This window comes from Stenotrophomonas sp. YJH_SMC_25 (genome assembly GCF_059369595.1).
The window spans coordinates 1-113,611 of sequence record NZ_JCAFSV010000007.1; the positions used below are offsets into that span (position 1 = coordinate 1).

Genomic DNA, 113,611 nt, shown 5'->3' on the forward strand with positions numbered 1-113,611 from the left:
GACGCTGAAAACGGGCTGGTCCCTGCCTAAGGCCAGCCAGGGCGCAAGACCAAAGGCTGCCGGCCAGCGGCCGGCACTACCGTGCCCGTCTCATGGAGGGGCCAAGTCCCTCCATCAACACAGTTGCTACAGGGACGTATTCACGGCGTCCCCCAGACAACCCACCCGCCCGGCCAAGCGCGGCTTTTGCTCGAAGAATGACCACCCACGAGGGGCTCCGCCGTTCGCCGCAACCTACGCCGAAGGCGCCGGCTTCTGCCGAAGCAGGCTGACCGCCAGGCCGCCAACAACCAACACACCCAGCCCCAGCAACGCCCACAGCAACCACGCCTTCCAATCGTGCTGCGGCTTCAGCGCCGCGTCACCGGCCAGCGGCTCCGGGCTGCCCTCCAGGCGCGCCAGCGTCGGCTGCCACGACGGATCATTGCGCTGCCGCAGTTCCTCGATCAACACACCAATCGGCGCTTCCATGCGGCGCGCGGTCGCGCTGCCCACTGCCAGTGCATACGGTGCTGCCCCCTGGCTCAGGAACACCAGTACTTCCGGCTGGTAGCCCAAGCGCAGGGTCGGTGCGGTCGCAGTTTCCGCCGGGTTCGCCACCAGCTTCCAGTAGCGGTCACGATGCACGCCCCCCAGCGGCTGGGCCGCTGATTGCTGGCGCTGGCCCTGCGCGCCCTGCTGCAGTTGGTACGCGATCCATGGCGCACTGCGGCGCTGCCATTCCGCACTCTCGTCATCGCGGCTGAACAACGTCCACTGCACCAGGCTGTTGTCGGCGCTGGCCACATCCGCGCGCGCTACCGGGAAACGGCCGTCGAGTTCGAAGGTGTATTCACCCTTGCCCTTCGAGGTCGGTTCCAGCGACAGCCACTCCCACGGCAGCGTGGCCGGCGCCGGCGGCAGCTCGGCCAGCACGCTGCGCAGCGTCGGCAGGCGCGCATCGCCCTGCGCCAGCACGCGCAGATAGCGCGCCTCGCCGTCCACCTGCAGGCGGCGCTGCAGCAGGCGCTTGCCAGCACGCTGCAGGTCGACCAGCGGGATGTCACGCCCGATCGGACGCCAGTGCTGCAGGTCGTCGCTGGCATCCAGCTGCACCTGCGCCTGCAACGGCTGTCCGCTGTCAGCCCAGTCCAGCACCAGTGCCGCCAACGGTTGCTGGCCGAGCACGCTGGCATCGATCAGCCAACCACCCTGCCCGTTCGCTGCCGCACCGCCGCTCACGCGTGCTTCGACGCGACGGACACGGCCATCGGTATCGCGCTCGGTCAGCAACTGCAGATCGTTGCGCTGTGCTTCGGCCAGCGGCGGCAGCGCGAACCACGGCAGCTCACGCTGCACCGGCGGCTGTGCCAGCGGCTGGTCCGGCGCCAGCAATGCCGATGGCAACGATTGGCCGGCGGCGTTGAACACCTGCAGGTCACCCAGGTCTGCGGCACCTGCACGGCGATAGATCGCCGGCTCCAGAACCACCCTGTACGCACCGGACTGTGCGCTGGACAGCGTCAACGGCCACTGCTCGGCGTACTGCGTGCGGTAGTCGGCGGCCTGCACCGCGACGGCGGCCAGCATGCCGAACATCGCCGGCAGCAGCGCCCTGCTCCACTTCCTCATTGTTTTTCCTCCACGGACGGCGCCGCGCTGGGCGGTGCCGGTGCCAGATAACCCACGACCGTGCACAGCAGGCCGTAGGCGATGAACGATGCGATGCCCAGCAGGTTGCCCAGGTGCTGGCGATCGACGATGACCAGCTTGGCCAGCACCACGCCCATCAGCACGGCACCGACCATCCACAACACGCGCTGGCCACGGCGCGATCCCCACACCCAGGCAATCACGCCGAGCACGCTCCACAGCACGGTCAGGCTGGTCTGCGCCAGGCTGGAACGCATCATCGACGCACTCCACGACAGGCCGCCCCACTGATGCACGCCATGCAGCACCACGCTGGTCAGCGCGACGAACGTTGCCAGTGACAGCAGCGGCATGCGGATTCCCGACAGGGTCTTCGGCGCCTGATCGCTGTACAGCCAGCGTGCAAGCAGCAACAGGCTCAGCCACTGTCCGAGCTCGGCCGGATTCAATACCGGCAGCCAGAGCAGCGGCGCAGCATCGCCCGGCAGCAGCTGTCCGAACAGCCAGCCGATCGACAACAGGCCGAACAGCACGCACTGCAGCGGCTGGCGCACGCGATCGAACGCTGCACCCAGCGGCCAGCGCAGCGCATTCCAGCGCCACAGCGACAGCGCCGCCATCAACAGCCACGGCACCGTCACCAGCAACGTGGTCCAGCCCTGTGCCAGACCGGCCTCGCCACCGCCCCACAGGGCCAGCAGCGAAAGCAGAGACGGCCACAACAGCCACCACAGGAACTGCGCGATGCGCGCCACGCTGTCGCCCCCCTGGCGCAGGCAGAGCAGCGTGCGCACGCCCATCACCGCGAACACCGCCCAGGCCAGCGCACCGTAGCCGGCGAACGGCTGATGGTGCGCGTCGCTCTGCATCAGCGCCAGCGGGAAGCCCAGCGCCAGCATGGCCAGCGCGGTCACGCCCAGTGCGCGTGCCGGCTGACGGCGCTGCATTTCGGCGGCCAGCCAGGCAGTGACGGCGGCCAGCACCAGCAACGCGTCCACTTCGGTGCGGTACGGGAAGAAGCGGGTGATCTCATGCACCATGCCGCCCAGCCACCACAGCAGGCCCCACAGGTAGTAGACCAGGGCGATCTCGTGGCGTGACCTGCGCTGGTAGCTCCAGGCCGACGCGAAGCCGGCCAGGGCCAGCAGCAGCGCCCCGATGGCAGTCGGATTGATCAGGAAGCGCAGGTCCTCATGCCAGTGATCGCCACCGGCCACGAAGGCGAACGCAGCGCCCATCTGCAGCAGCGCGCCGGACACCTGCGGCAGCCAGCGCTTCTGGCGCAGGCCCAACCAGGCCAGTCCGGCGCCTTCCAGCGCGAACACCGCGCCGGTGGCCCGCGCCGACAAGGCCAGCGGCACCGCCAGCGTGGCAAAGCCCACCGCCAGCACCGCGTGCGACTGCGCCAGCACGGTGTACGACGCGCGCCTGATCAACGCCCACGCCAGCGCCGCGTAGATCGCGGCCAGGCCAAGTGCGCACAGCGCCAGCGTCATCGGCTGCTGGTACAGCATCCCCGCCTGCAACGAGAACGCGACCAACGGCGTACCGAACACCAGGCTGCCATCGACCAGGTCACGCTGCCCGGCGGGCTGCCGGCGTGCGTAGAGCAACGGGATCAGCAGGTAGAAGGCGAAGAACAGCAGCAGGAACGGCTCGGTGCTGCTGAACTTGTCAGGCGCGTACTGCAGCACGCCCCAGAACGTGCCGATACCGAAGGTGAAGGCGAAGCCCAGCAGGTTCAGCGCGCGCCACGGTCGGAACCAGGCAATGGCGAAGATGCCGGCGTTGAGCACGGCGTAGTAGCTGAACAACCCCACGTGGTTGCCGCTGCCGGTGGACAGCCACAGCGGTGCCATGAAGCCGGCGAGGATGCCCAGCACCGCCAGCGTGCGCGAGTTCTGCACCACCGCCAGCACGCACAGCGCGGCCACCAGTGCAATGGAGCTGACGAAGGCGAAGCCCGGCGGAATCAGCTCGAAACGCTTGAAGGCCGCGAAGATGGTCAGCAGCAGCACGCCGATGGCACCACCCTGCAAGGCCAGCGCAAACAGGCGCCGGCGCTCGCGCTGGTGCCAGCCGAACGCCAGCAGGCCCAGTGCACCGACGGTGACACCGGCCAGGCGCAGCTCGATCGGTAGCACCAGCCAGCCCTGGTCGCTGACGTACTTCAGCAGCGCAGCGACACCGGCCAGCAGCACCAGCATGCCGATCTTCACCGGCACGTTGCCCTCGGTGAACCAGCGCTTGACCGCGCCAATGCCGCGCTCGATGAAGTTCGGCAGCGCCGGTCCGGAAGGCAACGGTGGCTGCATCGGCGCGGGTGGCACCGGCGGTGGTGCGATCGCGCGCGGCGCCTCCGTTGCCGCAGGCACCGCTTCGCGCACCGGCGTTGGCTGAGGCGGAGGCGGAGGCGGTGCAGCAGCCGCCACCGGCCGCAGGAACGGTGGATCGGCACTGGCCACAGGGGGGGCCGCAGGCCGTTCAGGCGCGTGCATGGCGGCGACCGGCGCGGCAGCCATGGCGCTTTCCAGCGCGGCGACGCGGCGGCGCAGGCCGGCAATCATCACCAGCGCCACCCCCAGCAGCAGCGGGATGGCCAGCAGGACCAGTACGACCAGGGCAATCAGTGCTTCCATTGCGTGCTTCCATAGCGTTCCCGCGCCCCAGCGGCAGCGGTCGACCGGCCCATGCTACGACAGGGCCGGCCCCATAAACGACGAACCCCGGCCAGGCCGGGGTCCGTGTGCGATCTTCGCCGGCCTTACTTGGCGGCGATGACCTTGGCCATTTCCAGGCACTTGTTCGAGTAGCCCCACTCGTTGTCGTACCAGGTGACCAGCTTGACGAAGGTGCCGTCCAGGGCGATGCCAGCGTCGGCGTCGAACACCGAAGTGCAGGTTTCGCCGCGGAAATCGGTGGCCACCACCTTGTCTTCGGTGTAGCCCAGGATGCCCTTCAGCGGGCCTTCGCTCTGTGCCTTCACTTCCGCGCAGATCTCGGCGTAGGTGGCTTCCTTTTCCAGTTCGACGGTCAGGTCGACCACCGACACGTCCGAGGTCGGGACGCGGAAGCTCATGCCGGTCAGCTTCTTGTTCAGTTCCGGGATGACCACGCCGACGGCCTTGGCCGCACCGGTGGACGACGGGATGATGTTCTCCAGGATGCCACGGCCACCGCGCCAGTCCTTGTTGGACGGGCCATCGACGGTCTTCTGGGTGGCGGTTGCCGCATGCACGGTGGTCATCAGGCCGCGCTTGATGCCCCACTTGTCATTGATGACCTTGGCCAGCGGGGCCAGGCAGTTGGTGGTGCACGAGGCGTTGGAAATGATCGCCTGGCCGGCGTAGGTCTTGTCGTTCACGCCGTAGACGAACATCGGCGTGTCGTCCTTCGACGGCGCCGACATGATGACCTTCTTGGCGCCGGCATCGATGTGCTTCTGCGCGGTTTCCTTGGTCAGGAACAGGCCGGTGGCTTCCAGCACCACGTCGGCACCGACTTCATCCCACTTCAGGTTGGCCGGGTCGCGTTCCTGGGTCAGGCGGATCTTCTTGCCGTTGACCAGCAGGTCGTTGCCCTGCACTGCCACGTCGGCCTTGAAGCGGCCGTGCACGGAGTCGTACTTGAGCATGTACGCCAGGTAGTCCGGCTCCAGCAGATCGTTGATGGCCACGATTTCGATGTCGTCGCCGAAGTTCAGCACCGCCGAGCGCAGGACGTTACGCCCGATGCGACCGAAACCGTTGATACCAACCTTGATTGCCATTTCTCAAGCTCCTGCGGCCGCTACGGGTGCGGCGGGATGGATAGGGCCCACAAGTCTAGCAAACCGGGGCTGGCCACCGTGGGCCAGCGCCCGGGCCAGAGGGCCGGCGGACAGGATTTGATCCGGATCAAAGCGTTAGCACGGCGTGAGGCCGAGACTGTCGCCATCCACCCAGCAACGAGATCACCCCCATGCGCAAGACCTCCCCCCTGATCCTGGCCGGCCTGGCCGCCGCCCTGTCCCTCGCCGCCGCCCCGGCCATGGCCCAGTCCAAGGGCGACTGGACCGTCTCGGCCGGCGTCCACCAGGTGGCGCCGAAGTCGAACAACGGCTGGCTGGCCGGCCACACGCTGAAGGTCGACGTCGACAACGACGTCAAGCCGACCATCACCGGCGAGTACTTCATTGCCGACAACCTGGGCATCGAAGTGCTGGCCGCGCTGCCGTTCAAGCACGACATCAACATCAATGGCCTCGGCCGCGTCGGCAGCACCAAGCAGTTGCCGCCGGTGGTGACCCTGCAGTACCACTTCAACAGCAAGGGCAAGGTCTCGCCGTTCGTCGGCGCGGGCGTGAACTACACGACCTTCTTCAGCGAAGACACCACCGGTGCGCTGGCCGGCAGCAAGCTGAAGCTGCAGGATTCGTGGGGTCTGGCCGCGCATGCGGGCATCGACTTCGCGATCGGCGAGAAGGGCGCCCTGCGTGTGGACATGCGCTGGATCGACATCGACAGCAAGGTGAAGTTGAACGGCGAGAAGATCGGCACGGTCAACATCGATCCGCTGGTCTACGGCGCTTCGTACGTCTTCAAGTTCTAAGCGGTGTGTTGGGCGCGGGGGCTTCGCCCCCGCTCCCCCGCTACACGCAAAACCCTCGCAGCATGTTGCCCCGGTGATTACCGGGGCTTTTTTGTGCCTGGGACTGAAGCGGTTCCGGAGCTGGGGCGAGGCGGGGAGCAGAGCCGGGACACGCCGCGCCTCCCGCTGCGCTCCCGCTTCGGAACAGGAACGCGCCGCTCTTCAATCCACCTACCCCGCTAGAATGTGCACATGAAAGCCCTGCATTCCCTGTTCCTCGCCGCCGCCCTGGCGCCGGCCCTGCTGTCCGCTTCCGCCCCGGCCCATGCCTGGGGCGCGCAAGGCCACCGCCTTGTCGCCGAAGTCGCCGACGCCCGCCTCAATCCCACCGCCCGTGCCGAAGTGGATCGCCTGCTGGCCACCGAACCGGACGCCACGCTGGCCAGCATCGCGCCCTGGGCCGACCAGTTGCGCGCCAAGGACCCGGGCCTGGGTCGTCGCTCGGCCGGCTGGCACTACGTCAACATCGCCGAAGACAACTGCCATTACGAAGCACCGAAGCACTGCAGGAACGGCAACTGCATCGTCGAGGCCCTGAAGGCACAGAGCACCATCCTCGGCGACCGCAGCCTGACCGATGGCGAGCGCCTGCAGGCGCTGAAGTTCGTCGTGCACCTGGTCGGCGACATCCATCAGCCGATGCACGCCGGTTACGCGCACGACAAGGGCGGCAACGATTTCCAGCTGCAGTTCGGCAACCGCGGTACCAACCTGCACTCGCTGTGGGACAGCGGCATGCTCAACACCCGCAAGCTGGACGACGCGGGCTACCTGCCGCTGCTGCAGAGCCAGCGCGCGCCGAAGCTGGCGCGCCAGTCCAACCCGCAGCGCGACCCGCAGACGTGGGCCGAGGCCAGCTGCCGCATTTCCATGCAAGCTGGCGTTTATCCGGCCACGCGTAAAATCGGTGATGAATACACCGAGCGCTACCGGCCGCTGGCCGAAGCGCAGCTGCGACTGGCCGGCGAGAACCTGGCGCAGTTGCTGAACCGCGTGCTCGGCACGCGCTGAGGAGCGTTCCAATGTCAGTCCAGGTGCAGTCGTTCTTCCACCGTGACAGCAATACCTTCAGCTACCTGGCCAGCGACCCGGCCAGCGGCGAGGCGGCGCTGATCGACCCGGTCCTGGACTACGACCCGGACACCGACGCCAGCAGCGAGTCACCGCTGCGCGACGTGCTGCAGGCCATCGAACAGCAGGGCCTGCAGCTGCGTTGGCTGCTGGAAACCCACGCCCACGCCGACCATGTGTCGGCGGGGCGCCGCCTGAAGCAGCGCTTCCCGCAGGCCACGCTCGCCATCGGCGAAGGCATCCGTGCGGTGCAGGCGACGTTTGCACCACGCTATGGCCTGCAGCTTCCTGCCGCAGATGAAATCTTCGATCACCTGTTCAGCGACGGCGAAACCTTCGCTCTGGGCGAACTGCGCTGCCAGGTGATCGCCGTGCCCGGCCACACCAGCGACAGCATCGCCTACCTGATCGGCGACGCACTGTTCACCGGCGACTCGCTGTTCATGCCCGACGGCGGCACCGCCCGCTGCGATTTCCCGGGCGGCGATGCCGCACAGCTGTACCGTTCGATACAGCGCCTGCTGGCCCTGCCCGATGCGACCCGCGTATTCGTCTGCCACGACTACGGTCCGGGCGGCCGTGATTTCGCCAACGAAACCACCATCGGCGAACAACGCGCGCACAACATCCACGTGCATGACGGCGTAGCCGAGGCGGAGTTCGTCAGCGTGCGACAGGCACGCGATGCCACGCTGGAAGAACCGAAACTGATGCAGCCCGCAGTGAAGGCCAACATCCAGGGCGGGGCCTGATCGACGCCGTTGTACTGGCCGGGCATGGCCCGGCGCTACCCGGCATCACGCGCGATCATTTTCCCTGCGTGCGGACCGTCTGCTGGCCCTTCACGACCTCGAAAGTGAAGGCGTACTGCAGGGTGACGGCCACCGGTTCGACCCGCTCGGCACTGCGGCAGTCGCCGCGATCAGCCGGCACTTTGCCTGCAGCGAAGTGACAGACTGCGGCGGACGAGTACTTCCACATGGCAACCGCCTCCTGCGCTGCCTGCAGCAAGGGCGCATTCTCCGGTGCCTCACCCGCACTGCATTCGCTGCGGTCGGTCAGCGGGATGCTGCGCTCAACGCTGCCCTGCGCATCCACCACCACCTGCAGGCAGACCGTAGTCGGCGGCAGCGAGGTGCGTGGATCACGCTCGCCCACTACCGGGTCCGGTGCCGTATGCAGTTGTGGCATGCGGTAGCCTTCGCTGGCGGCCAGTGCGTAGGGCTGGATCTGGCCGGTCCCTCCCCCCGCATCGGGTCGCAGGCGCTGGTGACCGACATTCTCGCTGCGGGTATCGGCGGTGGTCAGGCGATCCTGGGTTGCACATCCCGCCAGCAGCACGGCCATCATCAGCAGCGGCGCTCGCTTCACTTCGTGTCCTCGGTGTCATCCATGGCGTAGGTAATCGGGACGCGCACGGCACCGGCCACCGGCTTGCCGTTCTTCACTGCGGGCCGATAGGTCCAGCTGCGCGCCGCAGCAATCGAGACAGCATCGAACACCCCCGGATTGGTGGCGCTGAGCACCTGGACGTCGGTGGGACGGCCTTGGGCATCCACTTCCACGCGCAGGTTCACCACGCCCACCTGGCGCTGCTCGACCGCAGATTTCGGATAGGACGGCGGCGGCATCTTGTCGACCTGGATCTCCCGATCCATGACGGACCCTGCCGGGCCTCCCGCGCCTCCGCCCTGGCTGGCCCACGCCACCGCTCCCATTCCCAGGCACAACCCGACCACCAGTACCTGTCCCGACACCCACGGCAATGCCTTCCGCTTGGACTGCCTCAACATGGCGATGCGCTCCTTCAACACGGGTTGGCTGCGCCAATGGCAGACCGCGGGCGCAACCGGGTGGACCAGCTGCGCCTTCAGCAGCGTGCTGGCGTAGAGGCCGCGCAGCGCAGGCTGCGGGCCGATGGTGCGGGCATCGCAGGCCAGTTCCTGGTCGCGCAGGAAGCGGCGTGCGGCCCATGGCAGCAACGGGTGGAACCAGAACAGCGCGCGCACCAGCAGCAGCGCGCCGTTGGCCCAGTGGTCGCCATTGCGACGGTGGCTGCGCTCGTGCTGCAGGATCAGGTGCTGTTCCTGTGCACTGAAGTGCTGGTCGAAGTCAGGGCCGACCACGATGCGCGGCCGCCACAGGCCAACCAGCGCTGGCAGGCCCGGGTCGGCGCTGGCCTGCCAGCTGCCATCGGTGCGCGGCGTCAGTGGACCCATGCGCCGTTCGAATCGACGCTGCGCGCGCAGGTCGCGCAGCAGGCAGAGGCCCGTGCCCACGGCCCAGAATGCCAGCAACAACCCGGCCCATGGCAAGGACTGGCCGGCCGCGCCATCAATGGCACCGGGCAGCACTTTCAGCGGCAGCGTGGGTACCTGCTGCAACAACGCAACCTGCGGCAACGGCAGCATCAGTGCCAGCAGCAGCATCGGCAGCAGCCACCAGCTGCGGTATGCCAGACCAGCGCCCCCCAATCGCACCAACAGCGGCCGCATCACCGCCAGCAGGACCGCGCCCACCGCCAGCCATACGCTGGCCTGCAACAGTCCGTCGAGCAGCTCAGTCATGGTCCAGCTCCTGGATCAGTTTCTTCAGTTCGGCGATGTCCTGCGCACTCAACTGGCCGCGTTCGCTGAAGTGCGCGACCAACGGCGCAACGCGCCCTTCAAAGACACGGCCGATGAAGTCCTGGCTCTGCGCCTCCACCCACGCCTGGCGCTGCAGCAGCGGCCGGTACAGGTAGCGCCGGCCATCACGCTCGGCGGCGATCGCGCCCTTGGTCAGCAGACGATTGAGCAGGGTCTTGATGGTCGGTTCGGCCCAGTCGCGGTGGGCCAGTGCGGCGACCACTTCATCGGCGCTACGCGGTGCCTGCTGCCACAGCACCTCCATCACAACGGCTTCGGCTTCGCTGATCGGAGTCATTGTTTACGTCCGTAATCGATGAACCGATTACGCGCGTAATCGAATCGCCTGTCAAGCCCCTCGACTCCAGGTTCATCCTGGCTGCGCCAGCATCGATGCCTCCCGCTCCAGGCCCCGGATGAAAGCGCTGCCCAAGAAGGATTTCCCGGTCGAGCAGGCCCGCCGCTTCCTCGAACCCGGGCCGATCGTGCTGGTCAGCACCGCCTGGCGAGGCCAGCGCAACCTGATGACGCTGGGCTGGCACATGGTGATGGGCTTCTCGCCCTCGCTGGTCGCCACCTGCCTGTGGGACGCGAACCACAGCCACGCGCTGGCCCTTGGCAGCGGCGAGTGCGTGATCAATGTGCCCGGCGTGGAGCTGCTCGACACCGTGGTGGACATCGGCAACTGCAGCGGCCGCGAGGTCGACAAATTCGCCCGTTTCGAGCTCGATGCGCTGCCCGCGCGCGAGGTCGGCGCGCCGCTGGTCGGCCAATGTCATTCGTGCTTCGAATGCCGACTCTACGACGACAGCCAGGTGCAATCGAGCAACCTGTTCATCTGGGAAATCGTGCGCGCCCACGTCGCGCCCCGGCCGAAACTGCCGCGCACGGTGCATTACCGCGGCGATGGCCAGTTCATGGTGTCCGGCGCCGAAGTCTCGCGTCGACGGCGGTTCAAGCCCGACATGCTGTAATGCCAGCACTCCCCCACACGCAGGACCGCCGCGCATGACCGAACACCTCACCGACCTGGACGCCGCCGTCGACTGGTTGTTTGCGCGCGTGGACGGGCCGCTGCGGATCGGGGCACCGCTGGCACTGGGCAAGCCGCATCGGCTGCTCAATGCCCTTTATGCACGCGTCGAGCACGATCCATCGCGGCCGCTGCAGCTGTATACCGCGCTGTCGCTGAACCCGCCGAAGGCGCGCGGCAACGGCCTGGAAGCGCGCTTCATGGCGCCGTTCGCGCAGCGCCATTTCGGCGACGATTTCCCGCGCCTGGCCTATGCCGATGCGATCGCGCGCGATGCACTGCCGGCACATGTGCAGGTGGAAGAGTTCTACATGCAGTCCGGCGCCCTGCTCGGTTCGCGCCAGGCGCAATCCAGCTATACCAGCCTGAACTACACCCACGCCGCCGATGCGGTCGCGCAGCGCGCGCCGCAGGTGATCGTGCAGAAGGTGGCGATGCGGCCGAACGATCGCCGGCTTTCGCTGTCGTGCAACAACGACATCACCCAGGACACGCTGGATGCGATGACCGCGCGCGGGCTGCCGCGACCGTTGCTGATCGCCGAGATCGATCCGCAGCTGCCTTACATGGGCGGCTCTGCCACGGTCGATGTGTCGTTCTTCGATCTGGTGATCACCCCGCCGCCGCCGTACCCGGCGCTGTTCGGGCTGCCGCGGCAGCCGGTGGGCGATGCCGACTACGCCATCGGCCTGTACGCCAGCACGCTGGTGCGCGACGGCGGCACCCTGCAGATCGGCATCGGCACGCTGGCCGACGCGCTCAGCCATGCGCTGGTACTGCGCCACACCGACAACGCGCGCTACCGCCGCGTGCTGCATGCGTTGGATCCACAGCTGGCCAGTCACCCGCTCGTGCAGGAGATCGGCGGACTGGATCCGTTCGAGGTGGGCCTGTACGGCTGCAGCGAGATGCTCAACGAAGGCTTCCGCCGGCTGGTGCAGACCGGGGTGATCAAGCGCAAGGTGCACGACGACCTGGCGCTGATGCAGCGCATCGAGAACGGCAGCACGCTGTCCATCGACCACGCCACCCTGGCCGCCGAGGGCGAGTACCTGCACGGCGCGTTCTACCTGGGCTCGCCGGAGTTCTACGAGTGGCTGCGCACGCTGCCGGAAGACGAATGCCGTGCGATCGGCATGCGCCGCATCAGCGAAATCAACCAGCTGTATGGCGGCAACGAGACGCTGGAGCGCCTGCAACGCCGCCATGCGCGCTTCTTCAACTCCTGCATGATGGCCACTGCACTGGGCGCGGCCGTGTCGGATGCGCTGGACGACGGACGTGTGGTGTCCGGCGTGGGTGGCCAGTACAACTTCGTGGCGATGGCACATGCCCTGCCGGAAGCGCGCAGCGTCTTGATGTTCCGCGCGGCGCGCGATGACAAGGGCCAGCGCGAATCCAACGTGCGCTGGAACTACGGGCACACCACCATCCCCCGCCACCTGCGCGACATCTACCTCAACGAATACGGCATCGCCGATCTGCGCGGCCTGACCGACGAGGACTGCGTGCATGCGATGACGGCGATCACCGAAGCCCCGTTCCAGAGCGGCCTGCTGCAGCAGGCACAGGCCTCGCGCAAGCTGCTGGCAGCCACGCAACCGGATCCGGAGCGCCAGCAGCGCAACACGCCACAGGCGCTGGCGGCGGCGCTGGCACCGTTCCGCGCCGACGGCAGCCTGCCGGACTATCCGCTGGGCAGCGACTTCAACGAGATCGAGCAGGTGCTGGTGAAGGCGCTGGGCTGGCTGAAGGCCAACACGCAGACCCGCGGCGACAAGCTGCGCACGGTCTGGGCGGCTCTGCGGCAACCGGCCGGCGACGGCGATGCGGTGTACCTGCAGCGCATGGGTCTACAGGCCCCGAAGGACTTCGCCGAGCGCCTGGACGCGCGACTGCTGCGGCTGGCGCTGGCGCGTACCGCCTGAGAAAAGGGGACGGAGGGGATTAAGTCGCATGTGCACAAACGACTTAATCCCCTCCGTCCCCTTTTTCCTGCGGCAAAGAAAAGGCCGGCGTGCGCCGGCCTTTTCTCATTACGTCGCGAAGCTGCTTACAGCGACTTGGCCGCTTCCACCACGTGGGCAGTGGTGATGCCGAAGTGCTTGTACAGCTGGTCGGCCGGGGCCGAGGCACCGAAGGTGTCGATACCAATCACGGCACCGTCCAGGCCGACGAACTGGCGCCAGAAACCGGTGACGCCGGCTTCCACCGCCACGCGCTTGCGCACGGCGTTCGGCAGCACCGATTCACGGTAGGCCGCATCCTGGCGCAGGAACACGTCGGTGGACGGCATCGAGACCACGCGGGTCTTGAGGCCGGCCGCGTCCAGCTGGGCCTTGGCTTCGGTGGCCAGCGAGACTTCCGAACCGGTGGCGATCAGGATCACGTCCGGGGTACCAGCAGCATCGGCCAGCACGTAGCCACCGCGCTCGATCTGGGCGATCTGCTCGGCGTTGCGCGGCTGGTGCGGCAGGTTCTGGCGGCTGAACACCAGGCAGCTCGGGCCGTCCTGGCGGGTGATCGCAGCCTTCCAGCTCACCGCCGACTCGACCGCATCGCACGGACGCCACACGTCGTTGTTCGGGATGTAGCGCAGCGAGGCCAGGTGCTCCACCGGCTGGTGGGTCGGACCATCTTCGCCCAGGCCGATCGAGTCGTGGGTGTAGACGTGGATGGCGTGGGCCGGGATCAGCGCGCTCATGCGCACGCCGTTGCGGGCGTAGTCGCTGAACACCAGGAAGGTGGCGTCGAACGGAATGAAGCCACCGTGCAGGGCCAGGCCGTTGGCAATGGCGGTCATGCCGAACTCGCGCACGCCGTAGTACACGTAGTTGGCGTTGGCGTCGTCGCTGGCGACCGACTTGCTGCCCTTCCACAGGGTCAGGTTGGAGTGCGCCAGGTCGGCCGAGCCGCCGACGATTTCCGGCAGCAGCGGGGCGTAGGCTTCGATGGCCAGCTGCGACGCCTTGCGCGAGGCGATCGTCGGGCCTTCGGCGGCCACCTGGGCGATGTAGGCATCGGCCTTGGCAACGAAGTCGGCCGGCAGTTCGCCATGCGAGCGGCGGGTCAGTTCGGCCGCTTCAGCCGGGTACTGGCTGGCGTACTTGTCGAACAGCTGTTCCCATTCGGCCTGGCGCAGCGTGCCGGCGCCGTTGGCGCGCCAGCCGTCGTAGATCGCCTGCGGGATCTCGAACGGACCGTATTCCCAGCCCAGCTGCTTGCGGGTGGCTTCCAGTTCGTCCTTGCCCAGCGGTGCGCCGTGGCTGGATTCCTTGCCCGCCTTGTTCGGCGAACCAAAGCCAATGGTGGTGCGGCAGCAGATCAGGGTCGGCTTGTCGCTCTGCGACAGCGCGGCCTCGATGCCGGCCTTGATGCTCTCCGGGTCATGGCCATCGACATCGCGCACCACGTTCCAGCCATAAGCCTCGAAACGCTCCGGGGTGTTGTCGGTGAACCAGCCTTCGACGTTGCCGTCGATGGAGATGTGGTTGTTGTCCCAGAAGCAGACCAGCTTGTGCAGGCCCCAGGTACCGGCCAGCGAAGCGGCTTCATGCGACACACCTTCCATCAGGCAGCCATCGCCCATGAACACCCAGGTGCGGTGGTCGACCACTTCCAGCTCCGGGCGGTTGAAGCGCTGTGCCAGCAGCTTCTCGGCCAGGGCGAAGCCCACGGCATTGGCGAAACCCTGGCCCAGCGGGCCGGTGGTGGTTTCCACGCCCGGGGTCTCGTGGCGTTCCGGGTGACCGGCGGTGTGGCTACCCAGCTGGCGGAACAGCTTCAGCTGCTCGATCGGCAGGTCGTAACCGCTCAGGTGCAGCAGCGCGTACTGCAGCATCGAACCGTGGCCGTTGGACAGCACGAAACGGTCGCGGTTGAACCAGTGCGGGTTGCTCGGGTTATGGCGGAGGTAGTCGTTCCAGAGGACTTCGGCGATGTCGGCCATGCCCATGGGCATGCCGGGATGGCCGGACTTTGCGGTTTCAACCGCATCGGCGGCAAGGAAGCGGATGGCGTTGGCCAACTGGCGACGGGTAGGCTGCGTCATGGTTCTGTCGGAATCGGGAGGCGGCCGCGGACGTGCGGGCGGCCTATTGTCCCATAGTCGCCGGGCGGGGGGTCGGTTCAGCTTGCCCGGTCGTGCCGGCCGCTGGCCGGCAACGTCGTCATCTCCCCCGGATTCCGCATGTGAAGCGGGGTCGGAGCCCTTTCCTTGCGGAAAGGAATCCGACCCCGATCAGGTCGCCAGCAGTGGCGTTGGACTCAGTCCTGCTGCGGGCCCAGCGCCGGGCCGTCGTGCGATTCGCCCTTGGCCACCAGGGTGGTCAGGGCCAGGTCGCCGGTCACGTTCAGCGCCGTACGGCACATGTCCAGGAAGTGGTTCACGCCCAGGATCAGGCCAATGCCCAGCGGGTTCACGCCCACCATCGCACAGATCATCGCCACCACCGGCAGCGAGCCCGACGGCACGCCGGCGGTGCCGATGCCACCGAGGATGCAGACCGCCATCACCATGATCTGCTGGCCGATGCTCAGGTCCACGCCGAAGAACTGGGCCAGGAAGATCACCGTCACGCCCTCGAACAGCGCGGTGCCGTTCTGGTTGGCGGTGGCGCCCACGGTCAGCACGAAGCGCGACACGCGCTGCGGCAGGCCCATCTGGTCGGCCACGCGCAGCGCGGTCGGCAGGGTGGCGTTGCTGGAGGCGGTGGAGAACGCCATCACCGTCGCTTCCTGGGTATCGCGGAAGAACGACAGCGGCGAACGGCCGGACAGCCAAACGGCGGTACCGTAGGTCACGATCATGTGCAGGCCGAGTGCCAGCACCACCACGCCCACGTAGGCACCGAGGCGGATGATCAGCTCGAAGCCGAACAGCGCGGCCAGGTTGAACATGAAGCAGGCCACCGCATACGGGGCCAGGCGGATGACCAGGTTGATCAGGGTCATCGAGATTTCGAACACGCCCTCGATTGCGCGGCGCAGCGGGGCCACCTTCTCGTTGTCGGTCAGCACCATGCCGATGCCGAACATCAGCGCGAAGAACATCAGCGACAGGATCGCACCGTTGTCGGACGCGGCCTGCAGCACGTTGCTCGGCACGATCGACAGCAGCATGTCCATGCCCTTCGGCGTGCCATGGATGCCAGCAACGATTTCCTTGCTGCGCTCGGCGTTCTCCGAGAGCATCATCGCGGCGACCTGCGGATCGACGCCGGCACCCGGCTTGAGCAGGTTGACCAGCACTAGGCCGATGCCCACGGCAATGCCGGACAGCAGCACGGTATACGCCAGGGTCTTCCAGCCGATGCGGCCAAGGGCGCGGATGTCGCCCATCTCCGACACGCCCATGATCAGCGCCGAGAAGATCAGCGGCACGATCAGCATGAAGATCAGGTTGAGGAACAGGCCCGACGCCGGGGTGGTGATGTAGTCCATTACCCACTTGGCACCGGCCTGCAGACCATCGACGCTGCCGCCCAGGGCGTGCACGATCAGTCCCAGGATCAGGCCGATCGCAAAGCCGATGCCCATCTTCCAATGCAGGGGCAACTTCTTCTTGTCGGCAGCAGCTGCTGTCATGCGCGGGTTTCCTCGAAAAATGAATGCACTCTAACAAAGCGCGCAAGCGGCGCCGGTTCAGGTTCGCCGCGTTGGATACAGCGGCGCCAGGCCAGTGTCAGCGGCGCCGGTAGCCGCCGACCAGTGCGGTCCGTCACGGAAGACCTCGCGCAGACGCGCGCGCAGCGATGCCAGGTCGCCCTGCCCGCCCCAGCGTGCCTGCTGCAGGTCCTGCAGCACCTGGCGCTGGCCAGGGTCATCCAACCGCGCGATGACCTGCTCGATGCGCTCAACCCCGGCCATCGCGCACAGCTGCGCTTCCACCTGATCGAAGCCTTCGCCATCCAGCGTGCGGCGCAGTTCGGTCAGGCCGGCACGTCCGCGCGTCACAGTCGGCACAGAGGGCTTGCCGGCTGCAGGCGTCGCCGCACGCGGTCGGCGGCCTCGCTGCCAGCCCCACAACAGGGTCAGCAGCCACAGCAGCGCCAGTCCGATGGCCGCGCCCATCCACGGCCACGGGCGTTCGGCCAGGCCGCTGGCGCGCGGATCGGACGCGGCGATGCGGCTGTCCTGGCCATCGCCACCCGGCAGCGCAGCATCGGTGTCGATCGGCGGCAGCGGCGCAGGTGAAGCACTGCCACCGCCACTGCCGGCTGCGACAGCCAGTGTCAGGTCCGGCAGCTTCGCTTCCTGCGCCTTGCCTGCGCGCACATCCCACCACGGCAGGCGCGGCCCCGGCACCACCAGCGAGCCTGGCTGGCGCGGCACGATCGAATAGCGGCGGGTGATCTTCAGCCGCGGCGTGCTGCCATTGAACGATTCTTCGTACTGCGCAGGTTCGGCGAATACCTGCGCATGGGTGCCCAGATCCGGCACCGGCAGGTCGGTGAACTGTGCACGGGTTGCCCCTTCGGCAATCGCCTCGACCACCACAGTGGCGGCCTCACCGGTACGGGCGCTGGTCGGCGCACTGGTGTAGCGCAGCTGGAGGCTCTGCAGCGGAAGCCATGGCTGCGGCGCCTGTGCCGGTTGCGTCTGTACCTGCAGCGTGCGATCGGCGCCGGTGGCATTCATGCGGCCGTCGCCGCCGCCGAAGAAGTCGTCGAAGAAGCCACCGGCACTGCGCCCACTGAAACGCGCACCGGCCAGCCGAAGTGCACCGCTGCGCTCGGGGATCAGCAGGAAGCGGCGCTCGACCACGTTGTAGCGGCGGCCGTTGACCTGCCGCACATCGGTGCGGTCATCGCCTACCCGCTGCAGCGACGCACCCGCCGGGGTATCCAGCACCAGTTCGCCAGAGGCCAGCTGAGAGGCGAAGAACAGCCTCACCACCACGCCTACGCTCTGCTGCACATACGGCGTTTCGTCATCGACAACGGTTTCGATGAATGCCGCCGCATTGCTGTCGGGGCCGGCCACGGCAGCGGCATCCACCTGCAGGGTCAGCGGCGCGGTACGGACGCTGCCCACCTGCAGGCCCGGCACCACCAGTGCACCACTACGCCGTGGCGTCAGCGCCACGCCATACAGGTTGCGCTGCTGCATGCTGCCGTTGCTCCACTCCACCTGGCGGCTGCTGGTCTGCCCGCTGAGGTCGAAGTCGGTACGCAACGGTGTGAAGTCAGGGGCGCCCTGGTCGCTCTCGACATTGAGCGTGACCGTGTCGCCCATCGCGATGCGGTCGCGATCCAGCCACGCGCGCGGCTGCGCCCAGGCCAGCAGCGGCAGCCACAGCAGCAGCGCCGCCAGTACCTGTCGGGGCCAGTGCCCGTGCATGTTGATCGCCCGCGTCATCGCCCTTCCCTCTTCCTGCGTTCATTTTCCAGCTGGAACTTGGCCCGCAGCAATGCGCCCGGATCATCCGGCACGCGCCGCATCCACGCCTCCACCGCCTGTTGCTCCTCGCGTTGGCGCGGAGTAGTGCCGTCACTGCCTGGCACGGGTTTGCCATCCTGTTCGCCCTTGCCCTCACGTGCCTGCTGCATCGCCTGCTGCATGCGCTGGCGCTGCTGCTCATCAGCCTGGGCCTGCGCCTTGGCATCCTCCACCTGTGGTGGCGCCTGCTGTCCATCGCGGCCACGCTCGCCGGGCTGAGGCGCCGACTGCGCGTCGTCGTCACCCGCCTGGGGCTGCCCCTGCTGGCCCTGCTGAGATGGTGGCTGACCCTGTCCTTGATCCTTCTGACCCTGCTGCGGTTGCTGGCCCTGCGGGTTCCGCTGGCCCTGTGAATTGTTCTGCTGCTTCTGCTGCCCGTTCTGCTGCGGTTTCTGCTGGTCCTGGCCCTGCCCCCCCGACTGCTTGCGCTTGCGTGCGGCATCAACCACGGCACGGTTGGCGACCGCATCGGCCATGCCGGGATGCAGCGCCAGCGCGCGGTCGTAGGCGGCGATGGCTTCGTCGTAGCTGCCCTGGCGCGCCAGCGTGTTGGCCAGGTTGTACCAGCCCGCATCACTGTCGATGCCCTCGAACTGCTTGCGCGCAGTGGCGAAGTCGCCCGCGCGGTAGGCCTGCACGCCGTCGGCCAGGCGCTGGTGCTGCAACTGGTCGGCGCGCTTCCACAGCGTGCCCTGCGATGGCGGCGAAGCGGGCGCTGGAGCTGCCTGCGCCTGCACATCCCCCATCCATGGCAGCAGGCCCACCGCCAGCACTGCGGCCAGCAGCGCGCGGCGGCGGAAGGCGAGCAGCGCCAGCAGCATCACCGGTGGCAGCAGCCAGAATCCTTCATCGCGCCATTGCCTGCCCTCGCCGGGCCGCTGCGCCGCAGTACCTTCGCGTGCATCAAGCACACCCAGTGCGCGCAGGTCACTGCCATCGGCGGTGATGCGCGCATAGCGACCGCCACCTGCCGTGGCCACCGCACGCAGGCGACCTTCGTCCAGCGCAGCCTGGCGGATCTGTCCGCTGTCGTCACGATACGCCGCACCCGCCGGTGTACCGAGCCCCAGCACCGACACCTGCAGGCCGAGCCCACGTGCCTGCGCGGCCGCCAATGCAGCTTCACCATCGGCTTGATCGGTGACCAGCAGGATCTGTCCCTGCGGTGCAGCGATCTGCCGCATCAGCCGCGTGGCCCAGTCGATGCCACGGTCGGCACGCTGGCCATCACGCGGCATCACATCCGGCGACAAGGCATCCAGATACAGCGCGACGTTGCTGCCGTCATCGGTCAGCGGCGCGACGGTGTAGGCATCTTCGGCGTACACCACCAGCCCCACCTGCCCACCCTTGCGTGCGCGCAGGAGCTCGCCGACCTTGGCCCTTGCCTGCAGCAGGCGCGACGGTGGCAGGTCGGTGGCAGTGATGCGGCTGGACAGATCCAGCACGATCAGCAGCGGTGCGCTGGGCTGGAACATCGGCTGTGCCTGCTGCCGCCAGCTCGGCCCCGCCATCGCCAGTGCTGCCAGCGTCCAACCCAGCAGCACTGCCAATGGCAGCCGCACGCGACGGCGAGCACCGGCCGCCAGCAGATGCGGCAACAGGTGCGCATCCACCGCCTGCCGCCACGCATCGCTGCGCCGCTGCCGGTACAGCGCCACGGCGAGAATCACCGGCAAGGCCAGCAAGGCCCACAGCCATTCCGGGCGCAGGAAGTGCAGTGCATTCCAGTCGGGAAGATGGGATGCCAACGCGATCATCGACGGCGCTCCGGCCACACCCATGCCAATGCCCCCAGCAGCAAGGCCAAGCCCAATGGCCACGCATAGCGCTCCTCGCGCGGGCGCAGGCTCGGCCCCTTCGCAGCGATCGGCTCCAGACGATCCAGTTCGGCGTAGATGCCGGCCAGCTGCGCGGTATCGCGTGCACGGAAGAACTGGCCACCGGTCAGGCTGGCAATCTTCTTCAACGTGGCCTCGTCGACCGGGTCCTGGTCAGCGGAAATCGGAATACCGAGGAAGCGCATGCTGCCATCGCCACCGAACGCGACGGTGTGGATGCGCACCCCTTCAGCCTGCGCGACTTCGGCCGCACGCAGCGGTTCCAGCACGCCGGCATTGCTGACGCCGTCGGTCAGCAGGATCAGTACACGTTGCCCTTCCGGCTGGCTGCGCAGGCGCTTCACCGCCAGGCCGATGGCATCACCGATGGCCGTCTCGCGCCCGGCCAGGCCGACCACGCTGTCGCGCAGCTGGTCGCGCACGCTGGCCAGGTCCGCAGTGAGTGGCGTGAGCGTATAAGCGCGGTCCCCGAAGATCAGCAGGCCGATGCGATCGCCGGCACGACGATCCAGGAAATCGGCCAGCACGGCCTTGGCTGCGGTGAGGCGATCCACCGCCTGCCCCCCCAGCACCATGTCGCCCTCGCCCATGCTGCCGGACACGTCCATGGCCAGCATCATCTGCCTGCCCTGCTGCGGTGGCGTGATCGCTTCGCCCAGCTGTTGCGGGCGAGCCAGTGCGACGCACAGCGCGCACCAGCCCAGCCACAACAGCAGCGTACGCAGCCACGAAACATCAACGCGGCCGCCACCGGCCAGCGCTTCCAGTTCCGTCGCCGCATAGGGCACGCGCAGCGCAGCGCCGGGATCGGCACGACGCTTCCACCAGCGCATCAGCAGTGGCAGCGGCAACGCCAGCAGGGCCAGCGGCCACGCCAGCTGCAGGTCAGGCCACGGCCAGTAACTCGCCAGCAGGTTCATCGGCGGCGCTCCAGCAGCATCGCCAGGTAGCGCTCGCGCGCCCAGCTACGCACGGCCGCCACTTCGCTGGCGTCCACGCGGGGACGATAGGCACCTTCGGCCAGCAGGCTGCGACGCGCATCCGGCAACGTGCCCTTCGGATCCACGCGCTGCCACCAGGCATCGTCACGCAGGGATTCACTGCCGGGCTGTGCCTGTCGCGCGGCGCGACGCAGCAGGCCGGCGATCGCCGCCAGTTCCGCGGTGGCATCGGCGGTGGTGGCCAGCTCCTGGTCGAACGCCTGTAACCAGCGTTGGCGACGACGGCGGCGCTGCCACCACAGCAGGGCCAGCGCCAGGATCACCAGCAACACCGCGCCACCGACCATCAGATAGCCGGGGGCCGGCGGCCACCACGACGGTGCCGGCGGCAACTGCACATCGCGCAGCGGAAGGTTGGCGCTCATGCCGGCACCTCGGTTACCGGTGGTGCCAACCAGGCGTCGCTGGGCGCATCGGTGGACAACACCTGCACGTCAACGCGGCGTGCGCCGAGCTGGCGGCGCAGCGCCTGCAGTGGTTCGACGAAGTGCGCCTGCCAGTGCGCCTGCACCTCGCTGCGACGCAGGTCGAGGCCAATGCGCTGCTGCGCGGTCTGGAACTGCAGGGCCGCCGAGGGCGGTTGCAGTTCGAGGGGATCGACCAGCAGCACCAGGCTGAGGTCATGGTGCTGGGCCAGCGCGCTCCAGCGCACGACGGGAATCCGCGCGGCCTGCTGCGGATCGGCCAGCACCAGCATGCGCGCCCCGGGGCGCAGCACGCGGGCGGCATGGTCCAGCGCGCGTTCCAGGCCGAGATCGTCGGCGGGTGGCTGTGTGTACCAGCGGGTGAGTGCGTCGAGCACACGCAGTACACCACGCGGCCCACCCGCAGGTGCAATCGGCGCTTCGCGGTCACTGCCGCGCAGGGCACCCACGCGGTCACCGCGACGCTGCGCCGACCACGCGGCGACGGCGCCCGCGCGTGCCGCCTGCACCGACTTGAATCGCACGCGGGTGCCGAAATACAGCGCCGGCGACGTATCGGCCACGATCAGGCTGACCCGCTCGCGTTCGGCCTGGAAAAGCTTGGTATGGGCACGGCCGGTCCGCGCGGTCACGCGCCAGTCGATATGCCGTGCATCATCACCGGCCACGTACTCGCGTGACTCGGCGTACTCCATGCCACGCCCACGCAGCGGCGACGGCGCCTGCCCGGCGTTGCCGGCACGGCCACGGCGTGGCGGCGGCCGCTGTGCCAGCCGGCGCAGGGCTACCAGTTCGGACAGGTGCGGGCGCAGTCCGTCGCCATCACTGACGGTGGATGCGGCTTCCAGGGATGGATCGGTCATGCGCGGGCTCAGGGTGCCGGCACCCGGGCCAGCAGCTCCTGCACCAGGCGTTCGCCATCCCAGCCTTCGGCGGTGGCTTCGTAGCTGGGCAGCACGCGATGGCGCAGCACGTCGGCGGCAACCGCACGCACATCGTCGGGGGTGACGAAGTCACGGCCGGCCAACCAGGCGCGTGCACGGGCGCAGCGTTCCAACGCAATGGAACCACGCGGGCTTGCGCCCCAGGCGATGCGGCGCCCGAGGCCGGCGTCATAGCGCGACGGATCACGCGAGGCCAGCACAAGTTCGACCAGGTAGCGCTCCAGCGCCGGCGCCATGTGCAGGTCCAGCACTTCGCGGCGGGCATCGAACACATCCTGCATCGGCAGCTTCTCCGGTGCGGGTGCCGCCTCGCCCAGGGCGCCACGGGCACGCTCGCGGGCGAGCCGCAGGATCTCCGATTCGGCGGCCTGGTCCGGATAGCCGATGCGTACGTGCATCAGGAAACGGTCCAGCTGCGCTTCCGGCAGCGGGAAGGTACCTTCCTGCTCGATCGGGTTCTGCGTGGCCATCACCAGGAACAGCGGCGGCAACGCATAGGTGTGGCGGCCAACCGTGACCTGGCGCTCGCCCATGGCCTCCAGCAGCGCCGACTGCACCTTGGCCGGCGCACGGTTGATCTCGTCGGCCAGCAGGATCGGGTGGAAGATCGGGCCAGGTACGAATTCGAAGCGCCCTTCCTGCGGGCGCCAGATCTCGGTGCCGGTCAGGTCGGCCGGCAGCAGGTCGGGGGTGAACTGCACGCGGGCGAAATCCGCCTCCAGGCGCGAGGCCAGTGCGCGGATGGCCGTGGTCTTGGCCAGTCCCGGGGCGCCCTCCACCAGCAGGTGCCCGTCGGCCAGCAATGCGATCAACAGGCGTTCGACCAAAGCCGCCTGGCCGACGATTTCGGCCGACAGCGCGTCGCGCAACTGGTTGAAGGCGCCATGCAGGCGGGAGGCGGCCGGCGCGGGCGGCGGCGAGACGGTTTCGGGCATCGGCGGTGGCAGGTTCATGGGGGCCTTTGACCGGCGCGGGACGGCACGGGTTCCCCACATCATCGCAGGGTGCCCTGCGATTGGCATCAAGAACGGCTGAACGGGCCTCTCCTCCACGCATGGCGTGGATCTACCGGATCATCCGCGGACTACGTCCGGCATGAACGAAGAAGGGCCGCACATGGCGGCCCTTGTTCGTGTCGCGGGTTCGCTGGCTCAGTTCTGCCTGGCCACGCGCAGCACCTTCGGGGTGACGAACACCAGCAGCTCGGCCTTGTCCTTGCTGCGGCCACGCTTCTTGAACAGGTTGCCCAGGAACGGTACATCGCCCAGGAACGGAACCTTGCTGATGCTGTTGCGGTCGGTGAACTCGTACACACCACCGATGACCACGGTCTGCCCGTCCTCGACCAGCACTGCGGTGTTCACTTCGCGGCGGTTGATCGACGGCACGGTGCCATAGCCTTCCAGCTGGATCAGCCGGTCCACTTCGTCCTTCTTCACCTGCATGTTGAGGAACACGCGGTTGTCGTTGGTGATGGTCGGGGTGACCTTCAGTTCCAGCACCACTTCCTTGAACTGCACGTTCGGCGTAGCGACACCGCCCGCACCGGCGCTGATGGTCACATAGCCGATTTCCTTACCCTGCTTGATCAGGGCCTCGCGCTGGTTGGTGGTGACCACGCGCGGGTTGGAGATCACTTCACCACGCGACTCCTCCTGCATGGCCGACAGCTCGACGTCCAGCAGGTAGCCGGCATTGAGGATCGACAGCGCAAGCGAGCCTGCCGGGTTGGTGGACGCCGCCGGCATGGCCCAGTTCAGGCCACGGGTGATTGCCGAGCCGACCGGCACCGGCGCCGGGCCCGTACTGCCACCGGCCAGCCAGTCGCGGTAGGCCTTGGCGTTGGTCGCATTGGCTTCGACCTGCGACTTGCGGGTTGCCTCGTTGGCTTCCAGATTGCCGCTGAAGTAGGCGTTGTCGCGGCTGCCACTGATGCCGAACCGCGCGCCCAGCTCACGCGCGAACGTATCGGTGGCGATCACGATGCGGCTTTCGATCAGCACCTGGTCGACCGGGCGGTCGATCACGTTGATCAGCTCACGCATGCGCGCGATCTTCTTCGGAATGTCGCTGATCATCAGCGTGTTGGTGCGCTCGTCGGCAACGATGCGGCCACGGCCGGACAGGAAGCCACTCTCCTCCTGCGACGACCCACCACCACCGCCACCTGCGCCACCACCGCCACCACCGCCGATGCCCTTGGCTTCGGTCAGGGCTTTGAAGATCTGGGTGGCGCTGTGGTAGTTGATCTGGACGTAATCGGTCACCAGGTCTTCGCGGTTCTCGATGGCGATGCGCGCGTCTTCCTTCTCCTGCTCGAACTTGGCCAGCTCGGCCTGCGGGCCGACCCAGATCACGCTGCCATCGCGTCGCTTGTCCAGGCCCTTGGCACGCAGCACGATGTCCAGTGCCTGGTCCCACGGCACGTTGACCAGGCGCAGGGTCACATTGCCCTGCACCGAGTCGGAGGCCACCACGTTGAGGTTGGACTCTTCGGCGATCAACTGCAGCACAGTGCGCACTGGCACGTCCTGGAAATTGAAGGTCACCGGCTTGCCGGTGAAGCCACGCTGGCCGACGGCCTTTGCGGCCTGGGTGACGCTGCCGGCGGTCACTGCACCGACGGCGGCCGGAGCCTGCCGCGCGCTGATCTCCACCACGTATTCGTTGCCGCTCTGGTAGGCCAGCGACTCCACCGCACCGCCGGTGCTCAGCACCAGCTGGGTGCCGGCGCCGGACGGCTTGGCGTCGATGCGCTGCACCGGCGTGGCGAAGTCGACGACGTTCAACGGCTTCTGCAGGTTGGCCGGCAGGCGGGCATTGCCCACGTCGACCACCACGCTGTTGCCCTGCGTGCGCAGGTCCGGGATCGCGCCCTGGCCGTCAAACTGCACGATCAGGCGGCCCGCGCCATCATCGCCGCGCTTGAAATCGATCTTGGCCACCGACAGGCCGGCCGGTGCCGCGGCCGGTGCGACGGTGGTGCCCACCGGCTTCTCCGCCGGTGCGGCGGCCAGCGCCGGAGCGCAGGCCAGCATCAGCGCGACTCCCAACGCGCTGACACGGTTCAAGGTAGAGCGCCGGTTGGGACGCAGCCCCTTGGCTTGGTGAAAGGTCATCGTGCTATCCCCAGTAAACGATCATTGATCTTCAAGCGAGAGCGTTGCCGGCCGTTCCAGCCAGCCACCCGCGCCATCCGGCACCAGTTCGATCAGCTCCACACGGTCTTCGAAGACCGCAGTGACCCGCCCGTCGCTCTGCCCCAGGTAACCGCCCGGGCGCACCCGGTAGGTCACCTTGTCCGGCCCCATCACCAGTGCGACGGTGCCGCCGCCGGTGCCGATGGTACCGACCATGTCCAGTGCGTCCAGCGGGAAGCCCTCCAGGGGCTCCTTGCGCCGGTTCGGATCCGGCCGCAATCCGCCATTCCCCTGCGGATTGGTCCAGGCATCGGTGAACGGATCACGCAGGCCCTGCGCGGAGTATTCGAAGGTCTCGAACTGCTGCATCACAGGCAACGGTTCCAGCGGCTGCGCCGGCCGGGCACGTTCGCCTTCCACCCACTTCTCGAGATTCGGCGCGTCGCCCGGCGTGCTGGTCACGCCACGGCCGCAAGCGGCCAGCAGCAATACGGCAGCGGCCATCCCGCAGCGTGCAAAGAAGGAACGGATCACTTGCTGCCCTCCTTGCCGGCTTCAGCCTTCTGCTGTTCCTGCACCTCGGTTTCGTCGAGATACCGGTAGGTCTTGACCGTGCCGGACAATTCCAGCGCACCGGCACGCGAACCACCGCCAGCCTTGTCCGCCGGCTTCAGATTGATGTCGTGCATGGTCAGGATCACCACGCGCGGCAGCGAGGCCACGCCACTGACGAACGCACCGAACTGGTGGTAGCTGCCCACCATCTTCAGCTTGATCGGCTTCTCGGCGTAGAACTCCTTGACCTGCTCCTGTTCCGGTTCGAACAGCTGGCTGGTCAGGCCGCTGGACAGCGCAGTCTGCGAAATGTCGATGATCAGGTCCGGCATTTCGGTCTTGCTGGGCAGCTGCCGCAGCATCTGCTGCAGCACCTGCTCCATCTGTGCCAGCTGCTGCTTCAGCGGCCCCAGGTTCACCGCGCGTTCCTGCTGCTTGGAGAACTCGGTACGCAGATCGCTTTCCTTCGATTCCAGGCTGGCCAGTTCATCGCGCTTGCCGCTGATCAGCAGCATCCATGCAACGAACATGATGACCAGGGCCAGCAACGAACAGAAGACGATCTTGGCCTTCTGCGGCCAGTTGCCGATGTCGTTGAAATCCAGGTTCTTCAGATCGATTTTCTGGCTCATGCGCGGTCCCCCTGCAGCGGCGCGTAAGAGGCCTGCGGCGGCTGCGCCAGGCGGCTGCCCTCAGGCCTGGCGGCCGGAGCCGGGGCGGCGGGCTGGTTCGGCTTGGCCGGTGCAGGCGCCGGTGCACTGGCGGGTGCTGCGGCCGGGGCCGCCGCCGGTTGGGCCGGGGCCGGTGCTGGTGCAGCAGCCGGGGCCGCCGCATCGGGGCCGGCGGCAAGCGGCGCCACGGCGGGCGTCGCAGCCGGGGCGGCCGCCACGCTGCCATCCGCGTTCAAACCGGCAGTGCCTGTCTCTTCACTCTGCGCCGGCAGCTTCACCGTGACCTTGAACATGTACGGCAGCGCCTTGATGTCCGATACCGGGCCGGCTGCAGTCTTGTCGCCGGCACTGGCCTGGATGATCGACAGCTCCGGGTTGGTCATCCAGCCGGAGGTTTCCAGGTTGCGCATGTAAGCCGACACGCGTGCATTGGACTGGGTGCGTCCCTCGAGGGTGAGCATGTCCCCCTCCTGCTGCAGGGCAGTCAGCACCACGCCGTCAGGAATCGTGCGCACCAACGCGTCGAACAGGTGGACCATCTGCGAGCGCTTGGCCTGCAGTTCCTCGATCACCTTCTTGCGGGCCAGCAGGCGGTCCTTCTGCGCATCGAGGCGGTCGATCTCCTTGTTCTGTTCCTTGACCTTCTCGATCTCGGCTTCCAGATAGGCATTGCGGTCCATCTGGCCGCTCACCTGCCGGTCGTAATAGAACCAGATCAGCAGCGACAGCAGCAGGCCACCGATCGCGGCCATGCCCAGCATTGCGTAGAACTCGCGCTGGCGTTGCTTGCGCCGCTCGGCGCGCCAGGGCAATAGATTGATGCGTGCCATCAGTCGAAGCTCCTCAGCGCCAGACCGGTGGCGATCATCAGCGCGGGGGCATCCTGGGCCAGCGCATGCGCGTTCACCTTCGGGCCCAGGGTCATCTGTGCCAACGGGTTGGCGACCACGGTCGGCACGCCCAGCTGCTCCTCGACCATTTCCGGCAGCCCGCCCAGCACGGCGCAGCCGCCGGCCAGCACGATGTGATCAACGCGGTTGAACTCACTGCCTGCATAGAAGAACTGCAGCAGGCGGCTGATCTGCTGGACCGTGGCTTCCTTGAACGGCTCCAGCACTTCCATCTCGTAGCTTTCCGGCAGCCCGCCCTGGCGCTTGGCCAGGCCGGCCTCCTCGTAGCTCAGGCCGTAACGGCGCATGATCTCGTCGGTCAGCTGCTTGCCACCGAACACCTGTTCGCGGCTGTACAGGCTGCGGCCGCCGCGCAGGACGTTGAGGGTGGTCATGGTGGCGCCGATATCGACCAGCGCGACCACGCCGTCGATGGACACCGGCAGCTCGCTGGCGACCAGGGCGTAGGCGTTCTCGACCGCGAAGGCCTCCACGTCCATCACCTTGGCCTGCAGGCCACCCAGTTCCAGGGCCGACTGGCGCAGTTCCACGTTCTCCGAACGCGACGCGGCCAGCAGCACCTGGACCATCTCCGGGTTGTTCGGGATCGCCCCGATCACCTCGAAGTCCAGGTTCACTTCCTCGATCGGGTACGGAATGTAGTTGACCGCTTCCAGCTCGATCTGGGCTTCCATGTCGTTCTCGTCGAGCTCGGCCGGCATCGGGATCACCTTGGTGATCACCGCCGACCCGGCGACGGCGGCAGCGGCCAGCTTGGCCTTGCTGCCTGAACGGTTCATGGCACGGCGGATGGCCTCACCCACGGCCTCCACTTCCACGATGTTCTTCTCTACCACCGCATTCGGCGGAAGAGGTTCCACAGCGTAATGTTCCACACGGAAACGATTGCCGCTGCGGGACAGCTGCAAAAGCTTTACCGCAGTCGAACTGATGTCGACGCCTACAAGCGGCGACTGACTTTTTGGGATGAGCCCCACGGTTTCTCCCCTGCCGACGGGCACTTGGACGCAAGACCTGCGCCCGAGCATTAATAACGTATTCTTAGCAAATGGCAACGGCCCTGCTGTGAAGTTCCTCACGGATTCACGATGCAGCCCCTGACTGTTCCCCTTGCGCTCCCCGGTGCCGACCCCAGCCGCCACCTTGCGTAATCTATACTCTGCGACCACGAAATTCGCAATCGGAATCTGAACCCGATGACTCGACTCCGCCGCTGGCTGCGCTGGATCTTCCTGATTGTCCTGGTCCTGGCGCTGATCGGCGCGGCCGCCGTGGGCGGTCTGTACTACGCTGTGTCCTCCAAGCTTCCCGACGTGCAGACCCTGCGCGACGTGGAAATGCAGGAGCCGATGTACGTCTATGCTGCCGACGGCAAGCTGATGGCGGTGTTCGGCGAAACCCGGCGCACCCCGATCACCATGAAGGACGTGCCCGAGCGCCTGAAGCAGGCCTTCCTGGCCACCGAGGACGCCCGCTTCTACGAGCATGGCGGCGTGGACTACATGGGCATCGGCCGTGCGGTGTGGCTGCTGGCCACCACCAACGACAAGCGCGTGCCGGGTGGTTCCACCATCACCCAGCAGGTGGCCCGCCAGTTCTTCCTCAGCTCCGAGTACAGCTACACCCGCAAGCTGGCCGAGATCCTGCTGGCACGGAAGATCGAGTCCGAGCTGAGCAAGGACGAGATCTTCGAGCTGTACCTGAACAAGAGTTTCTTCGGCAACCGCGCCTACGGCGTGGCCGCCGCCGCCGAGTTCTACTACGGCAAGAAGCTGAACGAGCTGGACCTGGACGAGATGGCCTCGCTGGCCGGCATCCCCAAGTTCCCGTCCTCGGGCAATCCGATCTCCAATCCGGAGCGCGCCCGCCAACGCCGCGACAATTACGTGCTGCAGCGCATGGCCGACCTGAAGTTCGTCAGCCAGGCCGAGGCCGACGCGGCCAAGGCCGTACCGATGCATGCCACTGCCCATGAGCCGCCGGTGCAGGTCGACGCGCCGTACGTGGCCGAGCTGGTGCGCCAGGAAATGATCGCCCGCTTCGGCGGGGATGTGGTCAACAAGGGTTACCACGTCACCACCACCATCGACTCCACCCTGCAGACCGCCGCCAACCAGTCGGTGCGCGACGGCCTGCTGCTGTACGACCACCGCCACGGCTGGCACGGCGTGGAGAAGCAGGTGCAGGTGGGTGCCGGCGAAGACGCCGCCGCCCTGGCCGAGCACCTGCGCGGCATGTACGGCCAGGCCGGCCTGCTGCCGGCGATCGTCGCCAGCACCGGCGCCGATGGCAGCGCCACCGTGGTGCTGGCCAACCGCAGCGAGATCGTGCTGCCGGCGGGTGCCGCCAAGTGGACCAACAAGACCCCGGGCAAGCTGGTGCAGCGCGGCGACATCGTGCGCGTGCGTGCCGGTGCCAAGGAAGGTGAGTGGCTGCTGGACCAGATCCCGCGCGGCCAGTCCGCGCTGGTCTCGCTGGACGCCCACAACGGCGCCCTGAAGGCGCTGGTCGGTGGTTTCAGCTTCTCCGGCAACAAGTTCAACCGCGCCACCCAGGCCCGTCGCCAGCCGGGTTCGAGCTTCAAGCCCTTCATCTACGCCGCGGCCTTCGACAAGGGCTACAACCCGGCCTCGATCGTGCTCGACGCGCCCGTCGTGTTCCGCGACCGCCGCGGCAAGACCTGGGCCCCGCAGAACGACGGTGGCGGCTTCCGCGGCCCGATGCGCCTGCGCGAAGCGCTGGTGCAGTCACGCAACCTGGTCTCGGTGCGCCTGCTCGATGGCATGGGCGTGGACTACGCGCGCAAGTACATCAGCGAATTTGGTTTCGCCGAATCCGAACTGCCGCCGAACCTGTCGATGTCGCTGGGTACCGCCTCGCTGACCCCGCTGTCGGTGGCCCGTGGCTACGCTGTGTTCGCCAACGGCGGCTCGCGCGTGGACACCTGGCTGATCGACCAGGTCAATGACCGCGACGGCAATCTGGTGTTCAAGGAAAACCCGGCGCTGGCCTGCCGCGACTGCGCCGGCAGCAGCGACCAGCCGGTGAACCAGGTGGTGGACGGCTTCAACTTCGGCGCCCCGGCCCCGAAGGTGGCCCCGGCCGCTGCGGCCAAGGCCGAAGCCAAGACCGAAACCCCGGCCGCGCCGGCCAACCCCGATGCCCGCACCGCTCCGCGTGCGATCGACGCCCGCACCGCCTACCAGCTGGTGTCGATGATGCGCGACGTGGTCCAGCGCGGCACCGGCGTGCAGGCCAAGGTGCTCGGCCGCGAGGACGTGGGCGGCAAGACCGGCTCCACCAACGACCACCGCGACGCCTGGTTCTCCGGCTTCGGCGGCCCGTACGTGACCACCGTGTGGGTGGGCCGCGACGACTTCCGCTCGCTGGGCTACCGCGAGTACGGTGGCAAGGCCGCCCTACCGATCTGGATCGACTACATGCGCACCGCGCTGAAGGACACCCCGATCGCGCAGAACGAGCCGCCCAGCGGCATGGTCCAGGCCACGCTCAACGGCGCGACCGAGTGGGTGAAGGTGGAAGACATGGATCGCCTGACCGACTACGACCTGAACCTCAATACGCCGCAGGCCGACGCCGCCGCGTTCGATATCTTCTAAGAGGCAGGTATGGGTGGGTGCCAACCGTTGGTTGGCACCGATGCGACCCTGGTAGAGGCCAACCTTGGTTGGCGCCCCGTGCCGACCAAGGTCGGCACCTGCCAAAGCATCGGTGGGTGCCAACCGTTGGTTGGCATCTCCGCGCCATACCCACGCAGATGTCACATCCGTGCGCTAATCTGTAGCCAGGTCGCAACAGGGAGTCATCGCATGCATCGCGCCCGTCAGCATGCTGCCAGCCAGACCCGCGAGCGGCGTCACCGCCTCGCCCACGAAGCCGCCCGCCTGATGGCCGAAGGCGGCATCCGCGACTATCACCAGGCCAAGTTGAAGGCCGCCAGCCGGCTCGGCATCCACGACGATGCCTCCCTGCCCCGCAACACCGAGATCGAAGACGCCCTGCGCGAATACCAGCGGCTGTTCGCTGGCCCCCAGCACGGCAGCGAACTGCAGCGCCGCCGCGAGGCTGCCATGCGTGCGCTGGAGTTCCTGCACGGCTTCTCCCCGCGCCTGGCTGGCCCAGTGTTGGAGGGCACCGCCGACGCCAACAGTCCCGTGCAGCTGCACCTGCACAGCGACGACCCGGAAGCCGTGCACCGCTTCCTGGACGAGCACGGCATTCCCGCCGAATCGCGGACGCGCCGCCTGCGCATGGACCGCGAACGCTGCCTGGACGTGCCGGTGTGGGTGTTCAGTGCCGAGGAGCTGACCTTCGACCTAGCGGTGCTGCCGTACGACGCCCTGCGCCAGGCCCCACTGTCACCAGTGGATGAGAAGCCGATGCGACGTGCGTCTGTCGCGCAGTTGCGGCAGGTGCTGGCCGAAGCGGAGATCAGCGCGTACATCGGCGGATGACGGTAGCGCCGGCCCATGGCCGGCGAGCGCAGCGGTACCTGCCTTTGGTGGGTGCGGACCGTTGGTCCGCACCGTGCTTCAGGCAATCGATTGCTGGCCGAAGAGCAGTCGAGCGCGGCTCGACTCTACAAAAGCTGCGCTACCTGCTCTGGCAGATGGCGCCCATCATGCTCCCGCTACCAGACGAAACGGGTATCGCGCAGCGGGTCGCTGAGCAGCCGCGGCAGCCACGGTACTGGGGCTCGCTGCGGATACTCCCGCATCATCTGTGCATGCATGACCTGCAGGCCCCGCAGCAACCAGATCTGGTCATAGATGTCGTTGAACCCATCCGACCACCCACTCTTCACCCGCTCATGCTCGACCGCCTCCAACGACGGCATCTGGTCCAGCGACACCTCCAGGATCGTCAACAGTGCTGTGTTGATCTGCGCATTCTCAACACCCGCCCTGCGCACATCCTCCAATCGAGCGCGAATCCGTCGGCAGTCGTACGGGACGCACCCACCCGTGGCGGTGATGTAGTCGGCAATATCCGCCAGCATGTCGGCTTTCAGCCGCCACACCACTTCGCTGTCCATCACTTGGCGTACCCGCATCGTGCGTAACGTGCTTGCCCGCACCTCTTCCGGCGTAGTGAACGGGGCCCCCGGCGTGCTGCCCGCGTGGCGCACCAGCACTATGCGATGGATCGCCTCGCTGGTGACGCCGTCGATGCGCAGCGCCGCTGCCTGAGGGTGCACGCGCGGCGGCGGCACGCCCAGCATCTGCCACAGGTACCACAGCACCAGCAGCAGACCGGCGATGCACAGCCCGCTCATCAGCGTCCACAGGTCCAGGTTCCGGGTGTAGTAGCGAAAGCGCGCCCGCCAGATATAGAACGTGCGATAGCTGATAATTCCGCGTACCCATCTGTACATTGCCATCTCCTCGGCAAGGACCCCGGCGCGGCGGGGTTCATTACGCGCACCACGCCGGGGCCGCATGGCTTACCAGCCGATGCCCACGCCGACGCCCATGCTGCGTTCGCCGCTGTTGGTGAACGCGCCATTGAGGCTGAAGGTGGCCGAGCCCTTCTCGTTGAGCACACGCTGGTAGCCCACCGCCATCGCCGACTCACCCTCGCTGTAGCCCACGCCCGCACCCAGGCGGTTGTAGGTGGCCAGGCCGGCGGTGTTCATCGCCATCGCGGTCTGCGCGCTGCTCATCGCCGCCATGCGGTTGAAGCGCTTGTCCATCTTGTCCAGGCGACGCTCGAAGTTGCTGATCGCGCCATCGGTGTACTCGTTGGCGCGGGCCAGCATCTTCTCCAGCTCGGCGGTGTCGACCTGCGGCTTCGGGGTGTCCTCCTTCTTCGACTTCGGCTGCGGCGTGGGCTTCTCACCCTCGCCTGCCGACGCCACCTGCTGGTCGCCTTCGGCCTGCGGCACCGGCGCTTCCGGTTCGGGCACCGAAGCCACCGCCATTGCCTGCGGCTGCGGCGCATCGATGCGCTGCTCCAGCCCGTCCATGCGGCCGTTGAGCTGCTGTTGCATCGAGTGCAGCTGGCCGCCATTGACGGCATCACGACTGCCGGCCGCAATCAGGCCATTGGCCACGTTGGAAATGACCATGCCGTGGGTTCCGGCCAGGGTGAGCTGGTTGAGACCGTCGGCGCGGACGGAGGGCGTGTCCTGGAACACGCTGCGCAGCTGCGACTCGACCTGGTTCACCCGCGAGCGGTTGCTGACCACTGCGCCGTCGAGCGCTTCCAATGCACCATTGAGCGTGGACTGGGACTGGCCCTGCACGGTGAAGCTGGGGCCGACGATGTTGCCGTTGGCATCGACCTCACCGCCGAGCGCGGACAGCGCGCCGCGTAGCTGGCCGACGGTGGCGGCGTTGTGGTTGGCGGTGCCGTTGGCGATGTTTACGAGGCGGCGTTTAAGATCGCTGTTTCCAAATGAAACAACGCCATTCTCACCGGCCACCGAACCTTGGCCCAAGGCAACACTCAATTGGGCGCCGGCCTCAACTACAGATCCCGTGCCCAGCGCCATTCCCCCTTTCTCGGCGACGTAGGATCCGGCTCCCAATGCGAAACCAGCTTCTGCGCTCTCCGCTACGGTCGCGGCACGCCCAAGTGCAACCGAATTCTTCGCGTGCGCCCCCGAGAATGCTCCTACTGCGGTGCCGCCCTCTGCAGTGACGGAAGCTACCGCACCATTTCCAAGTGCCACGCTGTACTGTCCAGCGCGCGCGGGAGCTGCCCCATCCTCCCTTCCAGTGTCAAAGAGCATGCTCTTTCTTTCAACCGCCAAAATGCGGAGATTCGAGGAGAACAGCTGACCTCCAGTCACAGCGTCATTGCTACCGGCGCCAAGGCTAGCATCAGCTATCCCAGTGACTCTTCGGTTAGCGCCATCGCTGTTCCGCACATCGATCAGGGCGCCACTGTTCCTTTCACCCAAACGGACAGTTCCCGTTTCTGCCACCTGCCCGACCAGACCACTCAGCGTGGATGTTTCAACCAGAGCCTTGGTCGATTCCAGTCTCGCAACATCCGCTGTACTTTGAGCAGCGATCACGTTTGCGTTTGTCTCGTTCAGCTGCGCACCATTGACGGCATCTCGGCTGCCGACCGACACATCTCCGTCCGACACGCCAGTCAAACGCGCACCGCCGAAGTCGATTGGGCCGCTAGCATCCAGTCCACGCATTGCCTGTTCGCCGACCTCTCGCTCCTTTCGCATCGCCTCCAGATCATTCCGATTCTGCGAGATCTTCTGCTCTGCGGCGTACAGCTGGCTACCGGTTACAGCATCACGACTTCCTGGCGCCACTCGTCCATCAGCCAAGTTGGTCAGCACCATGCCGTTCGCGCCACTGAGCGCGATCTGGTTCATGCCGTCGGCACGGGTCGACGGCGAGTCCTGGAAAATCGAGCTGAGCTGACCTTCGACTTTGTCCGCACGACGGCCTGCGGTGATGACGGCGCCATCAAGCGCCATCAGTGCGTCTTCGACCGTGTTCTGCTTTGCGCCTTGGATCGAGTACGTCGGAGCCACAATGTTGCCGTTTGCATCCATGCCTGCCCCCGCTCCAAGCGTTGACAGCACCTCCTTCACCTGGGCAATCGTCGTACCATCAGCGTCACCCGTGCCCCTGCCAACATTCACCAAGCGACGCTGAATCGAAGTGCTTCCCAGCGAAATGGTCAATGCCTCGTTCGCAACAGAACCACTGCCGAGAGCAACGGCATCGGATGCACCACTCATAACGTAACTTCCAGCCCCAATCGCCACTCCATTTTGATGCTCCACTCGAGCACGAGCGCCAAGTGCGAAGCCATTTGATGCCGTCTCCGCAACCCCGGCAGCCCTGCCCAGAGCGACTGAATTGTTTCCGAGTGCCTTCGCATAACTCCCCAGTGCGACGGCTCCCTCACCGGACAATGAAGCTTCTGAAGAATCTCCCAAAGCCACTCCTAGGCGCCCTGCCCTCGCGGCCTCATCATCAACCGGAGATCCGAAAGAGGAGTATCTCGAATCGGCTTCGATCTTATTCACGCGTTGGAGAGCATCAAGCAGGCCACTCTGAGTGGTCGCTATAGCCTGATTTGCTGAATACAACTGCCGCCCGGACACCGCTTCATTGCTGCTTGCGGTCAATGCAGCCTCAGCAACACCACTAACCTTTCGGTTTGCATTGGCATTGTTGCGCACATCCAACACCGTTCCGCTGTTCTTCTCACCCAAGCGGACATTACCGGTTGCCGACACCTGCCCCACCAGGCCACCCAACGTCACCGCCTGAGCCAGTGCCTTGCCCGCATCCATCTTGGCAGTGTCCGCAGCGGTCTGTGCCTTGGCGACATTCTCATTGGTCGTGTTCAACTGCTTGCCAGTCACCGCTTCAGTGCTGGATGTGCTCAGCGTGGCGTCGGCCACACCGGTCACCTTGCGGTTGGCATTGGCACTGTTGCGGACATCCAGCGAGGTACCACTGTTCTTCTCGCCCAAGCGGACACTGCTGGTGGACGAAGTCTGGCCGATCAGGCCGGTCACCGTGGTGACCTGGGCCAGCGCCTTGCTGGCATCAGCCTTGGCCACATCCGCAGCGGTCTGCGCCCTGGTGACATTACCATTGGTCGTGTTGAGCTGGCGTCCGTTCACAGCTTCGGTGCTGGTCGTCGTCAGCGCGCCGTCAGACACGCCACTCACCTTGCGCGTCGCCAGCACCGCATTGCGCATGCTGACTTCCGTGCCGGTGTTGCTGTTGGCGATGCGTACGATGCCGCCTGCGGAATCCTGCTTGATCATGCCGTCAACCCGCTCGTTCATGGCATGCAGCTGCTTGCCGGTGACCGCATCGGTGCTGGAGGCGGTGACACGACCATCGGCCACGTTCACGATGCGACGGCGCACCGAGGCGCTGCCTACCGACACCGTATTGGTTTCCGTGGCCACCGAGCGGACACCCAGGGCCACGGCGCCCTGTGCGGACGCAGACGCCGCATAGCCCAGCGCAACGCCGTCGATGTACGCGCGCGTATCGCCGCCGATGGCGATGGCACCGGTGTAACCCCAGCTTCCCGCGCGAGCACCGCCACCGATAGCGACCCCCCCCGTGCCCGCACCGGTGTCGACCATTGCCTTGCTTCCCAGCGCCACTGCATCTACACCGTTGGACAATGCGTTGGCACCCAGCGCCAGGGCATTCTCCTTTTCCGCGCTGGAGCCGCTGCCAACGGCCACCGCATTCTGCCGGGTGGCCGCAGCATCGTTGCCCACGGCCGTAGCCCCAAGTGCTCCGGTGTATGCGTTCGCACCCATTGCCAGTGCGTGGCCGCCATTGGCACTGGCGTTGTACCCAAAGGCAACACTATCGACGCCACTGGTCCTCGCCTTGAAGCCAAACGCGGCGCTGTTCTGCCCGTCTATCCGGGCACCGATGCCAAATGCGGTGGTGTTGTCGCCTTTCATGTTCACGCCTGCACCGTAGCCAAGCGAGTTCAGGCCGTTGGTCAGTGCATAGCCGACAAACATGGTGTCGTCATAGCGACCTGTGATGGGTGAACAGGAGACAAACTCGCCATTTCCCAGATTGAAGGGATCGCACCCAATGTAGTAACGGGTCTTGGCGTGCACCTCTCCGCCCGCCAACATCAGCGCGACCATCAGCAGTCCACCGGCGCCGGTTATGCGGCTCGATTTCCTGCCACAGGGCCTGGTCAGCTCGCTGGCCACCTCCCAGCAGCCTTTGGCGTGATTCCAGATACGACGATAGATTCGATTCATGTGTTTCTCCTTAACAGGACAAGGAAAGTGAGCCCCGTGCCGGGCACGGGGCGGGCAAAGTGCGGGCTCAGGTCGCCGTCGGTTCGATCGTCCGCACGTGTTCGCGATAGCCATCGCGGGTGAGCCGGTAACGCAGTTGCAGCGAGTTGCCCGGCTGAAGCTGGAACGGCAGCGTCAGTGCGGCATCGGGGTAGAGGCTGTGCGACACGGGGTGTGGCGTGCAGGCACCCGCGGCCGTGCACTGCTCGGCACCGATGATTCCCACGCGCAGCGTGCCGGTGTTGTGCAGCGTGTTGTCCTGGAGGCGCAGGTCCACCACGCCATCGTCGGGGGTGACATTGACCAGCGCCCCCCAGACCAGGCTGACGCCGATGTTTGCCTGTGCGCCTTCGCCGTCTTCGAGGGGAGCGTCATCCGGCCCGCGCACACCTTCAAAGTAGAGGCGATAGGCCGTTTCCTTCTGGACCTGTTGCAGCGGAATCACCCGGATCAGGCGATTGCCGCCGCCGGAAAGTGCGAACTTGCCGGGGGTGATGGCAATCGCCGCATCCGAGGCTTCCATCTCCTGTTCCTCTTCGGCAGGCGTGGCGGGATTGACGATGCGCCGCAGGCGGGTCTGCACGTACTGCGGAATGGTCGACTGCGAGTACACGCGGATCTGAGTGCCGCGCTTGGCATCCACCGCTGCGCGCATCGGGTGAATGGAAAGGTTGGCGTGTGCCGGCAGTGCAAGCAGAGCGCTCACCGGCAGCAGGCAGAACAGCAGCTTCTTCATGGCAGGCTCCTCGGGATCAGGGTTTGGCAGTGGGGACATCCAGCACCACGGTCAGCTCGCCCTCGTACAGGCCGGGGCGCTGGCTGGCGATAGGGGTGGGCGGTGTTTCCAGGGTCAGCGGCGTGGGCACGCAGTACACCGGCTGGCTGATGCCCGGCAGCATCACCAGCCGCAGCTGTGCGCTGTCGATGCCGCGCAGCTGCTGCTTGACGTTGTGCTTCATCGCCAGGCGGTGGCCGCCGTAGTCCAGGTGGACGCGGTAGTCCAGGCGCTGGCTGGCATCGCTGCCGCCATCGCGGTGCCAGAGCGAGAAGTCCGATCCCGCAGGTGGGCGTGGACCGCTGTCGCGAACCGTGACGTCGAGGTACTCGCTCTGCGAACCCAGGCCGTCGTACAGGCACATGTCCAGTTGCTTCCTGCCACCCACGACCTTCTGGATGGGGTCGTAGCGCAGGTCGAGATTGACCAGCGGCGCGACGGTGTCGAAGGTCGGGAAGTAGATCGAAATCGCGTCGTAGTCAGTGACCTGGAAATCGAAGTTGAATATGTATCTTGCAATGTATCGACCTGATGGATCCCTGAGATCCAACTCCAACGTCCCCACCCAATGACCGGCAGTTAGTCGCTCAAGCTGCGAACCAAAAAGATGGAGATCCGCTCCAGTTCCAGCAGGCTCTTTCCAGTCGCAGAATGCTCCATAGCTACTCCACATGGCGTATCTCGTACTCGACCAGAATTCGGTCGTGCATGCGGCGGTGGAGTCCGCACGATAGACGGCAGCGTCAATATTCAACTCAGCTCGCTGACCACCTCTCGATTCAACAAACTGGAGATGGATGATCCCACCACGGATAGAAGCTTCGCCGGTGTCTTGTTCGGGGCATCGACCGGACTTTGAGTCTGTCCTTGACGTACATGTAAAATAGAGAAGTCCGTACATCTTGGCCGGGTCCCTGTCGTACGCGATCAAAGTTTTTGGCGCCCATATCTCAATATCTCCGGGCATCGCTGAGCGATCCCAGCTCATGACAATGTCCTGGGTAATGACGCCAGTAGGTGGATCTGTATCCGGAGGCCGTTGCGCCCACGCCCGCGGCATCACCAGCACGAGCGCACACACCAGCATCAACACGAACATCCAACGCCGGTTCATGGCGTACCTCCTGCAGCAGCGGTCCGGGGCGTGGCGGCAATCAACGCGCGTTCCTGCAGCAGGCGGGTCACGCGGGCCTGCTGGCGGATCTCGGCCGGCAGCTGGGCCACGGCCAGCGGCTCGCAATGCACGGCACCGACCAGCAGCACCACCTGGCGGCGCTCGCGCACCTGCAGCGGGCAGTGCAGCAGGCGGTCGTCCTGCAGCAGGTACAGCGTCGTTTCGCGACGCGGGAAATCGGCGACGAAGCCGCCGTTGGCGCTGGTGCCGGGCACCGGCGCGTTGAGAATGCGGGCGCCGCCCAGCGGCGCACCGGCCAGGTCACGGGCATGGCCGATGAAGGTGTAGGTCACTTCGATCGGCACCGGCATCCGCATCAGCTTGCCGGGCGTGAGGAACATCGGCCGTGCACCGCCCACGCCGGTCACGCGGATGGCGGCGATGCTGTCCAGCGTGCTGGCGTCCTGCACTTCGGCACGTTGCGATTGATAGGCCGGCAGCGGCAGCAGCCGGCGTTCGCCGATCTGCAGGCGTTGCCTGCGCAGCCCGCCCACCTGCAGTTCGGCGGCCACGCCGCGCAGATCGGCGTCATCGGTATCGGCCACCTGCACGGCGAGGCCGGCGTCGGCGCCGTTGGCACCGCTCCAGTAGAAGCCGCGACGGCCGAGCGCGAAGCCGGAACTGTGTGCGCCGCTGTAGCCGGTCTCGCTGCGGCCACGCTGCTGGTAACGGGCCACGCTGGCGCTGGTGTGGCCGATGCCATTCTGCAGCTGGCCGCCCAGTGAAGCGCTGTAGCGCTCGTTGTTGTTGGCGCGCAGCTCGGCGGACAGCTCGCGGTACTGTGTATCCAGTTCCTGGCGCAGGCTCTGGCCGACGCTGTAGTCGATCGCCGGGCGCTGATGCTGCGGCTGGCGCACATCCACGGCATAGCGGCGCTGTCCATCGCCGGCAGCACTGCGGTGCCGACGGCTCAGGCTGAGGTTGACGTAGATGCCACGGTCGCGCTCGGTGCTGCCACGCACGCTGTCGGTGCTGTTCTGCCGCCACACGCCCACGCGCGTGGAGACACTGAAATCCTGCCAACGGTGGCTGCGGCTGAAGCTGGCCTGCCAGGTGCGGCTGAGCAGCGGCTCGCGGCGCGGTTCCAACGGCCCCGGCGGCAACAGCGGCTCAAGCCCGAACGACGGATCCTGCTCGAACTCCGGCCGGTGCCAGCCGATGCGCCAGGTCTGGCGCCGGGTGTAGCCCACGTAAACATTGCCGCCCGCCAGCGGCAGCGACATCGAGCCACTGAGCGCGTTGGTGCAGCCCAGCTGGTCGCGCGCCTCGGCCTCGAACTGGCAGGCCTTGCCACGCATGCGCTGCTGGTAGAGATTCCACGACGCCGTGCGCCGGTACGACAGCTGGTGCTGCTGCCCGTTGCTGCCGTCGCTGCCACGCATGCCGCTGAAGGTGGCGCGTACTTCCTGCGTGGCCATCACCCTGCGCAGGTCCAGGCGGAGCTCGCCGTAGCGGTGCCCGCCGAACGTGGCGGCACCGGCGGTCATCGCCGCGTCGCGGCCCAACGGCACGCGCACGCCGGCCATCGCGATACGCTCGCCATCGAAAGCATCGCTGCGGCGTTCGTTGCGGTGGCCACCCTGCACGAACCATTGCCACTGGCTGTTGGTCCAGTCGCCGCCCTTGTCGAAGGGCGCCTCCTCGGTGCGCACCAGCACACCGTCCTCGTAGATGCGCATGCGCACCAGGTAGTTGCCGAACGGGAAATTGCGGGTGTCGATCTGGTTGATGCCGGCCTGCAGGTAGAAGGTCTGCAGCAGGCGCTCGCCATCGAACACGTCCACCCGCGCATCGCGCGCCAGTAGCACGGTCAGCGGGCTGGCCTGCACCGCCGCGTCGGTGTCCACATAGGCCTGGGTGGTACCGAGGCGTGCGCCCTGGAAGCGGTCCAGCGGCAGCATGCTGAAGCTGAAAGTGCCGCCCTGCGGGCTGGACAGGTTGCGGCGGTCCATGCGCCCGGCCTGCAGGTAGTGCGCCGGCCCCAGGTCGTGGCGGTAATAGACGTTGTCGAACTGGAAATCGTCGTCGCTGTGGCTGCGATAGCGCTGCTGGTTGTAGTACCACTCGGCCGACAGGTGGCCGCGATCGAACAGGCCCAGCGTGCCGACGCCGCGTGCCGACAGCGACTGGTAGTCACGGCCACCACTGAGGTTGAGCGTCTGCTGATGCAGGAACGCGTTCTCGGCATTGGCGGTGACCGTGTGGAAACGCTCGGCGGCAGGCTTGCCGGGAATCCACTGGCGCGCCACGAACAAGCGCACCGCGCCCTCGCCTTCGTCATACAGCGCGCGCACCTCGTCGGGAGCTTCCGGCGGATCGATGTAGCCGCAGCCGGCGCTGGCACCACCGAAGCGGCAGGCCAGATGGCTGTTGCGCGGCAGCGGCTGCGACAGCGCAGGCAGCAGGGCGGCCTGCGCCTCGGCAGGCAGGTCCAGTGACTGCAGCACGCGCGCGGGATCTTCCAGCTGCACGTGCTCCAGGGTCACGCGCACCGGCGACAGCCCGGCCGAGCGGCCGAACAGCTGGATGTCGAGTTGTTCGGTCTGGCCTTCGACCAGATCTTCAAAACCGGGCGGGACGCCGCGCGCGGCCGCCAGCGGAGTGGACAACGCCAGGGCGAGCGCGACCGCCAGCCGGGTGACGGCGGGGGCGTGTAGGGTCATGGGGGCACCGCTGCAAGCGGCCGGCCCGGGATGCGGGCCGGCGCGGGGGATTACGGCGTAGCCGCCTTCTGGTTCAGCACGACGTTGACCAGGCCGCTGTACGCGCCCTTGGTGAGGATCGGCGCCGGCGTGGTCTGTGCGATGGTCAGCGGCATCGAGATCGAGGCGCCCGGGGTCGAGCCCGCACCGTTGAACAGGTCAGCGGCCTTGTACTCGATGGCGGCTGCACCCAGCGCGCGGTTGTTCAGGCTGATGGTCATCGGCACGGTCACGGTGCCGGTCTCGTTGGCCAGGAAGAAGCTGCCATCGATACGCGCTTCGATATCCGCCTTGTCATCGTTGGAATGGATACGCACGCGCTGCGTGTTCGGAATCAGGCCACGCAGCGGATCGTGGGTCAGGGTGACCATGTCCGGCAGCGGGGTGCCGTCATCGCGCAGCAGCGCCAGGGTCGGGTCGACGTCGGCGTAGACGGAGATCTTGGTTTCCACGGCGTGCGCGGACAGCGAAGCAGTGGCCAGCGCTGCAGCGAGCGCGGCCTTCTTGATAATGGCGTGCATGGGTGTCTCTCTCGGACAGGGGGAATATGAAAGCCCCCCTCCCCTAAGGAGAAAGGGAGGGAGGCGCCGCCCGCAGAGGTGGTTGCGGGCGACGGAGAGAATGTTAGGAATCCATTGCCATGCAGGCCATTCAAGCATTCCTAAAACGTTGGAGGTTAAGGAGGATTCTTGAAGGCGCTCAATGTTTGAGGGTTATGCAAACTCCCTCACTGCTTGAATGCAATAAACCTCATTGCCTTGGGTTTGTAGAGTCGGCTGTTAGTCGACTGCTCTTCCGATACTGCGCGAAGCACACACGCTGCGCGCGTGAGTCGAGTACGGCTCGACTCTACAGCGGGTCATCCACGCATGGCGTGGATCTGCTGGATGGCATCAGGCCGCCCTTCGGCGGCCTGATGAGACATCGCGTTGGCGCACGATCAGAAGAAGATCGCGTACAGGATCAGCAGCGGAATCGGTACGCCCAACAACCAGAGCAGAATCATTTTCATTGCAGGTCTCCTTGCGTGGAAGGCGGGTTACAGATCGCGGCGGCGGCCGCCCCAGGTGGCGCTGAGGCTGGCGAAGAACGCACCGATCAGCAGGGTGATGAACAGCCACAACGCGGCATAGGCGGTCGCCTTTCGGGCATCGTCGGCGGCCTGCTTGGCGGTGTTCCTGGCCTTCTCCAGCGCCGCACGCATGCGCGTCTGCACATCGGTCACGCGCGCCTGCGCTTCGGCCGGGCTCATGCCGGTTTCGCGCGCGATCAGCTGCGCCAGGTACTGGGTGTCGGCCGGATCCAGGCCATCGCCCTGCAGGCTGTTGACGATGATGCGGTTCACTTCGGCACGCACTTCGCGGCGGTCACCCATCGGGCCATTACCCGGCATCGGGCGCGGCGGCAGGCCTACGCGCACATCGCGCGGCCCGACGCTTGCAGCCGGCGGCGGTGGGGCCGGATCTGTCGCCGCCACGCCGGACGCTGCATCAGGCGCGCCCGGGGCCGGCGGCGCGCCTGCAGCTGCCGGACCCGCATCGGTAGCGTTGCGGAACAATGAATCCACCCAGTAGTTGAGGTCGCCTTCCGGGGCCGCCGCGGCAGTGCTGCCCGCGCCCGCGGCAGCAACGCCGGCCGTGGATGCGGCAACGCCCGCGGCGGCACCGGCCACCTTTGCGCCGGCGCCCAGCACGCCACCGATTGCCGATGTGAGCAAGCCCGCGGTCAGCAGCGTGGCGACGGCCCACGACACGAAGCCATGCGCGGTATCGCGGAAATAGGTTTCATCGCCATGGATCTGCGTCCACTTGGTACGCAGGCGGCCCGCCAGATAGCCACCCAGGCCGGACGCGGCCAATGCGGTGAAGGTGAGCCAGATGATGCTGGACCAACCGAAGGTCTCTTTGCTGACGCCTTCGAACGACCATGGCGACACCGACGACAGGCCGAGGCCAACACCGAGGATCAGCAGGATGAGGGAGAGTGCAGCGGCAGCGGTGGCGCCAGCGAAGATCGCGCCCCAGGAAACGGCGCTTTCGCTGGGAGGGGCGACGATCGGGGCGGTGACGACGGCGGCGACGTCAGGGCCGAGCGGTCCGCGCTCGGGTGGGTCGAATCGGGTACTCATCGGGATGGACGCTCCATTTCAGGTGCTGCGGATGCAGCTGGCGTCCTGAGGCTGCGCGAGCGCTTGTGAAGCTGGCGAGACCCTTGAATCACGCGGTCTTGGCACGATGAAGCGCGTGCCAACCAAGGTTGGCACCTACCGAAGGCGGGTGCGGCGGTAGATCCGCGCCATGCGTGGATGGGAAAGCGTGCCAACCAAGGTTGGCACCTACCGAAGGCGGTTGCGGTGGTAGATCCGCGCCGTGCGTGGATGATTTTTCGCGGGCGCCGAAATCGTGCGGACCAACGGTCCGCACCCACCAGGTCCGCTCAAAAAAAAACGCCCCGCGGATGCGGGGCGTTCTCGGCACAACCTACGCGGGGCGATCAGCCCTGGTAGTCGCGCACGTCGCTGCCGGTGTAGACCTGGCGCGGACGGCCGATCTTCATTTCCGGATCAACCTGCTGTTCCAGCCAATGCGAGACCCAGCCGGAGGTACGGCCCAGGGCGAACATGACGGTGAACATTTCGGTCGGGATCTGCAGCGCCTTGTAGATGATGCCGCTGTAGAAATCGACGTTCGGGTACAGCTTGCGGGCGACGAAGTACTCGTCCTGCAGGGCGGCCTGTTCCAGCTTCACGGCCACGTCCAGCAGCGGATCCTGCACGCCCAGCTGCTTGAGCACCTTGCTGGTCATCTCGCCGATGACCTTGGCGCGCGGGTCGAAGTTCTTGTAGACGCGGTGGCCGAAGCCCATCAGGCGGAAGCCGGAGGTCTTGTCCTTGGCCTTGACCACGGCGGACTCGACGTTGTCGGCGCTGCCGATTTCTTCCAGCATCTTCAGCACGGCTTCGTTGGCACCACCGTGGGCCGGACCCCACAGCGCGGTGACACCCGCAGCAACCGACGCGTACGGGTTGGCACCGGTCGAACCGACCAGACGCACCGTCGAGGTCGAGGCGTTCTGCTCGTGGTCGGCGTGCAGGATGAACAGCAGGTCCAGCGCCTTCACCACGTCCGGGTTCAGGTCGTACTGGCCGTCAGCCGACTCGAAGGTCTGCTTCAGGAAGCGGCTGACGTAGTCCAGCGAGGTGTCCGGCTTGTTGGCCGGCAGGCCCTTGCCATGGCGGTAGATCAGCGCCGACAGGGTCGGCACCTTGGCGATCAGGCGCACGGCGGCCTGGCGGCGCTGTTCGGCGTCGGACAGGTCCAGCGAGTCGTGGTAGATGGCCGACAGCTGCGCGATCGCAGCGGCCAGGATGGCCATCGGATGGGCATCCTTGGCGAAGCTGCCGATCAGGGTGTTGATCGACTCATCGACGTTGGCTTCGGCGGTCAGCTCATCGGTGAAGGCCTTCAGCTGCTCGGCGCTCGGGCGCTCGCCGTTGATCAGCAGGTAGGCCACTTCGACGTAGCTCGACTTTTCCGACAGCTGTTCGATCGGGTAGCCGCGGTACAGCAGCACGCCCTTGTCGCCGTCGATGTAGGTGATGGCGGACTTGCAGCTGGCCGTCGCGGTGAAGCCGGAATCGTAGGTGAAGAACCCCGTTTCCTTGGTCAGCTTCGCGATGTCGACGCAGTCGTTGCCAAGGGTGGGTTTGATGACGGGCAGAACGACCGACTTGTCGCCGGCGTTGAGCGTGACCTGATCAAGATCGGACACTGTGTGCGCTCCTTCATGGGAAGGCGCCTGCCCAAGCGCATTGGTCAGGCACGTGAATGACGTCCTCGGCCTGTGCCGGGGATCAGGTCATTATCGCACAGCAGCATTTGCCCGGCGCTAGACAGAAGTCGTATACGACAGGCAGCCAGACACCGGCCATTGAGCGGCCCGGATCGGCAAAAGCGTTGTCACACGAACGCAGTGTTCCGCCCATCCAAACGCCCGTTGGGTTGGCGTTGGGGAAAAACAAACGGCCGCGCAGAGCGCGGCCGTTGGTTCGAAGCTGGATCGACAGATCAGCGCGCGTAGCGCTTCTGGAACTTGTCGATACGGCCCGAGGTGTCGATGACCTTGTGCTTGCCCGTGTAGAACGGGTGCGAAGCCGAGGAAATTTCAACCTTGACCAGCGGGTATTCGTTGCCGTCTTCCCACTGGATGGTTTCCTTCGTCGCCATGGTCGAGCGGGTCAGGATCTTGAAATCGGAGGTGACGTCATGGAAGACGACGTCGCGGTAGTTCGGATGGATATCGGCCTTCATGGGCTCACACCGTAAATGGGCTGGTGGTCAAGAGCGGCATTATAAGCACCGGTTGCCGCCCGGGGCAACCGGTGCCGGTCAATCGACGTCAGTCCGCACCCAGGGCCTGGCGCACCAGGGCCTCGAAACGCTGCTGGTCGTAGGCCATCAGCAGATCGCAGTTGTCCGGCTGGCCGGTCTGGCGGTTCCAATCGACGATGGTGGCGCCGCGGCTGAACGTGCCGTTCAGCTCCACGTTCAGCGGGCGCGACTCGACCCGCAGCTGCCCTTCGGGGTTCAGCGCCCAGGCCATGGCCACCGCATCGGCGGTGTACCAGCGCCCGCCCTTGCTGTCTTCGGACAGGCCACGGGTCTTGCGCGAGATCAGTTCGTAGAAGCGGGCGCGATCGGAATCGGCCTGCAGCCACTTCTCGGCGTCCTGCAGCGGCAAGCCATGGGCGACGGTGGCCTCCCAGTCCGACACCAGCAGGTGCTTGAACGAGGTGAACACCACGTGCGCCGCTTCCGGGTCGAACGCAATGTTGAATTCGGCCGCCGGGGTAATGTTGCCGTGGCAGGTGACCGCGCCGCCCATCACCACGATGCGCTTGATGCGCTCGGGCAGGGTCGGGTCCAGCTTCAGTGCCAGGGCAAGGTTGGTCAGCGGGCCGAGCATCACCAGCATCAGTTCGCCGGCGTGCTCATGCGACAGGCGCAGGATGGCCAGTGCAGCGTGCTCGGCTTCAGCCTGGCGGCTCGGCGGCGGCAGGTCCACGTCGCCGTAGCCGTCACGGCCATGCACGTGGGCAGCGTCAACGGAGGGATGCAGCAGCGGATCCGGGCTACCGGCAAACACCGGTACGTCGGTGCGGCCGACGATGTCGCAGAGCTTGAGGGCGTTGCGGACGGTGTACTGCAGGCCGACGTTGCCGGCGGCGATGGTCAGGGCGACCACGTCATGCCGTTCGTCGGCAAAGGCCATCAGCAGGGCCAGGGCGTCGTCCACACCGGGGTCGGTGTCGATCAACAGGGGGATCTTGTGGGTCATCGTTGCCGTCTTCAGATCGGCAACGAAGTGTGGACCGGGATGATGACCGTTGCAAGTACGGGGGGTGGGGTTCGGCAGGGCTGCGCCCTGCACCCGCCGAATCAACGGCAAACGCCAGAGCAACGGCAAAAGCGGGTTTCCTGGGGGATGGCGGGGTGGATCCGGTTGCGGGGGACGCTGCAAGTACGTCCATGTAAGCTCGGTCGCCGCATCCATGCGGCTCACGCCCCCGCAACCGGATCCACCCCGCCTTCGACAGATTTCCGCGGCTGTTGGTGGGTGTCGACCTTGGTCGACACATCCATGCAATGCGTGGATGAACATGGAGTAGATCCACGCCACGCGTGGATGCGTGGATGCGTGGACCAAGGTCCACACCCATCAAGGTGGCGCTACGCCGAGGCGTAACGCACGGCGGTGCCGATCCAGCGCTGCACCACACGATCGGCCAGCGCGGGTTGCTGGTCCAGCAGGCGCTCGGCCAGGTCATGCACGCCGGGCAGCAGGCCGGCGTCACGGGCCAGGTCGGCGATGCGGAAACCGGCCAGGCCGGTCTGCCGCGTACCCAGCAGTTCGCCGGGGCCGCGCAGTTCCAGATCCTTCTCGGCAATGACGAAACCATCGTTGGTTTCGCGCATGGTCTGCAGGCGCTCGCGTGCCATCTGCGAGAGCGGTGCCTGGTACAGCAGCACGCAGCGCGATACCGCAGAACCACGGCCGACGCGGCCGCGCAGCTGGTGCAGCTGGGCCAGGCCCAGGCGCTCGGCGTTCTCGATCACCATCAGCGAGGCGTTCGGCACATCCACGCCCACTTCAATCACCGTGGTCGCCACCAGCAGGTCGATGTCGCCGGCCTTGAACGCCACCATCGTCGCCAGCTTTTCGGCGGCTTTCAGGCGACCATGCACCAGCCCCACGCGCACGCCCGGCAACAGCGCCTGCAGCGATTCGTAGGTGGCCTGCGCCGGGGTGGCATCCAGTTCTTCGCTTTCCTCGATGAGGGTGCACACCCAGTACACCTGCCGCCCTTCCTGGCAGGCCAGTGCGATGCGCTCGATCAGCTCGGGACGACGATCGTTGTTGAGCGCGACGGTCTGCACCGGGGTACGGCCCGGCGGCAGTTCGTCGATGGCCGACACATCCAGGTCCGCGTATTCGGACATCGCCAGCGTGCGCGGAATCGGCGTGGCGGTCATCACCAGCTGGTGTGGCACGCTGTTGCCGCCCGCGCCCTTGTCGCGCAGCGCCAAGCGCTGGTGCACGCCGAAGCGGTGCTGCTCGTCGACGATGGCGAGCGCCAGATCCTGGAACACCACCGCCTCCTGCATCAGCGCGTGGGTACCGACCACCACCTGCGCTTCGCCGCTGGCGACCTGCTCCATCACCTTGGCGCGCGCCTTGCCGGTGACTTTGCCGGCCAGCCAGGCGATGCGCACACCGAGCGGTTCCAGCCAGCCGCGCAGGTTGTTGAGATGCTGTTCGGCCAGCAGTTCGGTGGGCGCAGCCAATGCAACCTGCTTGCCCTGCTCCACCGCCAGCATCGCCGCCAGCGCGGCGACCACGGTCTTGCCGGAGCCCACATCGCCCTGCACCAGCCGCAGCATCGGGCTGGGCCGCGCGAGGTCCTCGCGGATCTGCTTGAACACGCGCGCCTGTGCGCCGGTCAGGGCGAACGGCAGCTGCTTCAGCAGCGCCTTGGCCAGTTTGCCGGGGCCGGCCAGCGGCGGCGCATGGTGCGCCTGCAACGCGATGCGCTGGCGACGCAGGCTGAGGTGGTGGGCCAGCAGCTCTTCCATCGCCAGGCGGCGCTGCGCCGGGTGGGTGCCGGCGGCCAGCGCGGCCAGATCGGCATCTGGTGGCGGCCGGTGCACGGTCAGCAGCGCGCTGCGCAGTGACGGCAGGCCGAGGCCATCGAGCCAGCCGCTGGGCAGCAGTTCCAGCGCGCTTTCCTCGGGCAGGCGGTCCAGCGCCTGGCCGATCAGCTTGCGCATGGTCATCGGACCGACGCCTTCGACGGTGGGATACACCGGGTCGAGGCGGTCGCCGAGTTCGGGATCGTCGTTGCGGCCCAGCACCTGGTAGCTGGGGTGGACGATTTCCAGGCCGAGCTGGCCCGGTTTGGGCGTGCCGAAGCAGCGCAGCCGGTTGCCGACCGCGAACTGGCCGACCTGCTGCTGGCGGAAGTGGAAGAAGCGCAGCACCAAAGTGCCCCGCCCTTCGTCTTCCACCGCCACTTTCAGCATCGGCCGGTAGCGCATGCCGCGCTCGACCGCGACCACCCGCCCTTCCACCTGCGCCGGTACGCCGTTGCGCAGGTCTTCGATGCGGGTCAGCCGGGTCCGGTCTTCATAGCGCAGCGGCAGATGAAGCCAGAGATCCTGCAGGGTGGCCAGGCCACGCGCCTGCAGTTTGGCGGCCACGGCCGGACCGACGCCCGCGAGCATCGCCAGGGATGCTTCGCCGGACGGTGACAGGACCGGGGTGACCGCCGCCTTGCGTGCCACGTGGCGGTCAGTCGATGACCATCACCGCGTCGACCTCGAAGTTGGCGCCCTTCGGCAGGCCGGACACTTCGATGGTGGAACGGGCCGGGTACGGGGCCTGGAAGTAGTCCTGCATGACCGCGTTGACCTTGGCGAACTCGCCCAGATCGGTCAGGTACAGGCCCAGACGCACGACCTTGTCCAGCGAGCCGCCAGCGGCTTCGGCCACGGCCTTGAGGTTGTCGAAGGCGCGGCGGGCCTGTGCTTCGACGTCGCCGGCGCCGACGATGTCGCCGGTGGCCGGGTCGAGCGGGATCTGGCCGGAGAAGTACACGGTGTTGCCGGCGCGCACGGCCTGCGAGTACGGGCCGATGGCGGCGGGGGCCTTTTCGGTGTTGATGATCTGGCGGGACATGGGTCGCTCCGGTGCTTGGGGGAAAACAGAGCGGTGATTGTACCGGGTGGGCGCGGCATCGGCTGGGGGTCGGATCCGTTTCCCGGCGGGAAACGGATCCGACCCCGTACGTCGTGTGCGCGGAACGTCATCCACGCATGGCGTGGACCTACTGGCGGCGTACCGACTGCACGACCGACAGACGACGCAGGCGGCGCATCACTTCGGCCAGGTGGTTGCGGTCGCGTACCTGGATGTTGAACGCCAGCACGGCGGCGTTGAAGTCGCGGTCCAGGTAGTCCACGCGCTCGATGTTGGAATGGCTCTGGGCGATGGCGGCGGCCAGCTGCGCCAGCACGCCGGTGCCGTTCTCCACTTCCACCACCAGCGAAGTGTCGTAGTCGCCGGAGACGGTGGTGTCCCAGCCGATCGGCACCCAGCGCTCGGGCGACTTGCGCAGCTCGGCCAGGTTCGGGCAGTCCATGCGGTGCACCACGATGCCCTTGCCGGCGGTGTGGTAGCCCATGATCTCGTCACCGGGAATCGGCTGGCAGCAGCCGGCGAAGGTGACCACGCCGCGCTCGCTGCCGTTGATCAGGATCTTTTCCTGCGAATGGTGGCGCGAATGCGGGCCGCCACGCAGTTCGGCGTAGGCCATCAGCGCCTGCGCGGCCTGGGTCGGCATCCAGTTGCCCAGCGCGACCTCGGCCAGCAGCGCCTCCAGGCGCGGGAAACGATGCTCGGCCAGGAACGCATCCAGGCGCCCCTTCGGCAGCCGTTCCAGCGACGAATCCATCGCCTCCAACGCACGGTCGAGCATGCGGTGGCCCAGCTGCACGGCATCTTCGTGTTCCAGCTGCTTGAGCTGGTGGCGGATGGCAGTGCGCGCCTTGCTGGTAACCACGAATTCCAGCCACTGCGGTTTCGGCGTGGCCGAGCGTGCGGTGATGATCTCCACCGACTGCCCCGACACCAGCTTGGTGCGCAGTGGCACCAGTTTCTTGTCCACGCGCGAGGCCACCGCCATGTTGCCGACATCGGTATGCACGGCGTAGGCGAAATCGAGCGCGGTGGAATTGCGCGGCAGGGCCAGGATCTTGCCCTTCGGCGTGAACAGGTAGACCTCGTCCGGGAACAGGTCGACCTTGACGTTGTCGAGGAACTCCAGCGAGGAGCCGGCAGCGCGCTGCGAGTCGATCAGCTCGACGATCCAGGCGTGGGCACGGCTCTGCGCGCTGTTGGGCGAATCGCCACCAAACTTGTAGGTCCAGTGCGCGGCCACGCCGCGCTCGGCGATCAGGTCCATTTCCTCGGTACGGATCTGCACTTCGATCGGCGAGCCATACGGCCCGAACAGCACGGTGTGCAGCGACTGGTAGCCGTTGGCCTTGGGAATGGCGATGAAGTCGCGGAAGCGGCCATCCAGCGGTTTGAAGGTGGCATGCACCGAACCCAGCGCGTGGTAACAGCTGGGCACGCTACGCACGACCAGGCGGAAGCCGAACACGTCCATCACCTGGTCGAAGGATTTGTTCTCGTCGCGCATCTTGTTGTAGATGCTCCACGGGGTCTTGATGCGGCTGATCAGCCGATGCTCGATCCCCTCCTTGGCCAGGCGCTGCGACAGCTGCACTTCCACCTGCGCCATCGCCTCGCGGCGCACCACCGGCTGGCTGCGGATGTGTTTTTCAATGATGGCGTGGCGCCACGGGTAGAGCGCCTTGAAGCCGAGGTTCTGCAGCTCGCTCTTGACCAGGCTCATGCCCAGGCGCTGGGCGATGGGTGCGTAGATCTCCAGCGTCTCGCGGGCGATGCGGCCGCGCGCTTCGCGGCTCTGCGCGCCCAGCGTGCGCATGTTGTGCAGGCGGTCGGCCAGCTTGATCATGATCACGCGGAGGTCGCGCGACATCGCCAGCAGCATCTTGCGGAAGCTCTCGGCGGCCGCTTCCTGGCGGTCGCGGAACTTCAGCTTGTCCAGCTTGGTCACGCCGTCGACCAGTTCGGCCACGGCTTCGCCGAACTCGGCAGCCAGCGCCTCGCGGGTGAGCGGAGTGTCTTCGATAGTGTCGTGCAGGATCGCGGCGATCAGCGCTTCCACGTCCAGGCCGAGCTCGGCCAGCACCTGGGCCACGGCCACCGGATGGGTGATATAGGGCTCGCCCGACTTGCGCGTCTGCCCAGCGTGCGCGGAGGCACCGACTTCCCAGGCACGGCGCAGCAGCGGCAGCTGTTCCGGCGGCAGGTAATGGGCGGCGCGTTCAAGCTGGAGGACGTAGTCGGGTACGGCGGCAGCGGGGGCTGCGGCGACCTTGGCAGTGGGGCCTGGGTTCATGCCCGAAGCCTATTCCAGCGCGACGTTTACGGCAAATCCTGAATGCGAAACAGCCCGCACGGGGCGGGCTGTTCGGCGATCCAGCAATGACGTTGATCGATGCGATCAATCGTCGTTCTTGGACATGTCTTCGTCGGCGACCACTTCGGCGGCAGCCCACTCCAGCGCTTCGCGCTCGGCGCGCTCACGCTCGGCCTTCTCGACTTCGTCGATCAGCGCGTTGTCGATCTTGCGGGCGGCGATTTCGCGCAGCGCCAGCACGGTCGGCTTGTCCTCGGTCTCGCTGTTGTCCAGCGTGGCCTGCACGCCGTTGGCGAGCTGGCGGGCACGCTTGGAAGCCATCATGACCAGTTCGAAACGGTTGTTAACGACTTCCAGGCAATCTTCTACGGTGATGCGGGCCATACGGGCTCCCGGCGACCGGTCGGCCGCTCAGTCGAATGAGGGAAAGGGGACGGAGTGTACTGGCAGGGGCTGGACAAAATCAAGCCAACCCCCACCCGATTCTTTTGGAATCAGTCAGTTGCACCCGGATCGGGGGTCAGCAGGGCCTGGATGAGGCCGGCGTGGCGGACCTTCTGGGCCTCCCGGCGCAGGCGGCTGGCGGTGAAGATGGCGCACAGCTCGTCCACCGCAGTGTCGAACACCTCGTTGACGATGACGTAGTCGAACTCGTTGAAGTGCAGCATTTCATCGCGGGCCGCGCCCAGGCGCTGGGCGATGACCGCCTCGCTGTCCTGGCCGCGCTTGCGCATGCGGTCCTGCAGGGCCTGCTTGGATGGCGGCAGGATGAACACGGTAACCGTGCCCGGCACCAGCTGGCGCACCTGCTGCGCGCCCTGCCAGTCGATCTCCAGCAGTACGTCCTGGCCGGCGGCCAGCTGCGGCTCCACCGACTGGCGGGCAGTGCCCTTCCAGTCGCCGTGCACCCAGGCGTGTTCGAAGAAGTCGCCGGCGGCGATCATTTGCTCGAACTTCTCCGCAGAGACGAAATGGTAGTGCTGGCCGTTCACTTCACCCGGGCGCATCGCGCGCGAGGTGAAGGAGATCGAGAGGGCGATCTGCGGGTCACGCGCCAGGGTGGCATTGACGATGCTGCTCTTGCCGGCACCGGACGGGGCGGCAACGATGTACAGCGTGCCGCGCGCAACGGCGTCCGACGGCTTCGACGGGGCGCTCATGCGGGGGATCCAACGGGTTGATTTCGCAAAATTTTTCCTCGGTGTTCCAGATCCGGCGCGGAGGATCGCGCCAGGACGGCGGGGGCTGCGCGGAACATCCTGGAACCAGGCCCGGCAGACGCTTTCCCCGGGGGCGGGCACGCAACTTTACCAGAGCGGCCCCGTTGCGCGCCCGTCTGGCGGGCGCCGGGCCTTGTGCCACATGGGCGTACGGGGGCCTGTGCTATAACCGGGCCGTACCCAACGACAGCCCGGAGGCCTGCGCCTCCCCGCCATCCCAGGAGAACGGCATGCCATCGATGAGCCGCCGCCAGTTCCTGAAAGTGACCGGGACAACCCTGGTCGGCTCCAGCCTGGCATTGATGGGCTTCGCGCCCGGCATCGCGCTCGCGGAGGTCAGGCAGTACAAGCTGACCCGCGCGACCGAGACCCGCAACACCTGTACCTACTGTTCGGTGGCCTGCGGCATCCTGATGTACAGCCTCGGCGATGGTGCCAAGAACGCCGAGCCGAGCATCTTCCATATCGAAGGCGACCCGGACCATCCGGTGAACCGCGGCACGCTGTGCCCGAAGGGCGCCGGCCTGGCCGACATCATCCACAGCAAGTCGCGCCTGCTCTACCCCGAGTACCGCGCGCCGGGCTCGAACGAGTGGAAGCGGCTGAGCTGGGACGATGCGCTGGACCGCATCGCGCGGCTGATGAAGGAAGACCGCGATGCCAACTTCGTGCAGAAGAACGAGGCCGGGCAGACGGTCAACCGCTGGCTGACCACCGGCATGCTGGCGGCCTCGGCCACCAGCAATGAAACCGCGGTGCTGACCCACAAGGTCGTGCGCTCCCTTGGCATGCTGGCATTCGACAACCAGGCACGTGTCTGACACGGCCCGACGGTGGCAGGTCTTGCCCCGACGCTAGGCCGTGGTGCGATGACGAATCACTGGGTCGACATCAAGAATGCCGACCTGATCCTGATCATGGGTGGCAATGCCGCCGAGGCGCACCCGTGCGGGTTCAAATGGGTGACCGAGGCCAAGGCACACAACAAGGCACGCCTGATCGTGGTCGATCCGCGCTTCAACCGCTCGGCCGCGGTGGCCGACGTGTACGCGCCGATCCGCACCGGTACCGACATCGTGTTCCTGGGGGGCCTGATCAACTACCTGTTGACCGAGGACCGCATCCAGCACGAGTACGTGCTGAACTACACCGACATGTCGTTCCTGGTGAAGGACGAGTTCGCCTTCAAGGACGGCCTGTACTCGGGCTACAACGCAGAAAAGCGCAGCTACGACCGCTCCAGCTGGGACTACGCCTACGGTGACGACGGCTTCGTGCGCAGCGACCCGACGCTGAAGGACCCGCGCTGCGTCTACAACCTGCTCAAGCAGCACTATGCGCGCTACACGGTGGAGATGGTCGAACGCATCTGCGGCACTCCGGCCGACAGCATCCGCCAGATCTGGGACATGATCGCGTCCACCGCCGGCAAGGACAAGGCGATGACCATCCTGTACGCGCTGGGCTGGACGCAGCACTCGATCGGCGCGCAGAACGTGCGTGCCGGCACCATGGTGCAGCTGCTGCTGGGCAACATCGGCGTGGCCGGTGGCGGCATGAACGCCTTGCGCGGGCATTCCAACATCCAGGGCCTGACCGACATCGGCCTGATGTCCGACCTGCTGCCCGGCTACCTGACCCTGCCGAAACAGGACGAGCAGGACTACGAGGCCTACATCGCCAAGCGCACGCAGAAGCCGCTGCGCGCCAACCAGATGTCGTTCTGGCAGAACTACCCGAAGTTCCACGTCAGCCTGATGAAATCGTGGTGGGGCGACGCCGCCACCGCCGACAACAACTGGTGTTTCGATTACCTGCCCAAGCTCGACAAGCCGTACGACATGCTGCAGGCGTACGAGCTGATGAACGAAGGCAAGATCCACGGCTACATCTGCCAAGGCTTCAATCCGCTGGCCTCGGCGCCGAACAAGGGCAAGCTGATCAGCGCGTTCTCCAAGCTGAAGTTCATGGTCAGCATGGACCCGCTGGAAACCGAGACCATCGCCTTCTGGCAGAACCACGGTGCGTTGAACGACGTCGACCCGAGCACGATCCAGACCGAAGTATTCCGCCTGCCGACCACCTCCTTCGCCGAGGAGAACGGCGCGGTGGTGAATTCCTCGCGCTGGCTGCAGTGGCACTGGAAGGGTGCCAACCCACCAGGAGAAGCACGCAGCGACATCGAGATCATGTCCGAGCTGTTCCATCGCATCAAAGCGATGTACGAGAAGGACGGCGGTGCGTGGTGGGAGCCGGTGCGCGACCTGGCCTGGAACTACGCCAACCCTGAGGTACCCACGCCCGAAGAACTGGCGATGGAATACAACGGCAAGGCGCTGGCCGACGTGTTCGATCCGAAGGACCCAACCAAGCTGGTGCGCAAGGCCGGCGAGCAGCTGGCCGCATTCGGCGACCTGCGCGACGACGGCAGCACCGCCTCCGGCTGCTGGATCTACATCGGTGCCTGGGGCCCGACCGGCAACATGATGGCGCGGCGTGACAACAGCGACCCCACCGGCATCGGCAACACGCTGGGCTGGGCCTGGGCGTGGCCGGCCAATCGTCGCGTGATGTACAACCGCGCCTCGTGCGACGTCGCCGGAAAGCCATTTGATCCGCGGCGCACGCTGCTGGCGTGGAACGGGAAAAACTGGGGCAGCGTGGACGTGCCCGACTTCAAGGCCGACGAAGATCCCGCCGGCGGAATGGGCCCGTTCATCATGAACCCGGAGGGCATCGCGCGCTTCTTCGCCAAGGCCGGCATGGCCGAAGGCCCGTTCCCTGAGCACTACGAACCGTTCGATACACCGCTGCGCAGCAACCCGCTCAGCCCCGGCCAGGCACTGACGCTGAACAACCCGGCCGCCCGCGTATTCGCCAGCGATCGCGCACAGATCGGTTCGCCGGACGAGTTCCCGCATGTGGCCACCACCTACCGCCTGACCGAGCATTTCCACTTCTGGACCAAGCACGGCAAGTTGAACGCCATCATCCAGCCCGAGCAGTTCGTCGAGATCGGCGCGGCGTTGGCCGACGAGCTGGGCATCAACAACGGCAGCCGCGTGCGGGTCAGTTCCAAACGCGGCCACATCGAAGCGGTCGCCATGGTGACCAAGCGCATCAAGGCCCTGCAGATCGATGGCCGGACCGTGCACCAGGTGGGCGTGCCGATCCACTGGGGTTTCCTCGGTGCGGCCAAGCCCGGATACATCGCCAATACGCTGACCAACGCCATCGGTGACGGCAACTCGCAGACGCCCGAATCGAAGTGCATCCTGGTCAAGGTCGAGAAGGTGTAGGAGACACGCCATGTCACTGCAATCCCTGGACATCATCCGCCGCTCGGCCACCACCACGCCCTCGCCGGAGGCGCGTGGTGCGCACACCGGCCAGGTCGCCAAGCTGATCGATGTGAGCAAGTGCATCGGCTGCAAGGCCTGCCAGGTCGCCTGCATGGAGTGGAACGATCTGCGCGACGAAGTGGGCAGCTGCGTTGGCAGCTACGACAACCCGCCCGACCTGAGCGACCAGTCGTGGACGGTGATGAAGTTCCGCGAGTACGAGGACGAGAAGGGCAAGCTGGAGTGGCTGATCCGCAAGGAAGGCTGCATGCACTGCAGCGATCCGGGCTGCCTGAAGGCCTGTCCGTCGCCCGGCGCGATCATCCAGTACGCCAATGGCATCGTCGACTTCCAGGAAGAGAACTGCATCGGCTGCGGCTACTGCGTGACCGGTTGTCCGTTCGACGTGCCGCGCATCTCCAAGAAGGACCACAAGGCCTACAAGTGCACGCTGTGTTCGGACCGGGTGGCGGTGGGCCAGGAACCGGCCTGCGTGAAGACCTGCCCGACCGGCGCGATTACCTTCGGCAGCAAGCAGGCGATGACCGAGCACGCGGCCGGACGCGTGGAAGACCTGAAATCTCGCGGCTACGAGAACGCCGGCCTGTACGATCCGCAGGGCGTCGGCGGCACCCACGTGATGTACGTGCTGCAGCACGTGGACAAGCCGGAGCTGTATGCCGACCTGCCCAAGGACCCGCGCATCAGCCCGATGGTGGAGGTGTGGAAGGGCGTGGCCAAGCCGCTGGGCGTGCTGGCGATCGCCGCCACCGCCTTCGCCGGCTTCCTGCATTACATCGGCATCGGCCGCAACACGGTCAATGACGAGGAAGAAGAGGAAGCCGAGCACGAGGCGAAGAAGATCGAAGAGGAGCAGCGGCCATGAAGTACGCCCCGCACCCGCGCCAGATCATCCGCTACCGCGCACCGACCCGCATCAACCACTGGATCGTGGCGATCTGCTTCGTGCTGACCGCGCTGTCCGGGCTGGCGCTGTTCCACCCTGCCCTGTTCCCGTTGACCCAGTTGTTCGGTGGCGGACCGTGGACGCGCATCCTGCATCCGTTCATCGGGCTGGCCATGGTGGTGGGCTTTGCGCTGCTGGCGTTCCGCATGTGGCGCGACAATCTGCCGACCGCCGACGATCGCGCATGGATGCGCGGCATGCGCGATGTACTGCGCAACGAGGATGAGAAGCTGCCGCCGGTGGGCCGTTTCAATGCCGGCCAGAAGCTGCTGTTCTGGGCCATCATCGGCTGCCTGTCGGCGCTGCTGCTGACCGGCTTCGTGATCTGGCGGCAGTACTTCAGCCACTTCTTCCCGATCGGGGTGATCCGCTTCTCGGTGCTGGCCCATGCGCTGTTCGGCTGGGTGCTGGTGTGCGCGATCGTGGTGCACATCTATGCGGCGATCTGGATCAAGGGCTCGGTGCGGGCGATGACCCAGGGCAAGGTGACCTATGGGTGGGCGTACAAGCACCACCGGCAGTGGTTCCGGGACATCCTGCGCGGACGTCGGGAAGAGGGTTAGCGGCAGGGCCTGCGGCCCTGCACCCGCTTCAAGCCAAGGCAACAGCAACAGCGGCTATCCGTGGGATTGCGGGGTGGGTCCGGTTGCGGGGGACGCCGTAAACCCGTCCTTGGGGGCTTGGCCGCGGCATCCATGCCGCGGACACCCCCGCAACCGGACCCACTCCGCCTTCGACAGTTTCCCGCTGCTGTCGGAATGGCATGAGCTGCTCTTGGTGGGTGTCGACCTTGGTCGACACGATGAACACGGCAACGACAGAAACCGGATTTTGTGGAGTCGAGCCGTGCTCGACTGCGCTGCCTGGAACATGCTGGACGCGAGCGCCGACAACGGCGAGGATGGAGGCTGGTTCTTCTGGCTGGCCCTGCATGGCGCAACGCATCCTTGAACCCGGTGAGATCGAGACGCTCGCCTCGCGCGATGTGCCGCGCATCATCCTGCCCGATATCGAGTCACTGTTCGCTGAGCGCGCGACGCGCCTGCGCAGCCTGGCCGCGCACAGTGCCATCGGCGGCTACCTGCAGCTGCTGGCGGCGTTGGCCGATGCACAGCAGGCGCTGCTGGATGAGCTGACACCGCAGCAGCGCGAGGCACTGCAGTCGCAGGCGCGCGCGCAGCAGTCGAGTGCGGCGGCCGGTGCCGGCATGCCGTTGCGGCCGGCCAACACGCTTCAGCTGGATGGATGCTGGCGCGACTGGCTGCGCACGCTGTGCCAGCACTGTGCCGACGAAACGGGGCTGCCGCTGGAAACCCGGCAGGAGCTGCAACGCGTCGCCGCGGCCGACGACGCCTGGCTGGATGCGCAGGCGCACGCGGTGCTGGAGCGCGATGACGCGCCGTCGGTGGATGCGGTCGCTGCGCTGCTGGTGATGAACGCACTGCAGGTTTACTGGGCGGTGCTCGCAGCCAGCTTCCGCCCTATCGACCTGAAGCCGCTGGCTGATGCGCCAGGGCTGTGCCCGCTGTGCGGCACGTTGCCGGTGACCAGCGTGGTGCAGGCGCGGCCACCCTATGCGTCCTACCGTTACCTGTCGTGCTCGCTGTGCGCCTGCCAGTGGCACTACGTGCGCGTGCAGTGCAGCCAGTGTGGTGCCGCCGGCAAGGACATCGCCTATCGCGCCCTGGCCGATGTGGACGGCGACAGCGGCGAGGCGGTGCGCGAGAGCGCGGTGCGTGCCGAGACCTGCGACCACTGCCACAGCTACCGCAAGATCCTGTATCTGGAAAAGGACCCGTCACTGGAGCCGGTGGCCGATGACCTCGGCACGCTGGCGCTGGATCTGCTGCTGGCCGAGGAAGGCTATGCGCGTGCCAGCCAGAATCCTCTGCTGTGGCAATCCGACGGCGACTGAGGCGATGACAGCCATGCCCCCCGCCCCGGCATCGGCCGCCGCCCTGCCCTCGCTGGACCGGGTGCTGCGCCTGCCTGCACTGGCGCCACTGATCGAAGGCCACGGTCGAAGCCGCATCACCCAGCTGCTGCGTTCGCACCTGCAGGTGCTGCGTGAGCGTGTCAGCGCCGGCCAGTTGTCGCCCGCGCAGCTGCAGGAAGCGGTCGACGGCCCGGCGCTGGTGGCAGCGGTCGAGGCCGCACTGGTAGCCGATGCACGGCTGGACCTGCAACCGATGTTCAACCTGACCGGCACCGTACTGCATACCAACCTGGGTCGCGCATTGCTGCCCGAGGCCGCGGTGCAGGCAGTCACCCGCGCGATGACCGCGCCGGTCGATCTGGAGTTCGACGTCATCCGTGGCCGTCGCGGCGACCGCGATGCGCGGGTACAGGCACTGATCTGCGAGCTGACCTGTGCCGAAGCCGCCACTGTGGTCAACAACAATGCGGCAGCGGTCCTGCTGCTGCTCAACAGCCTGGCCAACCGCCGTGAGGTGGTGGTGTCGCGCGGCGAGCTGGTGGAGATCGGTGGTGCCTTCCGCATCCCCGATGTGATGCGCAGCGCGGGCGCGCGGCTGCTGGAAGTAGGTACCACCAACCGCACCCATGCGGCCGACTTCACCAACGCCATCGGCGCGCGCACAGCGCTGCTGATGGAGGTGCATGCCAGCAACTACGCGATCACCGGATTCACTGCCAAGGTCGACACCGCGGCGATGGCCACGATCGCGCACGAGCATGGCCTGCCGCTGGTGGTGGACCTGGGCAGTGGCAGCCTGTGCGATCTGGCCACGTTCGGCCTGCCGCACGAACCCACCGTGCAGGAAACGCTGACGGCCGGCGCCGATCTGGTTTCGTTCAGCGGCGACAAGCTGCTGGGTGGTCCGCAGGCCGGCATCATCGCCGGCCGCGCCGACCTGATCGCGCGGATCAACCGCAACCCGCTGAAGCGGGCACTGCGCATGGACAAGATGGGCCTGGCCGCACTGGAAGCGGTGCTGGCCCTGTACCGCGAACCCGAGTTGCTGGCACAGCGGCTGCCGACACTGCGCACGCTCTCGCGCACGCAGGATGACATTGATGCGCAGGCCCAGCGCCTGCTGCAGCCGATGCGTGCCTCGCTGGCGGCGGACTATACCCTCGAGCCTGCTTCGATGCACAGCCAGATCGGCAGCGGCGCCCAGCCACAGGCGCAGCTGGCCAGCGCCGGACTGCGCATTACCAGCGCGCGCCGTGGCGGACTGGATCGCCTGGCCAAGCGCCTGCGTCAGCTGCCGCGACCCGTGCTGGGCCGCATTGCCGATGACGCGCTGTGGCTGGACCTGCGCTGCCTGGAACCCGCCGACGAAGCCGACTTCCTCGCCCAGTGGAGCACGCTGCAGGCATGATCGTCGGCACCGCCGGGCATATCGACCATGGCAAGACCAGCCTGGTGCGGGCACTGACCGGCATCGAAACCGATCGCCTGCAGGAAGAGCGTACGCGTGGTATTTCCATCGAGCTGGGCTATGCCTATGTTCCTGTGGAACGCAGGGACGGCACAGGTCCTGTCGCGACGCTGGGTTTCGTCGACGTGCCGGGCCACGAGCGCTTCGTGCACACGATGGTGGCCGGCGCCACGGGTATCGACGTCGCCCTGCTGGTCATCGCTGCCGACGACGGCGTGATGCCACAGACCCGCGAGCATCTGGCCATCCTGCAGCTGCTGGGCGTGAACCGGGGTGCGGTGGCGCTCACCAAGATCGACCGTGTGGATGCGGCGCGCCTGGCCCGGGTCGAGATCGAGGTCGCTGCCCTGCTGGCCGGCACGCCGCTGCAGGATTCCCCTGTGTTCACCTGCAACAGCACCGCACCCGACGATGCTGGCATCAACGCGCTGCGTACCCAGCTGCACGCGTGGGCGGCGGACGACGCCAGCACGCGCCAGGCCGAACTGCGCAGCGAGCTGTTCCGTATGCCGGTGGACCGCGTGTTCTCGCTGGCCGGTCATGGCACGCTGGTGACCGGTGCAGTGCACGGCGGCATCGCCGCGGTGGGTGAGCATCTGCAACTGATGCCGGCCGCCACTGAAGTGCGCATACGCAGCATCCACGCGCAGAACCAGGCCAGTGACCACGCGATGGCCGGGCAGCGCTGCGCGCTGAACCTGGCGGCCATCGCCCGTGATGACATCCGCCGCGGTGACTGGATCGCCGACGCACGCGCACTGCTGGCCACCACCCGCGTTGATGTGCGGTTGCGGCTGTCCGCGTTGGCCGCACCGTTGCGCGACTGGGCACCGCTGCATATCCACTGGGGCACGATGCACCGGCAGGCCCATGTGGTGCTGCTGGAGGACCATGACCACGGTGATGGGCAGTTGGTGCAGCTGGTGTTCGATGCTCCGGTCTGTGCGATGTGTGGCGATCGCTTCATTGCCCGCGATTCAGCGGCCACCCACACGCTGGGCGGCGGCCTCGTGCTCGATCCGGACCCGCCACAGCGGCGCCGGCGCAGTCCTGCACGGCTCGCATGGCTGGGAGCACTGGAGCAACTGGCCGCGGGTGCGGGAATCGGTCCACTGTTGCAGCAGGCGCCCTTCGGCGTTGCCATGGCCGCGCTGCAGCGCTACTGCCGGCGCGCCGCCGACCGGATCGATCTTCCTGCAGACACGCGACGCATCGTCACCCGCGAAGACACGGTAGTCATCCTTGTGTCGCACTGGCAGGCATTGCGCGAGCAGGTGATCGCCTCACTGCGTGGATGGCATGAGCGACGCCCGGACGAACCCGGTGTCGACAGCGGCCGCCTGCAGCGCAGCACCCTGCCCGCGCTTGCAGCGAGCCTCTGGAATGCGCTGCTGCAGGACCTGCTGGACGACGGCAGCGTGCAACGCGTGGGTGCCTGGTGGCGCCTGCCCGGGCATGACCATGCGCCACCGGAACGCGAGCGTCTGCTGCTGGAACGCGTGCTGCCGCAACTGCACGCCGGTGGCTTCGATCCGCCGTGGGTGCGCACCCTTGCTGCCGAGATCGGCCTGGCCGAAGACGAAGTCCGCGCCGTCCTGCGCCGCGCCGCCGCACGTGGCGAACTGTTCCAGGTGGTGCCGGACCTGTTCTATGCACCGGCGCGCATTGCGGAACTCGCCGCCATCGTCGCGCAGCTGTCACAAGCCAGCGGCACGGTGGATGCGGCGGCCTTCCGCGATGCCATCGGCCTGGGCCGCAAACGCAGCATCCAGATCTTGGAGTTCTTCAATCGCGTTGGCTACACTCGACGCGTCGGTGACCAGCATCGGCCGCGCGGCGACCTGCAGTGGAACGCAGTCCGCGACTGAGCCCACCGGTACCGCCGTACTTTCGGAAGGCATGCGCATCCGGGCATGCGGCTGGGCTTCAAACCCAGTAGGGGGCGTCGATCGTTCCCTGGTAGGTTCGACTCCTGCTGCCTTCCGCCATTCGCGTTCCCGCAGGAGATGTCGGCATGGTCACGCACGCGCAGTCCCCCGCCCCTTCAACGGCCGATGCCCCGCAACGACTGACCTCTCTCGCGCATGGCGGCGGCTGCGGCTGCAAGATCGCGCCGGGCGTGCTGAGCGAACTGCTGCGTGGCGTTCCAGCGCTTCCCGCTCCGGCTGAGCTTCTCGTCGGGCGCGAGACCAGTGACGACGCTGCGGTGTACCGCCTCGATGATCGCCAGGCAATCGTCGCCACCACTGATTTCTTCATGCCCATCGTCGACGACCCGTTCGACTTCGGCCGCATCGCGGCCACCAACGCGCTGTCGGACCTGTATGCGATGGGCGCGCGCCCGCTGTTCGCACTGGCCATCGTCGGCATGCCGATCAATACGCTGCCGCAGGACACGATCCGCGGCATCCTGCAGGGTGGCGAACGCGCCTGCGCCGATGCTGGCATCGTGGTCGCTGGTGGCCACAGCATCGATTCGGTGGAACCCATCTACGGCCTGGCCGCGATCGGCGTGCTCGACCCGCAACGACTCAAGCGCAACGCCGATGCCCGCGCCGGCGACGTGCTGGTGCTGGGCAAGCCGTTGGGCGTGGGCGTGTATTCGTCGGCGCTGAAGAAGGAAGTGCTGGATGCCGACGGCTACCGGCAGATGATCGCGTCGACCACCCGCCTGAACACCGTGGGCGTGCCGCTGGCCGCGCTGGACGGTGTGCATGCCATGACCGACGTCACCGGCTTCGGCCTGCTCGGCCACCTGCTGGAAGTGTGCCGCGCCAGTGGTGTCGCTGCCGAGGTGGACAGTGCACAGGTGCCGCTGCTGCCGCAGGCGCTGGAGCTGCTGCAGCGTGGCTGCGTGACCGGCGCTTCCCACCGCAACTGGGCCTCGTATGGCGCCGAGGTGCGCTTCGCCGATGGGTTGCCGGCACACTGGCAGCCACTGCTGACCGACCCTCAGACCAGCGGCGGCCTGCTGGTGTCGTGCGCCCCGGAAGCGGCGGATGCGGTGCTGGCCTGCTTCCACGACGCGGGGTTCGGCCAGGCAGCCGTGGTCGGGCGTTTGAGCGAAGGAGCGCCGGGCGTCAGCGTGCGCTGATGCGCTGGAACGACAAGGGCGCCCGAAGGCGCCCCTGCTGTACCGCTGGATGCAACATCACTCGATGTTCTGCACCTGTTCGCGGATCTGGTCGATCAGCACCTTCAGCTCCACCGCGGCATTGGAGGTACGGCTGTCCACCGACTTCGACCCCAGCGTGTTGGCTTCGCGGTTGAACTCCTGCAGCAGGAAGTCCAGGCGGCGACCGACCGGCTCGCGCTGCTTGAGCACGCGGCGGATCTCGACGATGTGGCTGCCGAGGCGGTCCAGCTCTTCATCCACGTCCAGCTTCTGCAGCCACAGGACAAGTTCCTGCTCTGCGCGGCCGGGGTCGACCGGGTGCGGCAGGTCGGCCAGGCGTGCGGCCAGCTTGGCGCGCTGGCCGTCGCGAATGGCCGGAATCAGCGTGCGGACTTCGGTGGCGATGCGTTCGATGCCGTCCACCCGCTCGCTGATGGCCGCAGCCAACTTGCCGCCTTCGCGCTCACGGGCCTCGACGAAGCCATCCAGCACCTGGTCCAGCAGCGCCAGCGCCTCGACCTGCAGGGCGGCGGCGTCGGTGGCCTCGCCACGGGTCACGCCCGGCAGCTGCAGCAGGTCGGTGAAGCTGACCTGCAGGTTGGGGAAATCGGAGGTCAGGCGGTGCGCCAGGCGGCCAAGCTGGCCCAGCAGGGCCTCGTCCACCTGAAGGTTGGCCGCCGCTTCCGGCGCGCGCAGGCGCATCACCAGATCCAGCTTGCCACGGCTCAGGCGCGCGGCGATGCGCTCGCGCAGCTGCGGTTCCAGCGCCCGCAGCTCCTCGGGCAGGCGGGTGCCGACCTCCAGGAAGCGGTGGTTGACCGAGCGCAGCTCGCAGCCCAGCGTGCCCCACGGGGTGACCCGCTCGCCGCCGGCATAGGCGGTCATGCTTCGAATCATGGATTGTGTCCGGTGCGTGCAAAGGGGGAATGGTACCCTAGCGCCCTCACCAGAGCCCCCTTGCCCGCCCCGTGAAGGCCGCGGGCGTGGCGGCGTACTCCCTTGCCATTACGGAACCCGCACCATGTCCGATTCCCGCCCCAGCGGCCGCCAGCCCGACCAGCTCCGCCCGGTCGTCATCCAACGCGGCTTCACCCGCCACGCCGAAGGTTCGGTGCTGGTGTGCTTCGGTGAAACCCGTGTGCTGTGCACCGCCAGCGTCGAGAACCGCGTGCCGGGCTTCCTGCGCGGCAAGGGCGAAGGCTGGGTCACCGCCGAGTACGGAATGCTGCCGCGCGCCACCCACACCCGCAGTGACCGTGAAGCGGCCCGTGGCAAGCAGGGTGGCCGCACCCTGGAGATCCAGCGACTGATCGGCCGCAGCCTGCGCGCCTGCGTGGATCGCAACGCGCTGGGCGAGCGCACCATCACCCTCGACTGCGACGTGCTGCAGGCCGACGGTGGCACCCGCACCGCCGCCATCACCGGCGCGTACGTGGCGCTGGTCGATGCGGTGAACGTGCTGATCAAGCGTGGCGACATCAAGCGCAACCCGATCCTGGGCGCAGTGGCCGCCGTATCGGTAGGCGTGTACCGCGGCACCCCGGTGCTGGACCTGGACTACGCCGAAGACAGCGACTGCGACACCGACATGAACGTGGTGATGAACGACGGCGGCGGCTTCATCGAACTGCAGGGCACTGCCGAAGGGCACGCCTTCCGCCGCGATGAACTGGACGCGCTGCTGGGCCTGGCCGAAAAGGGCGTGGGCGAACTGCTGGCCGCACAGCAGGCGGCGCTGTCAGCATGAACCGGCGCATCGCCCTGACCACCCTGGTGGTGGCCGACTATGACGAAGCCATTGCCTGGTACACCGGCAAGCTCGGCTTCGCCCTGTTGGACGACATCGACCAGGGCAGCAAGCGCTGGGTGGTGGTGGGGCCGACCGACGGCAGCGCTGCCGCCCTGCTGCTGGCCCGCGCCAGCGACGAGGAACAGCGCAGCCGCATCGGCAACCAGACCGGTGGCCGCGTCGGCTTCTTCCTCAACACCGACGACTTCCATCGCGACCACGCGGCGATGCTGGCCGCCGGCGTCGAGTTCCTGGAAGCGCCACGCGAAGAACCCTATGCAACGGTTGCGGTGTTCCGCGATCTGTATGGCAACACCTGGGACCTGCTGGAGCCCCGCCAATGAAGAAACTGGTACTGGCCAGCCACAACGCCGGCAAGCTGGTGGAGATGCAGGAGATCCTCGCCGACCTGCCGCTGCAGATCACCTCGGCCGCCGAACTGGGCCTGGGCGACGTGGAAGAGACCGGCCTGACCTTCGTCGAGAACGCGCTGCTGAAGGCACGCGCGGCCTGCGAAGCGACCGGCCTGCCGGCGCTGGCCGATGATTCGGGCCTGATCGTCGATGCCCTCGGCGGTGCGCCCGGCCTGTACAGCGCGCGCTACGCCGGCCATCCGACCAATGCTGCGGCCAACAATGCCAAGCTGCTGGACGCGATGGCCGACATTCCCGACGGCCAGCGCAGCGCCCGCTTCTATGCGGTGATCGTGCTGCTGCGCCACGCCACCGACCCGCAGCCGCTGATCTGTGAAGGCCGCTGGGAAGGGCAGATCATCCGCGAACTGCGTGGCACGAATGGTTTCGGCTACAACCCGGTGTTCCTGGACACCACCCATGGCCTGACCGCCGCGGAAATGGAGCCGGCACTGAAGAACGCCATCAGCCACCGCGCCATTGCCCTGCAGCAGCTCAAGCAGCAGCTGGCGACGCTGTACTGACGCCACCCGATCGAACCAGGGAAGCCGGCCAGCGGCCGGCACTACCGAAGAAGCCCATGCCGCACGCCCACGACCACTGCAACCACCTGCCCGGCGAAGCCTGCTCCGCTGACCACGACAGCCCGCCGCGACTGGTGCCACCACCGCTGTCGTTGTACGTGCACCTGCCGTGGTGCGTGCGCAAATGCCCGTACTGCGATTTCAATTCGCACCAGGCCAAGGGTGAGCTGCCGTTCGACGCTTATATCGATGCGCTGCTGCGCGACCTCGACCAGGACCTGCCGCTGGTCTGGGGCCGGGTGGTGCACAGCGTGTTCTTCGGTGGCGGCACGCCCAGCCTGTTCCCGCCGGAGGCGATCGACCGCTTCCTGCAACAGGCCAGCGCACGCCTGCGTTTCGCGCCCAATGCCGAAATCACCCTGGAAACCAACCCGGGCACCGCCGAACATGGCCGCTTCGACCGCTATCGCGCGGCCGGCGTGAACCGCCTCAGCTTCGGCATCCAGAGTTTCGACGACGCCATGCTCAAGCGCCTGGGCCGCATCCACGACAGTGGCGAAGCCGAGCGCGCGGTGAAGATGGCGCAGGACGCGGGCTACGACAACTTCAACATCGACCTGATGTACGCGCTGCCGGAACAGACCCTGGCCGGTGCCGAGGCCGACCTGGAACGCGCGTTCGCGCTGCAGCCGGCACACATCTCCCACTACCAGCTGACCCTGGAACCGAACACGGTGTTCTTCGCGCGGCCGCCGCAGGGCATTCCCGATGAAGACAACGCCTGGGACATGCAGGAACACTGCCAGGCATTGCTGGCACAGGCCGGTTTCGGCCAGTACGAGGTCAGCGCCTATGCGCGCCCCGGCCGGCAGAGCGCGCACAATCTGAACTACTGGCGCTTCGGCGACTACCTGGGCATCGGTGCCGGCGCGCACGGCAAGATCAGTTCCGGCGCCGAGGAGCATGTGCTGCGGCGTTGGAAGCTGAAGCACCCGCAGGCCTACCTGGACAGCGCCGGCACGCCCGCCTCGTTCGGCGGCGACGATGTGATCGCGCCGGAGCGCCTGCCGTTCGAATACATGCTCAACCTGCTGCGCCTGCACGAAGGTTTTGGCCTGCGCGATTTCGAGTCGCGCACGGGGCTGCCGCGCAGCGTGCTGGACGCTCCCCTGGCCGAGGCCGTGCAGCGCGGCTGGCTGGACGTGACCGATGGCCATGTGCAGCCGACCGAGCTGGGCCGCCGCTTCACCAACGATGTGGTGAGCCTGTTCCTGGAAGATTGATCCTCGCCTGGCAAAGGATCGTTCCGGCCGCTGGCCGGCAATCCGGTGAAGACATATCTGCCGGCCAGCGGCCGGCACTACCGTTCATCGGTCGGGCCAGGCCCGGCGGATGCGATTCACGTTCAGCCTAAAGTAGCGCCGACATCGGCCGACACGGTAGATTCACCAGATCGATCCGCGGGAATCCGGGTACCGCCTGCCGATGTCAGCTGTCTTTTCCATCACTCCTGCCGACAAGAACCGCCTGGCCGCCAGCGATCTGCCACCGCGGGTACGTGAGCTGCTGGGCGCGCTGATCGGTCTGTGCCGGCAGACGCTGGCCGCGCCCCTGATCCTGACCGTCGAGGCGTTGGAGCAGACCCTGCTGCACGACGCCGACCGCGCACGCAATCCGCAGCAGCAGGCCGAGCTGATGGCCCAGCGTGGACAGCTGCACGCCTTCGCCGGCCATTTCGCCGATCGCATGCTCGATGCCGTGGCCGACGCCCTCGCGCGGTTGCGCGAACCGGTCAGCGGTGTCAGCACCAGTGCTGGGCCGCCAGCGCTGCCGGGCATGCTCGGGCTGTCGCTGGTTGATGAGCACGAAGTGGATCGCGACCTGCTGCTGACCGAGATGGTGCGGCGCGAAACCCTGCGTTCAACCAACACACTGAACCTGCTGGGCCAACGCCTGGGCGTACTGGCGGCGGCGCCGGCCTTCGAGGCCGACACCCTGCCGCTGGCACCGCAGGCACTGTGCGCGATGGTGCGCCGGATTGCCGAACAGGACGCGCTGAGCGTCGAGGTACAGCTGGCGCTGTATCGCAGTTTCGAACGGCAGGTGCTGGAACGGCTGGGCGATATCCTTGACCGTGCCAATGCCCTGCTGGCCCAGTCCGGTGTACTGCCGGGGCTGGTCTACACCCCCTACCTGGCACGCTCGTCGAGCACGCGGCGGATCATCACCCAGTCGGTGGGGGGCGGCCGCACCACGCAGCCGGCCAAGCGCACCGCAGCCCCCCTGACCGGCTGGAACGGTTCGGCACCGGCCGGCTCCTGGTCCAGCCTGGTACAGGACGCCTTCCACGAGGGCGGCGCTGGCGGCCCCGCCACGCCGGGCGTGACCACCTCCACCGGCAGTGCACTGCATGAGCTGCTGCAGCAGGCACGGCACGGCAGCCCTGCCCCGGCGGACAGCGGCGCGGTGCCCAGCGCGGCAGTCGACGCGGTACTCGCGCGCCTGCAGGCCCAGTCCAGTGCGGCAACCGGTGTGGCCGACCTGCAGGCTGCCGTGGTCGCGCAGCTGCGCAGCGAGCATGGTGCGCAGGCCCAGCTGGGCAGTCACGACCGGGACAACCTCGACCTGCTGCGCATGCTGATGCAGCAGGTGCAACAGCAGCAGCGTCCCGATCCAGTGCCGGCCGCGCTGCTGGCCCGCCTGCAGGTACCCCTGGCACGCGCCGCCATGGCCGATCCGGGCTTCTTCGTGCGCGACGAACACCCCGCGCGTGAGCTGCTCAATCAGATCGCCGAAGTCGGCGCCAACTGGCTGGGCGATGAGGATGTCGACCCGCAGCTGCTGCAGCGCATGGCGCAGAGCGTGCAGGGCCTGCTGGGGCAGGATGCGCGTGCGCCGGAAGTCTTTGCCGCCGCCAGTGAAGACGTGCAGCAGCACCAGCGCGCGGCGGCCCATCGTGCCGAACTGGCCGAGCGCCGCCATGTGGAAGCCGCGCGCGGCAAGGAACGATTGGAACTGGCCCGTCGCCAGGCCACCGCACAGATCGACCAGTGCTGCGACACCCGGTCGCCACCGCGTTTCGTGCAGACCTTGCTGCGCCAGGCCTGGGCCGATGCACTGACCCTCACCCGCCTGCGCCATGGCGACGATTCACCGCAATGGCAGGAGCGCCTGCAACAGACCGAGCGCATCGCTGCCATCACCGCGCAGGCCATCGACGCCCCCGGCGGCACCGATACCGCACTGGCAGCGGACGTGGAGGCCGCATTGCTGCAGGTCGGCTACCACGCCGAGGAAGCCGCCGCTGTCGCGCGCAGGCTGGCCACGCCCGGCGGCGAGGATGAAAGCACCTCGCGTACCGAGCTCAGCGCACGCCTCAAGGCACGTGCGCGCCTGGGCGAGCACGCCGGCACGAACGGTGGCGCCGCACCTGCCACGCCGCGCAGCAGCGCCGAAGAAGCGGCCTACCAACAGCTGTCCAGCCTGCCGTTCGGCAGTTGGTTCGACATCGACATGGGCGATGGCACGATGCGCCGCCAGCGCCTGTCCTGGTACAGCCTGCTGACCGGCCACGCGTTGTTCGTCAATGCGCGCGGGCAGAAGATCACTGATACCGACCTGGATGCGCTGGCACGGCAGATCAGTGCCGGGCGCGCGCAGCTGGTCACCGAAGACAAGGGCCGGCTGGTCGACCGTGCCTGGGAAGCCAGCCTCGGTGCGCTGCGCGCACTGGCCACGGCTCGCGCACAGGAGACCCCCGCATGAAAGCCGTACCGCCGCAGGACACCCGCCGCGCGCCGCGCCGCCAGGTCTCGGACCTGGTGCCGGTTACCGACCAGATGCGCGAGTGCGTGGTCGGGCGCCTCGGCAATGTCTCCGAAACTGGCATGCTGATGCTGGCCAGCATGCCGCTGCGCGAGGATGCGCTGTACCAGCTGCGCTTTCCCTTGCCATTGGGTGATGGCCGCCAGCAGGCCATCGACGTAGGCGTGCATCTGCTGTGGAGCGAGCCCGCACACGTTCCCGGCCAGAGCTGGACCGGCTTCCGCTTCCTGACCCTGTCGCGCGAACATCGGCAGCTGCTGCGGCAGTGGGTGGGCGAGGACAGCGACGAGGGACCGGTTTCGACGGCCTGAGTGCCGGTTCCGGCACAGCGGTTTTTCGCGGTATGCGGCAGAATCTAGGGCCGTTTTCCGTGTCGAGCCACCGCAATGATCCAGCAAGACCCCGGCGCCCTGTATTCCGACCACCTGGCCGTGCTGTGCCGACGCGCCGAACAGGCGCTGGCCCGCGGCGGCTTCGACCATCTGGTGGTGCCCAGCGGCACCCTGCACTACCAGGTGTTCGACGACCGCGACTACCCGTATGCGGTCAACCCGCAGTTCAAGGCCTGGCTGCCGCTGACCCGCGTGCCCAACAGCTGGATCGTGTTCACCCCGGGCAAGCGCCCGGCGGTGATCTTCCACCAGCCCTTCGACTACTGGCACGTGGTGCCGGACGCCCCCAGCGGCTGGTGGGTGGAGCACTTCGACATCCACATCATCCGCAAGCCCGAAGAGGCGCTGGCCCTGCTGCCGGCCGACCCGTCGCGCTGCGCGATCCTGGGCGAGCCGCAGAGCGCACTGGGCAACTACGTGCCGAACAATCCAGCGCCGGTGATGAACTACCTGGAATGGCACCGCGGCAGCAAGACACCGTATGAAATCGCACTGATGCGCCAGGCCCAGGTGCTGGGCGTGCGCGGCCACCGCGCCGCCGAGGCCGCGTTCCGCAACGGTGCCGACGAATTCAGCATCCACATGGCGTACTGCCAGGCCGTCGGCCAGGATGCCAACGAGCTGCCCTACGGCAACATCGTGGCGTTGAACGAACACGCCGCCGTGCTGCATTACACCGAGCTGGGCCGCAAGGCACCGCAGCCGCTGCGCAGCTTCCTGATCGACGCCGGCGCCAGTGCGCACGGCTACGCCAGCGACATCACCCGCACCTACGCCGCGCAGGGCCACGACGAATTCGCCGCGATGATTGCGGCCGTCGACGCGGCCCAGCAGCAGATGTGCGCAGCGGTGCGCCCGGGCTTCGACTACAAGCAGCTGCACGTGGACGCACATCTTTCGCTGATGGGCGTGCTGAAGGACTTCGGCGTGATCAAGGTGTCGCCACAGACCGCGCTGGAGACCGGCGTCAGCGCCGCATTCTTCCCGCACGGCATCGGCCACCTGATCGGCCTGCAGGTGCACGACGTGGCCGGCTTCGCCGCCAGCGACGAAGGTGGCCGCATCGAGCGCCCGGCCGGCCATCCCTACCTGCGCCTGACCCGCGTGCTGGAACCGGGCATGGTGGTGACCATCGAGCCAGGCCTGTACTTCATCGACATGCTGTTGAACGAAGTGAAGGACGCCGGCCATGGTGATGCGATCAACTGGGAGCGCGTGGATTTCTTCCGTCCGTATGGTGGCATCCGCATTGAAGACGAAGTGCTGTGCACTGATGGCGAGGCGGACAACCTGACGCGGCCGGCGTTTGCGGCGGCGAACGGCTGAGCCCCTCGTGGTTGGTCGCTTGGAGCAAAAGCCGCGCTTTGCCGGGCGGGGTGGGTTTGCAGGACACGCCGTAAACCCATCCATGGGGGCTCGATGGCGCCATCCATGGCGCCAACGGTCCTGCAAACCCACCCCGCCCGGCCTTTGACAGTTTCCTGCGCGCGTCCAACCACGGAAAAGAAAAAGAAAAGCAAAAGCGGGTCGCTCGCTGCGCTCGCTCTGTGTCGACCAAGGTCGACACCTACCAACAGCCGCAATTGTCCGTAGATCCACGCCATGCGTGGATGATTCATTCGATATCTGACAGATGTGCCGACCAACGATCGGCACCCACCAACAGCCACAGGAATCTGTCGGGGGTGGGGCGGTGTGGGTGGGCAGGACCGTTGGCGCCATGGATGGCGCCATCGAGCCCCCATGGATGGGTTTACGGCGTGTCCTGGCCAGCTACACCGCCCCGCCATCCCACGGAATGCCGCTCTGGCATTGGCAGTTGCCGTTGATTGCAGCAGGTGCAGGGCTGCAAGCCCTGCAGAACACCACTTACCCCGCCATCACCGCTTCAATCTCGTCGGCGCTGCGCGCCAGGCCTTCGGTCAGCACGCGATGGCCATCGTCGGTGATCAGCACGTCATCCTCGGTACGGATGCCGATACCGCGCCAGCGCGGTTCCACCGTCGTGTCATCCACGCCGATGTACAACCCGGGCTCGATGGTGAACGCCATGCCCGGCTCCAGCAGACGCGAGTCACCCGCCAGACGGTAGTCGCCCACGTCGTGCACGTCCATGCCGATCCAGTGCCCGGTCTTGTGCCGGTAGAAGCGCTGGTACAGGCCTTCGGCCAGGTTCTTTTCCAGCGTACCCTTCAGCAGGCCCAGCCGCAGCAGGCCCTCGGTCAGGGTCTGCACTGCGGCGAGGTGACCGGCTTCGTACGGCACGCCCGGCCTGGCCTGGGCCAACGCAGCGGCCTGCGCATCGCCGACCAGGTCGTGCAGTGCACGCTGCTCAGCGCTGAAGCGGCCATTCACCGGGAACGTGCGGGTGATGTCACTGGCGTAGCCACGGTACTCGGCACCGGCGTCGATCAGCACCAGCTCGCCGTCGCGCGAACGCGCGTTGTTGTCGCGGTAATGCAGGATGCAGCCGTTGCGGCCGGCGCCGACGATGCTGCAATAGGCCGGCACGGCGTCGTTGGCGCGGAACACGCGTTCCAGCTCCGCCTGCAGTTCGTACTCGTGGATGCCGGCCCTGGCGGCCCTCATCGCGGCCAGATGCGCACGCACGCTGATCTGCGCGGCGTGGTGCATCAACGCCACTTCGGCACCGGACTTGAACAGGCGCTGCTCGTGCAGCAGGTGGCCCAGTTCGAGGAACTCGTGCGGCGGCTGCGCACCGTGGCGCACCTGCGAACGCACGCGGTTGACCCAGCCGATCAGCTTCAGGTCGAAGTCGGCATCCCGGCCGAAGTGGTAGTAGACGCGCGAACGGCCTTCCAGCAGGCCCGGCAGGATGTCGTCCAGATCATCGATCGGGTAGGCGTCGTCCATGCCGTACTGCGCCACCGCGCCTTCCTGGCCGGCGCGGCTGCCGTCCCAGGCTTCGCGTTCGGCATCGCGCTCGCGGCAGAACAGGATGGCCTCGCCGTGGCGTCGGCCCGGGATCAGTACCAGCACTGCTTCCGGCTCCGGGAAGCCGCTCAGGTACTGGAAATCCGAATCCTGCCGGAACGGATAATGGGTATCGAGGCTGCGCACCTTCTCGGCCGCGGCCGGCAGCACCAGGATCGCGTCCTCGCCGGCCATGTCCATCAGCTGGCGGCGGCGACGCTTGTACTCGCCGGCGGCAATGCCGGTGCGCTGCTTGATGTCCATCAGTTCAGGCGCTGACGATGGCGCGAGGCCAGCACCACGTCGCCGTGCAGCAGGAGCACCGCCACGCGGATGAATTCCTCGATCTCCGACAGGGCTTCGTCGTCGTCATCGCCACCGGCCTCGAAATCCTCGCTGGAGGCACGCGCCAGGCTGGCCATGTCGGTCAGCGCTTCCTCGCCCTCTTCGGACAGGGTCGGGCGGCGGCCGCCGCTGCCCAGGCCGAAGCCGCCCAGGAAGGAACGGGTCCAGCTGAACATGGCATCGGCCTGCGCGGATACATCGTCGCCGTCGGTCAGCAGCAGCTCGAAGGCGAAGTCGCGGTCTTCCAGCTGCTTGATGGTGGCCTGCAGCAGCTGCCCCAGCACGCTGTCGGCAGCCACCGGCGGCAGGTTGTCGTCGGCCAGCACGCGCGCCGGCCAGTCGTTGCCGGGGGCACCGCCGGCAGCCAGCCAGCCGCACAGCGCGCCGTGCAGCTCGGCAGCGGTGGCGCCCAGGCCCAACGCCTGGCTGGCGCGGGTAACGTCGTCGACGGAGGGAAGTTCGGTCATCGTGCGGCTCGTTCGGAAAGGAAACCCGGGGCGCGCACGCGCGCGCCCGTGAGACCCCGTAGTGTAGCAACCCGACGGCATCCTCTCCGCAGCCGTCCAGCCTTGCTGCGACAACGCTTGACCGCCCTTACCCGGCTTGCCTATCGTGCCCGCATGGAACCCGCCGATCCCCTTGCCCAGCTGCAGGACTTCGCTGCCCGCGTGGAAGCGTTGCTTGACCGCAACCAGCGCCTGGCCGAGGAGAACCGCAGCCTGCGCCACCAGCAGGAACAGCTGGTGGCCGAGCGTTCGACGCTGCTGGCCAAGAATGAGCAGGCACGCTCGCGGGTGGAAGCGATGATCAGCCGGCTCAAATCCCTGGAGCAGCACACATGAGCGCCGAACCGGTCAGTGTCCGCATCCTCGATCGTGAATACACCGTGGGCGTCGGCGGCGATGAACGTGACAGCCTGATGGCCGCCGCGCGCCTGCTGGACGCGCGCATGCGTGAGATCCGCGGCAGCAACCGCATGGCCGCGGTCGATCGCGTCGCCGTGTTGGCCGCGTTGAACCTGGCCCACGAACTACAGCTGCTGCGCGACGAGAACGCCCGCCAGGCGGTGGCGCTGCAGCAGACGCTGGCCGACCTGAACCGGCGCCTGGACCGCGCCATCGACGGCGGCGCCTGAAGATCGTGCAAAACGCGTCTTCTCATATCTGAATTGGCACGGACTGTTGCCGACGAACGGCCTATCCAGATCCTGCGTGCTGGCTATAATGGTCACGCGTTCTCTGCGGTACTCGACGGCATGTGCAAACATTCGCCTTGTCCCTTAAGAACGACACCGGGAGCGCGACAGCGCCGGGAGTGCAGGTCCGCCTTGCAGCGGGAAGCCCGATGGTTCTCCAGCGTTCCCACTTGAGCCCCCGGGTTCAAGGTCGTTTCGCATGCATCGACATTGCGGAGAATGCAATATTCCAGCAAGGGCGGCGTCTTCGGGCGTCGCCCTTGTTCTTTCCGGCACAATGACGGCTGATCCTTGCCGCACGCTGCCATGACCGACCCGCGCCAGGCCCTGCGCCACGACCTGCGGCAACGCCGCCGCGACCTTTCCGCCGCTGAGCGCATCGCCGCCGCCGAATCGCTTGCCGATGCCCTGCTCGCCCTGCCGTTCGCCCCGCGCGAAGGCGCCGTGGCCGGCTACTGGGCGCTGGATGGCGAGATCGCCCTGCACCGCTGGCAGTTGCAGTTGCCCGAAGGCCTCACCTACTGCCTGCCGGTGCTGGCCGGCGACGTGCTGCGCTTCGCGCCGTGGCGGCCGGGGCAGCCGCTGACCAGCAACCGCTACGGCATTCCCGAGCCGGACGTGGCGCTGGAAGACACCCTGGAACCAGCACAGATGGCGCTGGTGGTGGCCCCACTGGTGGGTTTCGACACGCAGTGCCGGCGGCTGGGCATGGGGGGCGGCTGGTATGATCGCAGCTTCGCCTTCCGCCACGACCGGCCGGCGCCGCCCTGGCTGGTCGGTGCTGCGTTCGCGGTGCAGCAGGTCGAGTCCTTGCCGGTGGCGTCGTGGGACGTGCCGGTGGATGCGATCTGCACCGAAGACGGCACCCTGTTCCCCTCCGCTGCCCCCGTGAACGCATGACCGCCCGCAAGCGCTACTGGCTGATGAAGTCCGAACCGGACGCCTTCTCCATCGATGACCTGGCCAAGGTCAAGGTCGAACCCTGGAACGGGGTGCGCAACTATCAGGCGCGCAACTTCATGCGCGATGGCATGCAGGTGGGCGACGGCATCCTGTTCTACCACTCCAATACCAAGGTACCCGGCATCGTCGGTCTGGCCACCGTGGCCAGTACGGCCTACCCGGACGACACCCAGTTCGATCCGAAATCCGACTACCACGACCCCAAGAGCACGCGCGAAAACCCGCGCTGGATGCTGGTGGACGTGGCCTTCGACCGCAAGCTCAAGCAGGTGATCGCGCTGGACGAGATCAAGCTGCACGCCGAAGAACTCGGCGAGGGCTTCCCGCTGGTTGCCAAGGGCAGCCGCCTGTCGGTGTTCCCGGTGACCGCCGCGCAGTGGAAGCTGCTGCTGTCGCTGGAAAAGAAATCCTGATTCCCTGCCTGAGAGTTCTCCCATGTCCGAAGCCAAGCGCCTGGCCGCCGAGAAAGCCATCGAGTACGTTGAAGACGGCATGATCGTCGGTGTCGGCACCGGTTCCACCGTGGCCTATTTCATCGATGCCCTGGCCCGCATCCAGCACCGCATCAAGGGCGCTGTTTCCAGCTCCGAGCAGAGCACCGCGCGCCTGAAGCAGCACGGCATCGAGGTGATCGAACTGAACCACAGCGGCAACCTGTCGCTGTACGTCGATGGCGCCGATGAGTGCGACGCCAACAAGTGCCTGATCAAGGGCGGCGGCGCCGCGCTGACCCGCGAGAAGATCATCGCCGAGGCCAGCGAGCGCTTCATCTGCATCGTCGACCCGAGCAAGCAGGTGCCGGTACTGGGCAGGTTCCCGCTGCCGGTGGAAGTGATCCCGATGGCGCGCAGCCTGGTCGCCCGCCAGATCCGCGACATGACCGGCGGCCAGCCGACCTGGCGCGAAGGCGTGGTCACCGACAACGGCAACCAGATCCTGGACATCCACAACCTGCAGATCACCGATCCGGAAAAGCTGGAGCGCGAGCTCAACCAGCTGCCGGGCGTGGTCTGCGTCGGCCTGTTCGCCCGCCGCCGCGCCGATGTGGTGATCGTCGGCGGCGAGCCGCCGGTCGTGCTCTGACCCTTTCGAAGGATCCTGACGATGTCGCTGTTGCGTTCGCTGCTGATGCTCCCGCTGCTGGCCCTGGCTGGCTGCGCCACCGACGCGGCCCGCCATTGGGTCGAACTGGATGGCGCCCGCTACCAGGTCGAGCTGGCCACCAACGATGAAACCCGCGCACGCGGTCTGATGTTCCGCGACCAGATGGCGGCCGACCACGGCATGCTGTTCATCCACGACCGCGAGGAAATGCAGGCGTACTGGATGAAGAACACCAGGATCGCGCTGGACATCCTGTACTTCGACAGCCAGCGCAAGCTGGTCAGCCAGCAGCGTGATGTGCCGCCGTGCTCGGCCGGCGACATGTGCCCGCCCTACCCCAGCGGTGGCCCGGCACGTTACGTGCTGGAGCTCAACGCCGGCCAGGCCGAGAAGCTCAAGCTGAAGGACGGCACGGAGCTGAAGTTCGGCCCAGGCATCGAGTAACAGGGTTCTGCCCGCGGTAGTGCCGGCCGCTGGCCGGCAACCCTGCAGGGGTCAGATCCCTTTCGCACGCGAAAGGGATCTGACCCCCGGATTTTTCACGCGGCACCGCTTGAAACCGCCTGCGAATGACGCCAGTCTGTGGTCATGCAGGACCGGATCACACTCCCCGACTGGGATGCACTGGCCGACCTCGAAGACGAGGCGCTGCCCTTGTTGCCGACCGCGCTGCTGATCGCGCGCGATGAATACCCCGATCTGCAGCCGTCCACCTACGACGCGCTGATCCAGAGCCATGTCGACCACCTCCGTTCGGAAGTGGAGAGCATCGACAACAGCCCACTGAAAATGGCGGCGATCAACCGCCACCTGTTCGACGAGCTGGGCTACAGCGGCGACCACGACGAGTATTACGACCCGCGCAACAGCTACCTCAACCAGGTGTTCGAGCGGCGCCTGGGCAATCCGATCTCGTTGGCGCTGGTGCAGATGGAAGTCGCGCGCCGGCTCGGCATACCGTTGGATGGCGTGTCCTTCCCCGGCCACTTCCTGGTGCGCTTGCCGGTGGACGACGGCGTGCTGGTGATGGACCCGTTCAACGGTGGCCGGCCACTGGACGTGGACGAACTGCGCGAACGCGCCAAGTCACACCTGGGCGGACAGATGCCCGATGACCAGGTGCTGGCGCAGATCCTCGACCCGGCGCCAGCGCGTGCGATCCTGATGCGCATGCTGCGCAACCTGCATGGTGTCTATGCGGAAGCCGGTGAATGGGATCGTGCCGCACGCAGTGCCGACCGCCTGCTGAAACTGGCGCCCGAGCAGGACGACGCGCTGCGCGACCGCGGCCTGGCGTACCTGCAACTGGAGTATCTGGCCGGTGCCCGCCATGACCTGGGGCAGTACCTGAAGCGCAATCCCGAGGCCAGCGATGCGCAGTGGCTGCGCGAGAAGCTGATCGACCTCGGCGGGCCGGTGCCGCGGCTGCATTGAGGGTGTCGGTGTGTGGACCAACGGTCCACACCCACCCCAACGGTCCGCACCCACAGGATGGGCCGGGTGGCCCGCCGGTCAGTCGACCTCGACCATCTCGAAATCGGCCTTGGTCACCCCGCAGTCCGGGCAGGTCCAGGTCTCGGGAATGTCCTCCCAACGCGTCCCGGGCTCAATACCCTCCTCCGGCAAGCCTTCCGCTTCGCTGTACAGGAAGCCGCAGACCACGCACATCCAGGTTCGCAGGGTGGTGGGGCTGGCGTCGCTCATCGGATAATCGGGGCTGGATTCACGGGCCGCCATTGTCCCATTGCAGCCCACGCACCGGTAGCCATCGATGACTTCTGCTTCCCCTGCGCCCCGCGGCGTCTACCTGATCACCCCCGACGAGCCAGATACCGCGCGCCTGCTGGCCCGTACCGCGCCGCTGCTGGCCGCGGGTGCCACCTGGCTGCAGTACCGCAACAAGACCGCCAGCGACGCGCTGCGGCAGGAACAGGCGGCGGCCCTGCAAGGCCTGTGCGCCGCCCACGGCGTGCCGCTGATCGTCAACGACGATCCGGTGCTGGCCAAGGCCGTGGGCGCGGCCGGCGTGCATCTGGGCGGCACCGACGGGGACATCCCCAGCGCGCGCGCGCTGCTCGGTGCCGAGGCCATCATCGGCGCCTCCTGCTACGACCAGCTGGCCAATGCCGAGAAGGCCGTGGCGGCCGGCGCCAGCTATGTGGCCTTCGGCGCCTTCTTCCCGACCACCACCAAGGTCACCAACAGCCGCGCCCACACCGACCTGCTGCGGCAAAGCGCCGCACTCGGCGTGCCGCGGGTGGCGATCGGCGGCCTGACGCCGGACAATGTCGGTCCCATCATCGACGCCGGCGCCGATCTGGTGGCCGTGGTCAGCGGTATCTATGCCGCATCGGACCCGGTCGCGACCCAGCGCGCCTATCTCGCCCAGTTCGCGTAATGCCCAGGAAAGCCCCATGAACCACGACCAGTCCCACGCCCTGTTCTCCCGTGCCCAGCAGCTGCTGCCGGGCGGCGTCAATTCGCCGGTACGTGCGTTCAAGTCGGTCGGCGGCGAGCCGTTCTTCGTTGAACGCGCCGATGGCGCCTACCTGTACGACGTCGATGGCAACCGCTACATCGACTACGTCGGTTCCTGGGGCCCGATGATCGTCGGCCACAACCACCCGGCCGTGCGCCAGGCGGTGAAGAAGGCGATCGACAATGGCCTGTCCTTCGGTGCGCCGTGCGCGGCCGAAGTCACCATGGCCGAGACCATCACCCGCCTGGTGCCATCGTGCGAGATGGTGCGCATGGTCAACTCCGGCACCGAGGCCACGCTGTCGGCGATCCGCCTGGCGCGTGGCGCCACCGGCCGCAACCGCATCGTCAAGTTCGAAGGCTGCTACCACGGCCACGGCGACTCGTTCCTGGTCAAGGCCGGCAGCGGCATGCTGACCCTGGGCGTGCCAACCTCGCCGGGTGTCCCGGCCGGGCTGAGCGAACTGACCCTGACCCTGCCCTACAACGACTTCGAAGCGGCCACTGCGCTGTTCGAGCAGCAGGGTGACGACATCGCCGGCCTGATCATCGAACCGGTGGTCGGCAACGCCAACTGCATTCCGCCACGCGAAGGCTACCTGCAGCACCTGCGCGAACTGTGCACGAAGCATGGCGCGCTGCTGATCTTCGACGAAGTGATGACCGGCTTCCGCGTCGCCCTCGGCGGTGCGCAGGCGCACTACGGCATCACCCCGGACCTGACCACTTTCGGCAAGATCATCGGCGGTGGCATGCCGGTGGGTGCCTATGGTGGTCGCCGCGAGCTGATGCAGCAGATCGCACCGGCCGGCCCGATCTACCAGGCCGGCACGCTGAGCGGCAATCCGGTGGCAATGGCTGCCGGCCTGGCGATGCTGGAGCTGGTCCAGCAGCCGGGTTTCCATGCCGACCTGGCCGAGCGCACCGCACGCCTGTGTGCGGGTCTGGAAGCGGCCGCCGCCGACGCCGGTGTGGCCGTGACCACCACCTGCGTGGGTGCGATGTTCGGGCTGTTCTTCACCAGCGAGAAGGTGGAGACCTATGCGCAGGCCACCGCCTGTGACATTCCGGCGTTCAACCGCTTCTTCCACGCGATGCTGGAGCAGGGCGTGTTCCTGGCCCCGTCGGCGTACGAGGCCGGCTTCCTGTCCAGCGCCCACGACGATGCCGTGATCGAGGCGACGCTGGCCGCAGCACGCGTGGCGTTCAGGGCCGCCAAGGGCTGATCGCAAAAAAGGGGACGGAGGGGATTAAGTCGTTTGTGCACAAACGACTTAATCCCCTCCGTCCCCTTTTTTTCAACCGAAGACGAACTTGCCCTTCATCATCGCGAAGTGGCCGGGGAACGAGCAGAAGAAGGTGTAGTCACCGCCCTTCTGCAGGCCCTGGGTGGAGAAGCGCACGCGCGTGGTCTCGCCACCGCCGATCACCTTGGTGTGCGCCAGCACGCGCTTGTCGGCCTTCGGCAGGTAGCTGTCGGCCAGGGTCATGCGCATGCCCGCCATCGCCACCGGCTGGTAATCGGCGGTACGGGTCAGCACCCAGTTGTGACCCATCGCGGTGACAGCCAGCTTGCCGGTGTGGCGCAGGGTCAGGTCCACGGCGGTGCAGTCGGCGGCGACCTTGATCTCGCGGCTGCTGAAGCTCATCTGGTCGGTGCTGTCGATGCTGACCGCACACACCCGCGCCATCGCCGACGGCGCCAGCATCAGCGCGCCCAGTCCCACTGCCACCATCCAAGCCTTCATCGTTGCATCTCCTGCGGATTCAAGCGCCATTCTAGGCAGCCCCCTGTGGCCGCGTCTGCGACCGTCTGTCGCACGCGCACTCCAGGGTTTCCGCGCATCCACCGCGATGGCATGCTCGGCTGATGCGGATCGATCTGTTGCTGCTGGATGTGGACGGCGTGCTGGTGCAGTACCAGCGCGCGCAGCGCGTGCTGCATCTGGCACAGGCGCTGGATGTCGCGCCGGAAACCGTGCAGGCCGCGCTGTACGACAGCGGGCTGGAAGCAGCACATGACAATGGCACGCTGGATGGCCCGGCCTATCTGGCGCAGCTGAGCAAACAGCTGGGCCGCACCGTTGATGTACACACGTGGATCGCGGCGCGACAGGCCGCCAGCCATCCACAGCCGGCCGTGCTGCAGCGGCTGCAGGCCCTGCAGCTGCCGATGGCGGTGCTGACCAACAATGGCGCACTGATGCAGCAGGCCTTGCCCACTCTGCTACCTGAACTGTTCCCGGCCCTGCATGAGCGCGTGTTCTGCAGCGCGGAGTTCGGTCTGCGCAAACCGGCGCCCGCGGTGTTCCTGCGCACGCTGGAAGCACTGGACGTGGCACCTGCGCGCACGCTGTTCGTCGATGACCTGTTCGCCAACGTGCGCGGCGCACGCGCCGCCGGCCTGCACGCGGAAACCGTGCGCGATGGCCGTGGGCTGGGCAAGGTGTTGAAGCGTTACGCGGTGGGCTGATCGGGGTCAGAGCCCTCTCCGCAGGAGAGGGATCCGACCCCAGCATTATGGCGTCAGCGTGCGGCGATGAACGCGGCAATTGCCGCGCGCAGGCGCTTGAGGCCTTCAGCCACTTCTTCGTCGGTGATGTTCAGCGACGGCACGAAGCGCAGCACGTCCGGGCCGGCCTGCAGGGTCAGCAGCCCCTGCCCGGCGGCGTGGTCGAGGATCGCACCAGCCTGGCCGGCGAAGTCCTTGCTCAGCACCGCACCCAGCATCAGGCCGCGACCACGCACCTCGCTGAACACGCCGAACTCTTCGTTGATGCGCGCGAAACCATCGCGCAGCGCCTTCGACTGGCGGCTGACGTTGGCGGCGATCTCCGGCGAGGCCAGCTTGCGCAGCGCCACGCGGGCCACCGCAGCGGCCAGCGGGTTGCCACCGAAGGTGGTGCCGTGCGCGCCAAACTGCATGGTCTCGGCCACCTTCGGGCCGGCCAGCATCGCACCGATCGGGAAGCCGCCACCCAGTGCCTTGGCCAGGGTGACCATGTCCGGCACCACGTCGTCCTGCCAGTGCGCGAACAGCGTGCCGGTGCGGCCCATGCCGGCCTGGATCTCGTCCAGCACCAGCAGCGCGTCGTGCTGGTCGCACAGTTCGCGCACGCGCTTGAGGAAGCCGGACTTGGCCGGCATCACGCCGCCCTCGCCCTGGATCGGCTCCAGCATCACCGCCGCCACGTCACCGGCGGCCATCGCGGTTTCCAGCTGCACTTCGTCGTTGAAATCGATGTAGCGGAAGCCACCCGGCAGCGGCTCGTAGCCTTCCTGGTACTTCGGCTGCGCGGTAGCGGTCACCGCGCCCATGGTGCGGCCGTGGAAGCTGCCACGGAAGGTGATGATGACGCGCTTGTCGGCCGGGCGGCCCTGGCTGGAGGCCCACTTGCGGACCATCTTGATCGCCACTTCGTTGGCTTCGGCGCCGGAGTTGCACAGGAACACCCGCTCGGCGAAACGACTGGCCTTCACCAGTTCCTCGGCCAGGTGCAGCGGCGGTGCGCTGTAGAACACGTTGCTGGTGTGCCAGAGCTTGCCGGCCTGCTCGACCAGCGCGGCCACCAGGTCCGGATCGTTGTGGCCCAGGCCGCACACGGCGATGCCGGCAGCCAGGTCGATGAACTCACGGCCCTGGCTGTCCCATACGCGGGCGCCCTGGCCTCGCTCCAGTACCACCTGGCGGGGCTTGTAGACCGGCAGGTAATAGTGCGAAAGGGAGATCAGCGGATCGGTCGCGGCGGTCATGGCAGTCGGCAGGGTTCAGGAACGCCCATTCTCGCGCCGGAACCCCTGCGGCACAATGCGCCCATGCGACCGTTTTCCGCCCCCCAGCTCAACCCCGCCACCGAGACCGGCTGGCGCCGTCGGTGGTTCGACATCATCTACCGCCATGACACCCGCCCTTCGCGCAATTTCGACCTGATCCTGGTGGTGGCGATCGTCGCCAGCATCCTGGTGGTGATGATCGACAGCGTGCAGCACCTGCATGCCGAATGGTCCACCGGCCTGTACATCCTGGAATGGGGCTTCACGATCATCTTCACCGCCGAGTACCTGCTGCGGCTGGCGGTGGTCAAGCGCCCGCTGCGGTATGCAGTGAGCATCTGGGGCATCATCGACCTGCTGTCGATCCTGCCCGCCTACCTGTCGATGTTCATCCCCGGCGCGCAGAGCCTGCTGGTGGTGCGCGCGCTGCGCATCCTGCGGGTGTTCCGCATACTGAAGCTGACCCGCTACATCGAGGAAAGCGGCGTCCTGATGACGTCGCTGTGGCGCAGCCGGCGCAAGGTGCTGGTGTTCCTGTTCACGGTGATCACCATCACCATCATCGCCGGTGCGCTGATGTACGTGATCGAGGGCCCCGAACACGGTTTCACCAACATCCCGGCCAGCATGTACTGGGCGGTGGTGACCATGGCCACGGTCGGCTTCGGCGATATCGTGCCGCAGACCGTGCTCGGCCGCTTCGTCACCTCGGTGCTGATCCTGATCGGCTACAGCATCATCGCCGTGCCCACCGGCATCTACACCGCCGAACTGGCCAGCACCATGCGTGAAGCCGAGCAGGCCGCACGCCGCGATGCGCGTGGCTGCCCGGACTGTGGGCTGGAAGGCCATGAACCGGATGCACTGCACTGCCGCAAGTGCGGCGGCAAGCTGCCGGATGCGTTCAGTCATTGATGCGAGCGCCGGCGATATACACCGGCGCACGCTGATCACGCCATGAGCGGGAGCACTACTGGCGGTTGCTCTGGAAAACGAGCGTGTTGTATTCCTGCATCAGCTTGCTGGCCGATCCACGCGGCGCCATCGACGGCGAATCAAGCATGCGTCGTTCGAAATCGGTGTAAGGCTCTTTCTCGCTGACGCGCTGCAGCCGCGCCTTGCCTTCCCGACGGAAGTTCTCGGCCTCACGCTCGAAGCTGTTCCAGTCCAGCTTGCCCGGTTCCTGATCAGCCACCTTCGCATGCGCTTCGTCGGAAATGCGGTTGAACGCATCCAGACGCTCGCGGGCCTTGGCCTGATCGAAATCATCCTCGCTCATCAGATCCATGATGGCCTTGGCTTCCAGCATCATCGCCAGGCGGTAGTACTCGCGCGTGCGACCCTCGGCCTGCTCCAGTGCCTTGAGCTGCTCGCGCTGGGCGGCGTCGTTCTGGCGCTCCAGCTCGGCATTGAACGTTTCGCTGGCAGCCACGAAATCCTTGAAGGCGGCCATCAAGGGCGCGTGCAGCTGCTTGCCCTTGGCGAACTGGTCGTCTTCGTAGTCCTGGCGATCGTAGTAGTCGTGCGCGTCCTTGCTGATCGGCACCAGCGCCTTCAGCGCCTGCTGGTAGTGGCCGGCAGCAGCATCGAGTTCGGCCAGCACTGGCTTGGCAGCGATCGCCTCGGTCACGGGGGCATCGCACTGCTTCATGTCGTAATCGCTGATCTCGAACGGACCGTACACCTGTGTCTCGCGACCGGTCGGGCCGGCGGCGACATCCTTGATCCAGCGCGTATAGGACTCGATGCTGCCGTGGGTCTTCGAATCAAGCGCGTTGAAGCAGCCGATGTAGGCGTTGAGCTTGGCGGTCAACTGCTGCTGCGGGTCGGACGGCGCCGCGCTGGCGTCCGGCGTGCCGGAGGCAGCGCCGCCGCCCGCAGCGGCGGGTGCCTTGCCACCGCAGGCGGCCAGGATCAACGACAGCGAAGCGGCCAGCGCCGCGACGGAAAGAGTGCGTGGCATGTGTTCACATCCCTGTTGAAAACGATTACAGACGCACATTCTAGCGCAGCAGGCCGAAGCTCGCAGCCCTCGGCCTCTTCCGGCGACGTACGATCAATCCAGGAACAGATCCGGCAGCAACGGACGCGATGGATCCACTGCGTAGCCCGAAAGATCGGTGATACCCGCCTGCGCCAGCACGTCATCGTCGATCAGGAACTGGCCATGGAAGCCCGCCGCTTCGCGCACCAGCACCGCATGCGCGGCATCAGCCATGATCTGCGGCATGCGGCAGCCGGCCGCATCCACGCCCGGGATCATGTTGATCGCATCGGTGGCGATGACCGTGCGCGGCCACAGCGCATTCACCGCCACGCACTGCGGGCCGAATTCCGCGGCCAGGCCCAGGGTAACGAAGCTCATGCCCATCTTCGCCAGCGTGTAGCCGGTATGCGGTGCCCACCACTTCGGCTCCAGACTGGGCGGCGGTGCAAGGGTGAGGATGTGCGGATTCGGCGCCTGCAGCAGGTACGGCAGGCAGGCCTGCGCGCACAGGAAACTGCCGCGCGCATTGACCTGCTGCATCAGGTCGAAACGCTTCATCGGCGTATCCAGCGTACCGCGCAGCCAGATCGCGCTGGCGTTGTTGACCAGGATGTCGATGCCACCGAAGGTATCGACCGTGGCCGCAACCGCCGCGTGCACCTGCTCTTCCTCGCGGATGTCGCACTTCAGGGCCAGTCCCTGCCCGCCTGCCGCCGTCACCGCTTCGGCCGCGGTATGGATGGTGCCCGGCAGCTTCGGATTCGGCACCGACGACTTGGCCGCAATGGCCACGTTGGCGCCGTCGCGCGCAGCGCGCAGTGCGATGGCCAGGCCGATCCCACGCGAGGCTCCGGTGATGAAAAGCGTTTTGCCCTGCAGACTGCCCACGTTCCACACTCCAGCGTATGCAATGAGCCGCTAGTATGCCGCGCCGACGCGGAGTTCACCCGGCCTTGACGATACTCGGGCCTCCAGCCAACGCACGAGGTCCACGCCATGCGCCGTTCCCGCCTGTTGCTGCCTGCCCTGGGGCTTGCCCTGCTGACTGCCTGCCAGGGCCGTTCGCCGGAACCCGGCAAGGAGCCACCCGCCGGTGACGCGCCCAGCGCGGAGAAGGCCGCCGCCGACGGCAAGATGCGCTGGAGCGAGGCCGTGGTCTGGGATGGCGATCTGAACGCATGCCGCCAGGGCGAGAATGCCGCCACCCGGGATTGCCTGCGCGATGCGATGCGAGCGGGGGGAGCAAGCGCCGAGGCGATCACCGCGGCCGAGCAACTGTCCAGCGCCGGGGAACTGGCGTATGTCACCGCCTGGCATGAGAACGAGGGGCTGGGCATTGCCACGGTCGAGTATCCCTTCCGGGCCAACACCAACGAAGGCACCCGCCTGGTCGACGCCAGCGGCAAGCGCATCGATGTGGATGCCGTACAGCTGGACGACACGCTGCGTGCCGACCCGGCCGTGCAGGAGCTGTTGAAGGCCAACCCGCAGGCCACGCCATTCGCGCCGGCGCAATCGGCCGGAGCGACACCGCTGGAGGGCGGCGGGATCCGCCTGCTGTACCGCACACCGCTGCGCGACTGCCACGCCTGCCCGGACGTGGGCCCGCTGCAGATCGCCTATGACTTCGATGCCAAGCGCAACTTCATCGGCCAGCAGGTGGTGCCGGCGACGCCGTAATCCGGAAACGCCGCGTGTCGCCGGGCATGGCCCGGCGAGCGCAGTGTCGAATCACCGGTACGCCTGCACCTGCTTCTGCAGCAGATGCGGCACGATCAACCTGTGCACGGGCGCGACCGGCAGCATGTAGAGGCGCCCGAATGCGTTATGCGTATGCACCACCGTCACCACTTCCAGCACATCGCCCTGCCATTGCAGGGCCAGCTGTACGCGCAGGTGGCGATCATCGTCTTCCAGCACGATGGCATCGTCATCCAGCGACTGCAGGGTGAAGATGCCCAGCCGCTGGCCGGCAGCCGGATCGTCGGTGTCCTGCACCGCACGCAATGAGCCAAGGTGCTTCATCCCAAGCAGGCGCATGCCGTGGTTGCGCAGCGCCATCAGACCGTCGAACCAACCGGGAATGCTCGCGGCCATGTCGCGATAGGCCTGCAAGGCCGAGCGCCCGTCACGACGGGTGGTCGCATGGCACGCATGCACGAAATCCGCACCGGGCAGCTGAGTTCGCAGCACGCTGCCCGCGCTCGGCGGCGCGCTCATCACCTGCGATGCACTCACGGCTTCGGTCCCTGCCCCTCGTTGTCTTCCCAGTGCAGGATGCGGCGGGTGACGAAGCGGTAGACCGGCTTGCCGGTGGCGAACCACAGCTCGCGCACCCACGACGTACGCTTGAGCACGCGCTTCTCCACCGGGGTGAGTGATTCGCGGCAGTACATGCGCTTGTGCTTGAGCAGGTGGCGCAGGTCCTCGCGGGCCAGCAGCCGCATCCAGCGCGAGCGCGGGTTGCCGATCACCGCCAGCTGGAAGTCGATCAGCGCCGGTCGTCCATCTTCAGTGACCAGCCAGTTGGCTTCCTTGGCCAGGTCGTTGTGGGCCACGCCATTGCGATGCAGCTGCTGCAGCAGGCGACGCGCGGCGCGGAACCAAGCCAGATCGCCGCGCGGCGGACGCTGGTACATGGCATCGCCGGCCATGAAGCTGCGGTCGAGGTGGCGGCCATCCCAGGCCAGCAGCTGCGGCACATCGGCCATGCCATGGATATGGCGCAGCGCGCGTGCTTCGCGACGTGCAAGCCACCACGCGGGCAACCGCAGCCACAGCGGCGTGGCCCCCAGATCGCGGCGTACGAACCGGCCATCGGGCCCTTTCACAAGAAGGATCCGGCCGAAGCTGTCGGCCTTCAGAGCATGGTGGGGAGCGTCTGGCGTATGCGGCATGACTCCATTCTAGGCGATGGCGCCGGTTGCAAACGGTCACGAAGCGGCTGGGAACCAGTCACCTTCACGCCCCTATAATCGGGCAATGGACTCTTCATGGATCGACGCCACGCTCGCGTGGATTGCCGCTCACCCCGTGCTGGCGGGCGCCGTTATCTTCCTCATCGCGTTCTGCGATGCGGTCATCATTCTTGGCGCCATCGTGCCGGCGCTGCCACTGCTGTTCGCGGTGGGCGTGTTCATTGGCCTGGGCCAGATCTCCGGGCCGTACGCGGTGGCGGCTGCGGCATTGGGTGCGTTTGCCGGCGATGGCATCAGTTACTGGATCGGCCGCCGCTGGGGCGACCGCCTGCGCGGCGTGTGGCCGTTCAGCCGTTACCCGCAGCTGCTCGACCGCGGCGAAAACCTGTTCCGCCGCAATGCCTTCAAGAGCATCCTGGTGGCACGCTACGTCGGCGCGATCCGCCCGTTCGTGCCGGCCATCGCCGGCATGATGAAGATGCCCGCCAGCCGCTACGTGCAGGCCAGCGGCATCGCCAGCATTTCCTGGGCGGTGCTGTTCCTGGCGCCGGGCTGGATCCTCGGCGAAGCGTACGACGCGGTGGCTGCTGTGGCCGGGCGGCTGGTGGTGGTGGTCGGCCTGCTGGCGGTGATCCTTGGCCTGGTCTGGGCCATCGTGCTGTACGGCTACCGCTGGTCGGCCGCACGCATGGACAACTGGCTGGCACGCCTGCTGGACTGGTCCAACCGCCACCCGACGCTGGGCCGCTACACCGTTGGCGTGCTGGACCCGAAGCGGCGCGAATCGGTGCCGCTGGCGATGCTGGCGCTGATGCTGCTCCTGCTGGGCTGGGGCTGGTTCGCGCTGTTGACCGTGGTGGTCGCACACGGCGAGCCGCTGGCGATCGACCTGCTGGTGCACCAGGCCATGCTGGCGCTGCGCAATCCGCTGGCCGACTACCCGATGGCTGCGCTGGCGTCGCTCGGGGCCTGGCAGGTCCTGCTGCCGGCCACCGCCGCGGCGATGGGCTATCTGATCTGGCGCCGACGCTGGATGGCCGCTGCGCACTGGCTGGCGGCACTGGCCTTCGGCCTGGCGCTGACCATGCTGCTGGGCGCCACCGTGGATGTGGTGCGCCCGATCGACGCCAGCAGCGGCTTCGGCTTCCCGTCGGTGTCGGTGACCATGGCCACCATCACCTTCGGCTTCTTCGCGGTGCTGATCGCACGCGAGATGCCCGGCCGCACCCGCGTCTGGCCGTATCTGGTTTCGGGCATCGTGGTCAGCCTGATCGGCTTCTCGCGCCTGTACCTGGGCGCGCATTGGCTGAGCGACGTGATCGGCGGCATGCTGTTCGGCACGTTCTGGCTGCTGGTGCTGGGCATCGCCTATCGCCGCCGCTTCAACCGCTCGTTCTGGGTGAAGCCGGTGGCCTGGCTGTTCTACGGCGTCTTCGCCGTGGCGGCGATGTGGTACGCACCGCGCAACATCCCGGTGAAGCTGGAACGCTTCGAACCGACCCTGCCGGCCCCGCAGGCGATGGACATGCAGGCCTGGTGGCAGCACGACTGGGCCACGCTGCCGGCGCGCCGCAACGAGTTCGACGACGACCAGCGCTGGCCGCTGGACGTGCAGGTGGCCGGGCCATTGGCACCGCTGCAGGCGCAGCTGGAAGCGCGTGGCTGGAAGCGGCAGGAACAGGCCGGCTGGCAGCAGGCGCTGCTGATGCTGGACAAGAACACCGGCGCCGATGAACTGCCGGTGCTGCCGGCGACGCTGGACACCCGCGTGGAAGCACTGCTGATGGTGCGCCAGGGTGCGAAGCCGGACGAACGCTATGTGCTGCGCCTGTGGCCGGCACCCGCGCAGCTGCAGGCGGGCAACACGCCGCTGTGGCTGGGCAGTGCACAGACCCTGCGTTACGAACGCCACTTCGAGTGGATCGGCATGTGGCACCCGCTGCGTGGCGTCGACCCGGCGTTGAACGCGGTGAAGGACGCCGTGCAGGACCTGCCGCAGCGCGAGGACGTGCACAGCGAAACCGGGTTGCCGGTGCTGCGGTTGAGGACGACAACGCCCTGAGGCCGACGCCGGGCATGACCCGGCGCTGCCGGAACACGGACAGGTAGCGCCGAACCATGCCCGGCGGAGTAGATCCACGCCATGCGTGGATGACATTCCCCGCATGCACCAGCGTGTGCACCAAGGTGCACACCCACCCAAAGCAGGCTGCTACGGCATCCAGCCCAGCAACTGCTGCAACCGCTGGTGCGGGTCGTCCATCTGCAGCAGCTGCAGGCGCTGCTGCTCGCTCAGCGGCAGCAGTTCGGCCAGCCGCCAGCCAACCCAGCTGGCCTGGTCCAGCAACGCCGGATTGGCCGGCGCATAGGCCTCACCGGCCTGCTCGATGATGTGCCCCAGCACCGTGGCCAGCAGCGCATGCTGCGGCCGCAGCTCATCGTCGGGGTCTTCGTCGCACCAGCGCACGTCGGCCACCACCAGGCCGTTGTCGCGTACGCGGGTGCGCTCGACATGGAAGCGGCGGGTGCCTCGCAGGCGCAACTGCAGCACGCCGTCGGCGCCGACATCGAAGTCTTCGATGCGTACCTGCACGCCATACGCTGCCGGTGTCGCCGGGGCTCCCACTTCCTGGCCGTCGAGGATCAGGCAGACACCGAAGCCCTCGCCACTGCGGCCGCTGTCGCGGACCAGATCCAGGTACCGCCGCTCGAACACGCGCAGCCCGACCGCTGCACCCGGCACCAGCGTGGTGTGCAGCGGAAACAGCGGCAGTGACGTGTCGCTGCTCATCGGGCCTGCAGCGCGGCGAGGAAGCGGCGCGGTGCGCCGTCGAAGCCCCCATTGGACATGAACACCACGTGGTCGCCGCTGCGCGCGCTGGCCTGCAGCTGCGCCAGCAGCGCGTCGGTATCGGGCACCGCGTGCGCTTCGCCGCGCACCGCGGCGATCACCGCGGCCGCATCCCAGGCCAGTTCCGGGCGATGCAGGAACACGACCTCGTCAGCCAACGCCAGCGACGGGGCCAGCGCCTGCGCGTGCGCCCCCAGCCGCATCGAATTGCTGCGCGGCTCCATCGCGACCACGATGCGCGCGTCACCCACCTTGGCACGCAGGCCTTCCAGCGTGGTGGCGATCGCGGTCGGGTGATGGGCGAAATCGTCGTAGATGGTGATGCCGTCATGGCGGCCGATCACTTCCATGCGGCGCTTGACGCTGCGGAAGCGCGCCAGCGCAGGAATCACGTCGGCCGGCGCCACGCCCACCGCATGTGCGGCAGCCAGCGCAGCCAGGCCGTTGAGCACGTTGTGGCGGCCCAGCAACGACCAGTGCACATCGCCCATTGCCTGCCCGCGGTGGTGTACGCGGAAGGCGCTGCCATCGGCGGCCAGCAGCTCGGCATGCCATTCCAGCGACGGGTCGAAGCCGAAGCGCTCGACCGGGGTCCAGCAGCCCATCGCCAGCACTTCGGCCAGATGCGGGTCCTCGCCGTTGACGATCAGTCGGCCACGCGCCGGCACCGTGCGCACCAGGTGGTGGAACTGGCGCTGGATCGCGGCCACGTCCGGGAAGATGTCGGCGTGGTCGTATTCAAGGTTGTTGAGGATGGCCACCAGCGGCCGGTAGTGCACGAACTTGCTGCGCTTGTCGAAGAACGCGGTGTCGTACTCGTCGGCCTCGACCACGAACTCGCGGCCCTGGCCCAGCCGGGCGGAGACGCCGAAATCCTCGGAGACGCCGCCGATCAGGAAACCGGGCGAACGACCGGCGCTTTCCAGCAGCCAGGTGAGGATGGTGGTGGTGGTGGTCTTGCCATGGGTACCTGCCACCGCCAGGGTGTCGCGACCCGGCAGTACCTGTTCGGACAGCCATTGCGCTCCGGAAATGTAGCGCTGGCCGGCGTCGAGCACGGCCTCAACGGCGGCATTGCCGCGCGAGAGGGCGTTGCCGATCACCACGTCATCGGTGCCGGCCGGCACGCTGTCGGCGCGGTAGCCCTGGTCCAGGGCGATGCCCAGCTGCTCGAGCTGGGTCGACATTGGCGGATAGATGGCCTGGTCGCTGCCGCTGACCGTATGGCCCAGTTCCCGCGCCAGGGCGGCCACGCCGCCCATGAAGGTGCCGGCGATTGCAAGGATATGTACGCTGCTCATGACCGAGGATTGTGACCGATGACGGCTGTATAGGGCCAATGTCCGCCCCCGGGTAAGACAAGTCCTACACGGGATGTGAGAAAACTCCAATCACCTGTCAGGGAATTCCCGATAGCGATGTTCTGTGAACCCGGACACAATTCGAACTGCCAGCCGCAGTACCCGAACCGGTCCTACTCCCCAAGAGGCCATCCCCAAGGGAGCTCATGCTGCGGGGCCCTGAGCAAGCCCTTCGCTGGCGCCTGTCAAACGACACAGGCCTGATCCTCACGGACCAGGCCTGTGTTTTTTTGCGCCCGAAGGGCCGGCAACAGGCCGGCCCCGCCGGATCAGGCCTTGATCGCCGCCAGGATGCGGGCTTCGATCTCGTCCAGCTCACCGACGCCATCGACGCGGGCCAGGGTGCCACGGCCGGCGTAGAAGTCGACCACCGGGGCGGTCTGGTCGTTGTAGACCTGCAGGCGCTGGCGCACCGCTTCCGGCGTGTCGTCGGCGCGGCCCTGTTCCTTGGCACGACCGGCGATGCGCTCGACCAGCAGCTCGGTGGCCACGTCCAACTGCACCACGGCATCCAGCGGCTGGCCGATCTTGGCCAGCAGGCCGTCCATCGCATTGGCCTGGGCCACATTGCGCGGGTAGCCATCAAGAATGAAGCCCTTGGCGACATCGGGCTGGGTCAGGCGCGACTCCAGCATGCCCAGCAGGACGTCATCCGACACCAGGTTGCCGGCATCCATCACCGTCTTGGCCTGCTTGCCCAGCTCCGTGCCCGCGGCGATTTCCGCGCGCAGCATGTCACCGGTCGAAATGTGGGCGATCCCCAGCTTTTCCTTCAGGCGCGTCGCCTGTGTCCCCTTGCCCGAACCGGGCGGTCCCAACAGAACCAATCGCATTGACCTGACTCCAACGTGTTGAAAACAAAGAAGGTTCGCGTCCCGGACGGACCGGTATCGCTGCACCGCAATAGCGCCACTTTACCGCATCCGGGTAATGTCCCTGCAATGTCCTTTCCCCCGAGCAGGTAGACGCATGCGCAACGGTACTCTCCTCTACGCCCAATCCGGTGGTGTCACCGCGGTCATCAACGCCACGGCGGCGGCGGTGATCGAGCAGGCCCGGGCCAAGGGCATCAAGGTCCTGGCCGCGCGCAACGGCATCCTCGGCGCGCTGCGCGAGGAACTGATCGACACCAGCAAGGAGAGCGCTGCGGCCATCCGCGCCCTCGCCCATACCCCGGGCGGCGCGTTCGGCTCCTGCCGGGTCAAGCTGAAATCGCTGGACGCCGACCGCGCCCGCTACGACCGCCTGCTGGAGGTGCTGCGCGCGCACGACGTGCGCTGGTTCCTCTACAACGGCGGCAACGACTCGGCCGATACCGCGCTGAAGGTCTCGCAGCTGGCCAAAGCCTCCGGCTACGACCTGACCTGCATCGGCGTGCCCAAGACCATCGACAACGACCTGGCAGTGACCGACACCTGCCCCGGCTTCGGCTCGGCGGCCAAGTACACCGCGGTGTCGGTACGCGAGGCGGCGCTGGACGTGGCGGCGATGGCCGAGACCTCCACCCGCGTCTTCATCTACGAAGCGATGGGCCGCCACGCCGGTTGGCTGGCCGCGGCCGCTGGCCTTGCCGGCAACGGCGATGACGAAGCGCCGCACATCATCCTGCTGCCCGAACGCGCCTATGACGAGGCGGTGTTCCTGGCCAAGGTGAAAGCGGTGGTCGAGCGCGTCGGCTATTGCGTGGTGGTGGCGTCGGAGGGCATCGCCACCGCCGATGGCCGCTTCGTCGCTGACGCTGGCGGCGGCAAAGACTCGTTCGGCCACTCGCAGCTGGGCGGCGTGGCCGCGCACCTGGCCGGCCGGGTCAAGGACCAGCTGGGCCTGAAGGTGCACTGGGCGCTGCCCGACTACCTGCAGCGCTCGGCCCGGCACCTGGCCAGCAGGACCGACTGGGAGCAGGCGCAGGCGGTCGGCAAGGCCGCCGTGCAGCTGGCGCTGAAGGGCCAGAACGGCGTGATGCCGGTGATCGTGCGCAGCAGCGATGCGCCCTACCGCTGGAAGATCGAAGCGGCGCCACTGTCGAAGATCGCCAACCATGAAAAGAAGATGCCCGCCGGCTTCATCCGCCGCGACGGCTTCGGCATCACCGCCAGGGCGCGGGCCTACCTGTCGCCGCTGATCAAGGGCGAAGCGCCGCTGCCGTATGGCGCCGACGGCCTGCCGAAGTACGTCACCCTGAAGAACGTGGCGGTGAAGCAGAAGCTGCCGCCGTTCGAGGGCTGACCCGAAAAAGGGGACGGAGGGGATTAAGTCGCATACGCCCCTCTGTCATCTCCAACAGCGTCAGCAGTGGGTCGGATACGACTTAATCCCCTCCGTCCCCTTTTAATGGAGGAACACCATGGCATTGCGTGTTGTTCGACTCGGTACGCCGCGCGTGCCTGGCGAGGGCCTGCGCATCGGCACCGTGCGGCGGCCGCCGCGCGGCGTGCCGCGCAGCGAGTTCGCCCGACAGGACTGGTGCGACGTCTGGTTCCCGACCCTGTCACCCAGCGCGGAACTGGTGAAGCGGGCGCATGAGGCGAAGACGGCCGCCGACTGGACCGCGTTCTTCCGCCACTACAAGGCCGAGATGAAAGCGCCCGATGCCGCCCATGCACTGGACCTGCTTGCCGCACTGTCGCAGCACAACGACATCAGCGTGGGGTGCTACTGCGAGGATGAGGCGCACTGCCATCGCAGGGCTTTGCGCGAGCTGCTGGTGGCGCGCGGGGCGACGCTGGCGGAGTGATGATTGCAGGGTTGCCGGCCAGCGGCCGGCACTACCCGTGGATGACCGCTTGGGTACACCGCCCAGGCAATTTCAGTTGCAGGCCTTGCCTTCCATCTGCAGCTGCGCGGCGAACATCGTCACCTGCGGAATCTGGCCGGCAGCGGCCTGCTTCTTCGCTTCCTCCAGATAGATGCGCGACTGGCCCTGACCGTCCAGCTCGACCTTGTTGGTCGACGGCAGGCGCCACACGCGCACCACGGCCTGCTGTGCCGGGCATGCGGCGCTGGGCACGCGGATCACATCATTGAGCTTCCAGCCCTTGTCGGCACTTGGCTGCGCCTTGGCGTAGTCGACGAAGCGCGCGCGCGGCTGGCATTGTTCGCTCGTACGCACCGCGGAGAAGCGGTACGGCTCGGCCGCCTGCCCGGTGAAGGCGCCTTCCAGGCGCGCACAGGCCTCGGGGATCTGCCGCAGCGTATGCACCGCGCCTACCGCCTGCGGAGCACCCACGGCGCGCTGTAGCTCCGGGGTTTCCGCGGCGAGTGCTGGTACAGCCGGGACCAGGGCGGCAAGCATCAACAGGGACAGGCGCATGGGAGATCTCCTTCAGGACTGAGCGCAGGCTTGCAGAGCTTGGCTTAACGGGGTGCAAAGGCCTGTGACTCTCGTGCCCCATGGCCCGGCGGCAGGGCCCGCGCGCATGGCGATGCCTTCCACCCTGAGGGCACCCACAGGATCAGGAGGCGCGGCTCGCAGAAGCCAGTTGAGCACGGCTCGACTCTACAAGTGGCGGCACGCATACTGCGGGCACCAGGGAATGCTGAACACCGCCATACGTCGGACGACCGCCAAGGTCGGTACGGGTTGGTTCCAGGCTGCAGCCCGTCGTCCCCCTCGTGGTGCCGTTCATCGCCACTGGATGCCTACATCCATTCTGCGGAGGGGTCTAATGCTGGAACGTCACGGGCTGTCACTGGCGCTGGGCTGCGCCATTCTCGCGATCCTGTTCGGAATCGTCTCGGCGCGCTGGATCCTGCGCCAACCCACCGGCAATGAACGCATGATCGCGATCGCCACGGCGATCCAGGAAGGTGCGCGTGCCTATCTCAACCGCCAGTACCTGACCATCGGCGTGGCCGGTGTGGTGCTGTTCGTGCTGGTCGGTGTGTTCCTCAGCTGGTACACCGCGATCGGCTTCGCGGTCGGCGCGGTACTGTCCGGCGCGGCCGGCTACATCGGCATGAACGTGTCGGTACGCGCCAACGTGCGCACTGCCGAAGCTGCACGCCACGGCATCAGCGCCGCAATGGACGTCGCCTTCCGCGGCGGCGCCATCACCGGCATGCTGGTGGTCGGCCTCGGCCTGCTGGGCGTGGCCGGTTACTACGCGCTGCTGCTGCGCATGGGCCTGCCGATGGAACAGGCGCTGCATGCGCTGGTCGGCCTGGCCTTCGGCTCGTCGCTGATCTCGATCTTCGCGCGGCTGGGAGGTGGCATCTTCACCAAGGGTGCCGACGTCGGCGCCGATCTGGTCGGCAAGGTGGAAGCCGGCATTCCCGAGGACGACCCTCGCAACCCGGCGGTGATCGCGGACAACGTGGGTGACAATGTGGGCGACTGCGCCGGCATGGCCGCCGATCTGTTCGAAACCTACGCGGTGACCGTCATCGCAACGATGCTGCTGGGCAGCCTGATGCTGGCCGAGGCAGGCGCCAATGCGGTGCTGTATCCGCTGGTGCTGGGCGGCGTATCGATCATCGCCTCGATCATCGGCGCGCTGTTCGTGAAAGTGAAGCCTGGCGGCTCGATCATGGGCGCGCTGTACAAGGGCGTGATCGTCTCCGGCGTGCTGGCCGCCATCGCCTTCTACCCGATCACTACCGGCCTGATGGGTGACAACGTACATGGGCCGATGGCCCTGTACGGCTGCGCGTTGATCGGCCTGGTCCTGACCGGGCTGATCGTGTGGATCACCGAGTATTACACCGGCACCCAGTACAAGCCGGTGCAGCACGTGGCGCAGGCCTCGACCACCGGCCACGGCACCAACATCATCGCCGGCCTCGGCATCTCGATGAAGTCCACCGCGCTGCCGGTGGTGGCCGTGTGTGCGGCGATCTGGGGCGCGTTCGCGCTGGGCGGGCTGTACGGCATCGCCATCGCCGCCACCGCGATGCTGTCGATGGCCGGCATGATCGTCGCTCTCGATGCCTACGGGCCGATCACCGACAACGCCGGTGGGATTGCCGAGATGGCCGAGCTGCCCTCGGAGATCCGCGACATCACCGATCCACTGGATGCGGTGGGCAACACCACCAAGGCGGTGACCAAGGGCTATGCGATCGGTTCGGCCGCACTGGCCGCATTGGTGCTGTTCGCCGACTACACGCACAACCTGCAGGCTGCACATCCCGGGCAGGAATTCCGCTTCGACCTCAGCGACCACACGGTGATCATCGGCCTGCTGATCGGCGGCCTGATTCCCTACCTGTTCGGTGCGATGGCGATGGAAGCGGTCGGCCGCGCGGCGGGTGCGGTGGTGGAGGAAGTACGTCGCCAGTTCCGCGAGATCCCCGGCATCATGCAGGGCACCGGCAAGCCGCAGTACGACAAGGCGGTGGACATGCTGACCCGCTCGGCGATCCGCGAAATGATCGTGCCCTCGCTGCTGCCGGTGGCGGTGCCGGTGGTGGTCGGCCTGCTGCTGGGGCCACGCGCACTGGGTGGCCTGCTGATCGGCACGATCGTGACCGGCCTGTTCGTGGCCATTTCGATGACCACCGGCGGTGGCGTCTGGGACAACGCCAAGAAGTACATCGAAGATGGCCACTTCGGCGCCAAGGGCAGCGAGGCGCACAAGGCTGCGGTGACCGGCGATACCGTCGGTGACCCGTACAAGGACACGGCCGGCCCGGCGATCAATCCGCTGATCAAGATCATCAACATCGTCGCGCTGCTGCTGGTGCCGCTGTTGTAGATCCACGCCATGCGTGGATGACGGCCTCGATGGGGTCAGAGCCCTTTCCTAAGGAAAGGGATCCGACCCCACCGTCAATCACCGCCCGCGCAGGAAGAACGACACCGGCACCATCACGTCCACCGGGTCGCCGGCCACTTCGGCCGGCGGCGCCGGTACCGGGCTGGCGCGCTGCACGGTGTCCAGCGTCTCCTGGTCAAGCAGCGCGAAGCCACTGCTGCGGCCCAGCTTCAACCCCGAGACCGCGCCATCGCGGGCCACGGCAAAGCGCACGTAGACCACGCCCTGCTGGCGCAGCCGCTCGGCCTGGCGCGGATAGCGGCGATGCTTCTGCAGGTGCCCCAGCAGGCGACCTTCCCAGCTTGCCTCGGCGCGACTGCGCTCACCCGCCGTGGTCTGCGGTGCGGTGTAGCGCGCGGCGGCGTCAGCGGCCACCTGTGGCGGTGCGCTGGTCTGCGCGACATTGGCGTCGGCGACATCCGGCGAGGGCGTCGGCTCCGGTGTACGCGGCGGTGGCAGGTCACCCTGCGGCTGCACCGGCGCCTTCGGTTGCTCGTGCAGGGCCGGCTTCGGCGCCTGCCGCTGCTGTTGCTGCTGCAGTGGACCGGTGGCGACCTCGCGCGGCGGCACCGGCGGTGCCTGCACCATCGGTGCCAGTTCCAGCATCAGCGCGGCGGGCGGCGCCGTCGCAGCCAGTACCGGTGCGCGCGTCGCCCACCAGCAGGCCGCGCCAATCAGCAGCGCGTGCACCAGCAGCACGATCGCCAGGCTGGTCGCCCAGCGCCGCAGTCCACTCATCGCGCACCCTGCTCAACGCCGACCAGCGCCACCTTCAGGTAACCGGCCGCACGCAGCGCATCCAGCGTGGCCATGAGTTCGCCGTAGGGCACGTGGGTATCGGCACGCAGGAAGATGCGCTGCGCGGTGTCGCCGTGGGAGGCCGCCTGCAATGCAGCGGCCAGCCCGTCACGCGCCACCGCCTGCTCGCCCACGCGCAGCGACAGATCGGCCTGCACGGTCACATACACCGGCGCCTGTTCGGGCGGCGTGGCACTGGCGCTGCTGGCCGGCAGCTGCACCGGCACTGATACGGTGGCCAGCGGTGCGGCTACCATGAAGATGATCAGCAGCACCAGCATTACGTCGATGAAGGGCGTGACGTTGATCTCGTGTGCTTCTTCCGGTGCGTCGTCGCGGTCGGACGCGGTCCTGATCGCCATCGTCGCGCCTCAGTGCACCGCGCGCAGCGGTGCCGCTGCGGTACGCGGCACGGCACGATCAAGATCGCGCGAGACCAGCTGCTGCACGGCCGCCGACAGATCGCCGAGCAGGCCCCGCAGGCCGGCCAGCACGCGGCTGAAATGGTTGTAGACCAGTACCGCGGGAATCGCCGCGACCAGGCCGAGTGCGGTCGCCAGCAGGGCCTCGGCGATGCCGGGCGCAACCACCGCCAGGTTGGTGGTGTTGCTGTGTGCGATGCCGATGAAACTGTTCATGATGCCCCACACCGTGCCGAACAGGCCGACGAAGGGCGCCACCGCGCCGATGCTGGCGAGCACACCGATGCCGCGCCGCTGCACGCGCGCGGTCTCCAGCTCGATGCGGTCCAGGCGCGAGGCGATGCGCTCCTTGATGCCGTCGCGACTATCCAGATCCTGCGACAGACGCAGTTCGGTGCGGGCGGCGTCCAGCATCGCCAGCGCGATGCCCTGCTGCAGACTTGCCTCTTCGCTCTGCGGCGGCAGCTGTGCGGACTGCAGCAACAGCGCGCGCGCCGCGCGCAGCTGCCGGGCCTGGCGGGCCAGCTCCCAGCCCTTGGCCAGCAGCACGGTCCAGGTGGCCAGCGACGCCAGTGCCAGCGCGATCATCACGGCCTTCACCACCACGTCGGCGGCCAGGTACATGCCCCATGGGGTCAATGCGGGGGCGGCCACGGGGGCCAGGTCAGCAGGCAGCATCGTCTCGGTTTCCATCAGCATCAGGGGTCGCTGCGCGACGACGGGCCGCGCGCGGATCATTGGCGTCGTCCACTTCCACGACCGGATGGGACTCCAGCCGGGGGGCCGGTCGGCTCAGCACGTAGCCGGCGCTGACCGCGAAGAACAGGCCCACGCCCAACAGCAGGCGCCAGGACGGGTGCGCGCCCCAGCAGAACAGGGCAAAGCCCAGCGCCATGCCGGCACTGGCAAACGCCTTGCCCTTGCGCGATACCGCGCCCTGCTCGCGCCACAACCGCAGCGACGGGCCGTAGCGCGGATGCGCCAACAGGCGCTGCTCGAACTTCGGCGAGCTGCGCGCGAAGCAGCCCATGGCCAGGATCAGGAAGATGGTGGTCGGCATCACCGGCAGCAACGCGCCGATCACCCCGAGCCCGACCATCAGCCAGCCCAGCGCGAACCAGAGCCAGCGCATCAGCGCTGCACCTGTGGGCGCACGCCGTGCATCAGGCGAATTCCACTTCGACGTGGCCGTGCACGCTGCGGAACGCGGCGTCGGCCGCATCGATTACCTGCTGCTCCTGCTCGACACTCAGCGGTACCGCGTCCAGCGCCGCGGTGAACTCACGCCAGTGGCGCGCCGCGCCATCGGGATGCGCGGCCAAGTGGCGGGCGCCAAAATCACGGTCCAGGCCGAGCTTGGCAGCCATCTTGTACAGAATGGTGCCGCCCAGGTTGGAGCCTTCAGCCACGTACAGCCACCCCAACGCGGCGGGCAGTTCCAGATCGGACGGCAACGCCGCGATGTCAGCCCCCGGCAGGGTCTGCTCCAGGTCCTGCAGGTCGCGCGCGACCTGGGTCAGGCGGCGGCGCTCGCCCAGGTCCGGCAGCAGTGCGTCCAGCGCAGGGTTGGCATACAGCGCATCGATGCTGCGGTGGAAGCGATACTGCACGCGCAGGAAACGGGCGAAATTGCTGCGGTCGGCGAAGATGTCGCCGGCCATGATGCGCTTGTCCAGGGCACCGTGGCTGTCGCGGGTGGCGGCCTTGAGCCGCAGGCTGCGGCTTTCTTCAGGGGCGATGTGTGCGTTCATGGGGGAATGCCAAGGGGGTCGTCGTGCTGTAGACGTCTGCCACGGGGCTTTCCCCAAGGCCGTCTACACCGATAATGGGCCATCCCCTTGTCCATCCGGAACCGACGATGATCACCACCGAACCGCGCATGACCAACCTGTTCCTGCAGCTGGGCCTGGATGCCAGCGCAGAGGGCATCGCCCGCTTCATCCGCGAACACCAGCTGGCCACCGATGTCGAAGTGGTCGAGGCGCCCTACTGGAACGATGCCCAACGCCAGTTCCTGTCTGAAACGCTGCAGGCCGATGCGGCATGGAGCACCGTGGTGGATGAGCTGAACGAGTCGCTGCACGAAGATGCGGTAAAGGCTTCGAGCGGGCTGTAAATAGACGCCGGGCATGGCCCGGCGCTGTCGATTGCACGGCAGAAGCGGTGCGGACCAAGGTCCGCGCCCACCGAGGGCGGTTGGGGCTCGCTGGGGTCAGAGCCCTTTCCGCAGGAAAGGGATCCGACCCCACCACTCATCCGCGACCGATCAGTACTTCCAGGTCAACGCCAGTCGCGCGGTGCGGCCCGGGGCTGGCATCACGCCCAGGGCCAGCGGGTCCAGGTAGTAGCGGTCGGTCAGGTTGTCCACGCCGGCTTCCACCGACAGCTGGTCGTTGAAGCTCCAGCTGGCGAACAGATCCACCAGCGTGGTTGGCCGGTACAGCTGCTGGATCGCCGACAAGCCCACGTTCCAGTCCTTGTCCAGCTTGCTGATCGGGCCGGCGTTGTGGACCACGCGGGTGCCGAAGGTCAGGCGCTCGTCGAACAGGCGCGAGCCCAGGGTCAGGTTGACCATGTAGCGCGGCGGGTTCTGGGTATTGGTGTACGAGCCCTCGAAGCCGCCGTCCACGCAGTCGGGCGTGTTGGCCAGCTCGCCGTTCCTGCGCTGCGCCCCATAGGCACGGCGCTCGGCGGCGATGTCCGGCGCGCAGGTCTTGGCCTTGAAGTAATAGTGCGCGGACAGATCGGCAAATACCTTGCCGCTGTCATAGCTGGACTGGAACTCCATGCCCGAGACCTTGAACTGGTCGACGTTGCGGATCAGGCCCGCCGACAGCGTGCGGTAGTCACGGGTGATCAGGTCGTCGATGCGGGTATCGAAGTACGCCAGCTTCAGCGCCAGGCGATCGCCGGCGGTGAACAGGTCATAGCGGAGGGTGCTTGCACCGATTTCCCAGCTGCGCGCGCGCTCCGGCTTCAGCTCGCCCACCGGCTTGGCGGCGGTGAACAGGCCCAGCGTGGTCTCGAACAGGCTCGGCAGCTTGGTGCCTTCGGCATACTTCACGTAGACCAGGGTGTCTTCGCTGAAGCGGTAGGCCACGCTGGCAGTCGGCGAGAACGCGGTGTCACGACGGCGGATCGGCTGCGACCAGGTCCAGCTGACCGGCACTTCCAGGTCCTGCGCCTTGCCGGCGTCGTAGAAGTTCCAGCCACCGATGTCGCCCACCGTGCCCTTCTTGTACGGTGAGGCCAGCAGCGATTCCTGGGTGAAGTTGCCGTTGGCATCCGGATACCAGTTCAGCAGCGCGATGCGCTTGGCCCGCCACGACGGCAGCGCCGGGTTGCCATTGAGCAGTTCGGTGTAGCGGTACTGGCCCTGCACTTCATAGGCATCGGGCGTGGCCAGGCGGTTGCGGTCATGCACATCCACGCGGTTCCAGCGGCCGCCGGCCAGCAGTTCCCAATGCTCATCGGGCTGCCACTTCAGCGAGGCCACGGCGCTGTATTCCTTGCGCTCGGCGTTGCGCAGGAAACGGTTGTTGACCAGATCGTCGTGCATGACCGGCCCCGAGCTGCCCGGTGCGATGTCTTCGTCACTGTAGGACAGGCCGTAGTCGAGGGTGAACGCGCCAGCACGTGTGTCGAACTTCGAGGTGTTGCTGGCATCCAGTCCGAAGCGCTTCTGTCGCAGCGGATTGCGGTAGGCATCCTTGTAGCCGGGGTCGCCACTGAAGCTGGGCGCGTCGTACCACTCGGTACGACGATCGAAATACCACGGGGTGATGCCGGTCAGGCTGTTGTACATCACGCTGTCGGTGTCGGTGTACGCGGCATTGACGCGCAGGTCGACCAGCTCGCTGTCCGGGTTGAAGCGATAGCGCAGGGTGTAGCTGTCCATGTCGACGTGGCCCGGATCCCATTGCGGAATGCGGTCGCGATCGACGCGGATGATCTGCGAGGCCATGATCTCGCCGGCGGTGCCTTCGTAGCGGCGGTAGCCCGCTTCCAGGGTCTGTGCATCGTCGATACGCCAGGTGCCCTTGAGCAGCGCCGACTTCGAGCGCGACGAGGTGTTGAACACTTCGGTACGCGGCGGATTCAGCGGTGCCAGCGTGCGACGGGTCTGTGGGAAATCATCGTAACCGTGCTTGCCGGAGAAGTAGTTGCCATTGTCGCGGTAGGCGTAGGCGGCGACCAGATCGAAGCGATCCCAGTGTCCCGCAGCGGCCACGTTGAAGAACTGGCTGCCGGTGGCGCTGCGATCGTTGCGCGGCGCGGCACTGTAGGAAGGCAGGTTGTTGGCGCTGTTGTTGGCCAGGCCGCCACGCACGCGCACGCCGAAGTCGCGCTCTTCGCGCAGCACGTCGCCGATCTTCAGCGTCTCCATCTCGACCACGCCGCCGATGCCGCCAGAGGCGTTGGCCTGCAGGCTCGGGCCCTTGGTGATGGTCAGGCTGGAGATCAGGTCCGGGTCGAGGTAGGTACGCTGCGATTGACCGGCATAGCCACGGTAGGTATCCATGCTGGACTGGCCACCGTCGATGATCACCGGCACGCGGCCCTGGCCCTGGATGCCGCGGATGTTGACGTCGAAGCCATTGCCAACGCGTGGGTCACCGGCAGTGACGCCGGCCACGCCCTTGACGATGTCGCCGTTGGACGTACCGCGGAAACGCTCCAGGTGCGTGCGGTTGAGCGTGGTGGTGGAACCGACGCTGCGATAGCTGTCGAGCAGGCGCGCCTCGTCGCTGGTCGCGCCACTGTCGACGCGGTCGCCGGCCACGCTGAGCGTGTCGGTGACGATCACGCCGCTGTCGGCCTGCGCCGGCGTCGCCGCTTCCAGCGCGACTGCATCTGCGCTGACCCGGCGCACCGCCAGGCCACTGCCCTGCAGCAGCTGCTGCAGCGCCTCGTTGGCCGGCAGGCTGCCATTGACCGCACGCGAGCTCACCCCGTGGGCCAGGATGGCCGGATACACGACCTGCACGCCGGACTGGCGCATGTAGCTGCGCAGCGCCTCGTCCAGGGGCTGCGCCGGAATGTCGAAGCGCTGTACGGCGGCGTGATCGCCACGGGCGTTCTGTGCCAGCGCGGATGGCGTGGCACTGGCCAGGCCGGCAGCCAGCAATGCAATGCACAGGCGGGACGGGCGCGGCGCGCGGCCCGGACGGTGGGAGTCGAACATGGGGAACCTGTCAGGTAATCGGTGCCGCAGGCGCGGCGTCATCCGCAACACAGGCGGACACGGCGACGTACGTGGCGGCGGCGGGTACGTTCGCGGGGTAAGACGGTTGGGCGCGCGGCAACCCCAAGGGCGATTTGCGGCCGCAGAGGGTGCCGACCGTTTGCCGGCACATCGGAAACATCATCCACGCATGGCGTGGATCTACTGATGGATGATGGCGACGCCGAGCGGCAGGCGGGTGACCTGCAGACCTGCCGTCGCCGCCAACGCGTCCAGCGCCTGTTCCGGGCGATCGATGCGTAGCGCCGCACTGATCGCCGGCAGTCGCGACAGATCACCGCGCACGAACGTCGGGCCGGCACGATAGCACCCCACCCATTGCACGGCGTCGGCGACGCTGGCCTGCTCCAGCAGCAGCTCGCCCTGGCGCCACGCGCCCACGCTGTCGGCCGCCACATCCTGCAGGCGCGTCACGCCGTTGCGCTCGCCATAGACGGCACGCTGGCCCGCCTGCAGGTAGGTCCAGCCACCGTCGGCCGGGCTGGCCACACGCACCCTGCCTTGCCCGACCTGGGTTTCCACCCGGTCATCGCCACGCGCGACGGTGAACGCGGTCGAGATGTCCTCAACCACGCCATTGCCGGCACGCACGCTGAAACGCCGCTGCGCATCCGGGCTGACCTCGAACCAGACGCGCCCGCGCAGCAGCTCGACCTCGCGTGCGTGCGCATCGAAGCGCACGGTGATCGCGCTGTCCGCATCCAGCACTGCGCGGCTGCCATCGGGCAGCGTTACGTTCTGCACGACGTGCGAGCTGCGATGGTCGGCCTGCAGCCGCAACCAGGCCTCCGGCCATGCCACCAGCATCGCCAGCACAGCTGCAGCGGCCATCGCCCAGCGCATTCGATGCGGGCGGCGGCGTTCGGCACACCGGGCCAGCGGGCGTGGCCCGACACTGCGCCACAGCGTGCGCTCGTGCTCGAAGGCCCGGCGGTGCCCCGGCTCTGCCAGCCAGCGCTCGAACTCGTGCATGCGTCCCTCGCCGATGTCACCCGAGGCCAGCCACGCAATCCAGCCCCGGGCCTGTTCGGCCAGGGCATCGTCATTGGCGGCGGGCAGCGTGTTCGGCGGGCTCATCGGCTGGCGGACAGGCGCATTCAAGCGCGGGCGGGGGAACTAGACCGCATCTGCGGTCCAGTGATCAAGACGTTTCAGCGAGGGCCAGCCCCAAGCCGGGGCGATCATCGGCCGCTGCGCGCCCAGGCCAGGCGTTGCAACGCGGTGCGCACATGGTTCTCGACGGTGGTCACCGACACCCCGAGGCGGCGGGCAATCTCGGCCTGGGTCAGGCCCTGCAGGCGGTTGAGCCGGAAGATGGTGCGGGTCGGCTCCGGCAGGTGTCCGGCCGCATCCAGCACACGCTGCAGCTCGTCCTGGGCCATGGCCTGTTCCTCGGTCGAGATGACCTCGTCCGCTCCCCACAGGTAGTGGTCGGCCAGCAGGCGGTTGCGCCGGGTCGATTCGCGGCCATGGTCGGTGGCCAGGTTGGCGGCCAGCCGGTACAGGTAGGCACGCGGATTGTCGATGGCCTGGCTGTCATCGACACCACGCGCCTTGAACCACACCGCCTGGATCACGTCCTCGGCGCCGTTGTCGCCCCCCAGGATGCGTTGCACCCGGCGCAGCAGCGCAGGCCGCTCGCGGATCAGCAGTTCGGTGAGGGAGGCGGCATTGGAGGACATGCGCGGAACCGGGACGACAGACGGAAGGCGCCGCGCATGCTACTCCGTTAATGAGAATCAGTCACGTTCGCATCAATGGATGCACCCGGTCAGCCCGTCATAGACGCTCTGCGAGGTCCCCGGCAACGGGTCATGCAGTGGATTGCGGGCGGCGAGCGCGGCATGGAAGGCCTCCACCGGTGTGCCAGGCTCCAGCGGCAGGCGGCACAGCCAGGTCGGTTGCCGGGCGACGATCGCACCGTCATGCCGCGACACAGCCAGGTCACTGGCGGCAAATGCCCACAGGCACTCATGCACCGTGCCGCGCATCGCGTCCACCGAGCAGCGCAGGCGCAGGGCGCGGATATCGCTGTACTCGCCTTCGCAGAAGGTATCGCCGCAGATCGCGTCGAACCCGTACTGCAGACGTCCCTCCAGGGCAAAGAAGCGGTCCCAGTTGGCTTCCTGCCGCGGGTAGTCGATCAGGTCGACGTAAGGAGAGGCCTGGGCCAACGGCGCAACCAGCAGCATGCAGAACAGGGCGAACGGCAGGGCAGACACTTTCATCGGCGGACTCCTTGGCAAGGTCGATCCAGCCTGCGCCCCCGCACCGGCCGGCCCTATCAGCCAACCCCGGCCTGCCGCGTGGGCGGTCAGCCCCTCCCTCTGCACAGCGCCCGGCAAAGGCATAAAATGGGGGGCTATCCGTCTATATCCCCCACCTGGAGCACGACCATGGGTCTGGAACTCGTCTCGCCCGGCAAGAACCCGCCGGAAGAAATCAACGTCATCATCGAGATCCCGAAGGACTCGGAGCCGGTGAAGTACGAAGTGGACAAGGAAACCGGCGCGATCTTCGTCGACCGCATCCTGTCCACCCCGATGCGTTACCCCTGCAACTACGGCTACGTGCCGAGCACCCTGTGCGGCGACGGCGATCCGGCCGACGTGCTGGTGGTGCTGCCGCTGCCGCTGGTGCCGGGCTCGGTCGTGCGCTGCCGTCCGGTCGGCGTGCTGAAGATGAGCGATGAGGCGGGCAGCGACGAGAAGATCCTGGCCGTGCCGGTCTCGAAGATCTTCAGTGGCTACGCCCACGTTGAAGACATCGCCCAGGTTTCGAGCCACTGGCTGGAGCGCATCGGCCACTTCTTCGAGCACTACAAGGACCTCGAGAAGGGTAAGTGGGTCAAGCTGGACGGTTGGGGCGGCGCCGCTGAGGCCAAGCAGATCCTGATCGAGGCGCACCAGCGCCACCTCGACAGCAAGGCCTGAGCCTGAACCGGATCGCTCCGGCGGTACCCTGCCGGAGCGATGCGGGTCACGTTTCATGATGACGGCACATCACTCTTGCTGCCGTATTAGGTAAATTGCGTCACTTCACACGTCATCGACATCCATCGTCGAGACAGCCAGGGGAATGTGTCGTGCGTATTCTGCTTGTTGGGGATGCAGCCAGCCTGCCGGCTGAGCTGACCGAATTCATTGCCGATCTTGGGGAAGACTGGCAGCCGCTGACCGCCACCGATGGCCAGACCGCGATGACCGCGGTTGCCACCCAGGGCGTGGACGCGGTGATTGTCTGCCCGCAGCTGCCGGACCTCAATGCCACCACGCTGCTCGGCCAGATCAGGACCCTGCGTCCGGAAACCATCCGCATCGCGCTGGTGGACGCACAGCATGGCAACCGGCCGCCGCCGGCACGCCTGATCGGTGTCGCTCACCGTTTCCTGCCGTTGCCACTGGCACCGGAAGTACTGCTGGAAGCGCTGACCAGCCTGGAAGAGCTGCGCGAAGTGCTGGACAGCCCGCGCCTGCGCGATGCCATCGGCCGCATCGAGAAACTGCCGTCGCCGCCGCACCTGTACTTGAGCCTGACCCAGGCGCTGGAGCATGACGACGACGCCGACAGCGCCGACGTGGCCAAGCTGGTGGCCGCCGATCCGGCCATCGCCGCCAAGGTGCTGCAGTTGTCGAACTCGGCGTTCTTCAGCCAGGGCCGCACCATTGCCGACCTGCGTACTGCAGTCACCCGGCTGGGCCTGGCCACGCTGCGTGACCTGGTGCTGGCCAGTGAAGTGTTCTCGGCGCCGACGCTGTCGACTGCCGAACGCAACTCGCTGCAGCAGCGCGCCCTGCTCGCCTCGCGCCTGGCCGCACGCCTGCTGCCCGAATCCAGTGCCGAACTGGGCGCAACCGCGGCACTGCTGGCCGACATCGGCCTGCTGCTGCCCGGCGTACGCAACGAGCGCACCGAGCCGTCGCTGGCCGGTGATACCCGCCCGGGCCATGCCGAAGCCGGTGCCTATCTGCTGGGGCTGTGGGGCCTGCCGATGCCGATCATCGAAGCGGTGGCATTCCACCTGCAGCCGCAGCGCGCCAACACCCGCAGCTTCTGGGTGACCGGTGCGGTGCACGTGGCCCTGGCGCTGGTCAACGGCGACCCGGTGGATGAGGACTATCTGCAGCGCGCGGGCGTGCTCAACAAACTGCCGCAGTGGCGTGAACATGCCAACAGCCTGATGGGGCTTACGCCGAGCGAAGCCTGAGTTCCACCGGCAATCCACACGATGAAGGCGCGTCCGCAGGGACGCGCCTTCGTTGCGTCAGGGCTGCGCGCAGTGGTCGTACACGCAGCGCTCGAACAGGAACTGGCAGTACGCCGCATCCTCACCGGCCTTGATGCAGTTGCTGCGCACCTCCGCGCAATAACGGCCATTGGCACACACCAGCGGACCGGCCGACACACTGCCGGCCAGGCTCAGGACGGCGAGAACTGCAGCAGCAAACATACGTGGCATCGCGTTGTTCATTTCGCGCTCTCCCTGGTCCGGAATGGACCTCTGCGAACCTACCAGCGGTCCAGTTGCGACAAGCGTGACCTTTGTCGCTGAACTGCCCGATTCAGAATTTCCCGACCCGGCTCTGCCAAACGCAAAGAGGGCGGGCCTTGCGGCCCGCCCTCCTCGTCTTGCCTTCAGGCTTCGATGGATCAGAAGCGCTGGTTGTACTGGATGAACAGGAAGCGGTCGTAATCCAGCATCGGGTCCAGCTGCACGGCACTGGCGTTGGTCACCGCGTAGGTGATCGGCGGGGTCTTGCCGAACACGTTGCGGGCACCGACGGTCACGCTGCCGTTCCACGGGGCCTGCCAGGTGGCCGAGATGTCGTGATAGACGATCGCGCCCTTCTTGTTGGCACCCAGGCCACCGCTCCAGCCACCGTTCTCGGTGTAGTAATCCGGCTGGTTGCACTCCAGGCCATTTTCCTGGTCGTAGCAGAAGTCGCGGAAGCCGCCGTAGTAACGCATGGTCCAGGTGGCCGACAGGTCGCCCTTGGTCCAGGTGCTGGCCAGGGTGCCGCGGACACGCGGGTAGTTCCAGTAGCCTGCGTAGTCATCCCATGCAGCACCCTTGGTGGCCTGCTGACGGAAGCTGGTCAGGTAGTTGGTGTCCAGGTTGAACGACAGGGTACCGAAGCTGTATTCCGGCATGCGGTAGCGGACGCCGAAGTTGTAGCCTTCGGTTTCCAGCGACCCCAGGTTCGCGTTGCCGCGGCTCAGGCCGGTGACCTGCTGGCCGTTGGCGACGTCGCCACGGCTGTACTGGTCACAGAAGGCCTGCACACCGTTCTGGTAGCACTGGTTCAGCACGTAGTTCGCCGACAGCGCGGTGATCACGTTGTCGACAGTGATCTTGTACCAGTCCAGCGAGACGTTCAGGCCGCTGACGAAGCTCGGGCTCCAGACCAGGCCCGCGGTGCGGGTCTTGCTGGTTTCCGGCTGCAGCTTGTCGTTGCCCACACCCGAGTTGAACGGGTTGTTACCCTGGGTGTCACGGGCACTGATCGGACGACCGGCAGCGTCGGTCTGACGGAAGTCGGACGCCAGGCCTTCAGCACCGCAACGGGCTGCAACGGCCGGGTTGCTGCGCTGGCCGAACACGGCATCACACGGATCGGTGAACTTGTCGAAGGTCTGCGAACCACCACCGAACGTGTCGTCCAGGGTCGGGGCACGGAAGCCCTCGCCGTAGGTCGCACGCACCAGCAGGTCGTCGATCGGCTTCCAGGTCACGCTGAACTTGCTGTTGACCGTGTTGCCGAACTTGTCGTAGTCCGAGTAGCGGCTGGCGATATCCAGCGACAGCTCCTTGGCACCCGGCAGGTCACGCAGCAGCGGCACCATCAGTTCCAGGTAGAACTCGTTGGTCTTGTACTTGCCTTCGGTCGGCTGCGCGGCCAGCTCGGTGGTGTAACCCGAGGAGGACAGTGCGTCCGGGTGATCGTAGCCCGACACTTCGCGATGCTCGTAACCGGCAGCGAAGGCGAACTCGCCCGCATCGCCCGGCATGTCGAACAGCGAACCGGTGATGTTGGCGAAGTACTGCTTGCTCTTGCTCTGGCCGGTCGAGTTCAGCAGGGTGTTGATGTACTTCAGCGCATCCGGGGTCGCGGCGCTGGCGCCACCCAGCAGGTCGAACGGAACGCAGCTGCCCGGGCTGGTGCCCAGCGCGATCGGGTTGGCAGCGGTGCCGCACTGGGCGACGCCGTTGGCGTTGATGAACGACGGGCCGAGGGCGTTCTTCAGGGCCAGCAGGTTGATGTTGCCCGAGCTGGTCTGGGTCACGTCGAACTGGTTGTAGTTGATGCCCACATCCCAGTCGAACGGACGGTTGTTGAAGTCGAAGTTGCCTTCCAGGGCCGCGTCGAAGTGCAGCGACTTGACGTTGTTCTGGGTGATGCGCGGCAGTTCGAAGATACGACGGCCCCAGCCACCGATGTCAACGCCGGCGCCCGGGTTGGCCCAGTTGCCCAGCGGGTTGTAGATGCTGTCCTTGCTGATCGCCACCGGGAACTGCGGCTGCGAGGTGCCGGTCAGCGGGTAGCCGGCGATCTGGCGCTTGGAATCGCGCTCGGAGTACATCGCCGTCGACTTCAGACGCAGGTTGTCGTTGATGTCGTAGCTGGCCGAGGTGAACATGGTCTTCGACTCAGCGCCCTGGTTCAGCATCATCTGCTGCGAGGCGTTGTAGTAGTCGTCCAGACCAATCAGGTGGTAGTTGTTGAAGTTGTTCGACGGCTGGCCAACGCCGACCGGGGTGTCCCAGGAACCGGTGTGGTTGACCACCCAGGTGTTCGGGACCCACTTGCCAGCCTTGTTGTATTCGCCAGCACCGGCGGTGCCTTCGGCACGCGGATCGGTGAAACGACCCCACGGGCCAGCCGGGCTCAGACCGTCTTCCTTGTGGCCCTGGCCATAGGAGTACTTGGTCAGGCCACGATCCTTGGCCCACACCGGATCTTCCTTGATGTAGTTCGCGCCGAACACGATCGAGGAGCGCTCGCCGCTGGCACCCAGGGTCAGGCTGTACTGGGTCTTGGAACCGTCGCCGTGGCTGTTCTGGCCATAGTAGGCACTGGCCTCGGCGCCATCGAAGTTCTTGCGCAGGATGATGTTGACCACGCCGGAGATGGCGTCGGAACCGTAGATCGCCGAGGCGCCGTCCTTCAGGACTTCAATGCGCTCGATCAGCGAGGTCGGGATGGTCGACATGTCGGTGAAGCCGGCCAGGCTGGTGCTCCAGCGCTTGCCGTTGACCAGCACCAGCGTGCGCTGCTCACCCAGGTTGTACAGGCTGACGTACTGGCCGCCCTGTTCCGGGTTGGACGCCAGCACGGCCGCCTTGCTGAAGGTCTGGGTGCCTGCCACGGACAGGTTCTGCAGCAGGTCGCCGACGCTGACCAGGCCCGAACGCTGGATGTCCTCATGGCTTACGGTGAGGACCGGCTGGGAGGTTTCCACATCCACCGAGCGGATGCGGGAGCCGGTGACTTCCAGGCGATCAAGGGTGGTCGGGGCACTGGCTTCCTGTGCGGAAGCAAATGCCGGTGCCAGCGCCAGCG

At 67.0% G+C, this 113,611-nt stretch carries 99 protein-coding genes, 1 tRNA gene and 1 other RNA gene (1 of these 101 cut by a window edge); 42 read left to right on the forward strand and 59 right to left on the reverse strand.

Annotation, left to right across the window (positions count from 1 at the left end; all coding sequences use genetic code 11):
* Positions 1-234: 234 nt before the first annotated feature.
* From AC5P7E_RS10830 to gap, 3 genes are all read right to left on the reverse strand, one after another.
* Positions 235-1,611: a DUF3999 domain-containing protein gene (locus tag AC5P7E_RS10830; protein ID WP_111193307.1), complete on the reverse strand. Its 1,377-nt coding sequence runs from the start codon at positions 1,609-1,611 to the stop codon at positions 235-237.
* Positions 1,608-4,271, reverse strand: coding sequence for a DUF2339 domain-containing protein (locus AC5P7E_RS10835; protein ID WP_197596194.1), 2,664 nt, complete (start codon positions 4,269-4,271; stop codon positions 1,608-1,610). The genes AC5P7E_RS10830 and AC5P7E_RS10835 overlap by 4 nt, the downstream gene beginning before the upstream one ends.
* Before the next feature lie 125 nt (positions 4,272-4,396).
* The gene (gap, locus tag AC5P7E_RS10840) at positions 4,397-5,401 is read right to left on the reverse strand and encodes a type I glyceraldehyde-3-phosphate dehydrogenase (protein ID WP_005414333.1); all 1,005 of its coding nucleotides are present in this window, start codon (positions 5,399-5,401) and stop codon (positions 4,397-4,399) included.
* 191 nt (positions 5,402-5,592) lie between these two features.
* On the opposite strand from gap, the gene AC5P7E_RS10845 reads away from it, so the two are divergent.
* From AC5P7E_RS10845 to AC5P7E_RS10855, 3 genes are all read left to right on the forward strand, one after another.
* Complete coding sequence (locus tag AC5P7E_RS10845; protein ID WP_005410839.1) at positions 5,593-6,222, forward strand: OmpW/AlkL family protein; 630 nt, start codon at positions 5,593-5,595, stop codon at positions 6,220-6,222.
* Positions 6,223-6,453: 231 nt separating this feature from the next.
* Entirely contained in the window at positions 6,454-7,272 is an 819-nt protein-coding gene (locus AC5P7E_RS10850) for a S1/P1 nuclease (RefSeq protein ID WP_012481131.1), read from the forward strand.
* Between the two features lie 11 nt (positions 7,273-7,283).
* A complete protein-coding gene (locus tag AC5P7E_RS10855) occupies positions 7,284-8,084 on the forward strand; it encodes an MBL fold metallo-hydrolase (RefSeq protein WP_114619130.1) in 801 nt (266 codons plus the stop codon).
* 55 nt (positions 8,085-8,139) lie between these two features.
* Here AC5P7E_RS10855 and AC5P7E_RS10860 read toward each other — a convergent pair whose 3' ends face one another.
* The 3 genes from AC5P7E_RS10860 to AC5P7E_RS10870 are packed head-to-tail and all read right to left on the reverse strand — an operon-like array spanning position 8,140 to position 10,257.
* Entirely contained in the window at positions 8,140-8,703 is a 564-nt protein-coding gene (locus AC5P7E_RS10860) for a hypothetical protein (RefSeq protein ID WP_012481133.1), read from the reverse strand.
* Positions 8,700-9,899 carry a M56 family metallopeptidase gene (locus AC5P7E_RS10865; RefSeq protein WP_100443403.1) on the reverse strand — a complete coding sequence of 400 codons (1,200 nt, stop codon included), beginning with the start codon at positions 9,897-9,899 and terminating at the stop codon, positions 8,700-8,702. The genes AC5P7E_RS10860 and AC5P7E_RS10865 overlap by 4 nt, the downstream gene beginning before the upstream one ends.
* Positions 9,892-10,257, reverse strand: coding sequence for a BlaI/MecI/CopY family transcriptional regulator (locus AC5P7E_RS10870; RefSeq protein ID WP_012481135.1), 366 nt, complete (start codon positions 10,255-10,257; stop codon positions 9,892-9,894). The genes AC5P7E_RS10865 and AC5P7E_RS10870 overlap by 8 nt, the downstream gene beginning before the upstream one ends.
* A 118-nt stretch (positions 10,258-10,375) precedes the next feature.
* Between AC5P7E_RS10870 and AC5P7E_RS10875 the strand changes: the two genes are divergently transcribed.
* Together AC5P7E_RS10875 and AC5P7E_RS10880 are read left to right on the forward strand one after the other, a co-directional pair.
* A complete protein-coding gene (locus tag AC5P7E_RS10875; protein ID WP_100443404.1) occupies positions 10,376-10,933 on the forward strand; it encodes a flavin reductase family protein in 558 nt (185 codons plus the stop codon).
* 34 nt (positions 10,934-10,967) lie between these two features.
* A complete protein-coding gene (locus AC5P7E_RS10880) occupies positions 10,968-12,920 on the forward strand; it encodes an acetyl-CoA hydrolase/transferase C-terminal domain-containing protein (RefSeq protein ID WP_100443405.1) in 1,953 nt (650 codons plus the stop codon).
* 125 nt (positions 12,921-13,045) lie between these two features.
* Here AC5P7E_RS10880 and tkt read toward each other — a convergent pair whose 3' ends face one another.
* The 13 genes from tkt to AC5P7E_RS10945 all read right to left on the reverse strand — a co-directional run bounded on the left by tkt (position 13,046) and on the right by AC5P7E_RS10945 (position 28,897).
* The gene (tkt, locus tag AC5P7E_RS10885; protein ID WP_005410847.1) at positions 13,046-15,043 is read right to left on the reverse strand and encodes a transketolase; all 1,998 of its coding nucleotides are present in this window, start codon (positions 15,041-15,043) and stop codon (positions 13,046-13,048) included.
* A gap of 215 nt (positions 15,044-15,258) precedes the next feature.
* Positions 15,259-16,578 (reverse strand): dicarboxylate/amino acid:cation symporter, encoded by a 1,320-nt coding sequence (locus AC5P7E_RS10890; protein ID WP_005410848.1) that lies wholly within the window; start codon positions 16,576-16,578, stop codon positions 15,259-15,261.
* Between the two features lie 57 nt (positions 16,579-16,635).
* Positions 16,636-18,351, reverse strand: coding sequence for a BatD family protein (locus tag AC5P7E_RS10895; protein ID WP_012481138.1), 1,716 nt, complete (start codon positions 18,349-18,351; stop codon positions 16,636-16,638).
* Positions 18,348-20,192 (reverse strand): VWA domain-containing protein, encoded by a 1,845-nt coding sequence (locus AC5P7E_RS10900; protein ID WP_060380748.1) that lies wholly within the window; start codon positions 20,190-20,192, stop codon positions 18,348-18,350. Before AC5P7E_RS10900 ends, AC5P7E_RS10895 begins: the two co-directional genes overlap by 4 nt.
* Entirely contained in the window at positions 20,189-21,193 is a 1,005-nt protein-coding gene (locus AC5P7E_RS10905) for a vWA domain-containing protein (protein WP_005410851.1), read from the reverse strand. The genes AC5P7E_RS10900 and AC5P7E_RS10905 overlap by 4 nt, the downstream gene beginning before the upstream one ends.
* Positions 21,190-21,639 (reverse strand): DUF4381 family protein, encoded by a 450-nt coding sequence (locus tag AC5P7E_RS10910; RefSeq protein WP_012481140.1) that lies wholly within the window; start codon positions 21,637-21,639, stop codon positions 21,190-21,192. The genes AC5P7E_RS10905 and AC5P7E_RS10910 overlap by 4 nt, the downstream gene beginning before the upstream one ends.
* Positions 21,636-22,562, reverse strand: coding sequence for a DUF58 domain-containing protein (locus AC5P7E_RS10915; RefSeq protein ID WP_114619131.1), 927 nt, complete (start codon positions 22,560-22,562; stop codon positions 21,636-21,638). Before AC5P7E_RS10915 ends, AC5P7E_RS10910 begins: the two co-directional genes overlap by 4 nt.
* An 8-nt stretch (positions 22,563-22,570) precedes the next feature.
* Complete coding sequence (locus AC5P7E_RS10920) at positions 22,571-23,596, reverse strand: AAA family ATPase (RefSeq protein WP_005410854.1); 1,026 nt, start codon at positions 23,594-23,596, stop codon at positions 22,571-22,573.
* A 198-nt stretch (positions 23,597-23,794) separates the two neighbouring features.
* Positions 23,795-25,762: a type IV pilus secretin PilQ gene (locus AC5P7E_RS10925; RefSeq protein WP_005410855.1), complete on the reverse strand. Its 1,968-nt coding sequence runs from the start codon at positions 25,760-25,762 to the stop codon at positions 23,795-23,797.
* 21 nt (positions 25,763-25,783) lie between these two features.
* Positions 25,784-26,287 (reverse strand): pilus assembly protein PilP, encoded by a 504-nt coding sequence (locus AC5P7E_RS10930; protein WP_044571441.1) that lies wholly within the window; start codon positions 26,285-26,287, stop codon positions 25,784-25,786.
* A gap of 26 nt (positions 26,288-26,313) precedes the next feature.
* The gene (locus tag AC5P7E_RS10935) at positions 26,314-26,970 is read right to left on the reverse strand and encodes a type IV pilus inner membrane component PilO (protein WP_005410857.1); all 657 of its coding nucleotides are present in this window, start codon (positions 26,968-26,970) and stop codon (positions 26,314-26,316) included.
* Complete coding sequence (locus AC5P7E_RS10940) at positions 26,967-27,839, reverse strand: PilN domain-containing protein (RefSeq protein ID WP_049396146.1); 873 nt, start codon at positions 27,837-27,839, stop codon at positions 26,967-26,969. The genes AC5P7E_RS10935 and AC5P7E_RS10940 overlap by 4 nt, the downstream gene beginning before the upstream one ends.
* Positions 27,839-28,897, reverse strand: a complete 1,059-nt coding sequence (locus AC5P7E_RS10945; protein ID WP_005410860.1) for a pilus assembly protein PilM — start codon at positions 28,895-28,897, stop codon at positions 27,839-27,841. The genes AC5P7E_RS10940 and AC5P7E_RS10945 overlap by 1 nt, the downstream gene beginning before the upstream one ends.
* A 219-nt stretch (positions 28,898-29,116) precedes the next feature.
* Here AC5P7E_RS10945 and AC5P7E_RS10950 point away from each other — a divergent pair, with 219 nt between their 5' ends.
* Both AC5P7E_RS10950 and AC5P7E_RS10955 read left to right on the forward strand, forming a co-directional pair.
* The gene (locus tag AC5P7E_RS10950; RefSeq protein WP_005414349.1) at positions 29,117-31,540 is read left to right on the forward strand and encodes a penicillin-binding protein 1A; all 2,424 of its coding nucleotides are present in this window, start codon (positions 29,117-29,119) and stop codon (positions 31,538-31,540) included.
* A 210-nt stretch (positions 31,541-31,750) separates the two neighbouring features.
* Positions 31,751-32,395: a hypothetical protein gene (locus tag AC5P7E_RS10955; protein ID WP_060380571.1), complete on the forward strand. Its 645-nt coding sequence runs from the start codon at positions 31,751-31,753 to the stop codon at positions 32,393-32,395.
* A 176-nt stretch (positions 32,396-32,571) separates the two neighbouring features.
* On the opposite strand, the gene AC5P7E_RS10960 is transcribed toward AC5P7E_RS10955, so the two are convergent.
* The 15 genes from AC5P7E_RS10960 to gmk all read right to left on the reverse strand — a co-directional run bounded on the left by AC5P7E_RS10960 (position 32,572) and on the right by gmk (position 54,091).
* A complete protein-coding gene (locus AC5P7E_RS10960; protein ID WP_111197675.1) occupies positions 32,572-33,315 on the reverse strand; it encodes a hypothetical protein in 744 nt (247 codons plus the stop codon).
* Positions 33,316-33,384: 69 nt separating this feature from the next.
* Positions 33,385-37,674, reverse strand: a complete 4,290-nt coding sequence (locus AC5P7E_RS10965) for an ESPR-type extended signal peptide-containing protein (protein WP_329761702.1) — start codon at positions 37,672-37,674, stop codon at positions 33,385-33,387.
* Positions 37,675-37,741: 67 nt separating this feature from the next.
* Positions 37,742-38,449, reverse strand: a complete 708-nt coding sequence (locus AC5P7E_RS10970) for a pilus assembly protein (protein ID WP_197589982.1) — start codon at positions 38,447-38,449, stop codon at positions 37,742-37,744.
* Between the two features lie 16 nt (positions 38,450-38,465).
* Positions 38,466-39,602 carry a CblD like pilus biogenesis initiator family protein gene (locus AC5P7E_RS10975; protein WP_114619133.1) on the reverse strand — a complete coding sequence of 379 codons (1,137 nt, stop codon included), beginning with the start codon at positions 39,600-39,602 and terminating at the stop codon, positions 38,466-38,468.
* The gene (locus tag AC5P7E_RS10980) at positions 39,599-42,325 is read right to left on the reverse strand and encodes a TcfC E-set like domain-containing protein (protein WP_043034089.1); all 2,727 of its coding nucleotides are present in this window, start codon (positions 42,323-42,325) and stop codon (positions 39,599-39,601) included. The genes AC5P7E_RS10975 and AC5P7E_RS10980 overlap by 4 nt, the downstream gene beginning before the upstream one ends.
* A gap of 50 nt (positions 42,326-42,375) precedes the next feature.
* Positions 42,376-42,885, reverse strand: a complete 510-nt coding sequence (locus AC5P7E_RS10985) for a CS1 type fimbrial major subunit (protein ID WP_012481149.1) — start codon at positions 42,883-42,885, stop codon at positions 42,376-42,378.
* A gap of 518 nt (positions 42,886-43,403) precedes the next feature.
* Entirely contained in the window at positions 43,404-44,492 is a 1,089-nt protein-coding gene (locus AC5P7E_RS10990) for a membrane protein (protein ID WP_012481150.1), read from the reverse strand.
* 365 nt (positions 44,493-44,857) lie between these two features.
* Positions 44,858-46,135 (reverse strand): citrate synthase, encoded by a 1,278-nt coding sequence (locus AC5P7E_RS10995; RefSeq protein WP_005410870.1) that lies wholly within the window; start codon positions 46,133-46,135, stop codon positions 44,858-44,860.
* A gap of 296 nt (positions 46,136-46,431) precedes the next feature.
* Positions 46,432-46,674, reverse strand: a complete 243-nt coding sequence (locus AC5P7E_RS11000; protein ID WP_005410871.1) for a type B 50S ribosomal protein L31 — start codon at positions 46,672-46,674, stop codon at positions 46,432-46,434.
* A gap of 88 nt (positions 46,675-46,762) precedes the next feature.
* On the reverse strand, positions 46,763-47,701 hold the full coding sequence (locus AC5P7E_RS11005; protein ID WP_005410872.1) for a nucleoside hydrolase: 939 nt from the start codon (positions 47,699-47,701) through the stop codon (positions 46,763-46,765).
* Between the two features lie 392 nt (positions 47,702-48,093).
* The gene (recG, locus tag AC5P7E_RS11010) at positions 48,094-50,205 is read right to left on the reverse strand and encodes an ATP-dependent DNA helicase RecG (RefSeq protein WP_005410874.1); all 2,112 of its coding nucleotides are present in this window, start codon (positions 50,203-50,205) and stop codon (positions 48,094-48,096) included.
* A gap of 7 nt (positions 50,206-50,212) precedes the next feature.
* On the reverse strand, positions 50,213-50,599 hold the full coding sequence (locus tag AC5P7E_RS11015; protein WP_005410875.1) for a RidA family protein: 387 nt from the start codon (positions 50,597-50,599) through the stop codon (positions 50,213-50,215).
* Between the two features lie 148 nt (positions 50,600-50,747).
* Positions 50,748-52,910, reverse strand: a complete 2,163-nt coding sequence (locus AC5P7E_RS11020) for a RelA/SpoT family protein (protein ID WP_005410876.1) — start codon at positions 52,908-52,910, stop codon at positions 50,748-50,750.
* Between the two features lie 105 nt (positions 52,911-53,015).
* Positions 53,016-53,315: a DNA-directed RNA polymerase subunit omega gene (gene rpoZ / locus AC5P7E_RS11025; RefSeq protein ID WP_005410877.1), complete on the reverse strand. Its 300-nt coding sequence runs from the start codon at positions 53,313-53,315 to the stop codon at positions 53,016-53,018.
* Positions 53,316-53,425: 110 nt separating this feature from the next.
* Entirely contained in the window at positions 53,426-54,091 is a 666-nt protein-coding gene (gene gmk / locus AC5P7E_RS11030; protein WP_005410878.1) for a guanylate kinase, read from the reverse strand.
* Between the two features lie 290 nt (positions 54,092-54,381).
* Between gmk and fdnG the strand changes: the two genes are divergently transcribed.
* From fdnG to selD, 8 genes are all read left to right on the forward strand, one after another.
* A complete protein-coding gene (fdnG, locus tag AC5P7E_RS11035) occupies positions 54,382-57,450 on the forward strand; it encodes a formate dehydrogenase-N subunit alpha (protein WP_146200850.1) in 3,069 nt (1,022 codons plus the stop codon).
* Positions 57,451-57,460: 10 nt separating this feature from the next.
* Entirely contained in the window at positions 57,461-58,378 is a 918-nt protein-coding gene (fdxH, locus tag AC5P7E_RS11040) for a formate dehydrogenase subunit beta (RefSeq protein WP_005410881.1), read from the forward strand.
* Positions 58,375-59,022, forward strand: a complete 648-nt coding sequence (locus AC5P7E_RS11045) for a formate dehydrogenase subunit gamma (protein ID WP_005410882.1) — start codon at positions 58,375-58,377, stop codon at positions 59,020-59,022. The genes fdxH and AC5P7E_RS11045 overlap by 4 nt, the downstream gene beginning before the upstream one ends.
* A gap of 368 nt (positions 59,023-59,390) precedes the next feature.
* Entirely contained in the window at positions 59,391-60,374 is a 984-nt protein-coding gene (gene fdhE / locus AC5P7E_RS11050) for a formate dehydrogenase accessory protein FdhE (protein ID WP_087802384.1), read from the forward strand.
* A 4-nt stretch (positions 60,375-60,378) separates the two neighbouring features.
* Positions 60,379-61,803, forward strand: coding sequence for an L-seryl-tRNA(Sec) selenium transferase (gene selA, locus AC5P7E_RS11055; RefSeq protein ID WP_114618183.1), 1,425 nt, complete (start codon positions 60,379-60,381; stop codon positions 61,801-61,803).
* Positions 61,800-63,731 carry a selenocysteine-specific translation elongation factor gene (gene selB, locus AC5P7E_RS11060; protein ID WP_114618298.1) on the forward strand — a complete coding sequence of 644 codons (1,932 nt, stop codon included), beginning with the start codon at positions 61,800-61,802 and terminating at the stop codon, positions 63,729-63,731. Before selA ends, selB begins: the two co-directional genes overlap by 4 nt.
* Positions 63,732-63,755: 24 nt before the next feature.
* Positions 63,756-63,851 (forward strand) — tRNA-Sec (locus AC5P7E_RS11065).
* A gap of 26 nt (positions 63,852-63,877) precedes the next feature.
* Entirely contained in the window at positions 63,878-64,957 is a 1,080-nt protein-coding gene (selD, locus tag AC5P7E_RS11070) for a selenide, water dikinase SelD (RefSeq protein ID WP_114618184.1), read from the forward strand.
* A 57-nt stretch (positions 64,958-65,014) separates the two neighbouring features.
* Here the strand turns inward: selD and AC5P7E_RS11075 are convergent, their stop codons facing one another.
* Entirely contained in the window at positions 65,015-65,875 is an 861-nt protein-coding gene (locus tag AC5P7E_RS11075; RefSeq protein WP_005410888.1) for a YicC/YloC family endoribonuclease, read from the reverse strand.
* Between the two features lie 124 nt (positions 65,876-65,999).
* On the opposite strand from AC5P7E_RS11075, the gene rph reads away from it, so the two are divergent.
* The 7 genes from rph (at position 66,000) to pepQ (ending at position 73,247) form a co-directional block, all read left to right on the forward strand.
* Positions 66,000-66,725, forward strand: a complete 726-nt coding sequence (rph, locus tag AC5P7E_RS11080) for a ribonuclease PH (RefSeq protein ID WP_043034086.1) — start codon at positions 66,000-66,002, stop codon at positions 66,723-66,725.
* On the forward strand, positions 66,722-67,111 hold the full coding sequence (locus AC5P7E_RS11085; RefSeq protein WP_062605714.1) for a VOC family protein: 390 nt from the start codon (positions 66,722-66,724) through the stop codon (positions 67,109-67,111). Before rph ends, AC5P7E_RS11085 begins: the two co-directional genes overlap by 4 nt.
* Positions 67,108-67,704: an RdgB/HAM1 family non-canonical purine NTP pyrophosphatase gene (gene rdgB / locus AC5P7E_RS11090; RefSeq protein WP_005410891.1), complete on the forward strand. Its 597-nt coding sequence runs from the start codon at positions 67,108-67,110 to the stop codon at positions 67,702-67,704. The genes AC5P7E_RS11085 and rdgB overlap by 4 nt, the downstream gene beginning before the upstream one ends.
* 56 nt (positions 67,705-67,760) lie before the next feature.
* Positions 67,761-68,987, forward strand: a complete 1,227-nt coding sequence (gene hemW / locus AC5P7E_RS11095) for a radical SAM family heme chaperone HemW (protein ID WP_043400308.1) — start codon at positions 67,761-67,763, stop codon at positions 68,985-68,987.
* 202 nt (positions 68,988-69,189) lie between these two features.
* Positions 69,190-71,469, forward strand: coding sequence for a DUF1631 family protein (locus tag AC5P7E_RS11100; protein ID WP_043034084.1), 2,280 nt, complete (start codon positions 69,190-69,192; stop codon positions 71,467-71,469).
* Positions 71,466-71,840: a PilZ domain-containing protein gene (locus AC5P7E_RS11105; protein WP_005410894.1), complete on the forward strand. Its 375-nt coding sequence runs from the start codon at positions 71,466-71,468 to the stop codon at positions 71,838-71,840. The genes AC5P7E_RS11100 and AC5P7E_RS11105 overlap by 4 nt, the downstream gene beginning before the upstream one ends.
* Before the next feature lie 75 nt (positions 71,841-71,915).
* Complete coding sequence (gene pepQ, locus AC5P7E_RS11110; protein WP_114618185.1) at positions 71,916-73,247, forward strand: Xaa-Pro dipeptidase; 1,332 nt, start codon at positions 71,916-71,918, stop codon at positions 73,245-73,247.
* A gap of 543 nt (positions 73,248-73,790) precedes the next feature.
* Here pepQ and AC5P7E_RS11115 read toward each other — a convergent pair.
* Together AC5P7E_RS11115 and AC5P7E_RS11120 are read right to left on the reverse strand one after the other, a co-directional pair.
* The gene (locus AC5P7E_RS11115) at positions 73,791-75,113 is read right to left on the reverse strand and encodes an aminopeptidase P N-terminal domain-containing protein (RefSeq protein WP_086016280.1); all 1,323 of its coding nucleotides are present in this window, start codon (positions 75,111-75,113) and stop codon (positions 73,791-73,793) included.
* A gap of 5 nt (positions 75,114-75,118) precedes the next feature.
* Positions 75,119-75,667 (reverse strand): YecA/YgfB family protein, encoded by a 549-nt coding sequence (locus tag AC5P7E_RS11120; protein ID WP_005410897.1) that lies wholly within the window; start codon positions 75,665-75,667, stop codon positions 75,119-75,121.
* 153 nt (positions 75,668-75,820) lie between these two features.
* Here AC5P7E_RS11120 and AC5P7E_RS11125 point away from each other — a divergent pair, with 153 nt between their 5' ends.
* From AC5P7E_RS11125 to AC5P7E_RS11160, 8 genes are all read left to right on the forward strand, one after another.
* Positions 75,821-76,042, forward strand: a complete 222-nt coding sequence (locus AC5P7E_RS11125; protein ID WP_043034082.1) for a TIGR02449 family protein — start codon at positions 75,821-75,823, stop codon at positions 76,040-76,042.
* Entirely contained in the window at positions 76,039-76,335 is a 297-nt protein-coding gene (locus tag AC5P7E_RS11130) for a cell division protein ZapA (protein ID WP_006467013.1), read from the forward strand. The genes AC5P7E_RS11125 and AC5P7E_RS11130 overlap by 4 nt, the downstream gene beginning before the upstream one ends.
* A gap of 97 nt (positions 76,336-76,432) precedes the next feature.
* A non-coding RNA gene (gene ssrS, locus AC5P7E_RS11135) (6S RNA) lies at positions 76,433-76,618 on the forward strand.
* A gap of 83 nt (positions 76,619-76,701) precedes the next feature.
* A complete protein-coding gene (locus tag AC5P7E_RS11140) occupies positions 76,702-77,295 on the forward strand; it encodes a 5-formyltetrahydrofolate cyclo-ligase (RefSeq protein ID WP_033834478.1) in 594 nt (197 codons plus the stop codon).
* Complete coding sequence (locus AC5P7E_RS11145) at positions 77,292-77,771, forward strand: EVE domain-containing protein (RefSeq protein ID WP_114618186.1); 480 nt, start codon at positions 77,292-77,294, stop codon at positions 77,769-77,771. The genes AC5P7E_RS11140 and AC5P7E_RS11145 overlap by 4 nt, the downstream gene beginning before the upstream one ends.
* Before the next feature lie 22 nt (positions 77,772-77,793).
* Positions 77,794-78,441: a ribose-5-phosphate isomerase RpiA gene (rpiA, locus tag AC5P7E_RS11150; RefSeq protein WP_019338635.1), complete on the forward strand. Its 648-nt coding sequence runs from the start codon at positions 77,794-77,796 to the stop codon at positions 78,439-78,441.
* 21 nt (positions 78,442-78,462) lie between these two features.
* Positions 78,463-78,906, forward strand: coding sequence for a DUF192 domain-containing protein (locus tag AC5P7E_RS11155; protein WP_005410903.1), 444 nt, complete (start codon positions 78,463-78,465; stop codon positions 78,904-78,906).
* 144 nt (positions 78,907-79,050) lie between these two features.
* Positions 79,051-79,896 carry a SirB1 family protein gene (locus tag AC5P7E_RS11160; RefSeq protein WP_005410904.1) on the forward strand — a complete coding sequence of 282 codons (846 nt, stop codon included), beginning with the start codon at positions 79,051-79,053 and terminating at the stop codon, positions 79,894-79,896.
* Positions 79,897-79,974: 78 nt separating this feature from the next.
* Here the strand turns inward: AC5P7E_RS11160 and AC5P7E_RS11165 are convergent, their stop codons facing one another.
* Positions 79,975-80,166 (reverse strand): rubredoxin, encoded by a 192-nt coding sequence (locus AC5P7E_RS11165; protein ID WP_012481171.1) that lies wholly within the window; start codon positions 80,164-80,166, stop codon positions 79,975-79,977.
* A gap of 67 nt (positions 80,167-80,233) precedes the next feature.
* Here AC5P7E_RS11165 and thiE point away from each other — a divergent pair, with 67 nt between their 5' ends.
* Both thiE and hemL read left to right on the forward strand, forming a co-directional pair.
* Positions 80,234-80,860 (forward strand): thiamine phosphate synthase, encoded by a 627-nt coding sequence (gene thiE, locus AC5P7E_RS11170; protein WP_329761703.1) that lies wholly within the window; start codon positions 80,234-80,236, stop codon positions 80,858-80,860.
* Positions 80,861-80,876: 16 nt separating this feature from the next.
* Positions 80,877-82,166 (forward strand): glutamate-1-semialdehyde 2,1-aminomutase, encoded by a 1,290-nt coding sequence (gene hemL, locus AC5P7E_RS11175; protein ID WP_114618187.1) that lies wholly within the window; start codon positions 80,877-80,879, stop codon positions 82,164-82,166.
* 72 nt (positions 82,167-82,238) lie between these two features.
* Here the strand turns inward: hemL and azu are convergent, their stop codons facing one another.
* Complete coding sequence (azu, locus tag AC5P7E_RS11180; RefSeq protein WP_005410908.1) at positions 82,239-82,688, reverse strand: azurin; 450 nt, start codon at positions 82,686-82,688, stop codon at positions 82,239-82,241.
* Between the two features lie 122 nt (positions 82,689-82,810).
* Between azu and AC5P7E_RS11185 the strand changes: the two genes are divergently transcribed.
* Entirely contained in the window at positions 82,811-83,413 is a 603-nt protein-coding gene (locus AC5P7E_RS11185) for an HAD-IA family hydrolase (RefSeq protein WP_005410909.1), read from the forward strand.
* Positions 83,414-83,466: 53 nt separating this feature from the next.
* Here the strand turns inward: AC5P7E_RS11185 and AC5P7E_RS11190 are convergent, their stop codons facing one another.
* Entirely contained in the window at positions 83,467-84,693 is a 1,227-nt protein-coding gene (locus tag AC5P7E_RS11190) for an acetylornithine transaminase (RefSeq protein ID WP_043034076.1), read from the reverse strand.
* Between the two features lie 63 nt (positions 84,694-84,756).
* Between AC5P7E_RS11190 and AC5P7E_RS11195 the strand changes: the two genes are divergently transcribed.
* Positions 84,757-85,629, forward strand: a complete 873-nt coding sequence (locus tag AC5P7E_RS11195; RefSeq protein ID WP_005410911.1) for an ion transporter — start codon at positions 84,757-84,759, stop codon at positions 85,627-85,629.
* A gap of 55 nt (positions 85,630-85,684) precedes the next feature.
* On the opposite strand, the gene AC5P7E_RS11200 is transcribed toward AC5P7E_RS11195, so the two are convergent.
* Both AC5P7E_RS11200 and AC5P7E_RS11205 read right to left on the reverse strand, forming a co-directional pair.
* Entirely contained in the window at positions 85,685-86,677 is a 993-nt protein-coding gene (locus AC5P7E_RS11200; RefSeq protein WP_100438083.1) for a YiiG family protein, read from the reverse strand.
* Between the two features lie 93 nt (positions 86,678-86,770).
* Positions 86,771-87,589 (reverse strand): SDR family oxidoreductase, encoded by an 819-nt coding sequence (locus tag AC5P7E_RS11205; protein WP_495222845.1) that lies wholly within the window; start codon positions 87,587-87,589, stop codon positions 86,771-86,773.
* A gap of 108 nt (positions 87,590-87,697) precedes the next feature.
* Between AC5P7E_RS11205 and AC5P7E_RS11210 the strand changes: the two genes are divergently transcribed.
* On the forward strand, positions 87,698-88,381 hold the full coding sequence (locus tag AC5P7E_RS11210; RefSeq protein WP_329761704.1) for a hypothetical protein: 684 nt from the start codon (positions 87,698-87,700) through the stop codon (positions 88,379-88,381).
* Between the two features lie 51 nt (positions 88,382-88,432).
* Here AC5P7E_RS11210 and AC5P7E_RS11215 read toward each other — a convergent pair whose 3' ends face one another.
* Positions 88,433-88,921 carry a DUF2867 domain-containing protein gene (locus tag AC5P7E_RS11215; protein ID WP_217279012.1) on the reverse strand — a complete coding sequence of 163 codons (489 nt, stop codon included), beginning with the start codon at positions 88,919-88,921 and terminating at the stop codon, positions 88,433-88,435.
* A gap of 14 nt (positions 88,922-88,935) precedes the next feature.
* Positions 88,936-89,598, reverse strand: a complete 663-nt coding sequence (locus tag AC5P7E_RS11220; protein ID WP_114618188.1) for a serine/threonine-protein kinase — start codon at positions 89,596-89,598, stop codon at positions 88,936-88,938.
* A gap of 85 nt (positions 89,599-89,683) precedes the next feature.
* Between AC5P7E_RS11220 and AC5P7E_RS11225 the strand changes: the two genes are divergently transcribed.
* A complete protein-coding gene (locus AC5P7E_RS11225; protein WP_114618189.1) occupies positions 89,684-91,681 on the forward strand; it encodes a bifunctional DedA family/phosphatase PAP2 family protein in 1,998 nt (665 codons plus the stop codon).
* A 150-nt stretch (positions 91,682-91,831) separates the two neighbouring features.
* On the opposite strand, the gene AC5P7E_RS11230 is transcribed toward AC5P7E_RS11225, so the two are convergent.
* The 3 genes from AC5P7E_RS11230 to AC5P7E_RS11240 all read right to left on the reverse strand — a co-directional run bounded on the left by AC5P7E_RS11230 (position 91,832) and on the right by AC5P7E_RS11240 (position 94,664).
* On the reverse strand, positions 91,832-92,410 hold the full coding sequence (locus tag AC5P7E_RS11230) for an LON peptidase substrate-binding domain-containing protein (RefSeq protein WP_012481182.1): 579 nt from the start codon (positions 92,408-92,410) through the stop codon (positions 91,832-91,834).
* The gene (gene mpl / locus AC5P7E_RS11235; RefSeq protein ID WP_114618190.1) at positions 92,407-93,771 is read right to left on the reverse strand and encodes a UDP-N-acetylmuramate:L-alanyl-gamma-D-glutamyl-meso-diaminopimelate ligase; all 1,365 of its coding nucleotides are present in this window, start codon (positions 93,769-93,771) and stop codon (positions 92,407-92,409) included. The genes AC5P7E_RS11230 and mpl overlap by 4 nt, the downstream gene beginning before the upstream one ends.
* A gap of 329 nt (positions 93,772-94,100) precedes the next feature.
* The gene (locus tag AC5P7E_RS11240; RefSeq protein ID WP_114618191.1) at positions 94,101-94,664 is read right to left on the reverse strand and encodes an adenylate kinase; all 564 of its coding nucleotides are present in this window, start codon (positions 94,662-94,664) and stop codon (positions 94,101-94,103) included.
* Positions 94,665-94,800: 136 nt separating this feature from the next.
* Between AC5P7E_RS11240 and AC5P7E_RS11245 the strand changes: the two genes are divergently transcribed.
* Both AC5P7E_RS11245 and AC5P7E_RS11250 read left to right on the forward strand, forming a co-directional pair.
* The gene (locus tag AC5P7E_RS11245; RefSeq protein WP_005414386.1) at positions 94,801-96,057 is read left to right on the forward strand and encodes a 6-phosphofructokinase; all 1,257 of its coding nucleotides are present in this window, start codon (positions 94,801-94,803) and stop codon (positions 96,055-96,057) included.
* Between the two features lie 118 nt (positions 96,058-96,175).
* Positions 96,176-96,565, forward strand: a complete 390-nt coding sequence (locus AC5P7E_RS11250) for a DUF488 domain-containing protein (protein ID WP_114618192.1) — start codon at positions 96,176-96,178, stop codon at positions 96,563-96,565.
* Positions 96,566-96,637: 72 nt separating this feature from the next.
* On the opposite strand, the gene AC5P7E_RS11255 is transcribed toward AC5P7E_RS11250, so the two are convergent.
* Positions 96,638-97,141: a hypothetical protein gene (locus AC5P7E_RS11255; protein WP_005410923.1), complete on the reverse strand. Its 504-nt coding sequence runs from the start codon at positions 97,139-97,141 to the stop codon at positions 96,638-96,640.
* Positions 97,142-97,496: 355 nt separating this feature from the next.
* On the opposite strand from AC5P7E_RS11255, the gene AC5P7E_RS11260 reads away from it, so the two are divergent.
* Positions 97,497-99,524, forward strand: coding sequence for a sodium-translocating pyrophosphatase (locus AC5P7E_RS11260; protein ID WP_114618193.1), 2,028 nt, complete (start codon positions 97,497-97,499; stop codon positions 99,522-99,524).
* A gap of 78 nt (positions 99,525-99,602) precedes the next feature.
* On the opposite strand, the gene AC5P7E_RS11265 is transcribed toward AC5P7E_RS11260, so the two are convergent.
* The 5 genes from AC5P7E_RS11265 to AC5P7E_RS11285 are packed head-to-tail and all read right to left on the reverse strand — an operon-like array spanning position 99,603 to position 102,555.
* Entirely contained in the window at positions 99,603-100,322 is a 720-nt protein-coding gene (locus AC5P7E_RS11265; protein WP_111174467.1) for an energy transducer TonB, read from the reverse strand.
* Positions 100,319-100,744 carry a TonB system transport protein ExbD gene (gene exbD, locus AC5P7E_RS11270; protein WP_111174468.1) on the reverse strand — a complete coding sequence of 142 codons (426 nt, stop codon included), beginning with the start codon at positions 100,742-100,744 and terminating at the stop codon, positions 100,319-100,321. Before exbD ends, AC5P7E_RS11265 begins: the two co-directional genes overlap by 4 nt.
* A gap of 9 nt (positions 100,745-100,753) precedes the next feature.
* The gene (exbB, locus tag AC5P7E_RS11275; RefSeq protein ID WP_049396214.1) at positions 100,754-101,482 is read right to left on the reverse strand and encodes a tonB-system energizer ExbB; all 729 of its coding nucleotides are present in this window, start codon (positions 101,480-101,482) and stop codon (positions 100,754-100,756) included.
* Positions 101,469-101,936 (reverse strand): YbaN family protein, encoded by a 468-nt coding sequence (locus AC5P7E_RS11280; RefSeq protein ID WP_114618194.1) that lies wholly within the window; start codon positions 101,934-101,936, stop codon positions 101,469-101,471. The genes exbB and AC5P7E_RS11280 overlap by 14 nt, the downstream gene beginning before the upstream one ends.
* 31 nt (positions 101,937-101,967) lie before the next feature.
* On the reverse strand, positions 101,968-102,555 hold the full coding sequence (locus AC5P7E_RS11285) for a biliverdin-producing heme oxygenase (RefSeq protein ID WP_005410929.1): 588 nt from the start codon (positions 102,553-102,555) through the stop codon (positions 101,968-101,970).
* A gap of 107 nt (positions 102,556-102,662) precedes the next feature.
* Here AC5P7E_RS11285 and AC5P7E_RS11290 point away from each other — a divergent pair, with 107 nt between their 5' ends.
* The gene (locus AC5P7E_RS11290) at positions 102,663-102,920 is read left to right on the forward strand and encodes a DUF2789 domain-containing protein (RefSeq protein ID WP_114618195.1); all 258 of its coding nucleotides are present in this window, start codon (positions 102,663-102,665) and stop codon (positions 102,918-102,920) included.
* A gap of 150 nt (positions 102,921-103,070) precedes the next feature.
* On the opposite strand, the gene AC5P7E_RS11295 is transcribed toward AC5P7E_RS11290, so the two are convergent.
* From AC5P7E_RS11295 to AC5P7E_RS11310, 4 genes are all read right to left on the reverse strand, one after another.
* Positions 103,071-105,989, reverse strand: a complete 2,919-nt coding sequence (locus AC5P7E_RS11295; RefSeq protein WP_062605690.1) for a TonB-dependent receptor — start codon at positions 105,987-105,989, stop codon at positions 103,071-103,073.
* A gap of 201 nt (positions 105,990-106,190) precedes the next feature.
* Positions 106,191-107,126 carry a FecR family protein gene (locus tag AC5P7E_RS11300; protein WP_111174470.1) on the reverse strand — a complete coding sequence of 312 codons (936 nt, stop codon included), beginning with the start codon at positions 107,124-107,126 and terminating at the stop codon, positions 106,191-106,193.
* Positions 107,127-107,230: 104 nt separating this feature from the next.
* Positions 107,231-107,731 (reverse strand): RNA polymerase sigma factor, encoded by a 501-nt coding sequence (locus tag AC5P7E_RS11305; protein ID WP_005410933.1) that lies wholly within the window; start codon positions 107,729-107,731, stop codon positions 107,231-107,233.
* A gap of 72 nt (positions 107,732-107,803) precedes the next feature.
* Entirely contained in the window at positions 107,804-108,277 is a 474-nt protein-coding gene (locus AC5P7E_RS11310) for a hypothetical protein (RefSeq protein WP_044570834.1), read from the reverse strand.
* 168 nt (positions 108,278-108,445) lie between these two features.
* Between AC5P7E_RS11310 and ppa the strand changes: the two genes are divergently transcribed.
* Entirely contained in the window at positions 108,446-108,982 is a 537-nt protein-coding gene (ppa, locus tag AC5P7E_RS11315) for an inorganic diphosphatase (RefSeq protein WP_005410935.1), read from the forward strand.
* Between the two features lie 152 nt (positions 108,983-109,134).
* Entirely contained in the window at positions 109,135-110,256 is a 1,122-nt protein-coding gene (locus AC5P7E_RS11320) for an HDOD domain-containing protein (RefSeq protein ID WP_005410936.1), read from the forward strand.
* Positions 110,257-110,313: 57 nt separating this feature from the next.
* Here AC5P7E_RS11320 and AC5P7E_RS11325 read toward each other — a convergent pair whose 3' ends face one another.
* Positions 110,314-110,508: a hypothetical protein gene (locus AC5P7E_RS11325; RefSeq protein WP_223846439.1), complete on the reverse strand. Its 195-nt coding sequence runs from the start codon at positions 110,506-110,508 to the stop codon at positions 110,314-110,316.
* Between the two features lie 191 nt (positions 110,509-110,699).
* Positions 110,700-113,611, reverse strand: partial view of a TonB-dependent receptor plug domain-containing protein gene (locus tag AC5P7E_RS11330; RefSeq protein ID WP_005410938.1) — the 3' portion only. 52 nt of this gene lie beyond the right edge of the window; 2,912 of the gene's 2,964 nt are visible here — the last part of the coding sequence; the start codon falls outside the window, past its right edge — the gene reads right to left on this strand; the stop codon is at positions 110,700-110,702.

Bases quoted from the DNA above. Each gene is read 5' to 3' on its own strand.
- AC5P7E_RS10830 (WP_111193307.1), bottom strand. From the start codon at position 1,611: ATGAGGAAGTGGAGCAGGGCGCTGCTGCCGGCGATGTTCGGCATGCTG.
- AC5P7E_RS10835 (WP_197596194.1), bottom strand. From the start codon at position 4,271: ATGGAAGCACTGATTGCCCTGGTCGTACTGGTCCTGCTGGCCATCCCG.
- gap (WP_005414333.1), bottom strand. From the start codon at position 5,401: ATGGCAATCAAGGTTGGTATCAACGGTTTCGGTCGCATCGGGCGTAAC.
- AC5P7E_RS10845 (WP_005410839.1), top strand. From the start codon at position 5,593: ATGCGCAAGACCTCCCCCCTGATCCTGGCCGGCCTGGCCGCCGCCCTG.
- AC5P7E_RS10850 (WP_012481131.1), top strand. From the start codon at position 6,454: ATGAAAGCCCTGCATTCCCTGTTCCTCGCCGCCGCCCTGGCGCCGGCC.
- AC5P7E_RS10855 (WP_114619130.1), top strand. From the start codon at position 7,284: ATGTCAGTCCAGGTGCAGTCGTTCTTCCACCGTGACAGCAATACCTTC.
- AC5P7E_RS10865 (WP_100443403.1), bottom strand. From the start codon at position 9,899: ATGACTGAGCTGCTCGACGGACTGTTGCAGGCCAGCGTATGGCTGGCG.
- AC5P7E_RS10870 (WP_012481135.1), bottom strand. From the start codon at position 10,257: ATGACTCCGATCAGCGAAGCCGAAGCCGTTGTGATGGAGGTGCTGTGG.
- AC5P7E_RS10875 (WP_100443404.1), top strand. From the start codon at position 10,376: ATGAAAGCGCTGCCCAAGAAGGATTTCCCGGTCGAGCAGGCCCGCCGC.
- AC5P7E_RS10880 (WP_100443405.1), top strand. From the start codon at position 10,968: ATGACCGAACACCTCACCGACCTGGACGCCGCCGTCGACTGGTTGTTT.
- tkt (WP_005410847.1), bottom strand. From the start codon at position 15,043: ATGACGCAGCCTACCCGTCGCCAGTTGGCCAACGCCATCCGCTTCCTT.
- AC5P7E_RS10890 (WP_005410848.1), bottom strand. From the start codon at position 16,578: ATGACAGCAGCTGCTGCCGACAAGAAGAAGTTGCCCCTGCATTGGAAG.
- AC5P7E_RS10895 (WP_012481138.1), bottom strand. From the start codon at position 18,351: ATGACGCGGGCGATCAACATGCACGGGCACTGGCCCCGACAGGTACTG.
- AC5P7E_RS10900 (WP_060380748.1), bottom strand. From the start codon at position 20,192: ATGATCGCGTTGGCATCCCATCTTCCCGACTGGAATGCACTGCACTTC.
- AC5P7E_RS10905 (WP_005410851.1), bottom strand. From the start codon at position 21,193: ATGAACCTGCTGGCGAGTTACTGGCCGTGGCCTGACCTGCAGCTGGCG.
- AC5P7E_RS10910 (WP_012481140.1), bottom strand. From the start codon at position 21,639: ATGAGCGCCAACCTTCCGCTGCGCGATGTGCAGTTGCCGCCGGCACCG.
- AC5P7E_RS10915 (WP_114619131.1), bottom strand. From the start codon at position 22,562: ATGACCGATCCATCCCTGGAAGCCGCATCCACCGTCAGTGATGGCGAC.
- AC5P7E_RS10920 (WP_005410854.1), bottom strand. From the start codon at position 23,596: ATGAACCTGCCACCGCCGATGCCCGAAACCGTCTCGCCGCCGCCCGCG.
- AC5P7E_RS10925 (WP_005410855.1), bottom strand. From the start codon at position 25,762: ATGACCTTTCACCAAGCCAAGGGGCTGCGTCCCAACCGGCGCTCTACC.
- AC5P7E_RS10930 (WP_044571441.1), bottom strand. From the start codon at position 26,287: ATGGCCGCTGCCGTATTGCTGCTGGCCGCTTGCGGCCGTGGCGTGACC.
- AC5P7E_RS10935 (WP_005410857.1), bottom strand. From the start codon at position 26,970: ATGAGCCAGAAAATCGATCTGAAGAACCTGGATTTCAACGACATCGGC.
- AC5P7E_RS10940 (WP_049396146.1), bottom strand. From the start codon at position 27,839: ATGGCACGCATCAATCTATTGCCCTGGCGCGCCGAGCGGCGCAAGCAA.
- AC5P7E_RS10950 (WP_005414349.1), top strand. From the start codon at position 29,117: ATGACTCGACTCCGCCGCTGGCTGCGCTGGATCTTCCTGATTGTCCTG.
- AC5P7E_RS10955 (WP_060380571.1), top strand. From the start codon at position 31,751: ATGCATCGCGCCCGTCAGCATGCTGCCAGCCAGACCCGCGAGCGGCGT.
- AC5P7E_RS10960 (WP_111197675.1), bottom strand. From the start codon at position 33,315: ATGTACAGATGGGTACGCGGAATTATCAGCTATCGCACGTTCTATATC.
- AC5P7E_RS10965 (WP_329761702.1), bottom strand. From the start codon at position 37,674: ATGAATCGAATCTATCGTCGTATCTGGAATCACGCCAAAGGCTGCTGG.
- AC5P7E_RS10970 (WP_197589982.1), bottom strand. From the start codon at position 38,449: ATGAAGAAGCTGCTGTTCTGCCTGCTGCCGGTGAGCGCTCTGCTTGCA.
- AC5P7E_RS10975 (WP_114619133.1), bottom strand. From the start codon at position 39,602: ATGAACCGGCGTTGGATGTTCGTGTTGATGCTGGTGTGTGCGCTCGTG.
- AC5P7E_RS10980 (WP_043034089.1), bottom strand. From the start codon at position 42,325: ATGACCCTACACGCCCCCGCCGTCACCCGGCTGGCGGTCGCGCTCGCC.
- AC5P7E_RS10985 (WP_012481149.1), bottom strand. From the start codon at position 42,885: ATGCACGCCATTATCAAGAAGGCCGCGCTCGCTGCAGCGCTGGCCACT.
- AC5P7E_RS10990 (WP_012481150.1), bottom strand. From the start codon at position 44,492: ATGAGTACCCGATTCGACCCACCCGAGCGCGGACCGCTCGGCCCTGAC.
- AC5P7E_RS11000 (WP_005410871.1), bottom strand. From the start codon at position 46,674: ATGAAGGCCGATATCCATCCGAACTACCGCGACGTCGTCTTCCATGAC.
- AC5P7E_RS11005 (WP_005410872.1), bottom strand. From the start codon at position 47,701: ATGACCCACAAGATCCCCCTGTTGATCGACACCGACCCCGGTGTGGAC.
- AC5P7E_RS11015 (WP_005410875.1), bottom strand. From the start codon at position 50,599: ATGTCCCGCCAGATCATCAACACCGAAAAGGCCCCCGCCGCCATCGGC.
- AC5P7E_RS11020 (WP_005410876.1), bottom strand. From the start codon at position 52,910: ATGAACCCAGGCCCCACTGCCAAGGTCGCCGCAGCCCCCGCTGCCGCC.
- rpoZ (WP_005410877.1), bottom strand. From the start codon at position 53,315: ATGGCCCGCATCACCGTAGAAGATTGCCTGGAAGTCGTTAACAACCGT.
- gmk (WP_005410878.1), bottom strand. From the start codon at position 54,091: ATGAGCGCCCCGTCGAAGCCGTCGGACGCCGTTGCGCGCGGCACGCTG.
- fdxH (WP_005410881.1), top strand. From the start codon at position 57,461: ATGTCACTGCAATCCCTGGACATCATCCGCCGCTCGGCCACCACCACG.
- AC5P7E_RS11045 (WP_005410882.1), top strand. From the start codon at position 58,375: ATGAAGTACGCCCCGCACCCGCGCCAGATCATCCGCTACCGCGCACCG.
- fdhE (WP_087802384.1), top strand. From the start codon at position 59,391: ATGGCGCAACGCATCCTTGAACCCGGTGAGATCGAGACGCTCGCCTCG.
- selA (WP_114618183.1), top strand. From the start codon at position 60,379: ATGACAGCCATGCCCCCCGCCCCGGCATCGGCCGCCGCCCTGCCCTCG.
- selB (WP_114618298.1), top strand. From the start codon at position 61,800: ATGATCGTCGGCACCGCCGGGCATATCGACCATGGCAAGACCAGCCTG.
- selD (WP_114618184.1), top strand. From the start codon at position 63,878: ATGGTCACGCACGCGCAGTCCCCCGCCCCTTCAACGGCCGATGCCCCG.
- AC5P7E_RS11075 (WP_005410888.1), bottom strand. From the start codon at position 65,875: ATGATTCGAAGCATGACCGCCTATGCCGGCGGCGAGCGGGTCACCCCG.
- rph (WP_043034086.1), top strand. From the start codon at position 66,000: ATGTCCGATTCCCGCCCCAGCGGCCGCCAGCCCGACCAGCTCCGCCCG.
- AC5P7E_RS11085 (WP_062605714.1), top strand. From the start codon at position 66,722: ATGAACCGGCGCATCGCCCTGACCACCCTGGTGGTGGCCGACTATGAC.
- rdgB (WP_005410891.1), top strand. From the start codon at position 67,108: ATGAAGAAACTGGTACTGGCCAGCCACAACGCCGGCAAGCTGGTGGAG.
- hemW (WP_043400308.1), top strand. From the start codon at position 67,761: ATGCCGCACGCCCACGACCACTGCAACCACCTGCCCGGCGAAGCCTGC.
- AC5P7E_RS11100 (WP_043034084.1), top strand. From the start codon at position 69,190: ATGTCAGCTGTCTTTTCCATCACTCCTGCCGACAAGAACCGCCTGGCC.
- AC5P7E_RS11105 (WP_005410894.1), top strand. From the start codon at position 71,466: ATGAAAGCCGTACCGCCGCAGGACACCCGCCGCGCGCCGCGCCGCCAG.
- pepQ (WP_114618185.1), top strand. From the start codon at position 71,916: ATGATCCAGCAAGACCCCGGCGCCCTGTATTCCGACCACCTGGCCGTG.
- AC5P7E_RS11120 (WP_005410897.1), bottom strand. From the start codon at position 75,667: ATGACCGAACTTCCCTCCGTCGACGACGTTACCCGCGCCAGCCAGGCG.
- AC5P7E_RS11125 (WP_043034082.1), top strand. From the start codon at position 75,821: ATGGAACCCGCCGATCCCCTTGCCCAGCTGCAGGACTTCGCTGCCCGC.
- AC5P7E_RS11130 (WP_006467013.1), top strand. From the start codon at position 76,039: ATGAGCGCCGAACCGGTCAGTGTCCGCATCCTCGATCGTGAATACACC.
- AC5P7E_RS11140 (WP_033834478.1), top strand. From the start codon at position 76,702: ATGACCGACCCGCGCCAGGCCCTGCGCCACGACCTGCGGCAACGCCGC.
- AC5P7E_RS11145 (WP_114618186.1), top strand. From the start codon at position 77,292: ATGACCGCCCGCAAGCGCTACTGGCTGATGAAGTCCGAACCGGACGCC.
- rpiA (WP_019338635.1), top strand. From the start codon at position 77,794: ATGTCCGAAGCCAAGCGCCTGGCCGCCGAGAAAGCCATCGAGTACGTT.
- AC5P7E_RS11155 (WP_005410903.1), top strand. From the start codon at position 78,463: ATGTCGCTGTTGCGTTCGCTGCTGATGCTCCCGCTGCTGGCCCTGGCT.
- AC5P7E_RS11160 (WP_005410904.1), top strand. From the start codon at position 79,051: ATGCAGGACCGGATCACACTCCCCGACTGGGATGCACTGGCCGACCTC.
- AC5P7E_RS11165 (WP_012481171.1), bottom strand. From the start codon at position 80,166: ATGAGCGACGCCAGCCCCACCACCCTGCGAACCTGGATGTGCGTGGTC.
- thiE (WP_329761703.1), top strand. From the start codon at position 80,234: ATGACTTCTGCTTCCCCTGCGCCCCGCGGCGTCTACCTGATCACCCCC.
- hemL (WP_114618187.1), top strand. From the start codon at position 80,877: ATGAACCACGACCAGTCCCACGCCCTGTTCTCCCGTGCCCAGCAGCTG.
- azu (WP_005410908.1), bottom strand. From the start codon at position 82,688: ATGAAGGCTTGGATGGTGGCAGTGGGACTGGGCGCGCTGATGCTGGCG.
- AC5P7E_RS11185 (WP_005410909.1), top strand. From the start codon at position 82,811: ATGCGGATCGATCTGTTGCTGCTGGATGTGGACGGCGTGCTGGTGCAG.
- AC5P7E_RS11190 (WP_043034076.1), bottom strand. From the start codon at position 84,693: ATGACCGCCGCGACCGATCCGCTGATCTCCCTTTCGCACTATTACCTG.
- AC5P7E_RS11195 (WP_005410911.1), top strand. From the start codon at position 84,757: ATGCGACCGTTTTCCGCCCCCCAGCTCAACCCCGCCACCGAGACCGGC.
- AC5P7E_RS11200 (WP_100438083.1), bottom strand. From the start codon at position 86,677: ATGCCACGCACTCTTTCCGTCGCGGCGCTGGCCGCTTCGCTGTCGTTG.
- AC5P7E_RS11210 (WP_329761704.1), top strand. From the start codon at position 87,698: ATGCGCCGTTCCCGCCTGTTGCTGCCTGCCCTGGGGCTTGCCCTGCTG.
- AC5P7E_RS11215 (WP_217279012.1), bottom strand. From the start codon at position 88,921: ATGAGCGCGCCGCCGAGCGCGGGCAGCGTGCTGCGAACTCAGCTGCCC.
- AC5P7E_RS11220 (WP_114618188.1), bottom strand. From the start codon at position 89,598: ATGCCGCATACGCCAGACGCTCCCCACCATGCTCTGAAGGCCGACAGC.
- AC5P7E_RS11225 (WP_114618189.1), top strand. From the start codon at position 89,684: ATGGACTCTTCATGGATCGACGCCACGCTCGCGTGGATTGCCGCTCAC.
- AC5P7E_RS11230 (WP_012481182.1), bottom strand. From the start codon at position 92,410: ATGAGCAGCGACACGTCACTGCCGCTGTTTCCGCTGCACACCACGCTG.
- mpl (WP_114618190.1), bottom strand. From the start codon at position 93,771: ATGAGCAGCGTACATATCCTTGCAATCGCCGGCACCTTCATGGGCGGC.
- AC5P7E_RS11240 (WP_114618191.1), bottom strand. From the start codon at position 94,664: ATGCGATTGGTTCTGTTGGGACCGCCCGGTTCGGGCAAGGGGACACAG.
- AC5P7E_RS11245 (WP_005414386.1), top strand. From the start codon at position 94,801: ATGCGCAACGGTACTCTCCTCTACGCCCAATCCGGTGGTGTCACCGCG.
- AC5P7E_RS11250 (WP_114618192.1), top strand. From the start codon at position 96,176: ATGGCATTGCGTGTTGTTCGACTCGGTACGCCGCGCGTGCCTGGCGAG.
- AC5P7E_RS11255 (WP_005410923.1), bottom strand. From the start codon at position 97,141: ATGCGCCTGTCCCTGTTGATGCTTGCCGCCCTGGTCCCGGCTGTACCA.
- AC5P7E_RS11260 (WP_114618193.1), top strand. From the start codon at position 97,497: ATGCTGGAACGTCACGGGCTGTCACTGGCGCTGGGCTGCGCCATTCTC.
- AC5P7E_RS11265 (WP_111174467.1), bottom strand. From the start codon at position 100,322: ATGAGTGGACTGCGGCGCTGGGCGACCAGCCTGGCGATCGTGCTGCTG.
- exbD (WP_111174468.1), bottom strand. From the start codon at position 100,744: ATGGCGATCAGGACCGCGTCCGACCGCGACGACGCACCGGAAGAAGCA.
- exbB (WP_049396214.1), bottom strand. From the start codon at position 101,482: ATGCTGCCTGCTGACCTGGCCCCCGTGGCCGCCCCCGCATTGACCCCA.
- AC5P7E_RS11280 (WP_114618194.1), bottom strand. From the start codon at position 101,936: ATGCGCTGGCTCTGGTTCGCGCTGGGCTGGCTGATGGTCGGGCTCGGG.
- AC5P7E_RS11285 (WP_005410929.1), bottom strand. From the start codon at position 102,555: ATGAACGCACACATCGCCCCTGAAGAAAGCCGCAGCCTGCGGCTCAAG.
- AC5P7E_RS11290 (WP_114618195.1), top strand. From the start codon at position 102,663: ATGATCACCACCGAACCGCGCATGACCAACCTGTTCCTGCAGCTGGGC.
- AC5P7E_RS11295 (WP_062605690.1), bottom strand. From the start codon at position 105,989: ATGTTCGACTCCCACCGTCCGGGCCGCGCGCCGCGCCCGTCCCGCCTG.
- AC5P7E_RS11300 (WP_111174470.1), bottom strand. From the start codon at position 107,126: ATGAGCCCGCCGAACACGCTGCCCGCCGCCAATGACGATGCCCTGGCC.
- AC5P7E_RS11305 (WP_005410933.1), bottom strand. From the start codon at position 107,731: ATGTCCTCCAATGCCGCCTCCCTCACCGAACTGCTGATCCGCGAGCGG.
- AC5P7E_RS11310 (WP_044570834.1), bottom strand. From the start codon at position 108,277: ATGAAAGTGTCTGCCCTGCCGTTCGCCCTGTTCTGCATGCTGCTGGTT.
- ppa (WP_005410935.1), top strand. From the start codon at position 108,446: ATGGGTCTGGAACTCGTCTCGCCCGGCAAGAACCCGCCGGAAGAAATC.
- AC5P7E_RS11325 (WP_223846439.1), bottom strand. From the start codon at position 110,508: ATGCCACGTATGTTTGCTGCTGCAGTTCTCGCCGTCCTGAGCCTGGCC.